We start from the raw sequence: 115,343 nt of genomic DNA, 5'->3' as shown, positions 1-115,343 counted from the left end.
TTGGGGCGGCGGCTGCCGTCCTCGTACCGGGAGTTCCTGGCTGTGAGCGACGGCTGGCATGTGGACCAGATGGCCGGGGTCTATCAGCTCGGCGGTGCCGCGGAGATCGACTGGTTCCGGGATCCGTACGGCTTGACCCCGCTGTACGAGGAGAGTCTGGGCGACGACCCGCGCGAGGAGGACGTCCTGCTGGCCGGGATGTGGCAACGGGCGCTGCGGCTGGAGACGGACTCCGACATGTCGTACGCCCTGCTCGACCCGGGCGACAGCGACCAGCACGGCGAGTGGGCGCTCTACCTCTACAAGGGCTGGAGCGGTGAACTGCCGGACCGCTACCCGTCGTTCCGTGCGTACATGGAGGCCATGTACCGCGGTTTCCACTCCACCCGGGTGGAGCGGGACGACTTCGTGAACGCGACCACGCGGGCCCAGGACGCCCATGTGGAGGAGGCACGCCTGCTGGCCCTGCGCGGGCGGTACGAGGAGGCCCTGCCCCTGCTGGAGGAGGCGCTGTCCTTCGGACGGCCCCACAGCGGCGTCCTGCTCAACCAGCTCCGGCAGCTTGCGGCTCCGCACGGCTCCCGGGATTACGGCGACCTGGCGGCCGATCCGCGCTACCTGCCCGAGGTCCTGCCCGTGCAGGTCATCCCGCCGGCCGGCGGCGAATGGCGGCTGGGCGGGGACGACCACTGGCTCGGGATGATGACCGCCCGCGGGACCGACCGGACGACCGCCGAGGCCGTACTGAGCACGATGCGGGACGGCACCCATCACTACGCGCCTCCCGGTTCGTGGGGCCGGGCCGTGGCCGAGGCCCGGGAGTCGGCCCGCTGGGGGGCGACCGACGCCGCGTGGCGGGTACTGAGGGAGGCGCTCCCGCTGTGGGAGGCTCCCGGGCCCTCGCTGATCGCCCCGATCGGCCTGCTCGCCGATCCGGTCCTGGGTGCGCTGGTCACCCCGGAGCGTGGGCGGGAAGTCCTCGCGACACCGCGGTCCGGGCAGACGGGACCCGCTCCCGAGCCGGTGCCCGATCTCGACCCGCCGAGCCTCGCCTGGCTGGCAGAGCGTGCTGCGAACCGTAGCCCGCTGAACGGATTCCGCTGTGTCTGGGTGGAGGGGATCGACCCCACCCTCCTGCCTGCCCTGATAGGTGAGGAAGGTGCCGAACTGAGCGCGCCCACCGATCGACGCGCCTCCTGGCGGGGACCCAGGCCCCACGAGCGTGAGGGCGTGGAACTCTGGGAGGACCGGGCCGTGGTCGCCGTCGGCCGCACCGCAGGGGCATGGGCCTTCGCCTTCGACGGCGACTCCCCGCACCTGGGCGAGCGGTTCGTGTCCCCCGCCGCGGCCGCATCCGCATCCGGCCGCGCGGTGGTGGTGTGGCGCGACCCGAGACGCTCCTCCCCGGGTGACCACCCCACCGCGTTCCACCTGTCGATGGCCGGACGGGGCGAGGAGCTCTACGCGTTCACCGTGCGGGGTACGGAGATCCAGCGCTCCGGCGCGATACCCGAGGCCCTGGACCCCGCACGGCTGTTCCGCCCGGAGGACACCGAGCCGGACAACGAACTGCGTGTACTTCAGGCCCTCCACACCGAACTCGGACTCTCGCTCCCCCGCTTCGCACTGACCCAAGGCCGCCTCCACACCCTCACCACCCGCTCCTGGACCCGGGCACCCCGCGCGGGCGAGGGGTACGCCTACATCAGCTTCGCGCGACACCGGCCCTGACCGCCGGTGGAGCGGTCGGCATCAGGTCCTGGGGCGGGTCCCGGTTGAGGCCTCGCTCGACAGCGCCGCGCCACCCGGGGTGGTCTCCGCCTCGACCACGCACCTGCGCCATTCGTCGATCGCGAGAACCGTCCCGGCGCCCATGACCACCAGGGCCACTGGTCTCGGCAGTCTCAGCATGGCCTGCACCACGGCGGAGAACGGCGACTCGGCTATCGCCCCGACGATCTCGTCCGCTTCGTCGGTACGCCCTGCCCGCCGGTGTTCATGCCAGCCGCCGAGGAGGGTCTTCGCCGTGACGAAGGCTGCCTTCCGGCCTCTGACCAGGGTCGGACGGTTGAGTCCGAAGACGTCGATCGTCGCGGCACCCTTCGGCGTGATCCCGTCGTACACCCCTGTGGCGAGGAAGAGGACCAGGTGGGACGCGGGGTCGTCGACGGTCGGGTCGATCAGCAGGCAGGTGCCGGTTTCATCACGCGGGTACTTGTGACCCTTGGTGTTGCTGTTGCAGTAGGAGCAGGCGAGCAGATGGTTCGGCCAGTCGAAGGCGCGCAGCGGGTCGTCGGCGATCGGCTGGAAGTGGTCGATGTCGGTGCCCTGGCTGTCGTCGCAGTACATGCACCGCTCGATGCCGGGTGCCATCTGTCTGAGCAGACCCCGGACGTGCTTCTTGGCCGCGGTCGCGCTGCGCCACTGTTTCACGGCGGTGGTGTACCGCTCCGTCGTGGGCGCCGCGGCGATCGTCTCCGTTCGCCTTGCCAGCAGTGTCTGTGTCGCCGTCGGCGCGGAAGGGCGGCGAAGGGGGATCACTGGTCACCGGCCAGACGGGCGGTCACCTCGGACACGCGCGTTTCGAGGGAGCTGGTGAGGAGCTCGCTGAGCCGCTCGTACTCGCGGATCTCCTCCTTGTCGGCCGTTCCCGCGTACACCAGCCGCTCCAGGACGACGAGCTGCTTCCGCTTCTCCTCGGCACGGTCCGAGTACGGCGTTTCCATGCCGAAGAGTTCGGAGAGTGCCGCATCGTCCCCGCTTCCGTAGACGATGCGCCGGTAGAGGTCCTGATCCACGACCTCTGCCGGACCGTCCTCGTTCGGCCCGGGCAGCCTGATCAGGCTGCCTTCGTCCGCGGCCTGGCAGATGTACGGGCTGTGGCTGGAGACGATGAACTGGATGTGGGGGAAGTGCTCGCGCAGCCATGTGCCGATCTTGCGCTGCCAGGTGACGTGGAGGTGGGCGTCCACCTCGTCGATCAGCACCACACCCGGCGCCGTGACGGCGAGCCCGCCGCCGTCGCGCGGCTCGGTGTCGAGGGCTCCGTAGACCGCGTGGATCTGCCGGACGATGTCCAGGACGAGTGCCGCGACGGTCCGGTAGCCGTCGCTCATCTCGCGCAGCGGATAGCCCGGGCCGGCCTGTCCCCGCCGGGTGACCCATACGCCGTCGGAGGTGACCTTCTTGATCTGGAATCCGTCGGGCAGCAGTCCGTCGCCCAGCAGCCGCAGGACGGCTTTCAGCAGGTCGCCGGCGCCGGGCTGCTTCTCGAGCTGGCGCAGACGCAGGTCGATCAGCCAGGAGACGCCCTCGGCCAGCGAGGCGTCCTCATGGAAGAGGGTGGCCATGCGGCTGGCGGGCCCCTGGGCGAGCATCACCCGGTACGCCTCGCCGGAACCGCCCACCAGCCTTCTGAACGGGCCGTAGCCGGCGCAGAACCAACCGCGTGTGGTTTCTGCCCACGGCCCCCGGAAGGAGCGCTCGTTGTCCGAAGTCGACAGAACGGTTCGCGGCTCTGCCACGTGGCCGGGCGTCGAGGGGTCGGGTCGTGTCCAGTCCATGCGCAGGGGCAATGCCCCGCCAGGCCTGCGTCCTGATCCCGCGAAGGAGTCCGCCGCAGGGTCGTGGACGACATGTACTTCGGCCGAGCCTGCGCCGGCACCGGCCGACACCCAGTCGCTGAAGTCGGCCACCAGGCCTCGGGCGACCGACGGGCCGCCGAGAGCCAGGGCGATGGCTTGGAGGAACGTCGACTTCCCGGAACTGTTGCGCCCCGCGACCACGGTCCAGCCGCCTTGGCCGGGCAGCACCAGATCGACGGCGCGTGATCCGCCGAAGCCCTTGATATCCGTGAGCCGGACCTTCGTGACGTACACCGCGCCCGTCTTCCCTCCAGTCGGTGCGCACCTGCTGAAGCCTGATGAAGAAGCAAGAACGCGTCTGACATGCCCACTCTCTCATGGGCGCCGCGAGGCAGACGGCCGACCGGCACCACGTTCGTCGATCGCGCCATCCCTCCGGACGGGTGGTCGTTTCCCGGTTTCCCAGGTGAGGGACGGATCAGTCCCACCAGAAGTCCCAGCCGTGGGCACCGGTGCTCCCCATCGCTGACTACCGCGGAGAACTTGGCGGTGTCGTTGTCGTAGTTACAGGGTCCGACCCAGCCCGCGGCCGTCAACGCCTCGGCACCGGACGCTGCGGCGACCAGCCCCAGACGTGTCTGGGGGCGCTCGGCAAGGAACGCCTGCGCGAAATCGGATGCCAGTTGATCGGGGTTCTCTGCCGTCTCCCGGCTGGGCGCGAGGCCGGGCCAGGTCTGTCCGAAGGGAGCCGTGACGGCGAGGCGCCTTTTGACGGCGAGCGTGTCGTCGTCATCATCGTCGGCCGTGTAGGTCGCCCACCACGGTGCGAGGAGGTCGGCAGGCTCATGGCTTGCCAGGGAGGACATCTTCTCGGGGAAGACCTCCCCGGACCCCCATGGGCGGAATTCGCCATCGTTCGGATCCAGCGCGCCGAGGAGCAGCGGCCACAAGCCGGAGCGTGTGTGCTCGGCGTGCGTCCGCGTCCGCAGCTCGGCCGTGGCCGGCCCGTCACTGAGCCACAGGGGCTGTACGTCTCCGTGGCCTTCATCGGACGTGCCCATCCGACCGGGCGGGAGCAGCCCTCGAGGCTCGATCGGGTTTCAGAGGGCACGGGCGGATGCTAGGCCGCGTGTGAGACGTCGATCAGCACAGGTCTTGATCGACATTTCGAGTGCCGCGTAGCGTCAGGACGGTGGAAACAACGCACCGGACCGCCGCCCGGGTCATCTGCCTGGATGCTGCCCACCGCCTGCTCCTTCTGCGCTGGCGGGATCCGTTCGACGGGACATGGCTCTGGGAGCCGCCCGGTGGCGGCATCGAGCCTGGCGAGACGCCGCTGGTGGCGGCACGACGAGAACTGGTCGAGGAAACCGGACTCGACCCGGCTGCCGTCCTTGAGCGATCGGTACTCGTCGACCGCGATGTGCAGTGGAACGGCAAGCGGTACATCGGGACGGAGCATTTCTTCATCGCTCGGTTTACCGACGAGCAACCATCCCTGGTGCGGACCGGCCTGCTCCCCGACGAACAGGCCAACCTGGACACGTATGCCTGGATCGCATGGTCGGATCTGAACGCACTGCCGGACCCGGTTGAGCCGCCGCAGCTGCTGACGGTGCTCGGCGCCCTGGTGCCGGACGGCCCGTGGTGTGATCGGGACTGTGTGTGAGGTGCGCTCACAGCGATTGCCGTATGAGGGTGAGCTCATCGAGATCCGTCGCTTCATCACCGGCGTCGTCGCCCCGCACACCCTCCTACAGCCCAAAGGCCGGTGGATCCGGCACCTGAACACCCAGCTCGACTCCGTCGAGTCCACGCTCGACGCGATCGCCGACTACATCGACGCATAACCCGGTGGGGGCCGGCCGCGACGTCTCACGGAAGACTTCCTGAACGGCAGCCTCGGGCACCCCTGGGAGGAGTCGCTGTGTCTCTTCCGGCAGGACCTCCTCGATGTCGTAGGAGCGCAGATCGACGAGACCCTCGGCGTGCCGATACGCAGAGCTGGCCGGCCCGCGCATCGTCCGTAGCCCAATATGCGTTCATGATCAGGTGAGGATCGGCGGAGGTTGCGGACCAGGTCGGTGAGGCGAGCTCGCAGGACCGGGTGATGTCCGGGCAGGGGGCATCATGGCGAGATCGGCAGTGGGGCTGTGGCTTGCGAGCACCGCAGCTTCGAAGAGATACGAGCCAGTGCGCTCCCGTGGCAGGCAGCCGTACACCGCGAGGCCCTGCGCCCGCACCGCGCGATCCAGTCATACGGCCCGGGGCGGTGACAGCGCTCTCCGGGCCGTGGAACTTACGATCCGGAGCGCAATCCCAGAGCACTGTGCTCCACCACACCCGAGGGAAGATCGCTCTTTCCCGAAGCCCGGGCAGTCAACTCCACAAGACCAGCCCGGAGTTCGGCTGCGGGCTCACCAAGTACGATCGCGCTGATGATCAGCTCCAAATTCAGACGGTCGTGCTCGTCACCCATGCTCCGATAGCGCTCCCCATCGGCCTCCACGACAGCAGAGGCGATCCTCATCCCACCACCAGTCGCGGGGGCGAAGGACGCCTCATAGACGCCGTGGCCGGTCCAGCTTCGGTGCATGAAAAGGACATCGCCTTCGATGAAGACCTGCCATTTCTCATCCATGTCCCGGGCTTGATATCCGAGCCGGATCCGGTCCCAGTCCTCGTCAGTCCAGACACGATCCGGCAACTGGGACACCGGCCTGGGCGTGTTGATCGGCTGGAGGCGCCGGAACGACTCTCGGGTGAGCGGGGCATCGGCAGTCATGACGTGACTCAGGTGCCAGAGGGGCGGAAGGTGATGGCCCCGAACAGGGTTCCGCTCCCGGGCTCGATCATGGAGAGGTTCCCGCTGTTGTAGTCCATGACGAGTCCCGGGGGAAGGAGACCGTCGGGTGCTGTCACGGTACTGATCTCTGTGTGGGTGCCGTCCTTGGCCGTGTAGGCGTGGACGGTCATGTCGGTCGTCAGCTTTCCGCCGAGGACGTAGACGGTGTCCTTGTCGGTGCCGAGGAATCTCGGCGTGGTCGCGATGCCGACCGGCTGGGTCCACTTCGCGGTGCCCGTCGCCATGTCGAAGGCGGCTACCGAGGTGGGGGCGGTGAGGCTCATCGAGTCGCCGGCGCCCACGTAGGGGTATCGCCGAGGTGAGCCCAGAAGGGGCCATGGGATGATCTTGAAGACGTGACCGCTCGGATTTACGTGCGGCGACGTGCAGCAGGGTCGCGTCCGGCGACGTGCCTGGCGACCGCGTCGACGCCAGGACGGGCGTACCGCTCCAGGGAGCGGACGGAGGCGTGGCGGGAGCGGGCCAGCAGCATCGGGGTGGAGGTGCCGTCTTCGGCGTCGTGCGTCAGAGCACTGTGACGAAGTCGGTGAAGCGTCCACCCGTCCAGGTCCTCGTTGTCCGCGGGTGAGGCGAGGGGGTTGGCCAGCAGCCGGGTGTTCTCCTCGAAGATCTCCTCAGCCCGGCGGTAGGAGAGCCGGGCCCGGCCAGTCTCCGGGCACACGTCGAGCGTCGGCGTCCCAGCCGGCGCCTTTCGTCCGGTGAGGAACAGCGGGCCGCGGGTGCGGCCCGCGATCAGACGGGGCAGGAGTTGGGCGGTGCCGGACTGCCAGTGAATCCACTCGGTCGCCCCGCCCTTGGCGGTGATCTTCCCGCGTTTGTCCTGCGGGTACAGGTCTTCCACATTCAGGCACAGCACTTCATCGGCCCGTGCAGCGGACTCGTAGAGCATCTTCCACTGTGTCTTCTCCCGCAGGGCGACGTCCAGGCGCCACAGGGCAGCGATCTGGTTCTCGGCGAGGGCCTTGGTGCGGTCCGGTGGTGCCGGTCGCCGCTCGATGCCGATCGTCGGGTCGCCTTCGATCCAGCCCTGTCGCTGCCACCAGCCGATTGCCTTGCGCGCGATGGACAGCTCCCGGTTGACGGTGTCGGCGTCCATCTCATCCGCCCGCGCCGCCGCGAGTTCGGCGAGGAGGGGCGGCAGGTCTGGGCCGTCGACGGCGGCCAGGTCGAAAGGCGCGGGCTTCGCTCCCCGGCGGGCCGGCCCGGTCGGTGCCGTCTCACCGCGCAGCATCCACCCCCAGGTAGTGAGCGAGATCCGGTAGATCCGCGCGGAGGACTTCGCGATGCCCGCGCCGGTGAGGTACCGGTCGACCGCCGCGGCGTACGTCGGCGGGGCCGGGGAGAAGGGTGTTACCCGTCCTGCCCTGGGGATGGCGGCCGACGTGACTGTCGTGCTGCCGACGCTCATGCGCTGCTCTTCTTCGCGTGCCGATGGTCCTGCGGGAGGGTGTTCCCGAGCCCGTCGCTGGTTGCGTACGCCCACTCGTAGTGGGGCAGGGGCTTGTGTCCGAAGTGAGCGACCTTGGAGAACCCCACTCGCCGAATACCCAGTAGAAGAGGTTGCGGAGATTGTGCGGGCTGTATTCCGCGTCCGGGAACAGCTTGAGGCCAGTACCGCCCATCCCGTCGAGCCAGTTCTTCGCCAGCAGACTTTTGATCAGGTCCCGGTAGGGCGCGGCGTGTTCGCTGCCGGCGATGAGCGCGGTGGTAGCCGCGGTGACCAGGTCGGCCAGTTGCAGGAAGGCGAGGTGGTCCGACCGGGCGGTCAGCACGGGCAGAACGATCCGGTTGGGGTCGGGGGCGATGTACTGGGTGCCGTTCTCGGTGAGGGCCAGGGCTTGGCCCAGCCACCGCTTCTCGTCTGTTCGGTCGCCGGGCGGCTGGTCGGCGATGAGGATGCCGCTATGGCCCGCGTTGTCGAGCACCATGGACACGCGCTCGTAGAGATACTTCAGCATCTCTAGCTGGATCTTCCCCTTGTCCCAGGAGTTCGGCATCCGCTCCGTCGCGCAGATGACGACGACCGCCGAGATGCCGAGGTCCTGGGCGTCTTGCAGCATCTGCGGACGGGCCTCGCGGAGCGCGTCCCAGTTCTTGTGCAGCGACCCGCCGCTGGGGTTCCACTTGAACTCCTTCTTGGGCGGCAGACCCAGGCGGGTACGGAGAGCGGCGAGGCACTCGGCGTAGGGGACGAGTGACTCCTCGGGAACGATCACGGCTCCGTAGGCGTGCAGCGGACCGAGATGAGCCCGGGGGGCGTCGCCCGGCGCCGTCCGCGCGCTGTCGTCGATGAACACGAACCGCATCAGCTTGCCTCCCTGTCGCGGTAAATGCGTACACCTCGCTACCCAGCCGGGAGGGTCCGAACGCAGGTCGCCGTGATCACGATAGAGGCTCTGCCGCAGTAAATCCGGCATTTACTGCGGCAGGACCAGAGCGCCGGCGGATGGACGGTGGTCACCAGTCGCGGCTGGAGTCCACGCCTTCGATCAGCGCCGCGCGAGCGGCGGACAGATCGCGCCCGGCAGCTGTCTGCGCTTCGTCCGCCAAGAAGTCCAGAGCGTCGAACAGCTCCTCGCGCTCCACGGTCTCGATGAAGCGCGAGCGGCTGTCCAGCGCGTTGAAGGCGGCGCCGAAGGCGCGCCCGATCTCTGCGATGTCGCCATGGTGCTCGCCGCCTGTGACCTCGGCGAGGAAGGCGTCCCGGGTGGCCTTGTACTGGGCAACAGCCTTGCGGTACGCGGCGCGGGGTATGTGCTCGCGGCCGTCCCAGTCGCGGAGCGGGTTGGCGGTGTTGGCAGCGACCCATTCCGGCTTGCGGGCACCGCGGACGTCGAGCTCCACTCCGTGCCGCACGTGGGGACGCCAGGTCTTGCGCATCGCGGCCGCGTAGTCGGCCGGGATGCCGTACAGCGACAGGCGGGTCAGATCCGGGAAAGCGGGGACGAGGCTGGTGCAGTCGAGCCGGGTGATCCCGCGGACGGTGAGGTGTTTGACGCCCGCCCGTACGACGCCGCGGGTGTGTTCTGCGGCCAGTTCGTCGGCTGTGTACGTCAGCGCGTACGGGGCATTCCAGTCCTCGCGGTCGCCGCTGTCCCAGTTCCGCTGCCGGGCCAGTTGTTCGCCCCGCCCCCATGCCGAGCCATAGGAGTACGAGGGTTCGGTCACCAGCGGGGGCAGGGAGCCGATCACCGTAAAGCTTCTCGGGAGGACCCACCCGTGGTTGCAGTGGGAGAGCTTGCCGCCCCAGCTGTGGTGCGTGAGCCGGAGTGGCTGCACGTCGCCCAGGTTGGCCACGGCCGCAGGCTCGGGCCCGGACCAGTCCAGTTCGAGAACCGCACCGCACTTTGCCGCGGCGTCGAGGCCGGTGACCTGCGAGGCGGTCCAGGCACCGAGCGCCTCGGAGTACACCGCGACGACGTCGCCCACGGCGACCGGCCTCGGTGGTTGGTCTCGTTTCATGCCCGGATGCTAGCGGCCCGCGTCCCACCCGCTGCGTCCGAGGGATGGTCTCGGTCGCAGGGCCGTGACCCCTGGCCGGCGGGCGACGTACGGCCAGCGAGGACGACGCTCTGGGCTCGTCCTCGGCCTCACGATTGGCACCTGTGATCGGCGTACGCGTACCGTTCAGTACTCCAGTGCGGCTTCGTGATCTAGGTGTCCGAGTGGCTACTGAGTCGTCGCACCGTCTTCAGAAGTCCGCACAACCGTTGATGATCACGCGGTGGCCGCTCCCGAACAGGTTCCACCCACCGCCGTCATCGCACTCCCACCGACCAGCTTGACGCGCCCCCTGGGCGGCACGGGCATGGCCACGGGGGCTGCGGACACCTGACGGCCCTTGGCGTCGAGGATGGCCACCGAGTACTGCCACATCTCCGGGCCGCCGCCCTCCACACCCAGCATGATCATGATGCGGTCGCCGTGGGCGGTCATGTCCCAGTTCAGCATGTACGAGTTCGCGGTGGCTCCCGGGTTCCGCCAGGTCCACGCTTCGCTCTTGTCCGGGCGCAGGCCGACCACTGTGTTCGAGGTCATGACGGCGAGAACGTCCCCGGAGACGAAGGCCAGGCGGGTGGTGTCGTCGGTCAGCGCCTTCCCGCCCACTGGCACGCCGGCCACCTGCGTCGTCCAGACGATCGTGCTGCCCTTGCGGGTGTCGACCAGCGACACCCGGTCACAGCTTGCATTCGGATCAAGCGGGTCCCCCTTGACCCAGGCGATCGCCCCGAGCCCACTGGCGGTGAGTCCTTCGGTCATCCCGCACAGGTGCATGTCGGGCTCGGGCGGGGCTACGGTGCCCAGCTGTTTGCCGGTGGCGGGGTCGAGGATGGCGACCCCGGTTCCCCGGCCGATGTAAAGGGCTGTCTTCGTATGCCAGGTGGCCATGAGCTTGGTCAGCAGAACGTCACCGCTCTCGGTGGGCGCCTTCCAGGCCTGGACGAGCCGAGCCGGTACGAACGGCGCCTTGGGGCCCGTGTCCGCGGACGAGGGGCCGCTCCCGGCTGTGGTCTGGCCGCAGCCGCCGGCTCCGGCGGCGAGCAGGGCGAGAGCGACGGCGGCGGCGCGCACGCGACGGGTCCGCCGGTGGGAAGCGGTGGTTCTCGCCGAGGCTGTCCCTGTGGGATCGTCTCGTGGTGTGCGGGTGGGGTCCATATGCTGGCGGACTGCCCGCTCACGCGTGTTGCCTTTCGTGCTGAGCGGTTTGGGTCAAGGAACTGCGTGGTCTGCCGCGCCGGGTCACCGTGCGCAGGGGCACGGTGAGGCACTGAGGCCGTCGGCGGTATGCCATGAGAGGGCAGTTCCCTGATAGTTGATGTCTGGTGCCACAAGGTTAGTTGCCGGTCCGCGGCCGAGCCGAGCGGGGCAAGGCTCACCAAACGGCTTGGTAGCAGCGCTCGTTCCCCACCGCGTCCCGTCGCTCCTCGTCGCCCTGGCGGCAGGCGCTGGGCACCACTCCCGGCAGGCGGTGCTCGATCCGGTGCTCTCCCTTGGTGCAGTCGGCGAACGGTCCGGTGGAGGGGCGGAGTTCCCGCATGCAGGTGTCGAGGTGGTCGCGGTGCCATACCGAGGGGTCGGTGTAGCCGCAGGTGGCCGGGTCGGTGAGTCCCTGTCAGGCCAGCCACAGGGCGTGCAGGCGGGCGACGGCGGAGGGCTCGGCGAGGTAGCTGGGGACGAGGACCCCCTCAACCCACTCGATCAGAGCACGCAGCTCGTCGTCGTACTGGGCTCGTCGAGCAGCAGGATGAACGGCGGATACTGCCAGGCGTCTTCCTCGTCCCCGCCAGCTTCCGCGCCCTCGTGGTCGCCGGACGGCAGGTCGTTGTCGACGCCCCCGGTCTGCGCCGCGAGCCGGGCTCTCAGCGACGCGACCTGGGCTTGAGGTCTTCCACGTCCTCAAGCAGCCCCGCCCGCAGGTCCGTATCATCGGTCACCGCGCGCCGCCTTCCTCTCCTCGTACCAGGGGCGCAGGCCGGTCTGGGCGATGGGCTCCCACGACGCTTCCAACCCAGCAGAACAGCAGCGCAGCTGTGACGTCGGCCGCCGGAGACCTGTCGGGCTGATTCCGGAAACGCACAAGGGCCCCGGGAAGGGGCCCCTGTGTAACTCTCTCGGTCCCTCTTCGTCCGGGAGACTCATGGTCCAGACGCGCTGTCATCCCCCCCCAGTGACGGGGAGGGGAGCCCACAGTCGGCGCGGAAGTGGTCACCTACATCCTGAGGTCATCCCCTCAGTCTTCAAGAGTAGGTCTGCGCACCTCTCCGCCGCCGGCTGTGGTGACGGGACGGCCCTCCCCACGGCTGCGGGCCGCAGCTTGCCTTGGCCAGCCACGCCAGGGCGCGCGCGGGGTCATCCCCGCGGGCGCAGGGAGCAACACCGTGGGATTCTCCGCGGCGTCGAGGACGGAGGTTCATCCCCGCGGGCGCGGGAAGCAGACTTACTGACCAGGGACTCTATCCGGGGGGCGTGCTGCTTTTGAGCACTTTCGCCGAATCCGGCAATCGGCTTCGTTCGACGAAGCGCGACGGCGTCCGCAGCGCGGGGCGCCGATCCGGCGGAAGGGTCGGAGTGCCTCTCCTGCTGCTTCGGTGGCCAGTTCGGGTTCCTTGACTTGAGCCTGAGGTTGCTGGCTGCCTGGTAGGGGAGGAAGACGCCTCGGGTTTGCCGCAGGCTGGAGGAAGAAGGTGTTGGCCCTCGCGGATGAGCTGGTGGGCGCGTGGGCGTCTCCGAGGTCGGCCCCGCCGACCATCATCTCGCCCATCCGCGTGAACAGCTCTTCGGCTTCGGTCATCCCGCGAGTGTCCGGGTCCGCCGGCCCAGCATCCAGGGGAATGCGGGCTGCCGCCGGCCTTCTCTCCGTCGGGATGACCCAGGCCGATCTCGCCGCCGCGCTCGGCCGGACGCAGGGATGGGTGTCCAAGCTGGAGAAGGGCCGGATCGAGCTGGACCGGGCCGGGCCGATCAACGCCGTGGCCGCCGCCCTGCAATGCCACCCGGACACGCTGCTCGATCGCCCGTACACGAGCGGCGGCGCCGAGACGAAATGGCAGGTGTCCGCAGCTTCCATCCTGCGGGAGTTGCGCCGAAACGCCCTGGCCCCGGTCTTCGACGGCACCCCGCGCCTGTCCGAGGTGTTGTGGCACGACATGAAGCGTCTGCTCCGCCTACGCAACGCGGCGGCCGACGGCGCCATGCTGAGCGAGCTGCCGGACATACTGCGGGAGGCCCACGTTCTCGCCGAGGTGTCCACCGGCCACGAACGCGAAGAGGCGTACGCGATCTACGCGGTGGCCTGCGAGTTCGCCCACACCACCGCCGCCCACGCCCTCGGACATCCCGAGCTGGTCGCCATGGCCTGCGAGCGGGCCACGTGGTCCGCGCAGCTCTCCGGCGACCCTGTGATGCCCTCGATGCGCTGTAGATGCGGATGTGGATGTGGGACACGTGGGCCTCGGCCGACTGGGACGACGCGCTCACCCTCGGGGACAAGGCCCTCGTCGGCATCGAGGCGAAGTACGAAGCCGGTGACCCACTGGCCCTGCGGATGTGGGGCGCCCTGCACCTGCGGGCCGCGATCTCGTACGCGCGGCCCGGGAACGCCGCCGGGTCGGAGGAGCGCCTCGCCCTGGCGTACCGCCGGCGAGCGGGTCAATGCCTACGTCGGCCCGGAGATCCACGACCGGCACTCGGTCACGTTCAGCCTCGGCAACGTCATCATCCACAGCGTCAGCGCCGCCTTGGAGATGAGCGACCAAGCGACCAGACGAAGGCGCTCCGGCTCAACCGCGAGGCGGACCCGGCGCACATCGCCGTCCTGCCGAACTCCCGGCTCGGTCATGACCACATGGACCTCGCCCGAGCGTGGCTGTGGGACGGCAACCGCGACCAGGCCCTTACCGAGCTGGAGACCGCCGAACGGGTCGCCACCCGCCGGCGCCAGCGCGGCATGACCGGACGTTTCTCCCTGGCCTGATCTGCGGGTATTCCACCGTTTCTGGAAATCAGGCGGTGCTGAGTGGTCGACAAGAGCCTCGAGGCCAGGCGTAAGCCGAGTACCCCACTCGCACAGATCCCCTATCTGGCGGTCTGTGCGGAGTACGCCGTCGCGCGACGCCATCTCTCGCCGCTCCGAGTCATGCGCGGGGGCGTCCCCTCGGCCACTCAACGCGAGTGGTCAAAGCGCTTCGTAGTGCGCGCTCCGCTCACCGAGGAGGTGTTCCCTGCCCCAGGCGCCCAGGGGGACCAGGGCCTCGTTCAGGGAGACACCAAGCGGGGTCAGGGCGTAAGTGACGCGGCGTACCGCCCCCTCGAACGCCTCCTCCCTGAAGACGATGCGATCACCCTCCAACTCCCGCAGATGCGAGGCGAGAACCTTCTCGGTAACGCCGGGGATGCCACGCCTCAGCTCACCGAACCGGCAGGGCCCTCCCCCTAGCGCCCACAGGATGAGCACCTTCCACTTGCCACCGACCACGTCGATCGCTGCGTCGATGCCGCACACGTAAGCGTCCCGCCTGGTCATCCACTCACCTTAAGGTAACCACCCACAAAAGAGTGCGTACTTGATCATGCTCCGGGCGTAAACGAGCCTGATCGGCATGGACACCCACAGCACTTCCAAGACTCCCATCACGCTCCTTGGCCTCGGCGACATGGGCACCGCTCTCGCCCGCGCCTGGCTGACCGCAGGACACCCGCTGACTGTCTGGAACCGCACCCCGGAAAAGGCCGAACCGCTGGCGGGTGAGGGTGCCCGGGCGGTGGCGACCGCGGCGGAGGCGGTAGCTTCGGCGACCGGTCCCGTCGTCCTTTGCCTGCTGGACGATGCCTCCGTAGGCGAGGCTTTGGACGGTACCGACCTGAACGGCAAGGACGTGGTCAACTTGACCACGAACACCCCCGCCCAGGCCCAGCAGCGTGCCCGCTGGGCCGAGGAGCGCGGGGCTCGTTTCCTGGACGGCGGGATCATGGCCGTCCCTCCGATGATCGGCCGACCGGAGACCGGCGGCTACATTTTCTACAGCGGCGACCACGCGCTGTTCGAACGCCACCGCGAGGCACTGGCAGCTCCCGCCGGCGTGAAGTTCGTCGGCGAGGACCCCGGCCACGCGGCGCTGCACGACATCGCCTTGCTCAGTGCGATGACCGGCATGTTCGCGGGTATCACCCACGCCTTTGCCTTGGTGGGCCCCGAGAAGGACCTCGACCGCGCCCGGTTCGCCACGCTGCTCGCGGAATGGCTCGGCGCCATGTCCGGAGCCGCCCACGGGATTGCCGCCCAGCTGGAAAGCGGCAACTACACCGAGGGTGTCACGTCCAACCTCGCCATGATGACGGCGGCCAACGACACACTCCTGACCACGGCGCAGGACCAGTCCGTCGACCCTCGGCTTCTCACCCCCTATATGGAGCTGATGCGCCACAGGGTTGCCCAGGGCCACGGCGACGAGGGCCTGGCGGGCACCGTCGGCCTGCTCAGCAGCGAGTGATGGCTCACGCGTCCGCAGGGGGTGCGTAACGACTCCCGCCCGGAACCCTTACGTCGTGCCGAGGCGGAGGGCGGCACAGGGAGGCCTGGAGCGGCGACAGCGCCCATCGGGCCCACGACTGGGCCATCTCCCACCCCCGCCCCGCTCCCGACGCCGCCTGGTGGGGCCTCGGCCCCCTCCCCCTGGCCGCCGCCTTGGTGCAGCCCGGCTTCCGCCCCGTCCCCGTGCACCGGATCATGGCCACCCTCACCGCGTCCCAGCGCGGCCGCGAAGAACACCGCCGTACCATCGCCCGCGCCGCCTACACCCGGCACCACCCCGCCTCCGCCCGGTGCAGCTCACCCTCGACACCTACCTCGGCACGGCACCACCCCGGTCCTGGGGGCGGGCTGTCGGCGCTCGGAGCGCGTTCTCGCGGGCGTCAGTCTCGGTCACTGGTGGGGCTGGTGGGCGCGCACCACGCTCCCGACGGATGGTCTGATGGTGTGAACGTCTTGGTCCGGAGTCTGCCGTAGGTACCGGCTCCCTCGGGCTTGAGCGCATCGGCTGCTCAGGGCCCCTCCCCCAGGGCCTGGCCGCCCAGCTCCTACGGTGTCCTGGCGCCGCCGGCCGTTATCTTCCCGGCGAGGCCTCCCTGGGAGCGGGGGGTCTTCTCCCCCACCCGGCGGGGCTCGATGGTGCGGGGGTCTACTGCTTCGCCCGGGGCGCCTTCCTGGTAGAGGCCGTCGGGTTCGGTGTCGCGGTCGTGCGGGAGGAGGAAGAAGACGCGGCGGAGCTGGAGGCCGCTGTCGGGGTCGGCTTCGGCTTGTTCGTCGAGTTCGGTGTAGCCGACCATGCGGCCGTCGCGGGCGTAGCGGGGCTTGCCGCGGCGCCGGGCGGTCTTGTCGAGGGCCTGGCGGACGTAGTCGAGTTGTTCGGGGCTCTCCAGCCACACCACGGTGTTCTCGTGGAGGAGGTCGCTCTCGTTCAGCAGCGAGCTCATGACTGCGGCCCCTTTTCGTCGTCGGCGGCCGGGTTCGGGCCTGGGTGGGTTGGTGGCGGGAATGGGTCCCGGGTGAGGGGGCCGTGTCCATCGTAGAGAGGTGCGCGGCGCGTGTGTAGGCGGCCTGGTCTAGACATGCGCGGGTTCGCTGTCGTCGTCGGCCAGCAGTGCGAGTCCGGGGTAGTACTTCTTGCCGCTGGACTTCATCATGTCGGCCGGTGAGGCGAGGCCGAGTTCCTGTCGCACCCGGGTGGCGAAGGCACGGGCCGTTGCGGGCCGGATGCCCTCGCCCGCGTTGCACCACGCGCTGTAGGCGGCGTAGAGGAGGCCCTGTTCGACCCTGAGGTCGCCGCCGCTCCGCGTGGACTCCGTGGCGCAGCATTCGGTGAGGAAGCGGCCGATGTGGTCTTCCGTCGTCGCGTACGCCTGGGTGGCCATGCGTACGGAGCTGGGTCCCGTGAGCGGGTCGCGGGTGCGGAGGTAGAGCTGGGCGCCTTCGACGAGCCAGTGCAGGATGCCCGGTCCCTCGCTGTCGACGAGTTCCTTGGCCAGGTTGTCGATCTTGCGGGCGGCGGGCACGACGCGTTCGAAGGGGATGAGGCGGATGCGGCGCCAGAAGGCGTGCCCGCCGGAGGCGACCTCGGGGCGGTGGTTGCCCAGCAGCCACAGCTTGTGCGTGGGCGTGAAGGAGAAGAAGTCCTGCCGCATGCGGCGGGCCATGATCCGGTCGCCGCCGGTCAGCAGCTTGACGCGGGACTCGTCGAACTTGTCGTTGGGCTTCAGCTCGCTGCACACCACGATGCGCCGGCCGTGCAGTTCGGTCAGCTCGGTGGAGTGTTCGGAGAACTTGCCCTTCTCCATCAGGAAGCCGGGCGGTGCCGCCTGCGCGTAGTCGCCCAGGATCTGCGTCATCACGTCCAGCAGGACTGACTTGCCGTTCGCACCGGTGCCGTAGAGGAACGGGAGCACCTGGGCGCCGACGTCTCCGGTGATGGAGTAGCCGAGCAGCAGGTGGAGGAACTGGATGGTTTCCGTTCCCTTGGCGTCGTCGCCGAAGGTGTCGGTCAGGAAGCGGTGCCAGCGCGGGGTCTCGGTCGCTTCGGGGGCGACGCTGGTGGCTCGCGAGTGCATGTCGCGTTCGGGGTCGGGCTTGCGCAGGCGGCCGGTGTGCAGGTCGACGACGCCGGCGGGGGTGCACAGGACGTACGGGTCGCCGTCGAGGATGTCGGGGTCCAGGGCGAGGGCGGGTGAGGCCTTGGCTTGGGTGAGCATCGCCTTGATGCCCGGGGTCGACATCGAGCGGCGCCGGTGCAGGAGCAGTTCACGGTCGCTGAACAGTCCGGTGGGGTCGGTGGGCGGCATCTGCTCGGCCATGTCCCCGGCGGCCCACACCGCGGCCTTCTCTCCCCCGGTGCGCTTCCAGCGGTACTGGCTCCAGTGGTACCAGCCCAGGCCCTCGACGTGACGGAACTGGTCCCCGTACATGACCGCGAACAGCTTCGCGTTGCCGCGGTCGGTGAGCAGGCCCGGAAGCTGCCCCGCCTGGCGGGCCTGCTCATGCGTCGCGGCAGTGCCCTGCTGTGCGGGCACGTTCGCAACCGGCTGGCAGCCTTCGAGGTCGAGCATCTGCTGGGCGGCGGCAGTGGCGTCGAAACGCGGGCCGTCGGCGCTGCTCATGGGCGTCCTTTGAGATGGAGCGGCCGGTGGAGTCCGGCGGACAGGGCTGAGGTGATGGTGGCGAGGCTGCGGTGGCTCTGGTGCGGGCGGGCCGCGTCGGCGGCTACAGTCAGGAGCTCGCGCGCCTCCGTGTCGGTGAGGTGGCCCGCGGCGACGAGGCCTCCGGCGGTGTAGGCGGCGCGGTTGAGCTTCTCGGTGAAGCTCGCGCCCTGCGGGACGGCCGCACAAGCCTGAACCGCCGCCAGCAGCGGTTCCAGGAGACGCTGGGCTCCCGTGCTGTCGGGCCTCGCGGCCGGGCGGGGCACCTGGGCCGTGGCGGGCCGCGCGGGGCTGTCGTCGACCACGTGGCCGGTGCGGGCCAGTTCGGCGGCCAGCCAGCCGGGCAGGGGCGCCGGGAGCCGGGCCGGGCCGACGGGTTCGTACGCACCGGCCGGGGTGCGGGTTGCGGGGGCCACGATGTAGCCGCCGACGGCCCGTACGTCTACCTGCCAGGCGAGGGCCACCTTGGGACTCGACCCCGTGGAGGAGCGGTAGCGCACCCCGGGCGCGGTGGCCCGGTACCAGATGTGGAGGCCGCCGGAGGGTGTCCTGACCCGCAGGGTGGTCTCGTCCTGCGCCGGGTCGGGCTGGCCGCGGTAGGCGGCGAGCAGGGCCAGGGTGTCGAAGCCTGAGGCCAGGCCTGCCAGGTTGACGTCCTGGTGGATCGTGATGCCCGGCAGGAGCCGGTCGCGGTCGGGCACTTCGGCGCTGTGCGCGTCTACGTCGAGGACCACCAGCCCTGCGGGACCGCAAGAGACACCGACGCCCATGGAGGGGTGTTCTCCCCACCAGGCTCTGAGCCGGTCGTTGTCGGTGGTGGCCGCGTGGAAGCCGTGACACCACTTGCCTGCCGTCGCACAGGGGCAGGCCTGCGGGAGGTGGGTGTGTTCCCGGCAGGCGGCGCAGTTGGCGGCCGGCGTCTTGCGGCCGGGGGCCAGCGGGTGCACGGGCCAGCCCTGGGAGGCGCACCACATCGCGACATCGAAGGGACTGGTGCTCCCCGATGACGCTGTTCTCCTGGTGTCGCCCTGGCCTGGCACGCTGATCGTCCTTGTCGAGGGACCCAGCAGTTGATTCAGTCCCTGAGGCGAAAGCACTGGTCAGAGGACCAGAACGACTCAGGGAGGGACTGAAGGGACCGAGTTTTCGAATGAGGTCCTGAGCCTACCCCAGGGGGTGGCAGCCCTCATGCCGTTGTATCAGTTCCCCAGTCCCTTCAGTCCCTTGGCCGCACGCACCCTCCCGGTGTCCACCAGGGGAGCGCCGGGAACCGCAGGGTTTCCCGCGCCGGGCGTGTCGCCGGGTGGGCAAGTGGGCCTGCGCGCAGGGGCAGGGACTCGGGCGAGGGACCGAGCGTTTCGGTCCCTCTTTGGTCCCTCACGGAAAAGCCCAGGTCAGAGGACTCAAAGCTCGGAAGAAGGGACTGAAGGGACTGAGAAGTCCCAGTTATCAGCGCTCCAGGCTCTAGCAAGGCCCTAGTACCTCCTCTACGCGCGTACGCATACACACGCACGCGTAATCAGTGGAACAGGAAAGTTCGGTCCCTTTAGTCCCTCCGGTCCCTCGCCGCTCCCCCATGGGAATGCTCTGACCTGCAGTTTTACGAAAGCGCCCGCGAGGGACCGAAACGCGAAGGGACTGAGCGGACCCTTCAGTCCCTCCCAGGCCCAGCCCTTCCCTGCGCCACCACACGAACGTGTGTGGGCGTTCGAGCTGTCGCCGACCAGTGGTCGGCGGATATAGTGGGGGCCAACTGTTACTCAGGCGCAGAAGGCCCCCCACTCAGGTGGAGGGCCTTCTGTCTTGTGTGGGGCCGGCAGGCTTGGCGTCAGCCTCTGCCACCTACAAGTGATCGAGCCCCGACCGGGAACCGATCGGGCGGAACTGGTTGCCCAGGCCGATGTCGTTGCGCACGAACAGGCCGGACGCACCACGCAGCGCGCTCTTCTCCGACGAAAGACGGCCCATGAGCGTCTTCACCTGCTTGTCCCAGGTGTCCGAGACCTTCTTAAGACCTGTGGCGGTCTCCCAGCCCTTGAAGCCGCTCACCGCCGTGTTCGTGGCCTCGTCGGCATGCTCGGCGGCTTTCTTGGTGTCCGGTTCCAGCTCGGTCTCTATCGTGTTCGCGGCTGCCGTCTTCTCGGCGGGTGTGGATGCGAAATCTCCGGGGCCATCAGGGGCCAGGGGCCCAGCGGGAGCTCCCGCACTGTTCAACCGCATGCCCGTGTCCGAGTCCGCCAGCCGGCCCGGATGGTGATCGAAGTCCCGCGACATGTTTCCTGCTCCCCCTCGGATTTTTCTTGGTCAATGGCCGCCTGCCCCGGCCACACCCGGTGCCCTGTGTCGGGCTCAACCGCGCCGGAGTTCGCCTTCTTCGGGCAGGAGCTCCGCGATCAGGTCCCAGACCCGCTTCGGCCCGACCTGGACGAGCCGCATGGTGGTGTCCGGACTCACCTGGTCGGCGGCCACCGGCTCGGCGGGGGACTCCCGATGCCAGTACCCGAGCGGGCCACAGTCCCACACCGCGAAACCGCGCCCCTCCACGCCGTCCTGGCCTGCTTGGCGCCCCCGCCAGGCCGCGGTCATCCGCCAGCTCGAGCGCAGTTCGGCGATGAGGTCGGCCAGCAGGGCAGCTTCGGCTCCGCCGAGAGTTCCGTCCATCGCCAGTGCCTTGCCGATGTAGGCGCGCTCGGACCCCTCGACCTCGGCGAGGGACACCCCCTCCAGAGCCCGCACACCCGCCTCGACCGTCCAGACCCGGGTCTCGATGACTCTCCCTGGCTGTGGCGTGGAGCCGGACTGCTTCAGGTTGACCATGTCCGACAGGGCCCACACCAGCATCTTCGGTTCCACGCAGGAGTACTCCGCCTCGCGCTCACCGGGCCAGGCCCGGTGAGAGATGACGTGTTCCTGCCCTATGAGCATCCCGTGGTGCAGCTCGCCCTGCCTCCCCGCCGCCTCCAGCGAGATGACGACGGCCGGGTCGATCAGCGTGTCGAGCAGTGGTACGAGTACGTGGGCCAGCAGCCCCTTCCCATCGATCAGCCCGCACTCCCGCAGTTCCTCCCGTTCCGCGAAGAGTGCCTCGGGGACGGGTTCACCGGTCGCCATCTGTACGAGGACCAGGAGGTGCTCGTCGCTCAGGCGGAACCGGGCTCGGGAAAGGTCATAGGAAGGCATACGCTCGCTTGCTCCGTCGGTCGTTTCGTTGCGGTCGGTCGTCGGTCACGTCATTGAGGAGTCCGCCGCCACGTGGAAGACCCGCGAGACGCCCGCGCGCATGGCTCCCCGTCGGGTGAGCACGGACCGGTCGACTCCGGCGAACAGGACCGCCAGCGCGATGTCGGCCCCTACGGCCCGGCCCTTCACCTTCACTTCGACCCGCTTGCGCTTGCCCATGCCGGTCTCCCTGACCGTCACCGTGGCGCCGCGGTCCTGGTTGTCCGCCTCGCGCATGACCGCGTACTCCTTGCGGCTGACCGCCCACAGCCGGTAGCGGTCGCCGGCGTACTTCATGTGCAGGGCGCGGCCCCGGCGCGTGAACGCCCACCGGTTCCGCTTCAGGTACACGTTGGCGCCGCCGACCCGCAACGTCGCCCCGTTCAGGGTCGGCCGCTCGGTGACGATCACCTGGATGCCCCGCGACTCGAACTCGACGGTGGGGATCTGGCCACCGCTGACCTCGGTCGCGCGGACGTCATCGTGGGCGTGGGGCAGCGAGGCCACGGTGATGTCGCCCCACTCCGGGGACGTCCCCTGCCATCCGGTCCGGCGAAGCTGACCCTTCTCACCGCCCTGCCAGGTGTTCAGCGCGAACGGGGTGCTCTGGGTGTGCATGTCCCTGCCTCTTCCTAGTCGAACGGGTTGAGCGCACTGCCGAGTTTCCTGGCACCACCGGCCAGCGAGTGCCCGGCCTTCTCCAGGCCCTTGCCTATGGCTTCGTGGTTGTCCCAGACGAGCGCGGCGCCGTAAGCGATACCGGTTCCCACGGCGAATCCGGCCGTGATCGGATTGGGCGCTATGGTCAGCGCGGTCATCGAGGCGCTGAACGCCGTGCCGGTGACGTCGGTGGCGAACTTCGCCGGATCCTTCTTGATCATGTCGGTGTCGTAGGTGGCCAGGTTCGCCACGCCGTAGACGGTGCCCGCTACGCCGCCCACCACGCCCAGGCCGCGCATCGCACCGGCCGCCTTGAGGGCATTCATCGCACCGCCCTGCCTGGCGACGGTCACGAGGTTCGCTTCGGCTGCCGTCGGCATGAAGAAACGGCCGTTCTTCATCTTGCCGCCCCACATGGCGGCTTCGTCGGACCCGGTGAGGACGCCCGCGACGTTGGGAGGCAACCTGGCCAGCAGTCCGCCCGGAGCCCCTCCCGCCAGCCGCGCGTTGGCGGTGCGCGGTACGAAGGTACCCGGGGCGGTGAAGGCCTTCGGGAAGTTCCCGGCCTTCACGTCCTTGAAGTAGTTTTGCAGCTTCCAGGAGTTCATGCCGACGACGGTGAGGGCCGAGGCGAACGCGCCGGCCGTCACGGAGGTCTTGCTGATGTTGGAGACCACCTCGGCAAGTTTCGGATTGCCCGTCAGGCGGGTCAGGCCCTCCTTCTGCAGCCGCTCCATGTAGTCGTCGATGGTCTCGTCGTCCCGCATCTTCAGCCAGGCGAGATCCATGCGCTCTTGCTTCTGCGCATCGTCGGCCTTCGCGACCTCGGCGGCCTGCCCGTTGAACCCGGTGCCCGGGGTGGCGTCGCCCTTGGCACCGGGGCCGTCCTTGACGACCGCTTCCAGGTCCTTGCGCAGGTCCTTGTCGGCCTCGTCGACCGCCTTGACGCACTCCTTGATGTGCTCGCGCCAGGCCTGCTCGGCGGTCCGTACGCTCGTCATGTAGTCGGGGTCGTGATGGACCGCACTCTTCTCGGCGGCGCTGAGCTTGTCGTAGTCGAAGGCCACCGTTCCCTGGCCGGAGACGCTCATTCCGGCCTTGACGGCGTCGTCGCGCGCGGTCTCCAGACTCTTCTTCAGCTCGGTGAGCTGCTGGTGCCCGTTGCGCAGGAGGGTGGCGGTCGCCTTGGCCTGGGTCTGCGCGGCCTGGTACTCGTACCGGGTCGCGGCGAAGTTCGTGAGCGCGGTGGCCGCACTCACGCCGGCCCAGTTCCCGCTCATGTGGATCTTCTGAACGCTGTCCCGGTAGCGTTCTTCGACCTTGTGGAGCTCCTCCGCCATGGACTGCCACTTGTCCGCTGCCGTCAGGAGCCGTCCGTAGTCGGTCGTCATCACATCCTGATACGTCAGCATGCCGCTCCCCCACCGCGTGTCGATCATGAATCTCGGAGCAGCCTATACGTTCTATTTACCTTCCCTGTCCGGGAGATCGGTTCCGGAAAGTGCCTTCCGACCACGGCTGGTTGGGACCCCGCCGCTCACCGCCGGCATGGATGACAACCGGCACCTGTTCACCCTGGAGCCGAGGCTCCGCGCCGTGGCGGCGCTCCGGCCCCGCAGTGGACGAAAAACACGTTGGCCGGACGGCGCCGAGCTGCGACGATGCTCCTCTTTTCCAGCGGAGGACATTTGTTCGTTTTCGTCTGTGCGGGGTGTGGGGCCAGGCTGACCACCTCGCTGTCCCAGGTCGCCCTGCCGGCCCACGCCCATCAGAAGTACGGGAACGGGATCCAGCTCCCGGTGCTCATGGAGCCGGGCACCTTCGCCGTGGACCCGGAGCCCTGGGGGCCGCCGTGGCGGAGGTGGGAGGAGACCGATCCGAAGGAGGCAGCAACCCGCGGCATCTACGCGCCGGTCTACGCCCTGTCCGACGGCGCGCCCGGCGCGATCGTCATCGCACCCGGAGATGCCCGCGGCACCCTGCTGATCCCGGAGCTAGGCGGCGGCTACTGCTGCGGCCTCGATTGGGGTGATGGCCCCAACATGGCCTGCGAGGCGTGCGGCCTGCCCGTGGCGAGCCGGATCGACGACTGCTCGCTCTGGCAGGCGGTGTGGCTCGCCCCGAACGCCGTGCGCCGCCGCCCCGTCGATATCGCCGACTCCGCACCGCTCTCCTGGGCGGAGCTGATGGAGCAGGGGAAGGGCACGCCCCCGTTCGAGCCGATCGCCACATGGGGATCGCGACGGGAGGCGAACCGCTGGTGGTCATGGAGCCCGCAGTGGGAGGCGGCAGCCGGCCGCGCCCTCGCCCACCTGCTGGCGGCCTCGGAGGGTCGGCCTGTGACCGTCCCGGCCGGCCTGGTCGCGGAGGTGTTCCGACGCGCCCTCGATGCCCTGCTGCCCGCAGGTCCGCCGCCGTTGCGCGCAGCCCTGGCCGGACCGGGATGGCCCGCCCCCGACGCGGACGCCGACATCCTCCTCGTGCCAACCCATCCCCAGACGGGCGAGATATGGACCCCGGCCGGCCCGGCCGCCTCGGCATACCCGGTGCCGCTGCCGTTCGGGGTGTGGCTGTGGCTGGCCTTCCCCGAGCCGTACCTGCCCGTCCCCGCGTCGGGCGGCCTACCCGACGGTGTCCTCCGCGACGACTACGACCCGCTCGCGCCGCGCCCCCATCGGCTGTTCTGGGCCGACCCGGGAGTGTTCCAGCACACCCTGGTCCGGCTGCCGGCCGTCCGCAGTCAGTGGCTGCGCGAGATCCTCGAGAACCTTACCCAGCACATGCGCGCCGGCATTTTCTAGCAGCCTGGCAGAAGACGCCGGTCGCCGGCACCCGATCCCCGGCCTGTCCGGTGACCGTGCTGGGTGAAGTGCATGCCCTGATCACTGCTTTCGTACTGTCAGGGCCGAGCGTCATGGCTCAGGCACGGAAGGCCCTCCACCGACGTGGAGGGCCTTCCCTTGCGTGTCCCGTACGCAGGTCAGGCGACCTGCAGTTTCGGCCGGCCCGTCGGGGCGGGCGGGGCCTGGTTGTAGGTCGGCAGTTTCAGGTTGGCGAGGTCGCCCGCCTGGATGCGGACCAGCGCCGCACGGAACGCAGCCTCCATCGCCTCGGGGCTCTCGTACTTCGCCGCGAGCGGGTGGAGCCGGTACGAGTTGCCGTTGCGCTCCTCGCTGCGCGGGCGCAGGACGATGTTCAGGTCGCACAGGGGCGCCATCAGGCCGCTGACGGCCTGGGGCGTGACCCCGTACTCGGCCGCCATGTCCTTCTGCCGTACCGGCAGTGCTCCCCCGAAGTCGCTGCGGGAGACGAGGTACTGGAGGAACTTGACGGCGGACCCTGACAGCGGCAGGGCCCAGATGCGCTCCGCGACGATCGGAGACATGACGTTAGCCATGGGACAGCCTTCCTCGTGAGCGGTCGCCCGTGCGCGGGCCTGGCAGCACTATCACCCGGTACGTTTCCTTCCGCGAAACTCGGCTTCGGCACCGAAGTCGAGGTCGAGCTCCTCCTGATGGGCGCCCTCGGGTCCCACCACGTACGGGAACGCGGCGGGGTTGTGCTCGTGCCGCTCCGCGATCTCGGCGAGGACCTCGTGCTGGGCCGTGCTGTTGCCCTGGAACCACAGGCGCACGTTGATCTGGATCCGGCCGTTGCCAGCCTTCTCCACCCAGTTGTATCCGCAGAGCGCCTGGACGGCGCGGTTGACCGTGGAACGCGTGATCATCTTGCCGCCCTTCTGGGCGGCGATCGTGTTCAGCCCGTCCGTGATCTCCTGCTGCGTGTACTGGGTGATGCCGGTGCCCGGCACCTGACCGCCCGCCACGAAGAGGAACACGCACAGCTGGGACTTGGTGATGCTGTTGGCGACGGCCAACTGGGCCAGGAGCTGGGTGAACCAGTTGCTGGCCAGGCTGTAGCCCGCTCCCCCGGCCATGTCGTGGACGGCCTTGGGGTCCGCCGCGTACTCGAAGTGGACGCCTTTGAGCCGGCGGCGGCCACGGGGATCGGCGGCGTGTGCCACCTTCTCCCCGAGCTGCTGGCCGAGGACCGCCAGGATGTCCCCGTACTCGGCGTCGTTCCCTGCCGCGGCGGGCGCGGGGACAGGCCGGGGCCCGCGCCGACGTCGGGCGGGCGGATCAGATGTCACAGGACCTCCTTGTTACTCAGGCGGTCCGAGAGTATCCAAAAAATCAACGTGTGCTTGTCTTTTGGCGCGTCGGCGCGCCGGGCGGCGCACCTGTCCGGAGCCTTCGCCGACGCGAGCGTCGAAAGTACACACTGCGTGTAGTTATTTTGTATCGAGGCCCCGAAAGTCAACGGATACTTGATTTCGTGTGCCGTGATGGGGGCACATTCTGTTCGGTTCTCGGAGGTCCGCGTCGCGCACGCCGCTCCGATGCCCGACGCTCTGACCTGCGTCGATGATAGGCCTGACGCCTCAGCTGGAAACTACACGGCTGCTTGAGTTTCCCGCCAAATGTGCCCGCTGGATACACATTTCGGGGATCCGAGTGTGTCCTGCACGACACACTGGTTCGGGCAAACATGCAGGTCAGAGGCGTGTAGGCGCGGCGCTCTCTTACTACAAGAGCAACGTGACCGCCGGCCCCAGGACTTGTGCACTCCTATCTGTCGACCTGTCAGGCCAGCCCTGTTGTTGATCTTGCTGCTGTTGTTGCTGCTCTGGCTTGTCCGTGTCGTACCTGTACTCCGTGCAGCAGCCATAGCCTGCCCGCCGATACATCAGCCAACTCACGCCCGCCCAAAGCCTGCTTGTTCCTGACAATGAGCGGCCAGTCCCCCGCCTCAGCCCGGTGCGGCCCCGTCGCTGTTCGCCCGAGACCCTCATGCCCAGTGAGGGCGCCCTGCGCCCGAGGGGTGCACCGGCGACCTTCAGGGAGCCGGGGCAGGGCGTGAGGGGGAGCGGGTCCAGGGCGCCCGAGCGCCTGGCGTGGGGGTCTGGGGGGCGAGGAGCCCCCCATGCCAAGGCCGGTCCAGCGCGGCCAGGCGCTGGCGGGGTCCAGGGGCTGGCCCCTGGGATTCGCGGTCCGCAGCCGACAACCGACAAGATTCCGGACAGAGTCTCCCCTGTCCGGACACCGCGCCTATTTCAGGTGTTCCGACTGAAAAGCGACCGACAGAATGCGGCTCCTGAGGCCCGAACTCAACTCACCCGGTGTGATGTGACGTTCCTGCACCCTGAAGGGCGTCAGCGGGCCGTACAGCGCTCTTTGGCCTCCGGAAGCCACCGTGCAGAGCCAGGAGAGGTAGGTGGGTACGCGGTTGTGACTGAGCGCGATAGTTGGCTCCTGTGCGCGATATATGTCTCGCGAGTAGCCGGCACAGACACGCCGAGCTGGGGGTTTCTGGGATGGCGATGGTCTGCGGCATGCAGCGGCCTGACTGCCAGGTGGCTTCACGTCGTCCGAATCGCGGATGATCGAATCTCTGTGGATCGACGGTGGGATGGTGTGGTGTGGGGGACTGGCGGACCGATCCGACGTTCGCGATGTGTCGGGCACTGGTGGACGGGGCGGATCTGGCCTCGTTCGCGGGAGGCCCGTTCGACATCCGGGCTGTCGTGGCGAGCATCCGGCCCGGGACCTGCGACGGAGCCCTCCTTGACGGCCTTCCCTGGGGAAACTTCCCTCACGGGGAGAAGGCCCGGGAGGCCGTTCACCTGCTGCGCACCGGAGACGAGCCGGCACGTGACTCGGTGGGTGTCCTGATCGGCATGTGCGCCGACGACAGCAGGGCCGCCGCCGCTCTCGCCGTCCCGTTCCTGATCCCGATCGCCACCGACCCACACCATCGACACCGCGCCGATGTCCTCCGTGGTCTCGCCGCCCCAGCCCGCGCTCGTTACTTCGGTGTCGCCTCCCGCGACGAATTCCTCCTTCACCGCTCCAACCCCCAGCACGACGACTACGACGACTACGGCGTCGAGGTGACCGGCTACCCGGCAGGCTGGTCGGTGGCCGCCGCCCGAGCCGCGATCACCACCGGAGCCCCCGTCCTCCTGCCTCTCCTCGACGGCTCCGACCCCGCCATGCGCATCGACGCCTCCTACGCTCTCGCCACCGCGGCCGACCCTGGGCATACAGTCCGAAGCGCTTTCGCTACCCGGTTCGCCAAGGAGCAGGACCCCATGGCCCGGGCCGCCTTGGTTCTCGCCATCGCAGAGACCACACGTGCCGACCCGCACCAGCCGGCCACCGCACGGATCCGCGAGCTGTGGCAGGACCGTGCACAGGCCCCCGAAGTCCGCCTTGCGGCCGCGATCGGCTGGCTCTGCCTCACCGACGAACTTGCTCCCGACGCCCTGCACACCTCCGTCGAAGCCTTGGCCACCGAAGAACGCGCCCGCGCCATGGACGCCCTGCCCTGGATGGCCGCCGCCGGACGCGGTGAGCCGGGGCTCCTGGACTGCGTCCGCCGCATGCTCCACCCCGAAGAGCCCGAACCGTCCGACGACCCCTGGGCCTGACTGCCCTGGGCGACGAGTAGCTAGCCCTCGACCACATCGCCTGCACACCTGCTCGTGTTCTGTGCATCGCAGTTGTCCTTTGGGGCCAACTACCGTGCTCAGTCACAGCGGTCAAGCCATGCTCGCGTTGTTGCGCGCAGGTGGATGTCAGCGGATAGGCGGGGCCTCGGCTCGGCCCAGCGCGATCCCGACGGTCTCCGGCCCTCGAGTTCCGCCTCCTTGCCCTGCCGGCGCCCCTGGGGACGGAGCTCGAACAGCGGTGGCACGTACGGGTCGGGCAGGGCTTCAGGTAGTTGTCACGGTGGCAGGCTCGTCCTCACCAAGATCGCCGGGTGCGACGTGCAGGTGTGATCGAGCGCTTGACGCTTGACACCTCCCACCTGCTGGTCCTTTGGAACAGGCCGAGGTGGATGGCATTGTCGGTGCCTCCGGATACGGTCCGGACGCCGGACGGAGATCGTGAGGGACTCGCGGCCATGGGGGGTGGGTGGGAAGGTCCCCGGAACCCGGCTCGGGACTGGATCCAAGGTTTTCCGTGTCCCCACCCCTCAGCTCCGACTGCCGCACACGGACGTCCGGTGCCACGCTGCGGCTCGACGCCGTGTGGTGCGCAGGTCCTGCGCTAATTCCCTTGAGCGCGTGCGGGAGGGACGTACAAGCTTGCGCAGTGATGTGCGAACTGACCCCATATTTTCTGCGCTGGGACGAGGTGGACCCTGCCCGTCATCCGTTCGACAGCGAGTCGGTGGCGCGGCTCGTGCACTCGCTCGGGCCTGCCCGGTGTGTGCCGTGTCGCCCGGACGTACCTTTCGCCAGCCCCGTGATGACTGCCTGGCGCCGGAGCGAGGCCGATCCCTGGGCCGATACGATGTCGTACGCCCTCGCCGAGTGTTACGGCCGCTGGGCCGTGGGCTGGCGCTGGTCGCACGACGAAGGGGACTACGACGGCGGGCCGGTCGGGTACTGGTGCTGTCCCCGGGACTCGATCACCACGCGCGAGGAGACGCTCGCCCGTGTCGTCGCGGCATTGTGCGAGTGGCGAGAGTGGCTGGAGAGCCTCGCCGGACGGTTCGAGGCCTACCCGCTGAAACTGGCCGACGTAGAGGACCAGCGGATCCTGTGGGAGTGCGCCGCGCGCAATCTGATCCTGCAGGTGGCCGACCGCACTGGCTGTGGCAGTGGCTGGTACGGGCACTGCCGTCAGGTACTCACCTGGTTCCTCAGCCACTGGGGAGTCGCACCGGACGACGCCCAGGAGTTGGTCGAACAGGCAATCGGCGGCCGGTTCCGGAGCTGGACCGGCCCGGACACCGACCTGGTGGACGACGTCGCGGAGCGGCTTGCCCTCTCGCTGCGGCCGGACAGCGGCGCGCGCGTCGACGCCATCGTGCCGGATCACCTGCGGAGCTGGCTCGCGGTGCGCGCGACCGTGCCCTGGCAGGACGTTGAGGATGTTCAGGACGGCGACGCGGGCCGACCGGTCGTCCCCTCGCGTGACGGAGCGGTGCAGGACATTCGCTCCATCGACGCGGCGGTGAACCCCGCTCGGGCGGAAGGACTGCTCGCCGCTCTGGAACTGACGCGGGCCGACGCCTCCCGTGGTGCCGCGCTCGACTTCGAACTGCTCAGCCGCTGGCAGCAGCAGGTTCTGAACGCCGAGCAACCACCGCCGTTCCGCAGCCTGCCCGCCTTCGCCAAGGAAGGCCGGGAGCGCTATGGCATCGGCCCGGACACCCGCGCCCGCTTCGATGCCTGCCTGGCGGAGAGCGCAACCGACGGCGGTCCGCACCTCCCCCTGGCCGTCCGCGCCGCGCGCGCCTATCTCGACGTCTGCTTCTTCCACCCATTCGATGATGGCAACGCCCGCTCCGCGTTCCTCGCACTTGTCTTCGTGCTTGCCCGTGAGGGAGTCGCACTCGACAGTTTCAGCCTGATCCGCCGCGTCACCTTCAAGGCCGACGACCTCCAGGACGCCCTCAGCCTCACCGCGTACGTCAACCTCCATCTCGCAGAGACCCGACGCGGCGCCGTCTCCCCCGGCTCTTAGCCGAGGCCGGCTCCTTCCGGGCGACTACGACGGCTTTCGCCCACGGGCCCGCGGACAGAGGTTCGCGCCTCCTCGGTCGCCCCGATTCGGCTCAGCATCTGGCCGACGAGCTGGAGAGCCCGCCCCGTGAGAGGAGCGGATCTGGCTGTTGGACTCCAGTCCTGATGGGTGAGGGCCTCGACCGCGGTGAGGACGGTCTCCGGCTTGTCGAACGTGATCGTGCCGGCCAGCCGTACGTAGTCGCCCCGCAGGGTCCGAATGTGGAGGCGTCCGGGGCCAGGATTCGGCCCCGTGCCGTTCGGTCACAGTCGCGATGGAGAACAGCAAGGACACCAGCGACATCCGCTCGCGCGGCGGGACCCGGTCGTCGGTCGCGAATGCCGCGAGAAGCGGCACGGCTTGATGCGTGTGCTCGTTGCAAGTGTCCTGGTGCAGGATTTCGTTGTAGAAGTCGGCCAGGAACTTCTGGTCGGACTCGAAGGGATCGTCGGCGAACAGGAGCTCCGCATGTGCGGGGGCCAGCCCGACGGCGAAGCGATCGGTCACCACGCCGCGGAAGATCTCGCTGATCCGTGGTCCGGGGCCTGGCTCAGCATTCGTCGTCGATGGGGTGGACATGGCGCAGACCCCAACTGCCACGGCATGTGTCTCTGGTGGTGGGGCTCGACCGGGGGCAGTCCTCCTCCTCATCCGCCTCCCGGCTCAGATCAGGCGTTGTCGGTGCTGGGGTGAAGAACGGTTTCGGCGATCCTGCGGACGCGGTCCAGGGCGATACCGGTTCGCTGTTCGAGCGCGAGGGGGTGGTCGGTGGGCTCCAGCTCGACGAGGGGGCGCTGGCCGACAGGGCGGGTGTGGACGTGGGTCTTCAGGTTGATGGTGGTGGGTCGATCAGGCCTTTGAAGAAGTAGTGCTGGGCCTGGATGACGCATTGGTCCGAGGTGAGCACTCTGTCCGAACGATCGGTGAAGCTCTGGTCCCACACATATGGGGCGGTCGCCGCGTTCCGGCCTTCAGCGGTGGCCCTGCCGCAGTGAAGCCGGGGCCCGAAGCATCTAGACCAGCAGCGGAGTTGAGGAAGACGGATCGGCAGATGGCCGGGGCCGACTGAGCTGCGCGACCGGACGGTTCCAGGCGGACTGGGGGTTGGCTCACCGTCGGTGAGGCAGGCCAAGATATCCCAGATCGGTCAAAATACCTGCGTGTACTGCTTGCCGCACCTAGCAAAGCGAGTAAGGTAACCGCTATGACCGCCCCTTACGACTCCTCTGACAGGGAAAAGGTAGTCGCTAAGCTGCCTCTGGCCCTGCGTCAGGAACTCAAAGTCCGTGCAGCCCAGCTCAGCGTGGGCATCCAAGACGCCGTGACCGAAGGCATCCACGCATGGCGGAGCAACCCTGACGCCGCCACAGCCGTCGACACCTCGGGCGGCCAGTCCTTCGCCACCTACCTCCCCGCCGGCCTGTACGACGAGTTCAAAAAGGACTGCAAGTCCCGCTCCGTCGCCTACAACCAGGGCCTGGCCCAGTCGATCCGGCTCTGGCTCGACACCCACCAGATGCCGAAGCTCATCCGCCCCGCACAGGTCCGCAGGTTCGTCGTCTGCAACCAAAAGGGCGGCGTCGGCAAGAGCGCGGTCAGCAACGGCCTCTCCCAGGCCCTGGCCGAGGCCGGTGCCCGCGTCTGCGTCATCGACTTCGACCCGCAGGGCCACCTCACCAGGCACCTGGGCCACACTCCCCTGGGCATCAAGGAACCGAGCCTGGCCAAGTACATGCTGGGTGAGGCGGAGGGCGACATCTCCGACCTGCTCGTCCCGATCGAGTACGAGCCGTTCCTGGGCCGCCTCTTCCTGCTCCCCGCATGCAAGGACGCCTTCCTCCTCGACGCCAAGCTGGCCACCACCCGCAACGTTCGGGTGAAGGAGACCGCGCTGGAGAAGGCACTCGAGGAGTTGGAGAAGCACTTCGACTACATCGTGATCGACTGCCCCCCGAGCCTCGGCTACACCATGGACACCGCGCTGTACTACGCGCGGACCCGCGACGGTGAGGACCCGCAGGCTTCAGGGCTGACAGTCGTCGTCCAGGCCGAGGACACCTCCGCCGATGCCTACGACATGCTCCTGGAGCAGATCGAAGACATGGAGGACGACCTCGACGTCACGATCACCCAGCTCGGGTTCGTCGTGAACCTCTACGACTCCCGCAAGGGCTTCATCGCCACTTCCTCGCTGGAGCAGTGGAGGGGATTCGCCCAGCCGCCCGTACTCGTGGTCATCCCCGATGTGAAGGAACAGCGCGAGGCCGTCCGTCTCAAGCGGCCCCTCCTCGAGTACGCACCGGACTGCGAGCAGGCCATCGCCATGCGCGATCTGAAGAAAGCACTGACGAAGTGAGCAAGAAGGACCTTCTGGGCAGCGGCGCCTCCTTCTCCAGCGCGCGCCGACCGAGCGAGCGCAGCGAACGTGGCCGCGCCAAGGCCATGGCACAGGGAGAGATCCCTGTGTACGAGCTCGCCAAGTTCCGGCTCGAGCAGGTCTCCCCCACACCACTCAACCCGCGTCGGAACTTCGGTTCGGCCGAGGACCTCACCCGGTTCGGTGAGGAACTGCGCCAGACGCAGCTCGCCGCGTGTGTCGTGGTGTCCCGCTCCGCGTACCTCGCCCTGTGGCCGGACCACGAAGCCGCCATCGGGGCAGTCGAGTACGTCCTGATCAACGGGGAACGCCGGTACCGCAGCGCCGTCCACGTCGGACTGGAGAGCCTCGACTTCGTCGTACGCGATGAGCTCGCGCGGAGCCGAGAGGACTTCATCGACCATCTCCTGGCGGAGAACCTCGACCGGGAGGATTTCGACGTCATCGAGCGCGCCCGCGGCGTCGCCCAGCTGGTGGAGATCTGCGCGGAGGAGAAGGAGTTCGGGTCGAAGTCGCGGGCCGCCGAGCGCCTGGGCAAGTCGCCGGCCTGGATCACGCACCAACTCGCCCTGCTGGAGCTTCCCGATGAGATCCAGGCCATGCTCAGCTCGGGGGACATGCCGGAGCGGGACGGCCGGGCGCTCGCCCGGGCCCTCAAGGACGACGCATCACTCGGGGCCGCCGATCTCCTCGCGCTGCTGAAGTCGTCCAAGGAGAAGGAAGCCCAGGCCAAGGAGCAGCAGCAGGCCATCCTCCGCGCGGCGGCCGAACCGGTGCCGGCGCCTGCCCTCCCCCAGGCACCGGTTGCTCTGCCTTCCCCCTCCCCCAGCAGCGACCAGCAGGCCGCAGCCATGGCTACAGCCCCCGAACCTTTTACCGCGGTAAAAGGTTCGGCGCCCTCTGCGCCTCCGGCGCCTTCCCCGCAGCAGGCCGCACCGACTACCGAGGCCCCCTCGGCAGTCAGCGCGACGCCTGCACCGAGCACCCCTGACGTCTCCCCCGGCGCCGTACCCCGCCAGGAGACACCGGAGCAGACGACGCCTGCCGCCCTGGAAGTCGAGTCCGAGACGACGGCAGCGGATCAGGAGTCGCAGGATTCCGGGTTCCTCGTCGACCTGCGTTCGCTGCCCCGGGTCCCGTGGCACGACGGCGGGGCCGTAGCGGAACTCGTCCTGCAGAAGATGGACCGGCCCCAGCTGACCGTGCTCCTGGAGAAGCTCCTCGAAGCCCACTCCGAGGACTGAAGCAGCGGCCCTCAGACGCTGAACCTTTTACCGCGGTAAAAGGTTCAGCGCCTGAGGGGAACCGGCTGCTTCGCTGAGATGGGCCCAACCCACATCGGTTGGGCCCATCTCAGTTTGAGATTCGCCTCTGCGGTGCGCCCGGCACCACGCCCGATTCGGCAGACAGGCCGAGCCGGGCGTGGTGTCCCTTCATGGCCCCTCGCCTGCACCCCGAACAAAGCCGTCGCACCACGACTACGGCACTTCGCTCGTCCTCTTCACCGGTCGGGTGCTCGTTCTTTGAGGGGACCTTCCCGCCATCGACCAGACCCGGCTCGACGCCCCATCGTTCGGCGAAACCACGATGAGACGGACAGGTTGCCCGGCCTCTCCCCTTCATCCGCCGGACAGGAGAGGAGTGCGCGAACCTTTTACCGCGGTAAAAGGTCTGGGGCTCAGTCATCGCCCAGACGTAGGTACTGACCCTGAACGCACCGGTCTTTGCCGCGCTCGTGAACCCGGAATGACGAGGCCCGAAGCAGCCTGGGTGAGCATCGAGTAGGCAGGCTGCCGGGCATCGAGGATCGCTGGGGTCCGCAGCGGAGCCAGCCGGTGCTGATGTAGCGGCGGGAGTAGGCCGCGGAGTTTGAGTTCCGGCGATCCGGTCGGGGCCGTGGTCGTCGTTGGAATGGCCCGGGCGTCTTCGACGACGAACCAACTCGGACGGCGATGGCCTGGCTCCGGCCGGGGGACCAGGGCTCGGGCTCGTCGTGGGTTCATCCCCCGCAGTGGCGGGGGAGCAGGGCCACTTTGGGCGTGACTTCCCTCGCGGCCAGGGTCCATCCCCGCGAGGGCGGGGGAGTGGTGTCACACCCATCATGACAGGTCAGAGGGTGCTTTCGTAGGACGAACGGCATAGGTGACGACCCTTGTTGGGCCCGCTCCGGGGCATCCAGAATCTCCGCTATGAATCACTCGCGGAAAGTCGATCAGGACGACATCATGCGGGCGCGGAACGTGCTGCTCGCGTCGGGACGCCGCACTCCGCGCGAGGAAGTCGACGCCTACCGGGTGCTCGCACAGGTCAGCCCCGCCTCGTATGTGCCGCACTTGGCCAGGGCGCTACAACGCCTGAGTTACGACACCAGCACCGCCAAAAAGCATCCAGCCTGTCTCGCGCTGCGAGAGGAGGCGGTGGCCGCGGCGCGGTCCATCGATCCGGCCGAACCCGCCCGGGCAGATGTTCTGTACCGAGCCCTCGACACGTGCCAGAGCGAGCTGTACAGCCTGGGTCGACGCGCCGAAGGGCTCGCCATGCGGGCCGAGATGCTCGCCATTGGCCGTGCACAGGCCGAACTGTCCGGAGCCCCTGTGGTCAAAGGGCTGCGTGAGTGGGCTGCCGGTCTTTCCGAGGAAGGCCGGTATGCCGAGGTTGCCGATGCCATGACCGAATTGGTCGCAGCGATCCTGCCCGACGGGTCCGGTACTGGGACTCTCGCCTGGTCACTCCTGGACTGGATTGCCGCTCTCCACGACGCCGGCCGGTCCAGCGAAGCACTCGCCGCGTTCGAGATGCTCGTCAGCATGGAAGCGGCCGAAGCGGCGAATGACCGCGGTTCGATGGCCTGTCATCTCTACTCGCTCATCGGGTACGCACTGATGCTCGATGCCTGCGGCCGAGGGGGGCAGGCGGCCCTCGTACGCCAAGAGGCGACGCTCGCCTTGCTGACGGAGTTGGCGGATACCGGGGAGCGGAAGTCCTGGAGCGGCTATCAGGCCTCGTTTTGGGCGGTGCTGCTGTCCTTCTCCGGTGCCGAGAGCGATCGGCCTGCGCCCGATGGACCGCGTCCGCCTTCGGGGGCGGCGCCCATACCGTGGTCGCCCGATGCCAAACGGCGCTACTACGACAGCCGTCATGCCCTGCGTGAAGAGGTGGACATCCTTGCTCCGCGAGCCGCCGAGGATCCGGACCAGCATCTGGCCGAACTGGTCCGGCTGCACCGGGTCCTCACCGTCCGCTCCGCCGTCTACTGGGAGCAGCGCACCCATCTGTTCGCGGAGCGAGTCCGCTCCCTGTTCGACGACGGAGTGGACCTGGCCCGCCGACTGTCTCAGCACGACCCGGTGGATGGAACGCGAACACTGGCCAGGATCCTGATCGACCGATCGACTTTCCACACGGCCGCACGCGAGTTCAGGCCCGCCCTCGATGACTTCCGCCAAGCCCTGAGCTACCTGGGGGAGATCGACTAAGCCGAGTCGACCAATGTCCGCCGCCCCGGCGTCAGCCGGGCCCGCCGAGAGGCTGCCGGACCCCGCTCTCACGAAGTGTGTCGCGTACCCAACCACCCCTTAACTGTGGATAGTTGGACTTTCCCGAAAGCCGCCGGATAGCCATTGTTCGCCTGCTAGCGTCCTGTCTCATTCCACCAAGGAACCGTTATGAGCAGAGAGCGAACGATGCACCTTGGCTGAATCACGCAACCTGAGGGACGGGGCGATACGCCCGCGATGGGATCCCCGGGAGTCGGCATGCGTCACCGTGCTGACCGACGACGACCAGCTTGTCGAGCTGAATCTCGTCGACCTTCTTCATGAAGCCGACGAGCTTCGGACGGTGGAGGGTTCCACTCCCGGGGAGAAGGTCGCGTTCATCGAGTTCCTGCTGGCCATCTGCTACGCCTCGGGGACCCGTCCGGCGTCCGCTGAAGAGTGGCCGGCCTGGGTCGACCAGAAGGACGCCCTCCGCCCCGCCGCGGACTGGCTCGCCAAGAACCGCGAGAACGAGGTCTGGGACCTGTTCCACCCCACCGAGCCGCTCGGGCAGAACTCGCTCCTCGCCCCTTTCCTCGACAAGCACGGGGCCGGACCGGCGCAGCTGGTGATCGAGCACGTGGGGGACTACAACCAGTTCTTCGACCACCACCACCTCGAACACCCGAAGCCATTACCCGTGGCCCAGGCCTTCCGGGCCATGCTCGCCCAGCACGTGTACGGACCGGCCGGCCGGGCCCGGATGTCCGGCAAGGACACGCTCGGCCCGACCATCACCAACCTTGCCGCCACCCGCCTCGGAAGCCGCATCCGGGTCCTCGCGCTGGGATCCACCCTCGGCGAGACCCTCCGCCTGAACCTGGCTCCCGTCTCCGGACCGCCCGACGAGATGAACCTCTCCTGGACCGCCGGAAGGGACCGCCGCGGCTTCAAGACGAAGCCCGGCGGCCGTCCCGTCAGCGGCCCGGCCGACCTGCACAGCTACCTCGGCCGTTCGGTGCTGCTGCGCCCGACACCGGAAGGGGACGCCGTCGACCGGGTACTGCTCGGTGCGGGCGAGCTGCTCTCCCTCAAGGAGGAGCACCTCCAGGACGCCGTGTACGCCAAGAAGGCCGACGGAACCACCAAACCCCTGTGGGCATCGGCGAGCCGCGCCGTGTGGCGCGACGCCCACGCCCTCTACGCCGCGGTCGCCGAGGCCCGCTCCTCGGCGGGCCGCAACGACGGCGACACCCTCTACCGGCGCCTGGCGCTCTTCCCTCCCGAGGACGTCGCCCCCGAACCCGGCCAGCAGCCCGCCCGCCGCGTCGAGCTGTGGGCGGTCGGGCTCGTGGCCAAGCAGACGACCGCCATCGCCTGGGTCGACGGCGCCTTCCCCTTCGCCCCGGGCCTGGAGGCCAGGCTCTACCTCGCCTCTCGACGCGGCTCGGAGATCGCCGAGTACGTGGCCACGGCGCTGAGCAGAGCGGCGTACGCGGCCTGGACCGTCGCCTACCGCAATCCCAAACCGGCCGACAAGGCAGGCCAGATCGCACGTTTCGACGCGCGCCGGATGCACTGGGAGGCGACGCAGGAGCCGTTCGACTTCCTCATGGACGAGACCACCATCGGGGAGCCCGTCCACGAGTGCCTGCTCGACTACGCCGCCACGGTGTCCACCGAAGCCCGCAGGTTCCTCACCGAGTGCCTCGATTCCCTGCCGAGGAACTCGCAGGGAGCCAAGGCACGGGCCGCCGCCCTGCAGCGGTTCGACGACGAGCTGGCATCGCCGAAGGCGCCGGCCGAACTCCGAGGGGAGAGGGCATGACGACCCACACCGAGTCCAAGCCCGGACCCGAGGCCGGCGAGAGCAGCACCGCCCTCACGGCCTGGCTCGCCAGCCTCGTGCACAACAGGAACTACGGCAGCCTCGCCGAGCTCCGTCGGCCCCGGGTCCGCAAGGAGCCCCACTTCCGGGCCATCTGGTACAGCCCGACCGAGGAACAGTGGGAGGTCTACGAGCAGGTCGCCTTCCTCTTCGCGGTCTACCACCAGGGTCGCTCGAAGCCCGCGTACGGCTACGGCAGCCTGGGCGATGCCGCCCGCCGGATCGGCAGCGGAGCCGGGCGCGGACCGGACGACCCGGGCGCGGCCCGGCTCGTCGACCGGATCGTGTCCAGCCGCCGCATCCCCTGGCGCCACCTCCAGCACGCCGTTGCCCGGCTGCGTGCCTGCGACCAGCCGCCGCCGTCCTGGGCCCTGCTCGCCGACGACCTCAGCCGGTGGCACGACCGCAAGGCCCGCGTCTCCTACGGGTGGGCCGTGGCCTTCCACATGTCCCGGTCCCGGTTCGCCGGGTCCCGCACCAGCAGCACGACCGTCGCCGACACGATCCAGAAGGGCACCACCAAGTGACCAGCAGCACATCTTCCGCCGGCAGCCCGTTCCTCTCCCTGCACCTGCTGGAGACGCTGGTCGCCGTGCTGCCCGTACGCGACGAGAACGGGTCCCCGAAGGCGATCGTCTACGGCGGCGCCGAGCGCCACATGATCACGAGCCAGGCACGCCGCCGCGCGGAGCGGGTCCACACCCGGGACCGCGCCAACGCGGGCGTCGGGGCCCTGGCCGGGCGGAGCACCGGTGTCCGGACGCGCGAGTGGGCCCTGATCACCAGTCGTGAACTGGTCTCCGTACACGGCTGGGACCAGGGCGAAGCCGTCCGCACCGCCCGTGCCGTCATCGAGGCCACCGGGCTGAAGTTCGGCGACCCGGGCAAGAAGACGGTCGCCAACCTGACCAAGGTGCTGCTGTTCGCCCCCTCCGACGCGGGTGCGCGCGTCGCCGCCCACATCCACGCACAGGCAGAGGAGCTCCGTCCCTGGACGGCGGAGTACCTCGGGGCCCAGGCGGTGCTGACGGCCGCCAAGAGCAAGAAGGGCGGCCGCAAGAGCGCCGAGCCGGAGCCCGCCGACACGGACGAGGCGGGGGAGGGGACAGCTGCCGCTGAATCCAAGCTGCCCGGCCTGCCGTCGGCGACCCGGGCCGCGGTCCTCATGGCGCTCGCGCCACGTGACGCCATCGACATCGCCCTGTACGGCCGCTTCCTGGCCGAGATCGCCGATTCCCCCAACGTCGACGGCGCCGTCCAGAGCAGCCACGCCTTCACCGTCCACGAGGCCGAACAGGTCGACGACTTCTACGCCGCCGCGGACGACGCGAAGCTCGACCGGAAGAAGAACGCCCTGGACTTCCTGGACGCGGCCGACGACGCCGGAGCCGGCATGACCGGCTACCAGTCGCTGATCACTGGCACCTTCTACCGGCATGCCGTACTTGACCGCCTGAAGCTGCGCAGGAACCTCCAGGCAGCCGGAATGACGGTCGAGGAGGCCGAGGAGGCGTCCGTCGCGGCCGAGAGCGAGTTCGTCAACGCCTTCGTGGACGCCTTCCCCGAGGCGAAGAAGAACTCCACCGCGTCCACCGGATCGCTGCCCGCCCTGGTCCTCGCCTTCGAGGGGGAGCGCCCGTACAACTACGCGGCAGCCTTCCAGTCGCCCGTTGACGAGAACCCCCTGGACAAGGGCGGCGAGGGCCCGGCCGGACCGGCGGCGGTCAAGCGGCTGCTGAAGCACCACGCCTTCGTCAGTAAGCGCCGTCCCGACATCAAGTCCGGCCGCGTCCTCACCTACGACCCGCAGATCGACGAACTGCTGGGCACCCTCAAGGCGGCGGGCGCGGTGCCCGTGACCTCCGCCGAGGAGCTGACGGCGTGACCCACGTCCTGCTTGTACGGCTCGCCGCACCCCTCCAGTCCTGGGGGGCGGCGAGCCGGTTCTCCCACCGCGACACCCACAGCCGGCCCACCAAGTCGGCCGTGATCGGACTGTGCGCGGCGGCCCTGGGACGGGACCGCACCGACCCCGTGGACGACCTCGCCCGGCTCGTCTTCGGCGTCCGCGCCGACCACCCCGGCACCCCGGTACGCGACTACCACTCCGTCGGCGCGGGGAAGTATCCGCTGCGACCGCGGGACGTCATCACCGACCACCGGCGGGCGGCAGCCGTGGCCAAGAGCATGGACGCCGCCGAGGGACCCGGTTTCGGCCACCACGAGCTGGCCGGGTGGTACGGGGCGCCGAAGAAGATCGCGGCCGACCCCGTCTCCGGCACGCTGGTCTCGGGGGAGCTGTCCCGTACGGCGCTGATCACCGAGCGCTGGTACCTGTCGGACGCGGCCTTCGTCGTGGGGCTCCAGCACGAGGACGAGGGGCGGCTGGAGGAGATCGCCCACGCCCTGGAGCACCCGAAACAGCTGCTGTGGCTGGGCCGGAAATCCTGCCCGCCCTCCGGCACCCTGGCCGCCGGCATCCTGCCCGGCACGATCGCCGAGGCCTTCACGGCCAAGCGGCTGCTGCCCGGCCCGGACGGACCCGACCCCTCCGGCCGACGCCCCTGGGCATGGATCCAGTCGGCGCCGGGCGCGCGGGGAGCCTCCCAGATCAACGACCAGCCGGTCAGCTTCGATCCCACGCTCCGGACCCACGCCACGCGCTGGGAGACCCGTACGCGCGTCACCATCGCCCCGACCGCCAGCGAATGGGACATCATCCCGTGAACACCGCACACAGCACATGCGCCTCCACGGCCCGTTTCGTCGCCACCCACTCCGTCCTGACCCTGAACGCCCGCCATCCGCTCGTCGCCAAGTCCCTGGTCGATGCCCAGGAGATGCACAGCACGGTGATGAGCGGGTTCCGCGGCTGGGTCGAGGACGGGGATCCCGAGGCCCGTTCCCAGATGGGTGTGCTGTCGACCTGGTCGGTGGACCTCAAGGCGGCGGCGCTCGTCCTGGTCGTGCAGTCCAGGATCCCGGGGGACTGGTCCCGCATCCCCCGCGCGGCCTTCACCGGCCGGCCGCAGATCATCACGGTCGACCGCACCTTCAAGGCGGGCGAGGTCGTCGGCTTCCGTACGGTCGTCAACCCGACCCACAGCAGGCCCTCCGGCAAGCCGGCCTCGGAGAAGGTGCGCGGCACCCGGACGGCTCACACCCGACCTGACCACGTCAAGAACTGGTTCCTGCGCCGCCTCCAGGCCGACGGCGAACCGGCGACGGCCGAGGACGGGGTGACCCGCATCGGCGCCACCACCGACCCCGACACCCTCGGGATCCGCATGCTGCCCACGGTCTCCAGCGCCCACCGGAGCAAGCCCGTGCGCATCGGCCGCGCCGAGATCCGCGGCTCCCTGACGGTCACCGACCCGGACACCCTGGTCACAGCCCTCTCCAACGGCCTCGGCCACGCCCGCGCGTACAGCTGCGGGCTGATCCTGACCCGCTGAGGACGCTGCGCTCGGGGAGCCGACCTTTTACCGCGGTAAAAGGTCGGCCCCCACACCCGTGCTCAACAATGACTCCCGCTCTCGCAGGATGAACTGGTCACGGTGCCATGGTGTGTCGCCGACTTCGGCCGCTCCCCGCACTCGCGGGGATGAACCTCGAACTCACAGCGGTCTCACCTCACGCAGGCTCTGACCTGCTCTTCTGAACATTTTCTCTTCTGCCTAAGCTTGCCGTTTAACGTTTTAGGCTGAACAACGCCTCAATCGCCCAACGGTCTGGGGGACGGGCTCGGAGTCCCTGGATCAGTTGGTTTTGCCGATGGTGCTGCGGGCCGCGAGGCGGAAGTCCTTGACGGCTTCGTAGAGGGCCCGCCCTCGTTCGGCGGCAAGGGCAATGTCTTCGGCCTTGTGGGTGGTGTTTCCCGCGTGGGCGTTCTCGGCCATCCGTCGCATGACGTGTGAGAGGTCGCTGGAGGCGACGGTGACGCGTTCCGTGACTTCCGCGACGGACGCTGGCCCTTCGATGATGACGACTTCGCAGGCTCGGTGGACCTCGCGGGCCAGGGTGATGAAGCGGCCTATCTTCTCGTCGATGTCGGGCAGGTTGGGTTGGTTTGAACGCAGCGCGTCGAGAACGGTGTCCATGGCAATGTCGCGGCTATGGAGAGCGCTCAGGTGGCCGGCGTATGCGTCGCGGCGATGCTGGCGGCTCCATTGTGCGTGCTGGGACCGTGCCTGAGCACGGCCGTTGACGATTGCGGCCCCTAGGGTGGTGGCGGAGCCGATGGCGGCGCCCAGCAGCGCAGCGAGTCCTGAGTCCATGGGCCCTAGTCTGCCGTTCTTGCTGTTCATCCAGTTCGCCGGGGCTTCGTCCCCTTCTTGTGGTGTGCGGGTTGGGTGTAGGACTCGCCGGTGGCGAGGACCCGCCCGACGTCGTAGTGAGTGGCGGGCCGCCGGTTCTTCGAGCCGAGCGGGCGGCCGGGGCCGGGCCGTGTGGGTTTCGGTGCACCAGCTGGCGTGCCCGTCTTCGCGCGCAGGTTCCTGAACCCCCGGCGGACGCGGGCAGGGGTGAGTCTGCTCGGTTCCGCCGGCCGCTCCCAGGATCGGCGCAGATCCCGTGTGAGGGGGCGGGCGAGGCGGAGTTGGGCGTGTGCGACCAGGACGAGCCAGGTCCAGCGGTCGGCCGCGCCAGAATCCCGGAGCTTGGGTCGGGTCCACCCGGGCGTCTGCTTGAGGAAGCGGAAGGTGTGCTCCACGTCGAACCGTCGCAGGAACGCCTGCCAGCACCGATCCACGTCCTCGGGCGGGCACCAGTCCGGGACCACCACAGCCACACGGGCTTGTTCACCCCACCGCTGGGCAGTTTCGCGACCGCCAACCGGATCACCGTGCCTTCGATGATCGGCAGGGGGCTCTCGTGGTCGAGCCACGCCGCCCGCCGGGTCAGCCGGGGGTGCAGCCGGTCCCACGCCTGGGCGGTCGCTGTCCCGTACCGGTCTGTGTCGGTCTCGGTCACCACCGCCACCTCGCCCCAGGTCTCGGGCCGCCCGAACGCGAACTCGCCGCCGAACTTGGGCGGGCGCCCACCCTGAGGCGGGCAGATCCACGGCACAGGGACCGGCTTGCGCATCACCCGGTCCGACCGGAGCCGCCCCAGCACTTCGACCGGCAGGTCAGCCAGGAGATGGGCGATGCGGGGAGCGTCGTAACCGGCGTCCAACACGAGCAAGACGTCCGGGTCACCAGCCTGCCACTGACCGGCCGCCACAAGTCGTTCGATGACCTCACGGACCTGGTCGGCGGTGACCGCGGCCAGGTCCGCGCCGGGCTCCAGCCGGATCGCGTCCAGCAGCGCGGTCCAGGAGGTCCGGCCGGTCTCCAGCGCGGCGACGATCGAGTACGGCCAGCCGGGCACCATCTGATGCTTGCCCAGGCCGCGGCCGAAGGTGTGGCAGAACGAGCGGTCCGAGCAGGTGTCCGCGTCCGGCCGCATCCACGGGGACACGTCCACCGCCAGCACCAGCCGGCCGTCACGGGCCCGGGGCAGCGGCACACCGGCCAGTGCCCGGCGCAGCCGGGCGACGTCCATCCGGCCTTGGTTGAGTCCGAAATACAGGGCACCGTGACCGCGTCGGTGCTCGGGAGCGAGGGCAAGGTCCACGAGCGTGCGGACCGGGCCTTCAGCGCACAGCAAGGCGTCGCACAGCTCGAACAGGGCGTCGCTCCGGGAGACCAGGCACGCGTACAGCTCCGACCGGAACCCTGTCACCGCCACGAAAGCGTCTCGTTGAACTTCGTGCTCGACCAGTTCCACGATCCCGGCCTCCGTGCCGCAGCAACCCTTCCCACAGGATCAGGCTCCGGTCCCGCGTACGTCCCGTGAACTGGGGAAACCCCGGACAAGTTCGAGCACCGTTCGACGGCAGACGTAAACGGCAAGCTAATACGACGCCTACGCAGCGATGGGCACCGACCATGCCGAATTCGTGTGCGGTGTGGGAGAAGGCTGCGCCGGTTGCTCCCATCGGGCCCAGGGTTGGCCGCGATTCGGTCGGGGCTTCTGTGCCCGGTCTGGCACGGATCGGCCCGGAGCACGCATGCAACACCTGCGGTTGTTGCGACGGCGGCCCGTGCTGGTGCTGTGGCTCGCACAGAGCCTCTCCGTCCTCGGAGACCGCCTTTACGTCCTCGCGGTCATGTGGGTCGTCTACGCCGCGACCGACTCGGCCTCGCTCATGGGCCTGGTCGCGGGCGCCGAGTCGTTGCCGTACGTCACCCTCGGCACCGTGGGCCGGCGGCTCGTCTCCCGCTTCTCCTCGTACCGGGCACTCGCCTGGGTCGACGGGGCGCGGGCAGCGGTCGCGGTCGCGCTGCCGTTCCTGTGGTCGCCCGACGCGCGGGGCATCGCTCTGCTGCTCGCTGGTGTACTGCTCCTCGGCACGCTCGGGGCGCTATTCGACCCCAACCTCGCCGCCCTGGTACCCGATCTCGTCGAGGCCGACCAGGTACAGCAGATCAACGGTCTCCTCGACCTCACGGGCCGCATCGCCCGTATCGCGGGCTCGGCCGACATCAGCCTGCTGCTGCTCTTCGTCTCCGAGGTGCAGCTCTTCACCCTGAACGGGGCGACGTCGCTGTGTCCGCCGTGGCGCTGCGCCGGTCGGCCCGCTGGTACGCGACCAACGCGGCCCGACGGGTGGCTGGCCAACCCGCTCACCACCGACCCCGTCACCGCCGAGCGCCAGGCATACGTGATCCTCGCTCGCCACCACGCGGGCGAGCCGGGATCGGTGCGCTGCCTGACCGCCCGCTACCGCACAGGCGTCTTCGCCTACGAACTCCTGGCCGACACAACATCCTGCCGGACCTCCACGGCGCCTGCGACATCTCACGAACCCTGCTGGCCGGCCACCTCAGTGATTGACGGACGATGGTGGCCTGCCGCTGAGTGACGACGGCGTTCCGGATTACGGCCTGAATCAGTCCATCGCGAGATGTCGATTTAGGGGTCACCGTCATTTGATGTGCGGTAGCGCGCCGCTAGAGGGTGGTTTAACTCAGCCGATGAAACAAAAAGCTACCACCATAAGGAGTAACCGGACTGGCTGATTCTGCTCATTCGTTCCCGGCGATGTGCCAGATTCCGGACCGACCCGCCACGCCCCCCTTTAGGCGACTTGAATATCCGACTAGCATTCGAACGGCTAGGCGTTTCGCGTCCAGCCTCTAAGCGCGCGCCTTGATGAGGTATGCGCCAATATCGTCGGGAGGGGTAGTAGATGAAAAGGAAGATCGCAGCGTCCATCGCTGGAGGGGTGCTTCTGGTGGGGATGGCAGCGCTGCCGGCTCAGGCTGAGAATTCTCGCACCAGCTACATCTCATGGTGGCAGCCGGGTAAGGAGTCGAGCCGCTGGTGGGACAACAGCAGCGACTCCGCCAGTACCACGGTGGCCCTCAACAACTGCGAGACGACCGCACATTTCAGCTGGGCCTCGCTGTCCCTGTGGCGTGACATCGACTTCGCTCCGGACCGCGGCTACGGCGGCAGGACGAACTACTGCGGGGCGTCGGAGTGGGGTGACGTGGCGGCCGGGTCGTACTACTTCAAACTGGACAGCTTCTCGGGTGGTGACGCCTTCAGCGCCGGCACCGTAAACATCTACTGGTAGAGGTGTGCAAATGCGGGCCCGCGGATTCTGTGGGCCCGCATTTGAATAACTAATGCAGAACTCTCCATCGCGCGGGATTCCTCCGTAGCGAGAGAGCGGCGAATCCCGCCGCCAGCGCGAGCGCGGCTGCGGTCATTGCAATTCCAGAATTCGCGTCATGCAGGAGCCACGCCCAGACCTCGGGCTTGCCAGATGGGGTCCATCCCGTGTTTGCCAATCCGATGGGCAGCAATGTCGTCAGGACAGCCGATGCCCGGGGGCCGATGAATGCGGCGAGGATCATGGCGATGCCGATGTAGGCGCCGATGTTGCGCCCGCTGACAATGGCCATGGCCGATCCGGACATCAGGTAGATCAGGCCCGTTGCGGCGGCTACCGCGAGGGCGATAGCGGCGCCCAGACAGGCATTCCACAGGTTGACCGGACGGGCTGCCGTGGACTCGATCCGCCGGTCTGTGCGTTCCTGCCCGTACATGAGGACGACGGCTGGCAGGACGGTCAGGAGGTGCCCCGCGAGGAATACGCCGGCCTGCCCCGTCAGGACCGGGATGGGCAGCTCGACATCGCCCAGGAGGATGCCCAGGACGACAGTGAGCGCAGCGGCTCCGGCAAGGCCTTGAGCGGCCCGGGCTTTCAGCCACCAGTTCATCGGGTCAGCGCCGCAGGGGTGATCTGGGCCTTGGTGGTGCATCCCCGCATGGCCTCGTTGTTGAAGCGGTACCAGGCCTGCTGCTCCTCGCGGGGCAGGGTCCGGATCCGGTTGACGAGGTCGAGGGTGGGGGGATCGAAGCGTCCCGAGAGGGCCTCGGCGGGCATTCCGGCCGTGACCAGGAGCCAGGCGGCTGTGGGTGGCTGTGCGGGTGCGGCCGGGTAGGGGCCGTCGGCTGCGCAGGCCGGTACGGCCGGCATCAGGCTGAGGGCAACGCCGGCGACCACGTCGGCGCCTCGGGGCTTGGTGGTGATGCCGAGTTTCGCCTCGCCATTTCGCGTGGTCGCCGCCATGGTGAAGGTGGCGGAGGTCTCGATGCCGGCGTTGGTGAGCTTGTGCCGCACGGTGTTCACTGTCGGCCGGATCTTGTCCGGGTTCTCTACCTCGGGCCACAGGCACACCGTGGTGTCGGCTGCCTTCTCGCAGACCAGGCCCCCGGTCGGCCGGTCGGCCACAGGAGTAACCGGGATCGGAATGGCGACGGCTACGGCCAGGCCGGTGCCGATGATTACGGAGGCCGTCATCGCTGCGATGGTGCGGGGCGTTGTGCGGCTGTTTATGCCCATGAGGCAAGCAAGGATGAGGCCGCCGGTGAACAGCACGACCGGCCATACGGCACGTCCGTCGAGCACCTGGTCCACCGCGCAGCAGTCCGCCAGCCCCCCACCGATCAGGTGCCGGATCCACAGGATGCTCCAGGACACGGGATAGGCGTTGAGGAAGAACGCCCCGACGAGAACGACGGGTACGGAGATCACTGCTCGCCATCGCAGTCCCGCGCAGAACCCGAGCAGAGTGTTCATTACGACCATGAGGACCACGGCGAGCAGCATGTGCAGGTCCGGCAGCCCGGCGCTGACGCCTGCGGCATCGGCCGAGAGAAGCAGTGCGGCCAGGGAGGTCAGGAGGGCTCCGGCTACCACCGGGGCCAGGACGGGCGCGGTGATCGCGAGAGGACTGCGGGCGGCTGTCTGTCCGAAGACCTTGCCCTGTGTCAGGCGCGCGCCTTCCCAGGCCGCCAGCCCGGCGGAGATGGTGCAGATGAACGGGAGGGAGTGCAGGGAACTGCCGGTGGCGGACGGCCAGTAGCCGGCTGTGGTCCAGGCGGTCAGATCCCGTGCGATGGCGCTCATGACGAACAGGATCAGGAAGGGGATGACGTAGACGGCTGCCGAGGAGCGCAGCAGGGTTCGCAGCATCATCCCTTACACCTCTCCGCGGACGAGCTCGGCGTACGCGGCCTCGGCGCGCTCGCGCGGGTTGTCCGTGCCCGCACCGGCGAGCGCGTGAAACGCCTCGGTGCTGCCCTGGAACCGGACCTGGCCCTGGTCGAGTACCACGACCTCGGAGTAGGAGTCGGCCAAGTCCTCGGTCTGATGAGTGGAAACAACGATGTGCACGTCCTCGCGGAGCGTGTCCAACAGCTTCCGGAAGATCTTCCGCTGCGTCGGGTCCAGGCCGGCGGTCGGTTCGTCCATCAGGATGAGCTCGCTCTTGTGAGTGAGCGCCCCTGCCAGTCCCATGCGCCGCTTCTGGCCCCCGGACAACTGGTGGCTGCGCCGATCCGCGAGATCAGTCAGCTTCACTCGCTCGAGCGCTTCCTTGGAGGCGTCCCACGCAGCAGTGCGCGACATGCCCTTCAGCCAGCCCATATAGGCGACCTGCTCGCGGACCTTCAGCCCGGGAATCGCCACCACCTCCTGGGGCAGCCACGCCACTGCCCGCACGTAAGCAACCCGCTCCCGGCGGCTGCCCGGGGTCGTATACCGCCAGGAGACCGTTCCCGTCTCGGCCTGCAGGTGCGTTGCAGCAAGCCCCATCAAAGTGGACTTCCCGGCCCCATTGGGCCCCAAAAGAACGGTGGCAGGACTGGAGATCGACAGGTCGAACCCGTCGAAGACGGCCGCGCTCCGCGTGTAGCGGAACCCGATCCCGGTCAAACGCAGTGTCATGGGCTTGTGCTCAATCCGCCCGCAAGGGGCTGTGCGCAGCGCTGATGTGGTCTGGCTCTGAGACGGCCCGGGGCCCGGCGATCGTTCCACCGGGCCCCGGCCTGCATCGGTTACCAGCCGATGTTCACATCGTCCACACTCAGGTTCGAGCCGCCGCTGAAGTCGGTCAGCTTGAAGTAGTACGAGCCTGCGCTGACACGGCCGTAGTAGGTCGTGTTGCAGTAGTTCACCTTGGTGGCGATGTTCTTGTCAGGGCTCCAGCTGACGTCCTGGAAGACGGCCACCGTGGCCGAGTTGAAGGAGCTGTCGGTGTAGCAGTTGGAGAAACCCACCGTGGTGGTGTTGGAGTCGCTGTTGTTGTCGTACCAGCGGTTCGACTCACCACCCCGGCTCCAACCCGCGATGTAGCTGGTCCTCGACCCCTCAGCCGAAGCCTCCGTCACGCCCAGAGCGAGCAGCGTCACACCGCCCATCGCGACAGCCACAGCCTTGCGCATCGTCTTCATACGATCCCCTCCCAGCGACGGTCCCACAGGCACGCCGGAGCCCGTCATCGCAGTCCGTGAATGCAAATCTCGGCGATCGTACGTACGTGCGGAGCCGTCGTGGATGCATAAATCTGTTGCCAGCCAGCGCGGACAGAACGGAAGAAAAGGGCCGCTCCTGCATGTCCAGCGACGCAAGCGGAGGGCAGGCCGCCAGCTCGCAGCCCATCACTGCAAACATGTGCAACCCGAGAGCGGAACCGAAGGAAGCGGACTTCCGAAGCCAGACTTGTGGGCAAGCAACACTTCGTCAGGACGGCGAGGTTGACCCAAAACAAGTATCCGGCTGTGCACCGCGGGGCCTTCGGTCTTGATGGGCTCGACAAGGTCGTGCGGTTCGTCCTCGGGGAGCCTCGGGAGGTGCCGGTTCAAGGTGTGGATCTTCAGGAGTGGCTCTTTGCCGGCTGTACGCCCTCTTCCACCTCTCCGGCACCCGCGGCCTGCGAAGGGGCGAGTGCGTCGGCCAGGAGCGGTCCGACGTCGACCTGGACGGTGAGCAGATCGCCCCGGCCAAAGAGATAGTGGCGGAGGGCTGGGACCCGTACGAGTCCGCGCCGAAGAGGGACGGCAGCGCCAGCCCGATCGCTCTGGACAGCCTGAACATCGCCGCCTGCGCGAGCACCGCGCCCCCCAGCTAAAGGAGCGGGAGAAGTGGGGCGACGCCTGGCAGGACATCGGGGACGTTGCGTTCGTCGTCGCCTCAGGGGTTCTTCCCGTGTAGTCACGTTCCCCGTGCTCGGCGGTTGCTGAGTTGCCGCCTCGTCAGCGACCGCTTGGACGGGACGGCTGCGTCCCTGCGCACGCAGGGATCGGACGGACTCTGCTCTTAACGGGGGGCATCCCCGCGCACGCGGGGAACTGGCAGGAGGCGCTGTGCGAACACCTCTGACGGGTCATTCCCGCGATTGCGGGAGAAGGTGACGCGGGTATGCAGCGCGAACACCTCCGACGGACCATCCCCGTGTTGGCAGGGAGCTCCGTACGGGCCGAGGTTAGCGTCCTGAGCAGCGGTCAGCCAGGGCGGCAGTCATGCGGAGGCACATGCGGCCCGGGCATCCTCCTCCATGAACTGTGCCCCCCTCGTCCGTCGGTTTGTTCTAGGCTGGAGGGCGGCTACGAGTCGGCTCGGACACCTCCCCTCGGCAGATCCGTGCCTGTTGCAGAAGCGTCCTCCTGCTGTGATTGGCCCCCGACCCACGACAACGGGGCAGGGGCCCGGTGAGAGGGGCGACGATGGCTGCTCCTCGGCGGTCCGAGCCGAGGAGCAGCCATCACCACATGGCGTCGACCAGCTTGGCCATCAGCGCGGAGACGAACCCCGCGATGACGAGCGCCAGCAGCCACATGACACCGGTCAGCGCAAGCCGACGTACGTCGCGCTTCCGCAGCCTCTCCCGTAAGCGAACCCGCATCCTTGACTCCTCCTGCACCGAAAGGTCCTCCCCACGATGGGCAGGACTTGTCGGCGCAGGGCTCCTCGACGAGGCTCACGGTGCTCACCACATCATGAACGGCGAGGGGATGCAGGCGACTTGGCTAAGACATCTCACGATTTTCTAACTCCTCTGAGTAAGCCGCTCAACTCGCACGTGTTTCCCCTCCATGCAATGTCAGCGCTGATCGTCGCGCCGCATCAGGATCGCCAGGGTGGCCCGCGCGTCGCGGCGGCGCTGCGGATTGCGGGAGAGCACCGAGGACCCGGCCACCGCAGCGATGGCGCCGGCGTAGACGAGCCCGGTGGCGGCGGTCAGGGTGGCCGCCTCGTGGAAGACGGACTGCAGTACGGACATGGGAGATCCCCCTCGGGATGGTCACCCGGCGGTCTTCTCCACGGGGTGCGGTTCCACAGGTATCCGTTGTCCGATGGGTTTCCGGCGATGTACGCCGAGCCAGAGTCGAAGCAGGTGTACAGGTCAGGGAGGGGATGCCGGTGATTCCGGAGAAGTCTGCGGCGGACGGTGGGGGAAGCGGCAGGCCGGCGGCCGGGGGCAGGGGACTGGGCTTCGCGGAGGACCTGCGGGCGCTGTACGCGGCAGCGGGCGGGGGGACCGAGTTCGGGCTCAAGCACCTCGTCGGTCTTGGCGAGCCGCACGGCTTCACGGTGGCGGACTCCACCCTCAGCGACTGGCTGAGGGGCCGCTCGGTACCTGTGAGGCCACAGCACGTCCGCTACGTACTGAGCCTGCTGATCCCCTTCCTGGACGGCCGGGCGGTACGGCGGTCCCCGGAGCATCCGCCCACGGGTACGGAGACCTGGCGCGCCCGGCTGGAAGCGGCACAGGCCGTCCGTAAGAGCGGACAGGGAGGCCGCGGCCGCCGCGTGCACGCGGCCTCGCCCGGCCGCCTCTTCGGTGTGCCCTCCCAGGCCCTCCAGGACGTCCTCCCGCACGAGTTCGCGGGCCGGGACGAGGAGCTGGCCGCGCTGACGGCTTTCACTACCGCCCCGGACGGCGGCCCGGCGTACGTGTGGTGGCAGGCGGACGCCTGGGCCGGCAAGAGCGCGCTGCTCGCCTGGTTCGCCGACCGCTGCCTCCCCGCTGGGGTCGACGTCGTCCACCACTTCATCGCCGGGCGTCTGGGCACCAACCACCGCCAGGACTTCGTCCTGGCGGTCGGGGAGCAGCTCGCTTCCGTCGTCGGCCGGGAGGTCCGGGCAGTTGAACGCGGGCGGCCGGAATGCCTGCCCAGGTTGTTCGAGGACGCCGCGCGGGCCAGCGCAGGACGGCATCGGCGCCTGCTGCTGATCGTCGACGGCCTCGACGAGGACGCGGACGCCGCCCCGGGAGGCCGGAGCATCGCGGCGCTGCTGCCCAAGCAGCCCCCGCACGGCATGCGCGTCATCGTGTCCGGGCGTCCCCACCCGCAGGTCCCGCACGATGTCGCGGACGGCCATCCGCTCCGGGATCCGGGCACCGTCCGCCGGCTGACCGCCTCGCCCGCAGCCCATGTCATCCGGGACACCGCCCTGCGGGAGCTGGATGCCCTGCTGGACGACCCGCTCGTGGGTTCCCGGCTGCTCGGCCTGCTTGCCGCCGCCGGGGGAGCGCTCACCGGCGCGGACCTCGCCGCACTCGCCGGAATCAGGCCGCACGACATCGACACGAGGCTCCGTAGCGTCGTCGGCCGCAACATGGCACCCACCGACACCGACCACCTCCTGCTGGGCGGGCAGGCCGATGCCGAGGCCGACGTCGGCCAGCAGACATTCGTGCTGGCACATGAGGAACTGCGCCGGGCCGCGGCCAACGCCCTGGGCAAGGACGCCCTGGCCGTGCACGAAGGTCAACTGCACACCTGGGCCGACGGATACCGCGAGCAGGGCTGGCCCGAGGACACCCCGAACTACCTGCTCACCGGTTACACACGGTTCACGCAGCGCAGCCGGGACACCGACCGGCTTCGAGACCTCGTCCTCGACCCGAGGCGCCAGCTCCGTCTCGTACTGCGCTCCGGGCTGGACGTGGCTCTCGCCGACCTCGACCTCGTCGCGCCGTACGGTCCCGACCCTGTTCCGCCGAGCCTCGCCGCCGAGGCGGGGGTGGCCGTATCGCGGGAGGCACTGCTCCCGTACACGCGGCCCCTGCCCCGGTCGGTGGCGCCGACCGTCGCTCGGCGCGGCGACGCGCGGCGGGCCAGGGCCATGGCGGGAGCGTCCCCGCAAGCCTCGTTGAAGGCGGCGGGCCTGGCCGAAGTGGCCCGTGCCCTGGCGGAGTCCGGACACGATGACGCCGAGGAGACCGCGCGGGAGGCGGCGAAGTGGGCTCGGAAGGCCCTGCGTGAGGCAAGCCCCGTCGAGTACGCCACAAACGAGGCGGAGGCGGCTGCCGGCCAGGCCGCGCTCGCCCTGCTGGTGACGGAGCAGGTGGAGGCGGGCCTGGACCTGCTGCGCTCGACCCGCGGATCGAGCACGGCGCGCTATGAGGCATGGGCGGAGGCGGCCCGCCTGCTGGCGCCGCATCGGCCGGACGCGGCGGCGGCACTGCTGGACACGCTGGAGGAGGAGGCCGAGATTCTGGCGGACGACGACGGTACCGTTGCCGTACAGCTGTGGGAGACCGTCGCGGCCCTGGCTTCCGACCGCACGGACCGGCTCCACGACCGCATCTTCAACCACGCCGAGCAGGTGTGGGCTGCGGAGCCCACCTTGGAGCACGTGTCCGTTCTGGTCACCGCGGCCTCGGCATTGGCGCAGGCCCGTCCGGAGGCGGCCGCGGCCTTCGTCGAATCGGCCCGGAGCCACATCGAGTCCATGCTCTTGAATGCCACCACGCCGCTGTCATCGGCGGACGCCTTCCACCTGGAATACGGCTTCCGGTACACCGTCGCCCGGCTGGCCCAGGTGCTCACCGATACCGGAACCCCTGCCGAGCAGGTTCGCCGCTTCGTCGATGAAGTGGAGCAAACCCTCCCCGGAGGGCGCGTAGACCCCTCCGAGCAGCCGGGAGACGATGACGACTCCGAGGCCGACAGGCTGGCCGACGAGGCCTTCCGTTTGGCGGGCCTCGGCAAAGACGGTGAGGCGAAGAGCCGTCTGGACGATGCCCTGGCCCGGCTGCCCCTGGCCGGATCGGACTGGGGGCGCGCCCCTTCGTGGTTCCCCGCCCTGGCCGGAGCACTCGTACGTATCGATGCCACGGAGGATGCCGAGCGGCTGATCGACCTGTGGGAAGCCCCGGCCGACCGGGCGCGGTCGCACGCCGCCGTGGCCCTGGCCTACGCGGACTTCGGTCTGGGCATCGAGGCGCGAAGGCACGCCTGCCAGGCGGCGCAGGCCGCCGCGGGGTCGGTTCCGCAGGGAGGACGGGCGAGCCACCCTGCGGGCGTCTGGGCGCTTGCCGCGCAGGCGCTGGCCTGCGCGGGGGAGAGAGAAGCAGCCGTGGACCTCATCCGGCAGCACACGATGCCTGTGGACCGCAGTCAGAAGGCGGCGTGGAGAAAAGCTGACCGGCTCGCCCGCATCGCCGTGGCCGCCGGACTGTCGGACCACGACCCGGACTCGGCGAGCGACCTGCTGCTCCGGCTCCTCGACGATCTGTACGCGGGCAGGAAGGCGCCGCGCGCCCTGGCAGCCCTGCTGGCCCGGTGCGCCGAGCTCCTTCCCGCCGTGGCCCATGCCGGACACCCGCACGAGGCACGTCTGCATGAGCTGAAGGACGCCGCAGTCGCCTACGCGGACCAGAACGGCCCGCAGACTTGGCAGCCCGAATCGGCCCTGGTACACGCCCTCCTGCGGATCGGCGCGGGGGAGGACCCAGGCCGGCAACTGGACTGGCTGACCCGCGACCTGGCGAACCGCGGGCCCGAGCACTTCCCCACAGCGGCCCTCGCGGTGGTCCACGCGGTGTTGGGCGACATCGAAGCGGCCCGCCGCGTTGCCGGGCGGCCGACGGACCCCCGGACCTGCGGGGCCGCGCTCGCCGCGCTCGCGGGGCACCTGGCCCGAGTGCCGGTCCACCCGCTTCCCGGCACCGACGCGACGCAGGCCGATCCCTTCACACGCACAATCCGGCACCTGGCCCTGGCCGTCTCCCCGTACGCCTCGCCTGACCCACAGGCGGCCGCAAGCTTCCTCCACCAGGCGCTGGCCACGGCCGGCTGGCACCACGCCCTACCGGCGCTCGCCCAGGTGGAACCTGAAGCGGTCCTCCGAGTACGGGACATCGCCGCCGTCCACGCCCGCGCAGCGGGCGGCAGCTGACCCGAAATCCCGAGGCCGCCTGCCACGAGCAAACGAAGAGTGCATCGCCCCCGGCAGCGGCTGGAGCGGTACCAGGGTGTGTGCGAAGCTGTGCTGAGCTCTCCGCCTCGGCGGGGGATGCACCCCTCAACGGGCCCAAGGGTGACACGGGCGCTGTCTTGTCCCCGCCATTGCGGGGATGGTCCCGCTCTGGGCAACCTGGGCGAGCAGCTCGGGATCCGTTCCCCGCACCCGCGGGGAGGGACAATGCGCCACCACAGCCTGGGTTGGTGGTTCACGGCAGGCGGTGGCTGTTGCTCTCCGGCCATGCCGTGTCGGGCTCCTCCTCATCCTCGATGGGGAACTCGTGGCCGTGAAGCCGGTAGACCATCTCATCGGGCGCCGCCAGCATGCGGGCCCTGCGCCAGGCCGCGTCGAACGACAGGCCGTTGTCCGCCTCTCGCTGCAGGCGGCGCGCACGCCAGGAGGTGCGCGGGTCGAGGACGAGCCGCCAAAAGGTCAGGCTCATGCCCCGCGTCCTTGTGCGGCGTCTGAGCGACGTATGGATGCGGTGTCCGTGGGCGATTGGCTCAACGCCTTCTCGTCCGTCAGAGTCCGGAGAGCCTCGCAGAGCGCGAGCATGGCCCGGTTCTGCAGCTCGATGTCGTCGAAGCCCCGGCCGACCGACTCCCACTGTTCGAGCACGGGCTGCCACCACTCGTTGGACGCGACGATCCAGCGCGCCAGGCGCTGCCAGTCGGCCACCTGCCCAGAACCCGGAAAGTCGGCCTGCCGCTCTATTCGGTCGAGCACGAACAGGTCGGGATGCTCGTACAGGTTCGTTCGCAGGAACCGCAGGCGCCGAACGCGTGCCTCGTCCGCCCGCAGTTGCGCGACGTTCTCACGTGCGGTTTCCGAGAGAGCCAGCTTCACACGTGCACCCAGGCACCGGTACGCATCGGCGCGCGTGTGCTGCGGAGTGCCGAGCTCGGCGTTGATGGTGTCCTGCGCGGTGCGCACCTCCACCGCTTCGAAGCGCCGCGCGACCTCCCCGGCGGCTGACAGGGCCTGGCTGAGCACGAGGTCCTCGAGGTTGGGCCGCGTCCGCAGGGCAGGGCGCCATTCGATGGCGAACGTGGCCTCGAAGTAGATGCCGGGGGTCGCGCAGCGCAGCATTCTCGGCTCGGTACAGCGGATGTTCCGAGTGCGACGCTGCCAGGGCCACCTCACGCCGGAGTCCGTTCGAGCGGGAACACCGAACGCACCCGGCTGTCGACGAGGCGGCCCCAGAAGTCCTCCGCCGCGTTGGTGTCCTCGCCCAGGGGGATTCCGGCCAGTGCCTGCATCAGATCCATGGAGGCCTTGAACATCTTCTGGCCGCGCAGTGCCGGAACCAAGCGGTTCCGGATGAGGGCGTAGGAGGCTGGATCGGCTGCCGAACGCTTGATCCATTCGGTGAGCCGGTCGATGACGTCCGGCGCCGTGATGACATCCCCCAGCAATGCCTGCAGAGTGCGCTCCACGTCGACTTCGGACGGGGCCTCCTGTGACAGCAGCCACGGGGTGGTGCCGTTCGGGACCGACATCAGGGTCAGGAAGGCTGCGGCGCCTGCCCTGCCGGACCGTCCGGATTGCTGCCAGGTGTGTACTTCGGCGACCAGTCGCGCGACGCCATCGGAGCGCCGGGCCAGTTCCTCGAAGGCGCGGAAGACCTCAGCCTGGATCGCTTCGTCACGAGCAGTGTTGGCGACACGCCGCAGCCGGACCATCGCCATCCTGGCCTGCGAGGAAGTGACGTCAGCCGAGTGCAGGACGCGTCGGCAGGTGGTCACCACCGCGGTCGCGTGCTCCTGGGCCGATGCCCAGCCGTACAGAGTGGCCCAGGCGTGGCGGCCGGCGTGCTCGTCCAGTACGGCCCGCGCCATGACCGCGCTGAGCAGTCCCTTTTTCGCCGTGCGCGCCAGTGATCCCAGCTGTGTGAAGGGCAGTGCGGTCCCGTGCCGCAGGGTCAGGGTGACAATGGCGTCCACGACGCGTTCGTTCGCGTCGGCGCTGCCGTCTGCGGCCATCAGCCATTTCAGCAAGGGATCGCGCATGACCTCGTAGTTGTCCCAGACGTAGGTCAGCACGGCCCTGCCGTACCCGGGCTGGTCGAAGACGACCCCGTCGTGGGTGTCGACCGCTGCGCCGGCGTCCACGATGCGGCGACGGAGCCCGCGGCCCGCGAACACGGCACCTGCTGTTGACGCGAAGCCGCTCTTGCCCGCGTCGTCGGTGCTGATGATGTCCTGGAGGCTTCGCGCGGCCTTGGCCACATCAGGCATGGGAGCGGACTGGTGCACGGCCAGGGCCAGGAGGAGGCAGCGGTCCTCGACCGGCAGCGATGTCTCTTTCCCGACGTGCGTGACGACTGATTCACCGAACAAAATATCGAGTTTGTCTCGCCAGTCCGACAGCGCGGCAGTGATCCGTGCGGTGAGCCCGGCGTCGAGTGCGCTCCACGACGGGTCGTCCACCGACAAGGCGGATCCGGTCAGCCGCGTGTGTTCCTGCCAGGCCAGGACGACGGAGTCGGCCGCTCGGACCGCCTCCACGGCATCCAAGCCGTTCAGCGAGACCTTGGTCCGGTCGATGGAGTGAAGGTAGGGCACCAGGCCGGGAACATCCCGATCCTGCAGATGGGCCTCCACGACCTCCTGCGCAGGAGGAGGCGCATTGAGGTGGACCACGTGGATACCGGCTTGAGACGGCAGGTAGTGGTCGACCCAGAGGTCCTTGGCCACGTTCAGGACGAGATAGGAGTCGAGGCTCTCGAGCAACTCGGCATGCTGCTCGAGCCCCTTGAGGAAGTCGGCGGAGACGCGGTCGCGGTCGGGGTCTTTGAGGTCGAGCTGGTAGGCGTGTTGGTTCTCGGCCGGCAGCCGGCCCACCTTCGGGACCTTCCAGTCGGCGTCGAGTTTGACGATGTCCGTCTGATCGTCGGTGTGCCGGGCGAGCAGGTGCAGGGCCAGTGTGGTCGATCCGAACGAGCGCGGGGCCACGATGATCAGTACGTGCCGCCGCAGGCGCCGTTCGTCCAGATCCAGCGCCTGCCTCCAGGCCTCGGTCCACTGGCCCTTGCGGACGAGCGGTTCTTTTGTGATCCGGTGACGCTGAAGCGTGGGTCCTTCGAGGATGTCCCGCTTGCGGGTTTCGACGTTCATGGTGTGGATGGTGCCGACGACCATCTCCGGATGATTCACCGTGATGGACGCCGGACCGGTGTTCGGGCCCGGGGCCGGAAGGGCCGGAACGAGCGCTGGCAGGTTCGTCGGCAGGCCGCTCGCGGCCGCCGTTCCGGGCAGGACGTCCGCTGGTGGATCCAACGGCTGCGGATTGTCGTGGCCCTGGTGATTCTCATGGACGGGGGAGAACCACTCGGCAGAGCGGGGCGGAGGATGCGGCTGCTCGTCGGACATGCGGTTTCTGCTTCCTTTCCACGTGGGCGGCAGGGGCTGGGCGGTCATGCGGTGCGGGTCAGATCCGGCGTCGGTCGATCCGCATCGACTTGACCTCGTTGATGACGGTGGTGTCGGTCATCGGGCCGACGAACCGGAAGACGGTGGACGAGCTTTCCGGCTCTGCCGACGGAGTGGACGTCGAGGCTGCTTTTCCACCGCTGGGTGTGCCCGGCATGACGAGCGGGGCCAGGGCGTGCGGCGTCATGCGTGGCACGTACAGCCAGCAGGGTTCCTCGAAGGCTTTGCCGTCCACTCGGGCCGTTGCCCGGAGGAAGTGCTCCGCGTCAAGGCCGGGCGTGCGTCCTGCTCGGACGGTCCGGCGGAATGCTGGCTCCGAGACGACGGCAGCGAGGAGACCGCCCCGATGTTCCTGAGCCGCGGTCAGCGCCTGTCGCACGACCTGGCTGTCGAGCAGTCGGCATACCTCGTTGATGGCGTCACCGCGGTGATCGGGCAGGGACAGCGGACCGACATGGACGGCGGCACGCAGGCGGATCGGAGGGGCGCTGGCGAGACGCTGACGGTCGTACCTGACGAGCGCAGCGTGGAGGTTCTCCAGGAGGGGATCGACCAGCCTGGCGATGTCCGCGGCGGGCAGCACGAGGATGGCGCCGTCGCCGGTGTCCTTGAACGCGCCGGGCGGAATCCGCGGGTCGGGCACTCCACTGTGAGCGAGCACGTTGGTGAGTACGTCGTCCAGGTCCGAACGTACCGGGGCCATTTTGGTCTCCGGGATCTGGCTGTAGCCCTGCATGTCCACAGCCAGGAGCGCCTGCTCCGGAGGGACATCGAGGGAGGAGGGCGGGGGATGGGGCATGGTGTCACCGGCCTTTCGGCTACGACGGGGGAACCGGGTGCCCCATGCTCATCGGCCCGAGCGCACAGTGGTGCCCACTACTGGGCACCACCCGGGTGCGGCCGGTCACATCGCGTTGTGAGCGTGGGCCTCGATCGATGCGATGTCGTGGATCAGCAGCCCTCCGGCCGGATCCGTCGCCAGCCATCCTTGTTCCCGCCACGGCTTGATGGCCGTGCCGACTGCGTTGCGGGAAGCGCCGATCATTTGGGACAGCTCCGCTTGAGTCAGCCGCACACTGACCCCGAGTTGGTGCGTCGATGCCGCCTGGACGAGCCGGCTCAGCGCACCGGCGAGGCGTGCGGGGACACAAGCGGTCGCCAGTTCGAGCCGGACGGCTTCCGACTCCCTGACACGGGCGATCGCGTGCCGCAGCAACGGGGTGAGCAGGCCGTTGCTTTCGATGAACGAGAGGAATTCGGGAGCTGGAATCAGATGGATGCGGCAGGCCTCGGCAGCGATCACGGAGGCCGAGCGGGGTTGCGCGTCCAGGACGGCCATCTCGCCGAGCAGCTCCCCGGGGCCGCGTATCGCGAGCAGGGCACGCTCGCCGTTGGGTCCTGTCAGGGTCACGAGGGTCGACCCCGAGGCCAGGAGGACCACGTGGGTGCCAGGATCCCCCTGCCGTAGGAGAACGCTGCGGGCTGGTCGCACCCGCATCGGAGCGAGGTCGCACAGCTGCGACCACAAGTTCGTGCCGATCACCGAAGCGTGCGGCTGATACATGTCCCCCCAAACGTATGGACCGTCCTGCAGGGGGTGAGGGTTTCAGGACATGACAAAGGCGAGCAACAGGCCCATTCCGGCCACACCGATTGCGGCCACTGTCAGATCCGCGGATGCCTTCACCGCCCGGAATTTCCGGCGCGCGAGGCGGGTCAGGACGACGCTTCTCGTAGCCCTGGGCCCAAACTCCTCTGCGGAGACCACCTGGCCCGGAGTTCTGCCTGGGGGCTCCGTACCTCCGCTCTCACCACTGGCGGATTCGTCCTGCCACATGAGCCCGTCCTCTTTGGGAAAGACAGGACGCAAAGCCCTCAGCGCCGAGACAAGAGCCGCCCCGAGAAGGACCCCCACCAGTGCCAGAACCCAACCGAGCACGCGCGACGAGCCGGTCGGCGCGGTCAGAACCGCTCCCGCGACAATCGCCAGCAATCCACCGGTGACACCACACAGCGCCGTGGCCTTCGTATCCGCACGCTGTATTTCAACGAACATGCTGTCCGCCCTGCCGGAAGGGGCATCCATCCCCGTTGAACCAGGTACCGAGACGTTACGCGGCCGGATTCCATCCACTGCGTGCTCCTGTTCGTCGTCGTGCGACTCTGGAGCTCCACTTTTCATCAGCAACCGCCGTCGCATTGCCCACCAGTTGGTAGCGGACACGATTGCTCGATCACAGCCGGCAACACTGCCCGCCCGACGAGTGGACGTGATGCGTAGTCCCGCCCGCCCTCGCCGAGGGGCGTCGGTCGGGTTTCCCGTGCTCAAACGTGTCGTCAGCAGGCTCGCGCCTTGGCGATCTGTTCGACTACGGCGGGCTTGTCCAGGTAGCGGTGGACGTCATGGGGCTTGAGCCTGCCGTTGTTCACCTTGACGTCCGTCACCCCCACCGCGAGGTGGTCAAGGCCTCCGCCCTTGCTGACCGGATCGTTCGGGGCGTACAGGTTGGTCCACTCCACCCCGGCAGGCACCGAGAGCGGCGTACCGGGCGTGTGCACGCCCTTCCTGACCGCCAGCCAGCTCAGCGGCGAACCGCACGTGATCAGGGTCCTCACCCCGGGACCGCCGTCCGCGGCGGCCGGGACCTCGCCGCGGCTGAGCATGTCGTAGAACACGACGCTGCCCAGCGAGTGCGCGATGACCATGCGGGCGCCCGTGGCGGCCAGTGCCGCACGTACCTCGGCCCGTACGGCCGCCCCCGTCTCCTCGTGCCGCAGGTAGCCGTGGGCTTCGCGCACCACCCACAACAGGCGGCCGGTCATCCCCTTGCCGGCCACCCGGTCCACGGCCGCGGCCCGCCGCAGGATGCGAGGTGTGAGACGGCCCTCCCCGAGGGTCTGTCCCGCCATCGGCGATGCGTCCTCGGCCTCCAGGGACGCCGGCGCGTAGGCGGCCAGGGCCTGCAGGATGAAGGCCTCTTCCTCGTCGTCGACCGGTGCGCCGTCCCCGTGACCGGCGTCGTCATCCGGGCCCAGACGCATGTAGCGGGTGGCCGTCTTCGGATAGACACCCTGGTACGAGGGGACGGCGACCCTGACCGGGCCGGCCGTCGCAGCGTGGCCGGAGGCGGCCAGTGCCTTTGCGACCGACTCCTGCCAGGTCCGGCTCAGCCCCTCCGTCGTGGCGGACGAACCCTGCCGGATGCCGTGCACACCGACGATCTGCAGCGCGTTCACGATGACCCCGTTCCCCTGGTCCTGCGGACCTCCCCAGCCGATCGTAGCCGCGTGCGGCAGGGCGCGGAGCCCGGTTACGCTGACGCCTCCGCACGGCGGCACCGTGGGGGACAGGGAGGGAAGTTGACCGCGGAAGAGCTGGAAGGCATCACCCGGCGGCGCCTCGTCATCGTCGCGGTCGGCGGCTACGAGGCCAGTCCCCCCGGGTTCGACGAAGCCATCGCCGCCCAGGTCGAGCGCATCACAGGCTGGCTCGCCGACCCCACTCTGGACGAGGACCGGCGCTTCGAGGTGAGCCGGGCACCCGCAGTGAGGTCAGTACGGGACCTGCGTGCCTTCCTGCACGACGAGAACCTGGCCGCCGCCGACTACCAGGAAGCCGTCGTCGTCTACATCACCGGCCACGGCCTGTGCCGCAGCACGCAGCGCCACTACCTGACGCTCGCGGAGACAGATCCGGAGCGCCTGCTGGCCACGGCATTTCCGACCAGTGAGCTGATCACCGGGGTCCTGGACAGCGAGTCGGAGCACGTGCTCGTACTCGTCGACTCGTGCTTCTCCGGCAACTTGAACGCCGAACTCTCCTCACTGCGGCAAGACCTGTCCCCCGACCGTCTCACCGCCGATGGGGTCGTTGTCATCACCGCTGGGCTCCATCACGAGCAGCCCCGCGTCGGCTCCTTCACCGAGCGGGTGGCACTCGCGTACGAGCGGATGCAGGACGAGGCCGCCGGATACACCGCCTCCCACCTGTCGTTCCGGGAGTGGGAGAAGCTCCTGGACGAGGTCGGAGAGGACGAGGACGGCCGCGAGAAGGACCTCATCAGCGCCGAGTGGGTCGTCCCGGGCAAGCCTGGCAAGCGCCTGAGTGCCTGCCTGCCGAACCCCCGCTACCGGCCCGCCGTGAGTACGGCCGGCCCGGCGCTCCGCCAACTGACCCTGACGAGGACCACGGGCACCGGCGCGTCCCTGAGTCCCCTCGACGAGTTCTGGCTGGAGCGCGCGTCGGGGCGGGCGACCGACGACGACCCGGGCTGGTACTTCAGCGGCCGGGCCGAGCCGATGAGGGTCCTGGCAGGGTTCTTGCGCAACGACGAGCGCAACAACGGGCGCGAGGGCGAGGGCCACGGCGTTCTCGTCGTCACCGGCGCCGCCGGCTCCGGCAAGTCCGCGCTGCTGGCCCGAGTGGTCACCCTCTCCGACCCGGCCTTCACCGCCGATCCGCAGTACGCCGCCATGGTGGCGGGAATCCCTGCCGAACTGCGGCCGGACCCGGGGACAGTGGACATCGCCGTACTTGCGCGCAACAAATCCGCCCGGACGGTCGTGGAGGACCTCCTGAGCGCGTTCGGCGCGGTCGAGAACGAGGAGGGCTCCGGTACGGGGGTGCCTCTGCAGGACCTGCTGCAGCGCATGGCGGCAAGCAACGAGGGGGCTGCCGGGCACGTCACCGTCGTCATCGATGCGCTCGACGAGGCCCAGGACCCGCTCGCCCTCCTCAACGACGTCGTCCTGCCGCTGGCCCGCCTCACCACTCCGGACGGCGGCCGCCCCGTACGCCTCCTCCTCGGAATCCGCAGTTCCCCGCTCATGGGTCATCAGGGCGAGGCGCAACTGCGCGACGACCGCGCGGACCACCTGCTGCTGCGTCTGGAGGAGGCACTGGGCAGCGAGGGCGTCCGGCCCCGCATCCTGCGCAGCGACGGCCCGCACTGTGCCGACGACATCGCCGCCTACGCCGCCACCCTGCTGCTCACGCCGTCCGACAGCCCCTACCACGGCGCGGCGGAGGCCGCCGAGGCCGCACGCGTCATCGCGGACGCCGTCGCGCCCTCCTTCCTGGACGCCCGGATCGCCGCCGACCAACTGCGCAAGGCCACGAGCCTCCAGGACCTCACCGAGGAAGGCTGGCTGGACCGCCTCGCCGACGGGACCATCGGACTCCTCCGCGAGGACATCAAGGCCGTCTCGGCGAGCACCGGGGTCCCGGCGGACCTGCTGGCGACCGTCCTGCGGGCGACCACGTTCGCCCCGGGCGCCGGTCTGCCCTGGGCGGAGGTCTGGCCGGCCGTCACCGTCGCGCTGGCCGCGGCCGAATACGGGCCCGGGTACGTCGGCACCGACACCGCCGGCCATGCCATCCGGACGCTCCGCGCCAGCCGCCTCACCGGCTACCTGGCCACCGCCGAGGAGGACGCCCGTACCGTCTACCGGCCGGTCCACCAACGGCTGACCGACCTCCTGCTCGCGGACCACGACTGGCTGCTGGCCCCACCCTCCGCCACAGCCTCCAGCCACTGGCATCCGGCCACCAGCCCGCGGGCACTCGTCGAGGCGCACGTCGAGATCACCCGAGCCCTGGCGGACCTCGTCGAGCGGTCCTGGCCGCACCCCGCCCACCCGTACGTCCGCAGGCACTTCCTGCACCACGCGGCGGCCGGAGAGGTCCTGTCCGACGCGAGTGTGCCCCCGAAGTTGCTGGCCCAGGAGGTTTCCGGCACGCTCCGGGCCCGCCTCGGGCTGCCGCTGCCGACGGCGGACCGGGAGCGCCGGATGCTGACGGCTGCGGCGCTGATCGAGCCGTACGTCGACGAGAGCGTGGACGTGGCTTCGCGCGCGAGCAGCATCGCGTTCCAGCGGGGCGTACGGGGTGAGCCGTGGGAGGCGTCGGACAGGTTCCCGGCCGTACTCGCCTGGGGCCGGTGGGCGGCACGCGCGAACGTCCTCGCACCGACCCGGGGGGAGACACAGAGCCTGTGCGTCGTGCCCACCCTGGACGGGCGGACCCTGATTGCGGTGATGTCACGACGCGGGCACGTAGAGATCCGGGACGCGGCGACGGGCCGGCTGGCGGCCGAGATCGCCTCCGAAACGGAGCCCGTGCGGTCGCTGTGCCCGATCCGGACCGCCGGCGGGCGGACCTTCCTGGTCGCGGGGAACTCCGACAGCGTCACGATCCACGATCCGACGTCGGGCCAGCCCATCGCCCACGCACCCTTCCCGATCGCGGAGGAGGTCCATGTCCTGAAGGACGGTTCCGCGAAGTGGGAGTTGTTCGTCCTTACGGCGCAGGGCGCATTCCTCTGGAGACCCACCGCGCGTGACTCGCACGACGCCGGAACGGGAAGGGTCTCCAGGGCCGAGGACTTCCCGGCGGTGCGCCGGGTCGCCTCGCGGAACTCGACGGCGGTCGTCCGCACGGCGGACGGACACGCACTGGTGGCCGTGGTCACCCGGGACGGCATCCGGCTCTGGGACCCCGCATCGGGCCTCACGGCACATCCCCTCTTCGGTGGGACGGGGGCATACGCCCCGATGGCCGTCGCCAGACAAGGGGAGGACGACGTGCTCCTGATCAGGAACGGGGTCGCCGCGGCTTCCCTCAGGCAGCTGTGGGATCCGTTCCGCGGTGAACCGGTGCCGCACAGACGGATCGACGGACACGCCGTGACGGTGCTGCCGGGAGGCAGGACCCTCGCCTACGCCGAGGTCGGACGCATCGTGGTCCGCGACATCGACGGCACCGCGGAGGAGTACCTCGAGGGCGACATCGCGTCCGTCAACGCCATCGCTGCGCTGGAGGGCCCGACCGGCCTGAGGATCGTGTCGGCCGAACTGGAGGGCATCAGACTCTGGGACCTCGGCAGGAACGGCGAACCCGAGGCGCCGTCCTCTACGGAGATACTGAACCGCCTGTGGTGGGAACGGCCGGGCCGTGGCGGTCTTTGGACTCTGATCAGGCCGGAGGGCCGCCTCTCCGACGGGACCGACGGCCTCGTCGCCGTCGCGACCGGCGAAGGGCTCGACGTCCACGACGCGGCGACGGGGAAACGACTGCGTGTGATCCGCACAGGTCCCGCGATGTCGGCGGAGCCGGTTCCCTCGCCTCCCGGTACCTCGTACGTGGTGGTCGCAGGGCGGACGGGATGGTCGATGTGGGACCTCGTGTCGGGCGAGACTGTAGGCCGTCTTCCAACGGACCGGTACTCCTACACGAGGTCGTGCATCGTCCGGATGCCGACGGACCTGTTGCTGTTCGCCGTCCTGGAGAGGGACGGGGAGATCAGATGTACGACGTGGGACCCGGCGACCGGGGAGACAGCAGTCTCGACTGCCACCTACCACCAGCGCGTCGAACAGGCACGCGCGTGCGCCGCCCTCCCTCCGGGCAGCGCCGGTGGCACGAACGTCATCGCCGTGGTCGGCACCGACGGGATCGACCTGGTCGACCTGGCATCCGGGAACCTGGTCCGCATGTTGCGGGCCGAGGGCCGGCGCTTGCGCGTGTACGTCGCCCAGTGCGTCCTCCAGCTGCGCGAGCGCACGCTCCTGGCCGCCGTGACGCCGTCCGCCCTCCACGTCTGGGACACATCGGACGGCACCCTGCTCGCCGCCTGCCCCGTCCGCGACACCCAGGCCCTGGCCGCCCTGCCCCTGCCCGACGGCCGCACCCTGCTGGCTCTGGGGAACCCGGGCGGGGTCCAGATCCGGGACCCGCTGACCGGCGAACTCCGCCACACCCTGCTCACCGGCGCCCCGGTCCACGCCCTGGCCGCCGGCACCGGCCCGAAGGGCACGGCCCTGCACATCCACGGCCCGGCCGGCCTGGCCACGCTGACGCTGGACGAGCGGCTGCTGTGAGACGTCCGAGGACCGGACAAGGGACCGCCGTGCCGGGAGCCCCTCTGCGTGCACCTGCTGACTGGTTCGTCGTGCTCCTCATGCGACGATCAGGTGCGCCTCCTGCTCAGATGAGGAGGGGCCAACGGGCTGGCGAAACCCCTCCGATGCTCGGTGGCAGGCCTGACGCTGGAGTGTGACCCGACCATGTGGACCGAGCTCGTTACCGTCCTGTCCGGATCGGCGGCCTTTCAGCCGGCGGCGTCGGAAGCATCGCTGCACCGATGCGCTTCCGTCCTCGGCCATCCGCTGCCTGAGGACCTCACCGCTCTTCTCCGCGAGAGCAACGGCATCGAGGGCGAGTACGGAGACGGTCTGATCTGGTCGGCGGAACGGATCGCCTCCGAGAACCTCAGCATGCGCGAGGACAGAGATCTCACCACGCTCTACATGCCGTTCGATCCCCTGCTCTTCTTTGCCGATGCGGGAAACGGAGATCTCTTCGCGCTCCTCCCGAGGATCCGCCGACCCGATGTGTTCGTGTGGAACCACGAGGACGACAGCCGCACCTGGGTCGCGCCGAACCTCGCGACCTGCCTCGAATGGTGGCTGACCGGACGCATCACGTTGTAGCACGGCGTCGGCGAGTATCGGCTGCGGAGTTGGGCTGGGCCTGAGCCTCGGTGGTGCTCGTCCGGCGTCTTGGCCGGTGCCGCCGTGGACGGACGGCGGCAAGCGGCTGGGCCGGAGTCAGAAGGTGCTGAGCACCAGGGTGGAGCCGTCACTGGCGTAGACGCCGATGAGTCCGGTGGTGCCCTTCATGAACTTCCCGGACATGCCCTTGAAGCAGGACATGATCAGGTTGCCCTGGTTGTTCGAGCCGGCGGGCAGGGTGGTGTCCATCCTGAGGGAGGCGTAGGCAGCAGTTCCGGACGCGATCATGCGGGTCACTGTCGTGACGGCCTGGTACTCCTGCGACGAGCACTGGACGAGCGCATAGCCGTGGAACTGGTTCGCGAGGCCGGTGGGGCTGCTGTCGGTGCTCCCTCCCCCTGGGGTAACGGCGGGCACCGGAGCGGGGGCCGGGGCCGGAGCAGCGGGCCCGACATAGGAAGGGCACAGGTACGTGATGGTCAGGTTGTCCAGGGCGATGGCCTGCTCACGGGGCAGGCCGGGCGAGGTTGCTATGCGCTGCTCTTGGCCGTAGGCGCAGCTTTGGGTCATGCCCTGGATGTTGGTGCGCACGCGCTCGGGGCTCTGACCGGCCCAGGGGATGCCCAGGCCCAGCTCTGCCGCCTTCTTCGTGAAGGTCCTGGCGAAGGTCTTCTCGGTGTCGGTCAGGAGCTGATAGTTGTCCGGGTCGGGGCTGGTGGCCGGTGTCGGCGCGGCCTTCGGCTTGGGGGTTTGCTCGTCGCCGCCGGTCAGGACGGCGCCTGCCGTGGCAGCACCTGCCAGGGCCAGCATGACGGCGAGGCCGATGGTGATCGCTCGCCAGCGGTTGCGGGACGTGGGTGCCGGCGGCGCCGCTATCTGGGGGCCGTACGGGGGCGGGTAGCCGTAGCCGGGCGGTGGGGCGATCGGCGGTTCGGGCGGGACGGTCACCGGGGTCCTTCCAGGCGTGAGTCCGGCCTGCGTCGGGTGCGGGCCGGGCGGATGGTTAGACGACGGGCTTCCTGGTGACGTACTGGAGCCTGATCGACTTGACGTCTTCGGGGGTGCCGTTCGCGTCGGGGGTCTTGCGGAAGGCCCCCTCGTCGGCCTTCGTCTTACCGGCGCCGAGTCGTTCGGCAGCGCAGATCGCAGCGCCCACGTAGTCGCCGTCCTTGTCGAGGACGTCGTAGACCACGAAGTAGTCGGCATCGTCCGGGCCGTTGTTGGCGATCTGGCAGGTGACCTTGTAGACGCTCCCGTAGCCGTTGTTCGTCAGCCCCTGGTTGAGGATCTTTACGTCGCGTTCGGCGATGCCTCCCGGGAGGGTGCCGTTCTCGCGTATCTCTCCGCCCGGTCTGACGGTGCGGCTGCTGTTCTGCGGGGCGGGGAGTGGCGCTGTGATCACGTTCTCCGTGGTCGTCACGGTCACGGTGGGCGCCGGTGCCGCTTCGCCGGGACCATGGTCGGTACTCAGGGTGTAGACGATGGCGGCGGAGGCTGCCGCGAAGCTGAGGAAGGCCACAGCAGTCGCGGCGATGGCCGCGCGCTTCCACACGCGGGGCACCATCGGGACGGGCGGCGTCACCGGCATGGGCGGAAGACTGGCGGCCTCGCCTGCTTGGGGGCGTTGGGGGCTGTCGGGCTGGTCGGACACGAGTCGGGTTCTCTTTCTTCGATGAGGTGGCTACTCGCAGATGAAGGGTTCGCGGGCCTTGATGGCGTCGGCCTCGTAGGCGCGGAAGATGCTCTTGCCGAGCTGGAGGAGTTCGGCCATGGGTCTCCTGCCGCACTGCTTGCGGTCCTTGGCGATGGTCTGCGTTGGGTCGTCGGCGGATGCGGTCCCCGTGTGGTCGGCCAACCCCGGTGTCCCGTTGGTGCGGGCGGCGGCGATGAGCGCGCCGATGAACGCCTTCTCGTTGTCGGGAGGCGACTGCACCTTGGCCTCAGGAGCCGGTACGAGACAGGTACGTGAGGGCCTTTCAGGCTGGGTACAGCCCGTAGCCGGGCGGGCGTACTGGTGGTGCGCCCGCTGGTCCTTACCTTGGGTAAGAGCTGGTGGATGCTAACGAGGTATTGGCGCCACCAGAAGGTCCGTCTCAAACCCTGGGAAGTCAGCCGGGGCCGCCGCGGATCTCCGGGCGGGCGTATGAGCGCCCGCCGGCAGGCCGTTGGAGGGCCATGCCTTCCACGTTCTCCACTGCGGTGGCCAGGGCCTCGCAGTGCATGTCGCCGTCGTCCTTGGGTGTCGGAAACAGCCGGCCTCCGCATAGGCTCGTGGCTCTGACCATGCTGCTCCCCGTGCCTGCGGGGATGAACCTCAGACCGGTTGGGCCTTCAAGGACCGGATCGTCTGCTCCCTGCGCTGCGGGGACGAAGCTCAGCCATCAGCGGATGGTGATGCGCGGGTCGGCGTGCTCGGGGAGAGCGGTGCTGAGGCCGCCGCCGTGGTGCTGCTCCGAGTGGCGCAGTGGGTGGTGCACCCGCCCCGGGCCGTAGACACAAGGCGGGAGTTTGCGGCCGGCTACGGGGTGCCGGTGAGCTTGCCGAGGAAATCGGCGGCGTCGGTGTCGTGGCCCAGGACGACGCTGTGGTGAGCCAGTCGGTCCAGGAGGCCGGTGATCTCGGCTCGGACTTCGGGCCTGCCACCGCCTTCGGCCCGGGCGAGGCGGAAGACATCGGGGTAGCGGTCCTCCGTCGCGCCAGACATGAAGTCGGTGGACGTCAGGGTGCGGTCGTCTTCGACCAGGGCGGACTCGGCATCGGGGAACACGCTGGGGAACAACAGCAGGGCGGCCGTGCCGCTGGTCGCGCTACCGGGTCCTCTGCGAGATCACCGAAGCCACCGCAATCATCGTGGTCATCCACGTCGGCCGCCTGGGCTGACGCCCCCGGCACGGACGGAGACCCCACACCGTCAGGCCGCAACGGCGAGCAGAGGAGCCGCGTACTGGTGGGGCCGTTCGGCGATCAGTCGGGTACGGAGGGTGCGGGCGGCGGCGCCGGTGAGGCCGAGGCCTTCGGCCACGGCGCGGAAGGTGACGTAGCGCGCCTGGCGGTGCTGGTCCTGGAGGCGTTCGAGCCAGGAGTCGATGGCGCGCAGTGCCTGCTCGGGGGAGCCGTCGGGGGAGCCTGCCTCGTGCAGGAGCAGGGCGCGGTCGCGTTCGCGCTGGAGCTCGGAGAATCCGCAGACGCCGAGGCTGATGCGCTCGGCCGCGGCCAGGTCGGCGTTGCCCGAGCGGTGGAGCTCGTGGGCCAGGCGGTTGCGCTGCAGGACCCGGTCGGTGCTGATGCGGTAGACCCGTGCGCTCGCGTCGGAGAGTTCCACGGGGCGGGCGGTGTCCCGCACGACGCAGCTGCCGCGCAGGCCGCGGGCGGCGGCGGCCAGCAGGGCGCTCGCCTCCGAGGGGTGCCAGTCGAAGACGTGGTCGACGACTCGGGTGTGCTCGTCGGTGAGGGTGAAGTAGTCGGTTCCCATGTCCGGGAGCAGATCCCGCTCGGGGATCTCGCAGTCCAGCCCGGGGCCCGCGAGGTACAGGTGGGCGTTCACACCGGCCGTAGCGCAGGCGGCCATGACCAGGGCGTCCGGGAGCGGGCTGAGCAGTGTCGGCTCGTCGCCGCGGGCGAAGACGTCGCCGCCGATGTCGACCACCTTGACCTCGTCCACCGCGTACCGCTCTGCCGCCTCCGCGATCTGGCGGGCCAGGCCCTGGACGCCGTCGTAGGGGTCGAGCAGGCCCAGGGTGATGGGGAGGTCGCGGGCGAGACGGGGCAACGTGGAGCCGGCCGGGGCGATGGCGGCGCTGTGCTCGGTGATCTCCGAGATGTGCCGGGTCATGGGGCGCAGTCCCGAGAAGTCGCGGCCCGAGCGCGGCCCGGGAATCGGATCGACCACGAGGCGTTCCCACGAGTAGCTGAGGACCACGGCGGGCTCATCGCCGCTGAGCGCGCCGTGCACCAGAGTCGTGCCGATGACGTCGCCGCCGCCGCCTGCGGCAATCAGAAGCTGAGTCATGGCTTTTCCCTTGGCTGATGGTCCGAGTGGCACTCTCCGGTATTCCGGTATTCCGGGAGCTGTGCTTTCCGATGTCCAGGAGTCTTGCCGGTGCGGTAGGGGGATGTCGACGCGTGGGCCTGGCAGAGACCTGCCCTGGCAGCTCCCTGTCGCCGGGGGCATGAGGCTGCCATTGCAGGAGCCTGACAGCTCCGATGGCTGACAGGGCACCTCCGGGCGACGAGAATTCAATGTGCCCGGAAGAGCCCGCAAGCCAGGACCCGACTCTGAGACAGGGAATTGTCGTGCGAAAGAACAGCAGCCTCATCGGCCGCCACGCCCTCTCCGCGGCTCTGACCGCCACCCTGGCGGTCGCCGAGACCAACGGCTGGGGCTGAGTCGTGTACCTCGTCGGGGCGCGGCTCGACTCGGGCAGCGGCAGCGGCAGCGGCAGCGGCAGCGGCAGCGGCCACGGACAGGTGGACGGGCCCCTTCTGTCGCCTCCTTCTACCAGGATGCCCGGTTACGCCGGTTCACCACCTCCTTGCAGCCAGCCGCGCTCGCCCGCGATGACTCCGGCCTGAAACCTGCTGCGGGCCCCGAGCCGCTCCATCAGCTCCGCGGTGGTCCGCCGGGCAGTGCGTACGGAGACGCCCAGCTTGCGGGCGACCACGTCGTCGGTGTGTCCCTGGGCCAGGAGTCCCAGTACCGCGTGGGCTTGGCTCGACAGGCCGGACCCAGGATGCCGCGCGTGGCCACCGTCGAGCGGGGTGGCCTCCTGCCAGACGTGTTCGAACAGCGCGCACAGCGCCGCGACCAGCCCCGATCCTCGCAGGACGAGCGCGCCGCCGGTCGCGTTGTCCGGGTCCGTGGGAACCACTGCGGCCTGGCGGTCGTAGATCGTCATGCGCATCGGGAGTGAGGAGGCGGTGCGCACCGACGCGCCCGTCGCCTCCAGCCAGCGCGCGTACTCCACGGTCGGAGGCGAGTTGGTGATGCTGGAGAGATAGAGGGTGCGCATCCGTATGCCCCGTCGCAGATGCTCCTGGTCCAGTGGCTTGCTTGCCTCCATCGTCTCTGCGGACTGCGGTCCTCCGTCGGCGAAGGCCATCAGCTCGCCCTTGCACGTGCGGGCCAACTCGCCCATGCGGAAGCGGATTTCATCGATCCCGTCCAGCTGGTCCACGTCCGGGCGGCGCCGGGCGGTGCCCTGCCGGTCGTAGCCGGCGAGTATCTGTGCGACCGCGGCCTTGGTGACCGCCAGCTCCTTCTGCCGTTCGGCGAGGTCTGCTTCCTGCTGGGCCAAGAGGCTGGTCAGCCCGACGTCGGGGCTCACCGCGTAGCTGCCGGCGCCGTTGGCCCCCTCTCCGACCAGAGCCATCCGGGCCAGCATGTCGAAGGACCGGCGCACCTGTTCGAGGGGGACGCCCAGTTCCTCGGCGAGTCCCGGGACTCCTAGGTTCGGGTGGGTCAACAAGGTGCGGTACACGGACTCGGCCTCGCTGTCGAGGCCAAGCGCACTCAGCAAGGCATTCTCCTTCCGGGAGGGCCGACGGCAGCCGGCTGATCAGCCGGCTGCCTGCTCACCAGCTGGTGTGCAGGGGCTTGCCCTCCGCGTAGCCGGACGCTCCCTGGACTCCGACGACGGCGCGATCGTGGAATTCGTCGAGGGAGGCGGCACCCGCGTAGGTGCACGAGCTGCGCACTCCGGCCACGATCTCGTCGATGATGTCCTCCACACCCGGACGCTGGGGGTCGAGGTACATCCGGGACGTCGAGATGCCCTCGTCGAACAGAGCCTTGCGGGCCCGGTCGAACGAGGACTCCTCGGCGGTGCGGTGCTTGACGGCGCGCGCGGAGGCCATGCCGAAGTTCTCCTTGTAGCGGCGGCCGTCGGTGTCGAGGTGGATGTCGCCGGGGGACTCGTGGGTCCCCGCGAACCACGAACCGATCATGACGTTCGAGGCGCCGGCGGCCAGCGCAAGTGCGATGTCCCGGGGGTGGCGGACACCGCCGTCGGCCCAGACGTGCTTGCCCAGGTCGCGCGCCTGCTCGGCACATTCGAGAACGGCGGAGAACTGGGGGCGGCCCACACCGGTCATCATCCGCGTCGTGCACATGGCGCCGGGTCCCACACCGACCTTGACGATGTCGGCGCCCGCGGCGACGAGGTCACGGACACCGGCAGCCGTCACCACGTTCCCGGCGACGACCGGAACCTGCGGGTCCAGGGCACGCACCGCGCGCAGGGCTTCCAGCGTCTTGTCCTGGTGGCCGTGGGCCGTGTCGACGACGAGGACGTCGACACCCGCCTCGAGGAGCTGCTTGGCCTTCAGCGCCACATCACCGTTGATGCCCACCGCAGCGGCGATCCGCAGCCGGCCGCGCCCGTCCACTGCCGGGCGGTATGCGGTGGCGCGCAGGGCACCCGACCGGGTGAGGATCCCGGTGAGCCGGCCGTACCCGTCTATGACGGGTGCGAGCCGGTGGCGACCCTCGTGGAGCAGATCGAACGCCGCGCGCGGTTCCACTTCCTCGGGCAGGGTGAGCAGTTCGTGTGACATCACCTCGCGCAGCTGGGTGAAGCGGTCGACGCCCTGCAGATCCGTCTCGGTCACGATGCCCACCGGCCGGTCCGCCTCGACGACGACGATGGCGCCGTGAGCGCGCTTCGGCAGAAGCGACAAGGCCTCGGCCACGGTCGCCTCGGGGGTGAGCGCCACCGGGGTGTCGTGGACGAGATGACGGCTCTTGACCCACCCCACGACCTCGGCCACCACATCCGTGGGAATGTCCTGCGGAATCACGCATATTCCGCCACGGCGGGCCACGGTTTCGGCCATCCGGCGACCCGATACGGCAGTCATGTTGGCGACGACAAGTGGAATTGTTGTTCCGGTTCCGTCCGGTGTCGAAAGGTCCACCGCCATGCGGGACCCCACGGCCGAATGGCTCGGCACCATGAAGAGGTCGTCGTACGTCAGGTCGTGTGGCACCGGATGATCGGTGAGAAATCGCATGGCAATACCTGGCCCATCGGATCGGGGTGGTCTGGAGATCGCCGGCGTGCGCACGCGCGCACGCCAGCACCACCGCCCCGGTGGCACCCGCTCGATGAATGCGGGTGTGCGCCGGGGCGGTGGCGAATCGGCTCGCGCCGGGAAGGGGAGCGGATCAGGCGCCGACCGTCTTGAGGCCGGAGATGCGAATCGGCTCGCCGCCCATGTGCTTTTGGGCGCGCTTGTTCTGGTGGTGCAGCCGCTCGTAGTACTCGCGGTCGAGGTCGATGACGTTCTTCGAGAAGAACATCCAGGAGAGAACGTCGCGGTACTTGAATCCGTCCGCGGTGAGCTGGACGCGGTCGGTGGGCAGCCGCCGCAGCAGACCGAGCTCCTCGGCCGCGACGAGGGCCGGCTCGAACAGGTGCGCCTTCTCCTGGTAGCCGAAGCGGTCCAGCTCGTGCAGGTCCAGGTCGAACGTGTCGAGGACCAGCCGCTTGCGGATGATCTCCTCGTCGTCGAGGACGAAGCCCGTCTGCGGCGTGAGCTCGTGGTTGCGGGCCTGCTTGATGTAGTCCGCCACCTCGCTGAGGCTCGGCTTCACGTTGCCGACCATGTAGTCGACCGAGCTCGTGTAGCTGCGGGCGCCGGCACCGAGGCCCAGCAGGGGCACGCCGTGGAAGGTGAGCACCTTCTGCTGGTAGCCGCCGCGGCCGAGCTTCTTGTACCGGACGTTCGACTCCTGCACGTAGCCGGCCTCGCGGAACCTGGCGTTCGCGTAGTCGTAGCGTTCGTACAGGTCCGGGTTCCACATGTACTGGTAGGCGCCGGTCTTGGAGAACCAGGCGTCGGGCCGCACGGTGAGGAAGTAGGTGCTGATCGTCTCGGGGGCCAGTGCCACCAGCTCGTCGACGGAGTGCCGCCAGCTGTCCGGGGTCTGACCGGCGAAGCCCATGATCAGGTCGGTGCTGAGGTTGGGCAGCTGCTTGTCGCGGGTGATCTGGATGGCCTCGCGGATGACCTTCTCGTTGGCCTGGCCGCGGCCGGCCTCCCGGATCTCCGCCGGAACCAGCGACTGGATGCCGATGTTGGCCCGCGTGAGGCCCATCGCGATGAGGCCTTCGAGGGTGCCGGGCTCCTTGACGATCGAGTCCGGCGTGGCCTCGATGGCCACCTCCTCCACCGTGCTGCGCCAGTTCGGGTAGACCTCGTCGAAGGTGGCGAAGAGCTGCTCGAAGTGGCGCAGGCTCAGCAGGCTGGGTGTACCGCCGCCGATGTAGATGGTGCGCAGCCGGCGGGCCTGGATGATCTCGGCGTGGTCGCGGATCTGGGTGCAGAGCGCGTCCATGTACGCGTCGTAGACGTCCATGTCCTCGGAAATGACCGTGTACAGGTTGCAGAACCCGCACTTGTAGCGACAGAACGGGACGTGCAGGTAGAGGTTGAGTTCCGGAACGGGATGGCGTTTCAGGTCCTCATCCCAGATGTCCTTGATGTTCCAGGCCCCATTCAGGGGCCGGTAGGCGCTACGCGAAGGGTATGCGTAGTTGAAAGGCGGAATAACGCCCTGGTCGATGTGGCGGGCGAGCTCATCGCGAATTGCGCTCAACTTGCTGTTCCTTAAGTGCGGTGTGCGAGATCCGGACAGTCGTGACTGTCCCGGAGGCCGGCCGGCCCACGGCGCCAGTCACTGCAAGGCAATGCGACAGGGGATGTGAGTCGTGATGTCCGAAAATGAAGGAACGGAGGCTCTGCCTCCTCTTGCATTGCGACGCCCCCGTAGCAACGCGATCCGCCTGAAAAACCCCTGGCCGTTCACGCATTCAGAGCGCGGAAACAAGGCCGGGACGGACGCTGCAATAAGTAGATGCGGAATTCCCCGGCGGGCGTCAGGGCCGTAACGCACAAATTTGGATCGCCATCCGAGCCGCTCATTTGGTCGATCACACAAGGCTGTCTTGGTGGCTGAGATCGTTCGTCTCCAGCGCCCCTTGAGCGCGGCTGTGGCCGCTAACGTCACCGACTCATGCACTGAACGGGGGGCCAACTGATGCATGGTTTGCGGTCATTCACGCCCGGATTCGAACTGACTGGATGTCAGCCGGGTGGCCGGGAGAGAGCTTCGACGTCGTCCACGCCGCGCCACGGCGCTTCGGCCGACGACGTCTGAGCACCCGCCTCCACCCCAATCCGAACCCGACTGGACTGTGCGCGCCGCATGTCGCGGCGAGGCCGGCAGCCGGCGGCACGCCGCGCGGAGAAGAGAACCAACACCACATGAGCACCACAGCACACGCCCACCAGTACCCCGAACCGACGGACACGCGCGCCGCCGGCGCCGCCGTACGAGCCGTGCGCAGCCTCGCCACCACCGTCTCGAAGAGCGGCACCGTCCGGCAGATGAACTTCCAGCACCGGTTCTGATCCCTCTGCCCCCCGGGCGGCGCCCTCGGCGTGCCGTGCCCGGGGCCGGCGCAGCCATGTGCCGAAGCGATCGAGACATCAACTTCGTGGATGAGGTTTTCGTGAGTCCTACTCCATCGGGCGCCCCCGAGGCGGTCGCCGTACACCAGGCCATCGGCATAGGTGGCACACCCCCGCGTCCGGACGGCGCGCAGAAGGTCCAGGGATCGTTCGCGTACTCGTCCGACCTGCGTGCCGAAGGCATGCTCTGGGGTGCCACGCTGCGCAGCCCGCACCCCAGCGCCCGCATCCGCTCGGTGAACACGTCCCGGGCCCGGGCCCTTGCCGGTGTCGCCGCCGTGCTCACCCACGAGGACGTGCCGGGCAGCAAGTTCTACGGACTCGAACGCCGCGACCAGCCCGTGCTCGCCGTCGACGAAGTGCGCTACCAGGGTGAGCCGATCGCCCTCGTCGCCGCCGGCCATCCGGAGACCGCACGGCGGGCCCTGGCCCTGATCGAGGTGGAGTTCGAGGTCAGGGAGCCGCTCACGGAATCCAGGCTGGCCGCCTTCGACCCCGGCCAGCCGAGCCTGCACCCGCAGGGCAACCTCGTACGCCACCAGCCGATCCGGTCCGGTGACGCGCAGGCCGCGCGACGCCGGGGCGACCTGGTCGTCGTGCGGTCCGAGTTCGAGATCGGCATGCAGGACCAGGCGTTCCTGGGACCCGAGTCGGGGATGGCCGTCCCGGACGGGGACGGCGGCATCGACCTCTACGTGGCGACGCAGTGGCTGCACCACGACAAGCGGCAGATCGTGCCGGTGCTGGGGCTGGCCGAGGAGCGGGTCCGGCTGACGCTGGCGGGAGTGGGCGGGGCGTTCGGCGGGCGCGAGGATATCTCCGTACAGATCCACATGGCGTTGCTGGCCCTGGCCACGGGCCGGCCGGTGAAGATGTCGTACGGCCGGGAGGAGTCCTTCCTCGGGCACGTCCACCGCCACCCCGCGCGGATGCGGTACGAGTACGGCGCGACGCGGGACGGCCGGCTCGTGTACGCCGATGTCGAGATCGTGTTCGACGGCGGTGCGTACACCTCCGCCACCCCCGGCGTGGTCGGCATCGGATCCTCGCTGTGCCTGGGCCCGTACGAGATCCCCCACATCAAGGTCGACGTGTACGGCGTCTTCACCAACAATCCGCCGTGCGGCGCGATGCGGGGCTTCGGCGGTGTCCAGGGCTGCTTCGCGTACGAGTCCATGATGGACCGGCTGGCGTCGGAGCTCGGTATGGAGCCCCTGGAGATCCGCAGGATCAATGCGATCACTGCGGGTTCCCGCATAGCCAACGGCCAGGCGGTGGATGCCCCGCAGCCGTTCCTCTCCCTGCTCGACGAGATCGAGGCCGTCCCGCTGCCGGAGCCGCTCCCGGCCGTCCCCGATCCCCGTGACCTGCCCGGCGGCCTGTCGGGCAGCACCCGCGCCGACGGTGTCGTACGAGGCATCGGCTACGGCGTGGGCATGAAGAACGCCTGCTTCTCCGGCGGCGACGACGACTACGGCACCGCACGCATCAGGCTGGCCGTGGCCGAAGGCGAGGTCACCGCCCACGTGCACACGGCGGCGGCGGAGGTCGGTCAGGGCCTGACCACCGTCGAGGCTCAGATCGCCCGGACCGAGCTCGGCATCGAGCGGATCGTCCTGCTGCCCCCGGACACGTCGATAGGCGACTCCGGCGGCAGTTCCGCCTCCCGCCAGACGTACATGACCGGCGGCGCGGTGAAGGCCGCCTGCGAGGCGGCCCGGGAGGAGCTCTTCCGGCTGGCCGTCCGGCGTCTTTCGCTGTCGCCCCGACCCGGCGACGACCTCCGCGTCGACGGCGGCAAGCTCGTCTCCCGGCGGGACGGCGTGCTCGCCGACCTCGCCGACGTGCTGGGCACGCAGGCCGTGGACGTCACCCGCGAGTACCACCACCGTCCGACGAGCGCCGTCGACCCGCTCACCGGCCTCGGGGACTCGCACGTCCAGCTCATCATGTGCGTCCACCGGGCCGTGGTCGACGTCGACGTGGACCTCGGGCTGGTCCGGGTGGTCGCGCTGGACGCGGTCCAGGACGTCGGCCGCGTCATCAACCGGGGCGGCCTGGAGGGCCAGATCCACGGCGGCTCCGCACAGGGGCTGGGTCTCGCCCTGATGGAGGAGATCGTCCTCGACGGCGGCAGGGTCCGCAACGCCTCCTTCACCGACTACCTGATCCCCACAACCCTCGACGTACCGCGCATGAAGCTGAACATCGTCGAGCACCCCGACCCCCGCTCGCCCTACGGCCTGCGCGGTGCGGGCGAGGCACCCACCCTGTCCGCCACCCCCGCCATCGTCTCGGCGGTCCGCGCCGCCACCGGGCTCGCGCTGACCCGCATCCCGCTGCGCCCGCACGACATCGCCCTCGGCGACCGACCGACAGGAGTACAGGCATGAAGAAGGTCCTGCTCATCGAAGCCATGGGCTCCGCGGAAGACCTGTTGGACGCGGGCCGGGAGCTCGGCGTCCAGATCGTGGTGGCCACGCACCGGGAGATCTACGAGTCCTACGCGCCGGCCGTGAAGGAGAAGGTTTCCGGGGTCGTCTTCACCGACTTCTCCGACCCGGAGCGGGCCCTGAAGGAACTCGCCGAGTACGCCCGGGCCGAGGGCGTCGAAGGCGTCGTGGGCTGCTGGGAGTTCCTCACGCCCGTGGCCGCCCGACTGGCCGCCGAACTGGGCCTGCCCGGCAACGACCCCGAGCGCGCGGACGGCTGCCGCAACAAGCGGGTGATGGCGCAACTGTTCGAGGAGCACCGGGTGCCGGCGCCCCGGACGGTCCTGGCGCAGGACTGCGATGCGGCCGCGGCCGGGCTCGCCGCGAGCGGTTTCACCTACCCGGTCGTCGTCAAGCCGGCGGAGCAGGCCGGCTCGTGGGGCGTGTCGGTGATCCAGGGCCCGGACGAACTGCCCGAAGCGTTCGCCGCGGCCCAGGCCTGGGAGTACGAGTCCCCGCACGGCTTCCCCCTCGACACCACCGTGCTCATCCAGGAGTACGTCGGCGGTGTGGAGTACAGCGTCGAGAGCGTCGTCTTCGAGGGACGGATCACCCCGCTGACGGTGGTGCAGAAATTCACCACCGACGGCGTGTTCCGGGCCGAGATCGGCCAGACCGTGCCGGCCGCCCTGAGCGAGGCCGACACCGCGACCCTGTACGGCACCACGGTCGCGGCCATCAGAGCCCTCGGCATCACCAACGGCGTGGCCCACACCGAGCTGAAGCTGCTGCCGGAGGGCGGCGCGAAGATCATCGAGGTGGGGGCCCGGCTGCCCGGCGACCGGGTGCCCGAGTTGATCCGCCTCGCCCGCGGCGTCGACGAAGCACGTGCCTTCGTCCAGGTGGCCCTCGGTATCGAGCCCGAGCTCACTCCGCGCACCGACCGGGCCGCCGCCATCCGCTTCTTCGTCCCGCCCAGGGCCGGCCGATTCCGGAGCATCGACGGAGTCGTCCGCTCGCCCCAGGTCCACCGCATCGCCGTCTACCCGCAGCCGGATGACGAGGTGCGCGGCCCCGGAGACAACGACGGCCGGGTCGGCTACGTGATGCTCACCGCCGCCACCCCCCAGAAGGTCAACCGGGCGGCCGACGCCGCCATCGCCAACCTCACGATCGAACTGGAGTAGTTCATGACCGAGTCGGACATCAAGCGCATCGCATACATCCGGTCGATCCCGATCTCGCGGGCCGGACCGTACATCCCGGAGCTGGCGCGCACCGTCACCGCCTCCGGCATCGAGGCGCGCATCTTCTTCACGGACGGCGAGTGCGGCCCCGCGGACTTCCCCGGCGGGACCTGGGAGAAGCTTCCCGAGGACGCCCGGCCCGACGACATCGTCGAGCGCATCCTCGCCTGGGGCGCCGACGGGGTGGTCTCGCTGGCCTTCCCCGACGAAGCCGGACTGCGGGACGCGGTCGTCAAGGAGAAGCTGGCCGCCCACGGCATCCCCGTCGTCACCAACGGCCTGGAGCCGAGCCGGCTGCTCGCCGACAAGTGGGAGACGAAGAAGATCCTGGCCGACTACGGCCTGGACACCCCGCGCGGCATGCTCATCGACGGCACCCTCCTCAAGCACGGCGGGGCCGACGTCCCCGTGTACGCCGACATCATCCGCTGGAAGGCGGAGGAGATCGGCTACCCGCTGCTCACCAAGGCGGTCTGGGGCAGCTCGGGCAACGGCATCCGCTTCATCCTGGACCGGGCCGGCCTGGAGGAGTACCTGGCCAGTCCGGACGAAGGCAACTTCGTCATGGAGCAGTGCATCACCGGCGAGCTGTGCACGGTCGAGCTCGTCGGCGCCGACGGAGAGTACGCCGTCCAGCCGCTGTGCTTCACCGGCCCCACCGGCGGTCAGCCGACCTTCGCCTTCTGGGAGCTGCGCTCCTCCGCTCCCCGGACCGCCGATGACGAGGCCTTCGTACCGGTCGCCGAGAAGCTGAAGAAGCTCTGCGCCGGCATCGGCATCACCGGAGTGATCAACCTCGACATCATCTACAGCGGCGGCACGTACCACGTCCTGGAGATCAACCCCCGCGTATCGGGTGCCACGGCCCTCGGCGTGGCCGCGTCCGGGCGCAACACCTACCTCTGCATGACCGACATCCTCCTCGGCCGGTGGCAGGCCCAGCCGGAGCCGGTGCTGGAGCGGCGCCGCTGGTCCCTGGAGTTCCCCGTGAACAACGTGACCGACGCGTTCGTCACGGACGCACAGGAGCGGCTCGACGTCGTCCAGGTGACCCCGACCCTGATCGTCGACGGCAGGGAGTACGGCGGCCTGTTGATCGCCACCTGCGAATTCGGCGCCGAGGCAGCGTTCCTGGAGGGCATCGCCGTCCTGGACTCCGAGCACGGGGTGCTCTCCGCGGAGATGGCCGTCCAGCTCAAGCAGCTGCTCACCAGCCCGGCGGCGCAGGCGGTGCGCTGACGCTCCGCCGCCCTCGGGCCGCGCGCCCGCCTTCGTTCCCCAGCAAGTGAAAGGTCAATCCGCAATGTCCCAGCCGTATGTCCATCTGCCCGCAGAGCACGTGCTCGGATCCCTCGGTGAACACGTCGAGGCCGAAGTGAAGCTGCTGCGTGAGTCCTGGAACGACATGCCGGTCGACGGCTACCTCAAGGGCGGTGCCGACTACCGTCGTCGTCGCTACAGCGAGTTCCGACTGACGGACACGGGGCTCGTCCGTGCTCCGCACGGCGCCTTCCACCAGTCGCTCGACGTGAATCCCCTGCACGGCGGTGTCGCCCGGGAGTTCGCGCCGATGGAGGACGAGGTCGCGGCGTCCCCCGTGCTCTCGACGCTGGTCCGGGGCCTGCTGGAGCAACTGCCGGGAACCTTCGACACGGCGAACGGCATCATCGGCGTCCACCAGATACGGATCACCGCCACGCGGGACGCCGCGGGGCTGCCGGCGCCGGAAGGCATTCACGAGGACGGCCACCACTTCGTCGCCCAGGTGCTGATCCGCCGCGAGAACGTCGAGGGCGGGCGCTCGCAGCTCTTCGACCGGAACCGGGAGCCGATCTTCAGCACGCTGCTGACGGAGCCCTTCGAGACGGTCATCATCGACGACCGCCGCGTCTTCCACGGCGTGTCGGCCATCGAGCCCGGCTCCGACCTCCCCTTCGCCGTCCGCGACATGATGCTGGTCGACTTCTTCCCGGACCCGGACCCGGACCCGGCCGCGGCCGCTGCGGAGCAGGGCCCGGTGGCGGCATGAGCAGACTGCTGCTGCTGGAGGCCATGGGCAACACCGGACCGTACCTGCTGCGGGCGGCCGAGGAGCTCGGCCTGCGCGTCACGGTCGTCACGCACGAGGACGTCTACGCGAAGTGCTACGCCCCGGCCCTCAAGGAGCTGATCGGCGACGATGTGCTGTTCACCGACTTCGCGGACACCGAGACCTCCCGGCGGCAGCTCGTCGCGTACGCCCGTGACAACGACGTGTCGGGCATCGTGTGCGGCTGGGAGTTCCTCAGCCCGCTCGTCGCGGACCTCGCCGCCGAGCTGGGGCTGCCGGGCAACGACCCTCGGCGTGCGCTGGGCTGCCGCAACAAGAGGGTGATGGCCGAGCTGTTCGCCGAGCACGCGGTGCCCTCCCCGCGCACCCTCCTGGCCCGGACGTACGAGTCGGCCGTCGCGCAGATCGCCGAGCGGGGTCAGGAGTACCCCCTCGTCGTGAAGCCGGCCGAGCAGTCGGCCTCCTGGGGCGTCTCGGTGGTCCGGGAGCCGCAGGAACTGGCGGCGGCCTTCGCCCTCGCCCAGTCCTGGCCGGTCGAGACCCCCCACCACATCCCGCTCGACACCACGGTGATCATCCAGGAGTACGTGGGCGGTGTGGAGTTCAGCGTCGAGGCGGTGGTCTGCGGGGGCCTGATCACCATGCTGCCCGTCACCGAGAAGTTCACCACGCAGGACGCGTACCGGGTGGAGATCGGACACACGGTGCCGGCCGTCCTGTCCGCGGAGTCCCTGACGCAGATCCGGAGGACTTCGGAGCGGGCCCTGGAAGCACTGGGCGTACTCAACGGCGTCGCGCACATAGAGCTGAAGATCACCCCCGACGGCAGCGCGAAGATCATCGAGGTGGGCGCGCGGCTGCCGGGTGACCACGTCGTGCGGCTGATGCACGTGGCCCACGGCCTCGACGAGGCCCGCGCCTACGTCGAGGCCGTCACCGGCAGGCAGCCCGAGATCACGCCGACGTACGAGCGCGCCGCCGCCATCCGGTTCTTCACCTCGTACCGGGCCGGCACCTTTCAGGGCCTGCGCGGCCTCGGCACGTCGCCCCACGTCATGTCGGTCGACACCGACGCTCCGGGCACGCGGGTCGGCGGCGTACGGGACAAGGGCAACGACGCACGCGTCGGCCACGTGATCCTGAGCGGCGCCGACACCGCCGAGGTCAACGCGGCCGCCGCGGTCGTCATGGCACACGTACGAGTGGAGGTCGGCTGATGGCGAACACCCTGACCCGCGCCTACCTCGCCGGAACCCGCCCGGGCAGCTCCCTCGCACGGGCCTGCGCCGATGCGGACCTGCTGCGTACCGCCCTCGGCGAGAAGTTCCTCAGCCGCCCCGTACTGCTGGAGGCCGAGCAGGTACACCAGGTCGGACGCCGGCTCAGTGACCTGTTCGACCTGCTGGTCTCCCTGCCCCACCGGCTCCACGACGGGGACGTGCGCGCTTTCGCCCGCTCCGTCGGCTGGTCCCCGCTCCAGATCGCGACGGCACTCGGCGAGGACGGAACGCCGCGCGAGGTACCGCGCTTCGCACGCTCCGACCTGTACCAGGAGGAGAACGGATTCCGCATCCTGGAGCTCAACGTCGGCAGCCCCCTGGGCGGGTTCGACACTCCGCTCATCGACGACGTGCTGCTCGCCCACCCGTACGTGTCGTCCTTCGCCGAGGAGCACGGCGTCGACACGACCGACACCACCCGGGTGCTGGTCACGATGCTCCGCGAAGTGCTGCCCGGCCTCGACCTCGATGCGAACCCGGTGATCGGCCTCGTCGACTGGCCCACGAGCTTCCCGTACCTGGAGCCCCGGCTGCGCGTGATGGCCGAGCTGCTCAAGCCGTACGGAATCGAGGCGGTGCCCTGCCACGCGGCACAGGTCCGGGCCCGCCCGGACGGCCTGTACGTGGGCGGCCGCAGGCTGGACGCCGTCCACCGCTTCTACGTCATCGACGACGTGGTCACACCCGGCGACGCCGAACTCCTGCGTCCCCTCCACGACGCGGCCCGGGACGGGAAGACCGCACTGTTCACCGCGCTGGAGCCGGAGGTGTACGGCAGCAAGGGCTGTTTCGCCGTCCTCAGCGACGAGCGCAACCGCGGCGCGTTCACGGCCGCGGAGCTGGAGACCGTCGACTCCCTCCTGCCGTGGAGCAGGATCCTGCGCGACGAGAAGGTCCACGTGGACGGCGAACTCGTCGACCTGCTCCCGTACGTCCGGGAACACCGCGACGACCTGGTCGTCAAGGCCACCGGCTCCCACGGCGGCCTCGACGTGGTACCGGGCTGGTCCACCGGCCGGGAGGAGTGGAACCGGACCGTCGACGCGTTCGCGGGCGGCCCGTACATCGTCCAGCGGCGGGTACGGCCGGTGACCGAGGAGTTCCCGGCCGGCGACGGCACGCGGGACACGGAGTCCATGGTGCTCAACTGGGGGATCTTCCTGGCCGGGCACGGCTACGGCGGAGCCTTCGTCCGGGGCACGACCGACCTGGACGGCGGCGTGATCAGCCTGGCGAACGGGGCCCGCGTCGGCACCTGTTTCCACGGCCGTCTCGAGCGCCCGTGAACGGCCGGCGACTGCTGAGCCGCTGGGGCCTGCCGGACGTCACCGGGAACGGCCGGTTCGTCGGCGCGAACGTCCTCGACAGCCTCGGCAACGGACTGGTCCTCGCCTTCACCGTCGTCTACTTCAGCGCCACGACCTCGCTCCCGCTCGGTGCCATCGGTGCGGCGCTCTCGCTCGGCCAGCTCCTCGCGCTGCCCACCCCCATCGTCGCGGGACCGCTCATCGACCGGCTCGGCCCCCGCAAGGTGGTGCTCGCCGCGAACGTGATCTCCGCGGCAGGATTCACCGGATTCCTGTTCGCCGACGCGGCCTGGAAGATCGTCCTGGTCCAGCTGGTCGTCCAGGCCGGCTCCAGCATCTACTGGACGTCCAGTCGCGCTCTGGTGATGCTGGCGGCTGCCCGTCACGGCGACCGGTCCCGCTGGTTCGGCTTCATCGGCGCGCTCCGCAACATCGGGGCCGGGTTCGGCTCCGCCGTCGCGTCCGTGGCGGTCGCCCTGGGCAGCGGTACCGGTGTCCGGGGCCTCGTCCTGGTCAACGCGCTGACCTTCGTCGTCGCTGCCTGGCTGGTCGCGACCTGGCGGCCCGGCGCGGCAACCGGAGCCGAACGGCCCGATCCGCCGGGGGACAGCGGTGCAGACGCAGACGCGGACAAGACGACCCTGGGCGGTTACGCGCAGGTCCTGCGCGACGGGCGGTACCTGCGGCTGGTCCTCGCGAACCTCTCGTTCGTCCTCGCCGCGAGCGTGCTGCCCGTCCTCCTGGCCGTGTACACCACCGAGGTGCTGGGCGCGGGCGCCTGGCTGATCGGGGTGTGCGTCGTCGGCAACATGGTCCTCGTCGCCGTGGCGCAGACGCTGGTGGCACGGTGGGCGGAACGCCACCGGCCCACCCGGGTGCTGGCTCTCGCCGCCATGGTCAACGCCGCCGCGTTCGCCGTGTTCGCGCTCCTCCTCGCACTGCCCGGGCCAGCCGTGGCGGTCGGCCTGCTGACAGCCATGCTGATCTTCACCTTCGCGGAGATGCTGAGTCTCCCGCCGAGCAACGAGCTGAGCGTCTCACTCGCCCCGGAACACATCCGCGGACGCTACCTGGGGGCGTTCCAGCTCTCCTGGACGCTGGGCAACGCCCTCGCCCCCGCCCTGCTCACACTGCTCCTCAGCCAGGGGCCGGCCCGGCCCTGGGTCCTGCTGGGCGGGCTGAACGTACTCGCGGTGCCCCTGGTACTGGGCCTCGACCGGCGCCCGCGCACCCGGACCGGGACCGGGGCCAGGGCCGGGAACCCGGCCGTGCCCGTGTCGCCTTCCGTGGAAGAGGCCGCCTCATGACGACCACCACCCTCAACGACCCCCGGGCGCACGAACAGGCAGCCGGATGCCGGATCCCGGACCCGCTGCGCCTGGACGAGCTCCACGGTTCCCTGTCCGACCCGGTGCTCGGCTCGATGACCCTGCTCAACGAGATCGCCGGCCGCTACCCCGACGCCGTCTCCTTCGCCGCAGGCCGCCCCTATGAACAGTTCTACGACCCGGGGCAACTCCACGCCCACCTGGAGCGGTTCACCCGCTACCTGGAGGACGACCTCGGCCGGACACCGGCACAGGTGCGCACCGCCCTCTTCCAGTACGGGCACACCAAGGGCCTGCTCACGGAGCTGCTCGTGCAGAACCTGGCCGTGGACGAGGGCATCACCGCCGACCCGGACGCCATCGTGGTCACCACGGGCTGCCAGGAGGCGATGATCCTGCTGCTGCGCGCCCTGCGCACCGACGACAGGGACGTCATCCTGGCACCCGCACCCACCTACGTGGGCTTCCTCGGCGCGGCCCGGCTGATGGACATGCCGGTCCGCCCGGTGCGGGAAGGCACCGGCGGCATCGACGTCGACGACCTCGTCGACCAGGTGCGCGCAGCCCGCGCGGCCGGACTGCGGCCGCGGGCCTGCTACGTGGTGCCCGACTTCGCCAACCCCAGCGGGCTGAGCATGAGCCTGGACGACCGGGAGAGGCTGCTGGAGGCCGCAGCCGCGGAGGGCATCCTCGTCATCGAGGACAACCCGTACTCCCTCTTCAACGCCGGCGCGCAACGCCTGCCCACCCTGAAGTCCCTCGACCGGCACCGCAGCGTCGTCTACGTGGGCTCCTTCGCCAAGACGGCCTTCCCCGGCGCCCGCGTGGGCTACGTCGTCGCGGACCAGCCCGTCGACGGGGTACCCGCCGGTGAAGGCCCGCTGCTCGCCGACCAGCTGGCCAAACTCAAGAGCATGCTGACGCTGAACACCTCGACCATCTCGCAGGCGGTCATCGGCGGCAAGCTCCTGGAGAACGCGGGCAGCATGGCCGCGGCCACCCGGCGCGAGAGCGAGGTGTACGCCCGCAACCTGCGGGCCGTGCTCGACGGACTGCGGCGCCACTTCCCGCAGCCCGGGGCACAGGTCAGCTGGAACATTCCGGGTGGCGGGATGTTCGCGGTCCTCAGCCTGCCCTTCGAGACCGACGACGCGACGCTCGCGTACTCCGCCGACCGCTTCGGGGTGCTGTGGACACCCATGCGCCACTTCTACGCGGGAGCCGGAGGCACACACCAGATCCGGCTGTCCTTCAGCGTCCTGACCCCCGAACAGATCGATCTGGGACTGAGCCGCCTCGCCGCCCTCGTCCACGACCGCACGACCAAGAGATGAGCGACACGATGACCAACCGCCTGTTCACTTCGGAGTCCGTGACCGCGGGACACCCCGACAAGATCGCCGACCAGATCAGCGACGCGATCCTCGACGCAATGCTGCGCGAGGACCCGCACTCCCGGGTGGCGGTCGAAACGCTCGTCACCACGGGTCTCGTGCACGTCGCGGGCGAGGTGAGGACGAAGGCGTACGTCCCGGTCGCGCAGGTCGTGCGCGACACGATCCTCGCGATCGGCTACGACTCCTCGGCGAAGGGATTCGACGGTGCCTCCTGCGGCGTGTCGGTGTCCATCGGCGGGCAGTCCCCGGACATCGCGCAGGGCGTCGACGCCACGGGCGAGGACGGGCAGGACGAGCTCGACGGGCAGGGTGCGGGCGACCAGGGCCTGATGTTCGGCTACGCCTGCGACGAGACCCCCGAACTGATGCCGCTCCCGATCCACCTCGCGCACCGGCTCTCCGGACGGCTGACGGAGGTCCGCGAGGACGGCGTCGTCCCGTACCTGCGTCCGGACGGCAAGACGCAGGTCACCATCGAGTACGACGGGGACAGGCCGGTCCGCCTCGACACGGTCGTGGTCTCCACCCAGCACGCCTCCGACGGTGACCTGAAGTCGATGCTCGGTCCCGACGCCGAGCTGGCCGCCGTACTCACCCGCGACATCCGGGAGTTCGTGGTCGAGCACGTCCTCGCGGAACTCGCCGCCGACGGCATCAAGCTGGCGACGGACGGCTACCGGCTGCTGGTGAACCCGACGGGCCGTTTCGAGATCGGCGGCCCGATGGGCGACGCCGGCCTCACCGGCCGCAAGATCATCATCGATACGTACGGCGGCATGGCCCGCCACGGCGGCGGCGCCTTCTCCGGCAAGGACCCCTCCAAGGTCGACCGCTCCGCCGCGTACGCCATGCGCTGGGTAGCGAAGAACGTGGTCGCCGCGGGCCTCGCCTCGCGCTGCGAGGTCCAGGTCGCGTACGCCATCGGCAAGGCCGAGCCCGTCGGCCTCTTCGTCGAGACCTTCGGCACCGCCAAGGTCGAGGTCCAGAAGATCGAGGACGCGATCGGCGAGGTCTTCGACCTGCGCCCGGCCGCGATCATCCGCGACCTGGACCTGCTGCGGCCCATCTACGCGCAGACCGCCGCGTACGGCCACTTCGGCCGTGAGCTGCCGGACTTCACCTGGGAGCGCACCGACCGCACCGCTGAACTCCAGGCGGTCGCGTTCGGCGCGTAGCCGCCGCACCGCCGGCGCCGCCCCATCCTGCCCTCGACTCCATGGAGTTCCGTTGTCCACCATCGCCGCTTCCCGCTCCGTCACGTCCATAACGGGGCCCGCCCTCCCCGCGATCTCCTTCCTGGCCCGGCTTCCCGCCGCGATCTGTCCGATCGGCACGCTGCTGATGCTGACCGAGCTCAACGGGATCGGCCGCGCGGGCCTCGCCGCCGGAATGCTGTGGACCGGGCAGGCCATCGGCGGTCCCCCCATCGGCCGGATGGCGGACCGGCTGGGTCACCGCGCGGTCGTCCTGGCCGCCTCGCTCGCCAACGCGCTCGCCATCGCCGCCTTGGTCGCAGCCGTACTCGCCGAAGCCCCGGCCGTCGTGGAGGCCGCCCTGGCGTTGCTGGTGGGACTGACCGTGCCACAGATCGGCCCGCTCTCGCGGACCCGCTGGATCGCGCTGACCGGGGACGAACCCGGCCTGACGGGCCGAGCCCTGTCGTTCGACACCACGGTCGACGAGATCAGCTTCATGGCCGGTCCGGCGCTCGCCGGTCTGACCGTGACCCTGATCCACCCGGTGGCGGGGCTGCTACTGGCCGGTGTGCTGATCGCCGTGTTCGGCGTGCTGTTCGCCGTCCACCCGACGGCGCCGACGGGCAGCGGGGCCGGAAAGGCCACGGGCCACCTGGAGCGGCTGCTCTCCCCGCCGCTCGCCGTGCTGTTCGCCATGGCCCTCCTGCAGGGGATGATCTGGGGCAGCGCCAACGCCGGCATCAGTGCTCTCGCTCAACACCTCGGCGACCCCGGCAAGGCCGGCTTCGTCTGGGGCGCGATGGCGGTGACGAGTGCTCTGGCCGGGATCGCCGTCACCCTGCGCCCCGGTGCCCAGGACCTGACGGTCCGGCTCCGGACCGCCATCGCGGCCCAGGCCTTGCTGCTGCTGCCGCTTCTCGCCGTGGACGGCCTTCTCGGCGCCGCCGCGGCCGTCGCGGGCATCGGTATCGCCGTGGCCCCGCACCTGATAGCGCTGTTCGGCCTGGCTGAACGAGTGGCCCCGCCGTCCCGCATGGGCGAAGCCATGTCGCTGCTGGGCAGCGGCTTGATCGTCGGCCAGGGGATCGCGGCCCTGACCGCCGGCCAGCTCGCCGAACACTTCGGCCACCAGATGGCCTTCACCCTGACCTGCGCCGCGGGCGCGACAGCCGTCCTCACGGCCGTCGCCCTGGTCCGCACGGGCCCCTTCACCCGAGGAATCCAGACGCCATGACCTATGTGATCGCGGAACCGTGCGTCGACGTCAAGGACAAGGCGTGCATCGAGGAATGTCCCGTCGACTGCATCTACGAGGGCCGGCGGTCCCTGTACATCCACCCGGACGAGTGCGTCGACTGTGGTGCTTGCGAGCCGGTCTGTCCGGTCGAGGCGATCTTCTATGAAGACGACGTACCGCCGGAGTGGAGGGACTACTCCAAGGCGAACGTTGAATTCTTCAACACCCTCGGTTCCCCGGGTGGCGCGGCTGCGCTGGGCCCGCTCGACCGTGACCACCCGTTGGTCGAGTCAAAGAGGAGGTAAGGGGCCTGGGGTGCGGCCTGCGCGGAATCGACTCCCGCGTCGTAGCCCCTGGCAGCGCGCTTCTCATCTCCGCGGGCGTCAACACGGCAATTGCAGCAGCCCAGACTCCTGCGGACATACCGGTCCAGCGAGCAACCGAGGAGGTTGGCGGGGCGGTTCAGGTCTCCCTTGAGGAGCGGGTGAAGCAGGTGAAGCAGCTCCCTGCTTCGGCCCTCGCTCTGAGATCGTCTTTCGGTCAGCCGCCGTCGACGTAGGCGCGGGCTGCCACCATGACGTCGCGCATCCGGCCGTCGGCGATGCACTGGGCCGGCGCCTCGTCCTCCAGCTGCGGATTCATTCCGATCATCCACGCGCGTGCCGTGTAGAGGCTTTCGGCGTCCTGGATGAGCTGGAAGACCTGGAGTGCGGCGCGCAGGCGCTCCTCGGAGTCGTGCCGGGGCGTGGTGTCGCCCGATGCCCACTTGCCGACCTGCTTGGGATCGCTGATGTTGGCGATGCGCGCGGTCAGACGCTGCCCCAGGTTGTCCTGGAGGAACCGGGCGATCTCGCTGATGTGCATGCGCACGGTGGCGATGTGGGCCCGTTCGGCGCTGGCGGCGCTCTTGGCGACGGCGACGGGGGGCGTGGTGGTGTCTGAAGGCATGGTCAGGTCTCCCTCGTGGCCCTGACTGCGCGCCCGTGCGGTGACGGGTCGCGTGTTCAGGCGACGGGTGTCGGGTGTGCGCGCAGGACCTGGCTGTCGCGTGCTGCTGCGATGGCAGACGGAGGGGACGCTCGGTCTCGGCGAGCTGCGAACGCTTCGTGGTGTGTTCCGACCCGCTGGGAAGCGTGACCAGTGGCGGGCGGGCGAGGTGGACCGGCCGGCTAGCGGCGGTCGGCGTTCAGCATCGATGTATTCCGGTCCGCGAGGATCCGGCGCATGGATGACTGGGGATGCCAGGGAGTGCGGTGCTTCTGGTGCTCGGTGGTGCCGGGAGGTGCGAAGTGAACCTCACGGGTAAGAACGTCCGGACGGCGTTGCCGGTGCTGGTCATGAGATCCCCCACATGCTCCAAGTCGGTCGATGTACTTGTTAGGTTACCCATTAACACCTGCCAACTCTACCTCTTAGGCAGAATCCAGCGCGTTCTCGATGGGGCGTCAACTTCCTTGTTTGAGACTGGACTTAGCTCTTGACCTGCGCCGATGTCGTCCATCCGGGGGATGGGGCGGAGGTGTGGGAGTGCGGGGGGTGAGTTGTTTTCCCCCTTTCGGACGACGGTCGTGTGGTGGTTTTCAGGTTGGTTTCCAGGTGGGTTTTAGGTGGGGATAGGGGGAGGGCAGGGCTTCGGTCACAGCATCGTCAGGCCGTACTCCTCCGCCACCCGCCGCAGCGCCTCCGCCTCGGGGAAGACCAGGCTGGACTCCTCCTGCTTCAGCTCCACGTCGCTGAAGACGGCCCAGCACTGGCGCATGCCGAAGCGGGAACGGTAGGCGATGCCGTGGATGAGGCGCTCCTGCTCTGTGGGGCCAGTGCGCTGGGTGATGGCCCAGGCCGAGATCAGCCGGGTGATCCGGCGGTTGAATCCCTGCATGTGTTCCGTGGTGAGCAGATCCACGTCCTGTTCCGCCAGTTTGTCCGCGAGTTCGTGGGAGAGGGTTTTTTGGGTCCGCTCGTCGTCCACGTCCAGGAAGAGGGCGTCTTTGGGCGGCTGCAGGCGGACCAGGGTGTGGCGCGTGGTCCAGTCGCGGGCGATCTTGCCCGGGCCCAGGAAGAACGGCTCCTGCCAGTCGTCCGCGATGAGCTCCCGCATGGCGGGGTGCACGCGGAAGTTGGCTAACGCCTCGGCGAAGCAGCCGTCGTGCTCGGAGGCGCAGTAGAGGGTGCCGTAGCTGACCAGGCTCCAGCGGTTGCCGCCCGTCCGGTCCGCGTCTTCCTGGCTGATCCTTTCGTACGTGACCGGGTTCTGGGATTTCCCCAGTCGCCAGATGCCGCGTTCGGGCGCGGGGATGAGGCTGACGTCCGGCTGTGCGGTGTCCCGGCTCATACGGCCGCTCTCCTTGCTCCGGCGGCCGCCCTCCGCGGGAGGCGGGGCGCGGGCCGGTGATGCTCGTGGTCTCGTGCGGCGGGCGGGGCCGGCAGGGCGGTCCGGTCCGCCGGGAGAGCCGGTCTCGTGACGGTGTGGTGTTCTGTTCATGAGGGGTACTCATGAGTGGTGTGCTTATCGGTCAGCGTGTGATGTGTGGGGCGCCCGTCATAGGGCGTACTGATCCGTGGCACATGCCGAACGATCATTTTCATGCTCGGGTACGACCGAAGCGACCGGGTTGCGGTGGGCAACGGGGGCGCACGAGGGAACACGGGGGGCGCACAGAGGTCTGTGCACCGGCCACGCGGTGCATTGGTTCCGGCAGGCGGGTCGCCTTCGGCCAGGCCTCCTCGGACCCCTGCGTCAGCCGTTGTGGCAGCGACGGCGTCGGCATCCGTGCAGCAGGCTCCTGCGGCAGTTGCCGCAGGAGCCTTCGCCTGTGGTGGTGCCGGTTCCAACCTTGACCACCATCCGTTCGCGCAGCACTTCCCGCACAACGTCAACCTTCGCAACGGTCCGGCCTGGGGATGCCAGATCATCGGCACCGCAGCCCCTGTCAACTCGGTCGACTACTACTGCACGACCGACGGGTTCACCTACCTGCGTACGGCCTCGACGAAGCTCGGCTGGGTCTCCAACCTCTACCTGGACGACGGCGGTTCCCGCATTCCTTGCTGACGGCCCCGGCAAGTGGGCCGCGCCGCACCAGGGGCTGTGCCCCTTTTCACTGGGCGAGGTCGACCTCCACGGCGGCCGCTCCGGCGTCGCCGGTGAAGGACAGTACGACGCGTCCGCCGCCCGCCGCCGGGTGGGCGGCGATGCTGCGGACCGGGCTGCCGGTGGCGATCAGCAGGCGGCACAGCCCGGTGGCGGCGTCCCAGATGCGGATGGTCCCGTCGGCGGCGCCGGCGGCGGCGAAGCTGCCGTGGCCGTCCGCGTTCCACAGGGCCAGGGCGTGCACGGCCGTCGTGTGGCCGGTCAGCGGCTTCCCCAGCGGACGGTGCTCCCGCAGGTCCCACAGCCGTACGGTGCCGGTGTCCCCGGCACTGGCCAGATGAGGCGGAAGGCCGCCGATCGGGCAGGGGTTGAGGGCGACGGCGTGCAGGAGGCCCTGGTCGCAGCGCAGGGGACCGCCCAGTGGCCCGTGTTCCGCGTCCCACAGCCGTACGGTGCCGTCGGAGCTGGCGGAGGCGAACCAGTCCCCGCCCCCCTCCGCCGAGGCGGCCGCCACCGCCCGGATCCGCAGGTCGTGACCGGTCCATTCGCGCAGTGGGCCCGGGTCGTCCAGATCCCACAGCCTGACCGTTTCGTCGTCCCCGCCGCTCAGGAGCAGGTGCCGGCCGTCCGCGGTGGCGCAGGAGGCGAGGGCGCGGACCGGCAGGAAGTGCCCTTCGAGGACGTCCGGCAAGAACTGCCGGCTGTCCGCGTCCCACAGCCGGATGCCGTAGCCCTCGCCTCCTGCCGAGCCTACGGCTGATCCGCCGGCCGACACCAGGACGCGGCCCTCCCCGCGCTGGGCCCAGGCCATGGCGGACGGCGGCCGGCCGGTGTCGATCCGGGCGACCGTGTCCCCCGTGCCGATGTCCCGGACCTCGATGTGGGGGACGCGGTCGCCGCTGAGCGCGAACCAGGAAGGGCCGCGCGGATCACCCGGCTCCGGCAGGAGCAGCGCCCCACCCGTCGGGGCGGGCCCGGCATGCGTACGCGCGCCGCTCAGCGCGCTTTCCAGGACCTCCCGGTTCCACAGGCGCAGCGTGCCGTCGCTGGAGGCAGAGACGAGGATCCCGGCATCCGGCGGGGCGACGGGGCTGAGCGCGGTCACGGCAGAGCTGTGCCCGCCGAGCAGCCCCGGCGGCGTCAAGTCGGCGTTCTCCCCCGCGGAGATGTCCCATACGACGATCCCGTCCGCCGTCCCGGCCGCGAGGAGGTGGCGTTCGCCCAGGGTGAGGGCGGCCAGGCAGCTCACCGGTCCGGCGGCGCCGGCGAGGGTCGAGCGCAGTCCGCCGGTGCCCCAGACGGTGACGCTCCCGTCCGTGTGGCCCGCCGCGACGGTCCCGGGCCGCGTGGTGGGAGCCAGCACCCGTACATCGCCCGGCAGGCCGAACCGCGCCACCTCCACGCCGGCCGTGGCATCCCGGAACGTCAGGAACGATCCGTCGGCGATGGCCAGCAACGGCCGGCCGGGCGGATCCTCCACCGCCGCCAGGGCGGTGGCACTCGTACGCGGTGTGTCCCCCGGCAGGGTCAGCAGGTCCTGCGGCCCCATCCGCTCGTTCCACCAGACCACCTCCCCGTCTCCGTTGACGCAGAACACCGCGAGCTCGTGCCCGCCGTCGCGGTACGCGCACACGTCGGCGATCCAGATCCCGCCGGGCCGGTGGACCTGGTCGACGAGCCCGCCGGTCGCCGGGTTCCAGAGGCGTACGGTGCCGTCCGTACTGCCCGACACGAGCAGCGGGGACTGCGCGGGGCGCGGCGCGAGGAGCAGGTGGTGCACGGCGCCCTCGTGCCCGCGGATCCGTTCGCGGACGGCCGTCCCCTCGACCGCGTCGATCAGTTCGATGCCGCCGTCGTCGTCGCCCACCGCGAGGGCGCCGCGCCCGTCGGGTGCCGTCACCGCCGTCATGGAGCGCACGGTGGAGCCGAGGGTGGCCAGGACGTTGACGGGCGGCGCCCACCGGGACCACAGCACGGCCAGCGGACCGGGCAGCACGCCTGCCGCACCCGCGTCCTCGGGCGTCCGCGGGCGCGGCAGCCCGGGGAAGCGCAGCGCCGTGTACGCCAGCTGCAGGCTGGCCAGGCGCGAGGCGTGGTCGGCGCGGTGCAGGTAGGGCTCCACCGAGGCCCACGCCTCCAGCCAGAGCCTGCCGTCCTGCCCCCGGTCCGGGCCCAGCAGGCCGCGGATGGGGCTGCCGGTCAGCCACGGAAGGACGTCGGGCGGCACGTGCGCGTCGTCCAGTACCCCGCCCAGACGGGCGTGGCGCGCGAGGTACCGGCGTACGTAGGGATGCGGGGCGGTGCCTGTGGTGCCGGCGGCGCTGCCGGTGTGCGGCGCGGCCAGATCGGCGAGCGCCCGCGCGATACGGGCGTGCGCGGCGGCGTCATCGTCGTCCGTGTACGCGTCTCCCGCCTCGCGGGCCCCCGTAACCTCGTCGGCCCCACCAGCCTCGGCCTTATCGACGTCATCGGCGATATCGGCGATATCGGCAGGCTCATCCTGACCACCCGTCATTCCCATCCCCCCACCAGGCAGCGCGCCGCCGACCGGCCACGCGCGCAGGACGGCGGCCAGCCGTTCGTGCGCCGGCCGGTACACCCGCTGGTCCTCTTCCACGTCACGGGTGAGATACCCCGCCAGGCGCCCTTCCAGCAGAATCCGGATCTTGTCATCCGCGTCATCGAGGGCCTTCCCGAGCATCGCGGACGCGACAGCGGGCCACACCTCCCCCCAGGCGATGCCGCGCCCCTGCGCGAACGCCGTCGCGCGCAGCAGCGCCAGCGCCTCGTCCGCCGCCAGGCCGTCCTCCGCCGACCTCGCCAGATCGGCCTTCAGCAGTCCCGTCGTGCCCTCGCCCAGCCGTGCGAGCCAGCGCGCGTCGTCCAGCAGCCGCGGTCCCGCCGTGCGCAACTGCCCCGCCGCCACACGGGCGTCGAGGAAGGAGCGCCCCACCGCCCCGGCCACCGTCTCCGACACCTCCGTCGGATCGTGTCCCGCCCAGGCGGCCTCCCCGTCCAGGCGGGCCCGTACGTACCCCTCGACGTCCTTGCCCATGTCCTCGTCGTCGGTACGCAGCACCGCCGCCCCGCGGAACGCGTCCCGCAGCCGGTCCAGGAGGTCCGGGCCGCCGTCCGGGACGGGGCGTTCGCCGTCGCCCGGGTCGCTGCTGCGGACGGCGACGACCAGCCGGACCCCGCGCCGCACGGGCGGGGGCAGGTCGCCGGAGCCGGCCCGGCCCCCCTCCGGCGAAGGCGCCGGAGGCACGGCGGGACGCACGGACAGGTGGCCGGCCAGCGGCACCAGGACCTGGTGCAGCACCGCCGCCGGTTCGGTCGCCTCGTCCAGGGAGTCGACGACGATCGTGACCAAGGGGCCCGGCGCATTCAGGAACCTGCGCAGCCCCAACTGCCAGCGGCTCAGCTGGTCCCTGCCGGCGGGATCCGGGGTGACGCCCAGCTTCTGGGCGATGACCCGCAACAGCCCCAGCGGCTCCCGGTTGCGCGCGGTGACCGCGATGGTCACCGAGCCCTCGCCCGGAACGGTTTCCGGCGGACAGTGCTCGACGGCGGCCGCGTACAGGCCGGACCTGCGGAACGTCGCGTCGCTCAAGGTCACGGCGCGGCCCAGGATCGCCGACTTCCCGCTCGCGGTGATGCCGGTGACGACCAGGACCCCCGGCGCGCCTCCCAGGAAGGAGATCACCGAGGAATTCAGCCGCTTGCGGCCCGAGAAGTACCAGCCGGTGTCGTCGGCGCCGGTGCGGCCGCTGGCCTTCTCCAGCCAGTAGCCCAGGTCCTCCAGGGTCGCCGCCACCTCCTGGCGGCTCTCCTCCACCGCGGCCCGCTCCGGCCGGTAGCCCGGGTTCGGCAGGGCCAGGGTCGGGACGTGGAGCTTGCCCCCCATGAGTACCCGGCAGTCGACGGACGGGCTCCGGCCGCGCTCCGCGCCGATCGCCTGCGCCGCCTGGTACAGGGCCCGGCTGAACTCCGACATCGTCAGGTACGGGCGGGTGATCCCTCCGGCCGTACGCAGCCACTCGTGGGCCGCGCGCAGGACGCGCGCGAACTCCCCACCCATCACCCGCATCTTGGGCGCCGCCGTGACCAGGACGTTCAGCGTGCCGTACGTGGTGCGCGCGGTGTCCAGGTCCCGTGCGAGCTCCAGCAGCTCGCCCGCCAGGTCGGCGGACTCGCACATGTTCACGACCACCAGGACGTCCCGCGCGTACGAGTCGAGCGCGGCGATCACGATCTCCGTCGTACGCAGACCCGTCGCCAGCAGCCGCCCGGTGTCGGTGTCCCGCAGGACCGCGAAGTGCTTGGCCGAGGCCGAGGTGAGCCCGTGGCCCGTCACGTACAGCACCACGGGGACGTCCGGCTCCGACTCCCGGATCCTCGACGTGGTCAGGAAGCACTCCACCTCATGACGGCTCGTCACCGGCTGCGAGGGCGCCACCTTCACGAAACCGGGCCCGTCCGGCGGCGGCCGCTCCCACCACAGGGACACCGCCTCCAGCTGCGCGCCGAAGGCCTGCCGCAGCGCCTCCGTACCGTCCTCCATCGGCAGGACGAACAAGGTGCCCGCCCGCGGCTGGGCCTCCGCATCGGCGCGGACCGGCAGCGCCGGCTTCGGCACCCTCCCGGCGACGACCCGCGACGCCGATGTCGCCCTCACCGGACCGGCTAAGCCGATCTCACCCCGCTCCCCGTCCACGGTCCCTATTCTTCACTGCCATGGACGAGCACCCGCACCGCACCACCGCCGCGCAGCACCCGCAGGGCACCGGGGAGTTACCGGACCACGTCACCCAGGACGCGGTCGTCGTCGTACCCGGGATCATGGGCAGCGCGCTGTACGACACGACCACCGGCAAGGACGTCTGGGGCATCGGCGGCATCTCCTGGCTGCTGAAGGCCTGGACCACCCCCTCGGGCCTGGAATCCCTGGCCATGACCGAGGACGAGCTGGCGGGCAAGACCGGCAGGATCGAGGCGACCGGCCTCCTGAAGCACTCGGCCTGGACTCCGTACCTCGCCGGCAGCGAGCCGTACACCGACCTGGTCGACACGATCCTCACCAGCGTCGCCGACCCCGCCGCGATCCTCGAATTCGCCTACGACTGGCGCCTGCCCGTCGCCACCAACGGCCGCCTCCTCGCGGACGCCGCACGCCTCCACCTCACCGACTGGCGCCGCCACCCCGCCCACGCGCAGGCCCGCCGCCACCGCGCCGACCAGCGGGAAGGGCGGCTCGTCTTCGTCGCCCACTCCATGGGCGGGCTCGTCACCCGCGCCGCGCTCGACCCCGGCTATGACGGCGACCTCCACACCGACACCCGGGGCGTCATCACCCTCGGCACGCCCTTCCAGGGCTCGGTCAAGGCGGCGGTCATCCTCGCCACCGGCCGCGGCACCCCCGTACCGCTGCCGCACCGCAAACTCCGGGCCGTCTGCGCCACCATGCCCGGCCTCCACGACCTGCTGCCGCAGTACCGGAGCCTGCGCGCGGCAGGCGACGTACGCCACCTCACCCCCGGCGACGTCACCGCGATCGGCGGCGACGCGGAACTGGCACGCAACGCGGCCGTCTTCCACCACGGCCAGCGGAGCATCACCCTGCCCGGCCACCGCTCCGTCGTCGGCGTCAACCAGCCCACCTGGCAGAACCTGACCATCACCGACGGCACGGTGGAGGCCCACTACGACGGAGCCCGCCAGAACTCCGACGGGACCTTCATCCGCGACCGGCACGACCGCGTCCGGTACTTCCAGGTCCACGGCGACGGCACCGTGTACAAGGAGTCGGCCGTCCTCACCGACACCATCACCCACCTGCCCCTCCAGCACGGCGACGTCGCCAAGGCCCGGACCGCCCTCGAAGCCGTCACCGAGATCGTCCGCGACGACATCAACCCCGGTCCTCCCCAGGGCGAAGCCGGCTGCGGCCTGAGCGCCCCCGACCTGGTCCAGGCGGGCCGGCCCTGGAAGCTCCACCTCAGCGACGTCGACTCCCTCTCGGGCCTGACCTGCCACCTCACCGACCTCGCCAATCCGGGCGGCCCGGCGGCTCGACTCGCCCTGACCTGGGAGGACGGCATCGCGGTGGCAACGGCGTCCACACCGGCCCCGGGCCTGTACCGCATCGAGGTCCGCACCCCGGACGGCTTCGCCATCACCCAACTGGTCCTGTCCACCGAACCGGGCCAGCCCTTGGCCGAATCGGACGCCTGACCCGTAGGCCGCCTCCCGCACCCGCGGGAATGACCCCCGACCGGGTCCGGGCGCTGCTGGACGGCTCGACCTGTCGGCGAGTAGCGGGTACGGGTACGTACCCGTACCCTGTAGGGATGGGAAGGAGCACGACCATGTCCGATGCCAACGTGAGAATCCCCGAGGAAGCCAAGGACCGCCTGGCTGCGATCGCGGCCGCCGAGGGGCTGTCCCTCCGCGCCTACCTGGCCCGCCTGGCCGAGACGATGCTGACGCCGACCGAACGCGCCGAGCGCGCGGAGAAGGCACAGGCCGCGCTGCGCGCCTGGAACGGGTACGCGCCGACCCCGGCCGAGCAGGGCGAGCTCGATGACGAGCTGGACCGCCGCCTTGCGCGGGTGCAGAGCCCGTGAGCGAAGCGATGCACATCGTGCTCGACGAGACGGCGATGGCCGCGGCCGGGCAGGGCAACGTGCTGGCCTCCCGCCTGATCCACCGCGCGCATGCCGAGACCGGATGGTTCCTCTACGCGCCCTCGTGCGCCCTCGTCGAAGCCGACCGGGCCCGTCCCGGCACCGCCGAGCACCTGGCAGCCCTGCCTGGCATCACCGTCCTGGACCTGGACCTGCCCGCCGCGCTCGCTGTGGCGCAGCAGGAGACGTGGGCGGCCGCCCACAGTCAGCATGCGGCGCAGCCCACGGCGGACCGGCCCGAAGGCGCGATCGTGGCCACCACGCTGCCGAAACGCTGGGAAGGCCGGCCGGTCCGGATCCTGGACCTGACCCCGTGAGCGGCCAGGCGCGTCCCTCGGTGTTCGGCCTGGCCGGGGTCGCCTGCGGCGTCGGCTGAACGTCCCAGCTCGGGTCCGTTCCAGCCTCTCTGAGTACTGCTGCCCCGAATCCAGCGCTCTGGTTCGGGGCAGCAGTACATCCGCGATCAGGGCCGGTGCCGCACAAACGCGATCAGGGCCGGTGCCGCACAAAGGTGATGTACGCGTACCCCTCGCCCGCGCGGGGTGCCCGGGTCCAGGAGCGGGTGGTGAGGGTGTGGAGGCGGCCTTGGGTCAGTGCGAAGCGGGGGAGCGAGAGTCCGAGTTCGGTGTGGAGGGCCTGAAGTACGCGCAGTTCGTTGTCCGGCTCGGTGTCCTCCGGGCGGAACAGCCGTGCGGGGTCCAGGGCCTGGGGTATCGCGCCGGAGCGCTGGATCTTCGTACCCCGCACGGTGAACGCGTAGAGCTCCTTGCCCTGTTCGGCCATCGACAGGTGGAACGCGGTCGGGTGGTCACCTGGGGAGGAGCGCCTCGGGTCGCGCCACACGACCACCGCGCGGCCGAAAAGGGTCTCCCCGCCACCGTCGTCGTCCTCGTCGTCGTCCGCGCGAGGCACCCACTCCTCCTGCCACCGTCCCAAGAGCTCATGCCAGTTGAAAGTTTCACCACTTATGAGCCGGATGGTGTCATCCGGCACCGACAACGTCGTCGGCCTATGGCTACGACCAAATGGCGTCTGTAGCCATCCACCCTGATCAGCAGCCCGTGCCGGACCCCAGCAGGGGCAACGGCCACGGCTTCGTAGGCGGGTTCTACGAGAAAGAGGCCGAATATGCAGCCCATGCCCCGATTGCCGAGCTCGCTGAAAGTGCTCGCAAACACGGTCCGGCTAGCCTAAAGTCCCAGGTCAGTAAGTCTGCTCCCCGCGCCTGCGGGGATGACCCACACGAGCGCCACGCCGCCTACAGCAAGGCGCGACTGCTCCCCGCGCACGCGGGGATGCCCCCGGGTTCTTGCCCGGGCTGCCGCGAGAGCGGTTTGGGGTCCCGAGACCTTCACGGGTACCCGCACCGCCGGACCAGGAGGCAGGGGATGCTGGTCTTGTGAACGCCCGCGACCTCGAACTCACTCTGGCGGCCGCCCGCGCCGTAGGCCCCTGCCCACCCGGGGAAGAAGCCGCCTGGGGCGAGCAGGTGCTGGCGCGGGCCGTGCACCTCTATACCCTCGCCGACACCGTCGGGCTGGACCTGGCCAGGCTGGACGCGGCGAAACAGTTCACGGCCACTCTCCTGTCCGTCCTGGTCGAGGACACCAGCACCCGGGGCGTCCTCCTGCTCCGCAACACCTCCGGGGAGCTGGAACGCCTGCGCACCGACCGCGGTGACAGTGAGGCCGGCCGGGCCATGATCGAACGGGCCCGCGGTCTGGTGGGTCACCGGCTGCGCGTCTACCGGCTGAACGAGCAGATGGCCTCCAATGCCAAGCTCCAGGTCCGCACCGTCGTCCACCTCACCGACCATGGCCTGGACACCGACCCGGTCCAGGAACACAGCGCCAAGGAGAACGTGCTGGCCGCCGCCGAGGGGGACAAGGAGGCTGCCCGCAGAGCCTGGCAGGAGGCGGGTCTGCCCGAGTCGGGCTCGGTCTCCATACACCAGCTCGTCGACGCGCTGGCCCGCGTACCAGCGGCCGACGCACTGTAGTAACGCGACCCGTCTTTGGGTGGGCCTCACAAACTCCGTGGTTCTTCGCCTCCTCGTTTCCTGCGCGAGGTTGGTTCACGGGCAGGGAGGGCCCGCTCCCAGCCTGCGTCAGCGCGCGGGCCGCGCAAAGGTTTCGGAGACGTTGCACGATTCGATGTCCCCTCGAGCTCGCCCGCCCGCTCGCTCGCCCGCCCGCCCGCACATCAGGGCTTGCACCGGTCGGGGGACGGCTTCAGGAAATCGGACCGGCCCATCACCTGATCACCCCTGGTTCCGCTGATGACCTTGCCTGCATCGAGCTTCTCCAGGCTTGCGAGTGTGAAAGAGACCCGGCCGTTCAGACCGCGCGACGTGATCGCCCCGTCGACCTTCGCCACATAAGTCCCGGGGGTACGCAGTTCCGTCAGATTTGATTTCTGGTCAACCATCCACCCGTCCAGGGGTTCGAAAAGCTCTATTTGTCCGGGTGCCCCCAGGCTGCTCCTGTTGCTCAGCCGCCAACTCTCATCGGCCGCGTCGGAATCCAGGAAGACCGAAACATAGTCCACGTCGTAGTCTGCGCAAGAGGCGATCAGCAGCCGAACGCCACCGCCCTCGGCCCGCTCCACTGCGAGCAGCGACTTCGGTGCTGGGCCGCACCCCATCAACCCTGACGCAAACAGCGCAGCCGCGACCAGCAAGGCTATTCGCGGCAGCCTGCCCTTCCTGATTCCCATACAATTTCTCATAGGCGCCCCACCATGAGTTCTCATTGCATGGCTGCCGAGTCCGCCTCCCTTGCGGGCGAGCACCTTCCCGGGCGCCAGTGCTTCGAAATCTTGGGGTGAAAGATATCCTTCCGTTCAACCCGCGGCCTCGCACTGCGCCGTCGAGGTCCATGGTCACGCGCAGCGCCCGGCATCCTTCTTCATGAATTCGGATTTTTCGATCACCTTACTGTCCTCGCCGTTCGTGACGATCACGCGTCCAGGTTTCAGTGAATCGAACTGGCTGGGAGTGAAAGAGAGCCTTCCGTCTAGGCCTCGCCCCCGTACTGCGCCGTCGATCTTTACTGTGTATTCGCGACCACCCTTGAGATCACTTAGGGCCGACCTGGTGACACTCCACCCCTGTGGAGGCGAAAACAGATCCACACTCGCCAGCGGTCCGCCCATGGCGTCGTTGATGAGAGCCCACCGCTGATGGCCGACACTGCCACCCGAGCTGGAGACTGAGAATTGCAGTGCGTCATATTCGGGGCACGGAGCGATCAGTACCCGCGCTCGACCTGCGTCTGTCCGCTCGACAGCAAGCAGAGCCTTGGGGGCGGGTGTGCATCCGCCGGCTGCTGAGGCCACGATCGACACCGTAGCCGCCACGGCCGCCATCCGCCGTATAGTCCCCAAGTCCATCTCCGATCCTTTCAGAATTCCAGCCTCTTGCCGGGCACCACAAACTGTGCCGGATACCAAGTCAGATAGCCGCCCCACCAGAGATTCGCCTCTTCTTCGAAGCGGTTCGCATGTGCGACACTGCCCACTTCGTATTTAGACACCCCCATTTCCGCGAAATATTTCAGCGCGAATACCGCCGCGTTTCCCGACCTGGACCATTGCCGGGAATGAGTCCCTTCGTGTCGTTCCAGGTTGGGGCCGAATTTTTCGACCGTTTCGGGTCCGGCTATCGGCAGCATTTTTTCTCGCCATAGGGCCTCATCGTCGAGGCGGTCCGCGAAATCATCCTTATCGCGCGGATAGAAATGCACGTCACCGATCGTCAAGGGCTGGTCGCCCGCCGGAGAACTGCCGAAGCACACGTATTGCTGGGCGCGCTTCGTGCAGCTATCCGAGTACTCGGCGTACCAGTACGCCAGGTCATTGGCGCCGTTCTTCCTGTTCCCCGGGTTGAAGGGGTGGTCGAGGATCTGCGCCCGTGAAACCTCTGCCATGCATGCGGCCCTCACGTCGTCCATCCGGCAGTCGGACGGAACGAACACGGGAGGCGGCGGGGGAAGCCACGGAGGTGCCGGCAGGGGAGTGGGTGGGGCCGGGGGTCTTGAGCCGCCGCAGCCGTAGCGGCTCATGCTGCAGTTGAGGGGTTTGCCGCCGACCGGGGACGGCTTGTACGTGTTGCCGTAGCTTGCGCCGGCGCCTGAGCGGGCCGCTGGGTTTCCGGAGCCGCTGCCCGGCTGGTCGTCGCCCGGGCGGGGTTCGTGGCCCGGGGTGGAGTTGCGGCAGGTGGCGCAGGCGCGGGTGGGGCAGTCGAGTTCGGCGCACAGGCCGCTCGGGTCCGATGTGGTGAGCGGGCTGTTGTTGGCGTAGCTGTACGCGTTGAAGGACTGGCCGGCGTCCAGGATGAGGACCGGGTCGACGCTGAGGAAGGTGCCCGTGCGGGGGTCGTACTCGCGGGCGCCGAGGTGGGTGAGGCCGGTGGTCTTGTCCTGGGTGCCGCCGACGAAGCCCTTCTCTCCGGGCCAGGCCGCCGGAGCGGTTCCGCGTTCCTCGCCGAAGGGCTTCGTGGTACGGCGCTGGACCTGGAGGGTGGTGGCGTCGACGGCGGTGGTGCCGGTGTTGTGGTGGTCGGCCGCGACGTAGGAGAGCTTGCCGTCGGAGGTGCGGACGATGGTGGTGCCGCCCGGAGCCGCGTAGTAGCGGGTGCCGGTGACCTTGTTGGTGGTGGTGTCGAGGGTGAGTTCCGTCGAGCCCAGGGAGAGTGTCGTCTTGCCCGGGTCCCTGCGCAGCAGGCGGTTGCCCGATGCGTCGTAGACGTAGGTGGAGGTGCCGGAGCCGCTGCCGGCCGAGGCGAGGCTGCCCGTCTCGTCCCAGGTCAGCGTCTGGGTCCCGCCGGAGCCGTTGGGGCGGGTGCGGGTGTTGCCGGTCTCGTCGTACGTGACCGGGCTGGTGACCGTCGGGCCGCTGCCGATTCCCCGGGTGGTGGTCGCCGGAGCGTGCGGGCGGGCGGCTCCGGGGGCGGGGAAGGTGGTCGTGGTGGTCACGGTCTTGGCGGTGTCGCCCGCCGGGTCGTGGTCGGTGACCGAGGTGCGGTTGCCCGTGATGTCGTAGGTGAACGACTGGTGGTAGGGGGCCGGCCCGCCGATCTTGCCGGGCTGGGGCGTCGCGGCGGCGCAGCCGCCGATGCCGGGGACGGAGGGGCCGGGCCGGGTGGTGGTGTCGCCGGTGTCGGTCCATGCCTCGGTGAGCCGGTGCCGGTGGTCGTAGGCGAAGCACTGGAGGTCCCGCACCGCGCCCTGGGCGTTGTCGCTTGAAGTGACGTCGCCGGTCGGAGCGTAGGTGTAGGCGGTGGTGTCGAACGGCGTGGTGTCGTTCTGGCGGTTGAGTTCGGTGCGCAGGAGCCGTCCGGTGGCCGGGTCCTGGAGGGTGGTGACGACGAACTGGCGGGGGCTGTCCCCGAAGGTGGTGCGCCGGGCGTTGCCCAGTTCGTCGTAGTCGGTGAAGTTGACGTAGTCGACGGTGTCCGAGCCGTAGGAGCGCAGCAGCCCGTTGATGTTGCGGGCGCCTTCGAGCTTCTCCGAGGGCAGCCCGCCCACGGCCGGCAGGGTGGTGCGGCGTTCGAGGCCGGTGACGGGGTCGTAGGTGGTCGAGGCGGAGTAGGTGCCGCTGAGGGCGCCTTCGCCGTCGGGGACGGTCAGCATCGTGCCGGTGGGCCGGTAGCCGATGTCGTACCCGGTGGTCTCCTGGCGCCAGGCCTTGCCGTTGACCCACCGGGTGGAGGCGGTGGGCTGTCCGGGCAGCAGGGTGTCGTACTCGAACGTCGTCAGCTTCGGACCGTCGGCCGCGTTCAGGTTGCGGGACGTGGGCCGACCGAGGATGTCGTAGCTGGTGAACACCGCGGTACCGCGGGCATCGGTGGTGGAGGCGAGCCGGCCGGCGGTGTCGTACGTGATGGTCGACGTGCCCTTGTCCGGGTCGGCCGCGCGGATCTGACGGCCGTGCAGGTCGTAGTCGTAGCTCCAGATGTTGCCGGCGGGATCGGTGAGCTGGGCCAGTTCCCCGGTGGTCTTGTAGGTGTAGCGGGTCGGGTCGTAGTCACCTTCCGCCGTGGCGTTCTTGTACTGGCGCCGCTCGACGGTGCGCCCCCGGGCGTCGGTGATCACGCTCGTGGCGGTGTCCCCCATGGGTGGGAGCGTATCCGTGCGGTCGGCGCCCGGATAGGCGGTGGCGGTGCGCCATTGTTCCTTGGCCTTGGAGGAGAAGACCGTGGCGGTCGGCCGGCCGAGGCCGTCGTAGAGCGTCGTGGTCTGCGCGGGGACCAGGGTGCTGTCGGGAAGGAACCGTGCCTTCACGGGGGCGGAGTCCCGGTTGGGGTACGCCCCGTTGGCCGTGCTGGGGCGGCCGTGGCTGTCGTAGGCGGTGTCGGTGATCACGCGGCTGTTCACTTCACCGTTCAGCGCGACCGACTGGAGCTGTACTTGCTGCCCGAACGCGTTGTTGATGGCGATCGAGGCGGCGTAGGACTGATCGTTGCGCAGCGACTGGGTGGTGACGGAGCTGGTGCCGGTGTTGGTGAGGTCGTACGTGTAGACGGTGTTCGCGCTCGCGTCACGGGCCCGGCCCGGCAGCCAGACGCTGGTGGTGCGGCCCAGGGCGTCGTAGGCGGCTTCGGTGGTGCGGCCGTTGTGGTCGACCGTTTTGACGGAGAGCCCGCGCAGGGGGTGGAGCGTGGTGGTCGTCGTCCAGCCCTTGGCGTTGGTGACCTTGGTCGTGACCGGGGTGACGAGGGAGGCCGGTTCGTAGACCGTCGTGGTCTTGGCTCCCGCGGCGTCGGTGGTGCTGGTCACGCGGCCGTACGCGTCGTAGGTGACGGTCGAGCCGGGGGTGTACTTGGGCTGGCCGGACTCGAAGCGGTCCAGTGCCTCGGTGGCGGTGACCTGGCCGGGTCCGGTCAGGGTGCCGATGGGCTGGCCGTCGTAGGCGGTGCGGTTGCGGGCGAGGGTGTTCGACTCGGCCGGGGTGGCCGCGCAGTCGCCCTGGACCTGCACGGTTTCGGAGACCCGGTCGATCATCGATGCCGCGGTGTTGCGGGCGTAGGAGGTGGTGGTGCAGGTGTCGGGCAGGCCGTCGGCGCGGTCCAGAGCGGTGAGGGGCATTCCGTAGGCGGTGTCGTACGTGACCGCCTGTGAGGTGGTCTGCCAGGTCCTGTCGGTGCGCAGGGACTTGCTCTGGGACGCTCCGGCTCGCTGCATGCGGGCGGTGAGGGCGGGGAGCTTGGCGCCGCGGCCGTGGCTCGCGGTCGCCGCGGACAGCCAGGGCTCGGAGCGGGATACGGAGGTCGGTTCACCGTAGTCGGAGGCGAAGGTCTGGGTCTCGCGGACCGTGCCCGCCAGGGCGTCGCTGTCCTGGAGAGTGTTTCCGGAGATGCCGGTGAACGTGGCGGTGCGCTTGCTGCCGTCGGCCTTGGTGTCGCCGTCCATGCCGCGCAGGTAGAAGGAGGCGCTCTTGGACACGGCATCGGGGGCGGTGCCGGCGCGCGTGACGACCTGCTCGTAGCCGCGGAACTGGTTCCAGGTGCGGCGCTTGTCCTCGGTCAGTTCGTCGTCGTCACGGTGCCAGGCCGCGCCGCCGACGTACTCGTAGCGGACCTCGCGGGCGGGGGAGCCGCCGTAGGGGTCGAGTTCGGTGACGCGGGTGACGACGTATTTGTGGAACCAGTCGAGGGTGGGGTCGAGGGGGCTCTTGTCGTCCGGGTTCCAGTAGACGGGGTAGCAGCGGGCTCCGTTGGAGTCCTTCGCGGCGGGGAGCCCTGCGCCCGGGGTGCAGTCGGGGTCGGCGTACCCGATGTCGGTGACCTGGCCGGTCTCGGAGGTGATGCCGGTGATCCGGCGCCGGTTGAGGGCCGGCTTGTTGTCGCCACTGGAGTCGACACGGTTGTTCATCAGGCGGCCGGTGAAGGTGACCGGCGGGGTGTCGAGCGTGCTCGCTCCGTCGAAGCCGGTGTGCAGGAGGGAGGCGAGCCACAAGGACGGGGCTGTTCCGTCCTGGGGGCTCGGGAACTCGTGCTTGAGGGCGTACGAGTCGACGCTGCTGTAGCCGCCGCTGCCGTTCAGGACCTGGGTGGTGATGATGGTGAGGCGTTTGGTGGTCCAGAAGGTGGCGGCCGTGTTCTCGCAGGTGGCCGTCGCCGTGCAGCTCTGGTCGAAGGGGACGTCGGGCCATTTGGCCGCGTTCGCCTTGGTCAGCTTGGCGGGCGCACAGTCGAAACCGGCGTCGGGAAGGCAGCGCTCGGCGGTGGTGAAGAGGACCTGTGCGGTGGGCTTGACCGTGTCCGCGTCCGTCAGTCTGGAGCCGTAGGTGATCCTGGCGAGGTTGCCGCCGCGGATGTAGGAGGTGCGCGTACCGTCCGGGGTCGCGGCGGTGGCGCCGCGCTTGTAGTGGTTGGTCTCGGTGTCGTACCAGTGGGTGATCACGCCGCCGCGGGGGTCGACGACGAAGTCGAGGTTCCAGCGCCAGGCCTGCTGGCACCAGGAGGCGGCGAAGGTGGACTGGTGGCATTCCTCGCCGGTGTTGTTGCCGTAGACGGGGGTCGTCCAGGCGGAATTGGTCGCCGGGGCGGTGGAGCTGCCCGGCTTGCGGCCGACGCCGAAGTAGTACTGGGTGCCGTCGGCGGTGGTGATCTTCCAGTGTTCGCCGTTGTTGTCGCCGTTGGACGCTCCGGTCAGCCGTTCGACCTTGGACGCGTCGTCGTTCTCCAGCCGCCACGTGGCGGACTTGTCGTCACGGACCAGGGAGGATGACTTGCCGTTGAGGGACACCGTGGCGTTGTCCGTGGCGAGGCACTGTTCGTTGGAGCCCTCCTCGCCGTCCTTGGAGCAGGGCTTGAACCGGCGCTCGACGAAGCCGGGCGAGTAGTTCCAGCCCTCGCCTATCCAGGAAGCCTGGTTGTTGGTGGCGGCGGTGCGGCCGTCCACCGACTGCGAACTGTAGGAGAGGGAGATGCTCGGCTTGCTGCCGCCGAGCCCGTCGGGGACCTCGATGGGATAGGTCCAGGAGAAGCCGCCCGTACTGCCACCGCTGCTCCAGGTGCCGGACGGTGCCAGGCTCGTGGCCGTGTAGGTGCCTGCGGGACCTCCGGGAGCGGCCGCTGCGGCGAGCACGGTGGTTCCGGCCGGGGCGGTGGCGGGCCGGGGCCCATCAGCCGTGCCGCTGCCGTTTCCCTTGAGGGAGACCTCCGTACTGAGCAGCCCGGGACGGTCCCCGTCCTTGGCCGTCGGCAGGGGAGTCCGCGTACGGCACTCCGCGCGCTCGGGGGTGGTCAGGGCGCACTCGGGCAGCGCGACGAGGCGGGCCCTGGAGAGCCAGTCGCCGCCGAAGCCGCCGGCGATGGCCGAGACGTCGACGGACACCTTGACCGGGGAGCCGTCCTGAGCGCCTTCGGCCGGCCGGACTCCGAGCAGGAGGCCCTGGACGCCGGCCTTCTCGGCGGCCGCCCGGTCGGCGAGACGCACAGCGGCCTTGCCGGTACGCGGCGCGTCCTTGCCCGGGGCCGCGGAGACCCAGACGGGAGCGGCGCCGGCCCGGCTCGGGTCCAGGAGGGGCGTCACGGGGGCGCCGGCGGAGGGCGTGGGTACGGCGAACGGTGAACGGGGCCGCGCGGCGGCCGGCGGCGCGCCGAGATCCACCTCGACCTGAGCCGCCGCGGGCCAGCTGACTTCGGGCGGGGTCCAGGCGGGGGTACCGTCGCCCGTCGGAATTCTCCGCTCCGGCTTTGACGCATTCCTGCCGGAGACCGATTCGGTTTTCGGTAATGCGCCCGGTGACCAGCGGCGGGAGTCCTTTGGTTTCCATTCGGAGGACGCCTGGGCTGTTCCCGCGCCCAAGATCAAAGATAGAATGATCAAGAGGGCGGCCGAGGTGCGGCTCCATGTCACCCGGACCCGTCTTGTCGCTAAAAGATCATTTGCTACCGGCACGGCATCCCCCACGGTCACCGAGTAGGTCAATTGGGCCGGGAGCCTAGCCGGTTCACAAAGCGAAAACACAGAACAAGGCGGACAAGACATGCCGGGCCGACGCCCAGGCTTCGAAGATCTGTCCGAAAGGAGTCCGTTCGCTTGCGTGATGACTGAATATCAACTCCGCAATTGATCCCGATTGCGTGAATACGCGACCGGGAATAGTAAGTTCCGCATTTTCGGCAACGCTGGAGCTGTCGGTGGAGGCTGTTAGCGTTCGCGCCCAGTTGTCAGTCACAACCACACTGGGGAGTTTTGCCGTGGGGGGCACGCTGAGAAGAACACGACCGGACCGGCGGCGGCCGGTCTGGGTTGCCGGGCTGGTTTCGCTCGTGCTGGGCATCACCTCGGTCGGCGCGGCTTTACCGGCGTTCGCCGCGGGGGAGCCGACTGCCGGCGCCGTCGGGGAGCAGGGCGCCGGGAAGGCGCAGGAGCCGCCCGAACGGCCTGTCACCGAGCGGCAGCGTGCCGAGGACAGCGCTCTGGCGGAGGCCCGGCGCACCGGGAAGCCCGTACCCGTCCCGGCCGCGACCACCGAGACCGACACGGTGGTGGCGCATCCGGACGGCACTCTCGGGCTGACCCGCAGCGTCGTGCCACTACGGACCAAGCGGGGCGACGGCTGGGCGGATCTGGACGCCACCCTGCTCAAGGGAGCCGACGGCGCCCTCCACCCGAAGGCCGCGGCCAGCGGTCTCACCCTGTCCGGCGGCGGCTCCGGCCCGCTCGCGACCCTGGAACAGGACGGCAAACGGCTCGTACTGAGCTGGCCGGAGTCACTGCCCGAGCCGTTGCTGGAGGGGCGCAGCGCGCTCTACCGGGAGGTCGCCCCCGGCACGGATCTCAAGGTCACGGCCGACGAGGGCGGCGGTATGTCCCAGGTCCTGGTCGTGAAGTCCGCCGAGGCCGCCCGCCACCCGAAACTGGCGAGGCTCACCATGGGCCTCAAGGGTGACGGCGTCACCGTCTCCGAGGACGCGTCCGGCATCCTGAAGGCGGCCGACGACTCCGGCCGTACGGTGTTTCAGGCCCCTACCCCGATCATGTGGGACTCCAGCTCCGGCACGACGCCCACGCCCGCGCCGGGGACGGTCTCCACAACCGCCAAGGCGCCCCACGCGGCCAAGGCCACGGCGGCCGACGGCACGGCGCCCGCCCCGGACCCGGAAGCGGCCAGACCGGCCTCCGACAGCGACGGACCAGGCGACCAGGCCAAGGTCACCCGGCTGCAGACCGACCTCGGCAAGGACTCGGTCGCCCTGACGCCGGACCGCGCCTTCCTCACCGACCCGGGCACGGCCTTTCCGGTCTACATCGACCCGGCCTGGCAGCCCACCAACCGCGGCACGCAGCACTGGGCCTGGGTGCAGGAGGCCTACCCCACGGAAATCCACTACGACGACTACGGGGACACCTACGACCCGGGCGTCGGCTACCAGCGCTGGCGTTCGCGGACGGGCCTGGAGCGGTACTACGTCCAGGTCGACACCGGTGACCTGCGGGACAAGAGCATCAAGAAGGCCTCGTTCTTCGCCACCCAGTCCTACGCGGCCGACGCCACCTGCAGCCGGACCTACACCGTGGACCTCCACTCCACCGAGCCCCTGATCTCCAACATCACCTGGAACTCCCAGCCCCGGGACTGGGAGGTCCTGCGCACCACCGCGATCAACAGCGCCGGCGGCCCCGGCTGCCCGGATGCCACCACACGCGGAGAGTGGGACGTACGGGACCACCTGATCGCGAACGAGTGGCGCGGCAGCCTCACCTACGGCCTCTTCGCCTCGAACGAGTCCAGGAGCAGCGGGAACAACTCCTTCAAGCGGTTCACCCGCGACAAGAACAACCTGCCGTTCCTCTATGTCGAGTACAACCGGGCGCCCGCGGCCCCGTGGGGCCTCGCCATGAGCCCCGCGCCGCAGAACCCGAATGGCAACGGCTGCGGCTGGGTCGGCGCGACCGGATACGCCGACCTCGGTCTGGGGGCCTGGATCGGCGACCCGGACAACCAGCCGGTCTCGGCGCTGTTCTACGTCACCGACGCCGCGAGCGGGGCCGTCGTCCACGACAGCGGCCGGGTCGGCGAGGCGACGGGCAACCACTGGGCCTCCACACGTCCCACCAATCTTTCGGACGGGCACACCTACTCGTGGGGAGTGGCGGCCAACGACGGCGACATGGACTCCCCGTGGGTGAGCGGCTGCACGTTCACCCTCGACGTGCAGCCCCCGTCGGTCCCGGTCGTCACCTCGGCGGAGTACCCGCCGTCGGGCACCCTGCCCGGCGCGACGAAGCACATCGGCCAGAACGGCACCTTCACGTTCACCTCGGCCGACACGACCAGCGGCCTCCTGTACTACGAGTGGGCCTTCAACTCCGTCATCCCGGTGGGCGGTGCGAACCGCGTCGCCCCGGCGGCCGACGGCAGCGCGTCCATCCCGCTGACGCCGACGACCTGGGGCACCAACCTCCTGCGCGTACAGGCCGTCGACCGCGCGGGCAACCGGTCGCAACAGCAGACGTACACCTTCTACGCGCCCGACGACCCGAACGCCAAAACCACCCTCGGGGACATCACGGGCGACGAACGCGTCGACCTCGTCGCACCCACCGCCGGCGGAGACCTGGTCGTCTACCCGACGGCGGTCGATCCGGCCTCGGGCGGCACGCTCGCCTCGAACGCGGCAAACAGTCCCGGCGGCAAGGGCTGGGGCAACGGCACCCTGACCACTCACCGGGGCGGCAACGGCATCCGCATCGACGACCTGTGGGCCTACCGCGACGGACAGCTGAGGCTCTACCGCAACTCCCTCACCCAGGGCGGTCTCGCCGCGAACGGCGGCCTCTACTACACAGCCGCCAATTCCGTGACCGTCCAACGGCCCTACGCGGAGGACTGCACGGTCGCCGTCACGGGCCGGCCCTGCGGCACCGCGTACATCGAGGACTGGACCCGGGTCAAGCAGATCCTCGCCGTCGGCGACGCCCTGCCCGAGCAGGGCGTCGAGCCCCGCAACGACCTGCTCACCGTCGAGAGCAACGGGACGGGCGGCTCACAGCTCGTCCTGCTCCAGGGCAAGGCCTCCACGGGTGCGCTGCGCGATCCGGTCGTACTGGTCCTGAGCGCCACCGGCTGGGACAACCTCACCCTCATCGCGCCGGGTGACGCCACGGGTGACGGGCTCCCCGACCTGTGGGCCCGCGACAACACCACCGGCGAGGTCTACCAGTACGCCAACATCGCGGGGAACCCAGCGGCCCTCGGCGACCACGGCAAGCGCACCCGAATCGGCGGGGGCGTCAGCGCGGGCGGCTACCCGGTCATGGGCTCCTCCGGCGACACCAGCGCCGACGGCGTCCCCGACCTCTGGGCCCTCGACAGCCGCCACCGCCTGCTGACCTGGAACGGCATCGCCACCGCGGGCAACGTCACGCGCTTCGGCGAATCCCACATCATGGGCGACGCACGCATCTCCAGCGGCGCCTGGAAGCTCGACGAGGGCACCGGCACCACCGCGGCCGACGTGCGCGGCCGCAACAATGCCACCCTCAGCGCTACAGGCGCCACCTGGGCCGACGACACCGTCGCCGGTACGGCCGCCAGGGTCATCGACCTCGACGGCAGGACGGGTACGGTCACCACCGCCGGTCCCGGCGTCGACACCAGCCGCGCCTTCACGGTCTCCACCTGGGTCAAGACCGACAAGGCCGGGGGAGTGGTCGTCAGCCAGGACGGACAGCGCTCCAGCGGCTTCATGCTCTGGTCCGACCCGGACGGCACCTGGCGCTTCGCCCTGGGCCGCCAGGACGCCGACGGCTGGAACTACGACCAGGCCGGCATCCGCAACGGCGCGGCCAAGGTCCAGGCCGGCGTGTGGACCCAGCTCACCGCCACCTACGACGACACCACCGGCGCCATCGCCCTGTACGTCAACGGCACCCTGGCGGGCACCGGCCACCACGCCAAGGCCAACGCCTGGAACGCCAACGGCCCCTTGGTCCTCGGCCGCTACAAGTACCAGGGCAGCCCCGACACCTTCCTCGACGGCCGGATCAGCGGCCTGGCCGTCCACAACCACTCCACCGTCCCCTCCGCCGCCGGCACCTCCCTGGTGTCAGGGGTGAGCGACACCAAGTGCGCGGACGACAACACCGGCGGTACGGCCGACGGCAACCGCATACAGATCTGGGACTGCAACGGCAGCGGCCCCCAGCAGTTCGAGATCCGCGAGAACGGTGAACTGCGCGTCCTCGGCAAGTGTGTGGACGCCGCCGCCAACGGCACCCTCGTCCAACTGTGGACCTGCAACGGAACCGGCCCCCAGCAGTGGCTCCCCCAGGCCGACGGCAGCCTCTACAATCCCATGAGCAACCGCTGCGTGGACCTGCCCCAAGGCCGCACCGACAACGGCACCCAGCTTCAGCTGTGGGACTGCAACGGCTCCAACCCACAACGCTGGCCAGCCCCCGGCCTCGCCTCCCCCCTGGCGGCCACCGGCTGACCCACCCCCGGCCGACTGGTCCGCCGCCCCTCGGCACTTCCGCGGGGAGGCGGACCAGTGTCAGTACCCGGTCCGGCCGACACCGGGCTTCCGCTTCAAGGCGGCGATCAGGATGGCAATGATGCTGGTCGCGACCAGGCTCCCGATCACGACCAGGCCCACACCGACCGCGAAGAGCCCGCTGGAGTCGTCCGACCAGTCGTGGTAGGCGGCAACGGTCAGCCCGGCCGTGGTGGCGAGCGCCGCGGCCACGGCGTGCCCCGAGGACGCCGCCCAGCACACCAGTACCAGCACGCTCAGCCCGAGCCCGATCACCTGCCACGCCTCGTAGGGGCCGGTCGTCGAACCGTCAGCGTGCACGTCACGCTGCTGGTCCCAGCCCAGCCAGGCAGCCCATACCGCCATCGTCACCCCGACCAGCAGAAGGGTCACCAGCAGTTGGCGAACAGGATTCCGCAGTCCTTTGCACATGCCCCCAGTGTTGTGACCCATCCACGCCCCCATCAGGGCGCCGGTACTCAACTCCACCCGAGTACGTAGGCCCCGTGCGGGAGCAAGCGCCGCTTGGTACGGAGGGAAACGGCCAACCTGCGCGAGCAGATCGACAAGCTCTGCGCCGCCCTCGCGACGGCTGAGCGCGAACGCGACCGATGGGCATGCACGCGCGAGACCGTCTTGGCCCTGGCCAGGGAAGACGACCCCGAGGCCGGCTCCCCCGCCCGCACCCCCGTCACGCCTGCCTACCCGCAGATCATCGCCGTGTTCACCAGTGGCGCCGGTCGGTTGCGGGTGAGGGAGGTCTGCCGAGCTCTGGGCAGCGGCATCGATCCCCGACACACGGAGGGGATGCGATCGAAGCTCAAGAAGCTCGTCGCCCGCGGCGTCCTCACCGAGCCCGAGGCGGGCTCGTTCGCCCTTGCCACGAAGCCCGGCGTGCAAGGCGAGCGTCCGTGGACAGCAGTCGGCATGAGGTATCGACGCTTGGATCGACGCATCGCCGTCGCCGCGCCTCCGAGCGGTCCCGTGTGGGCGGGGCATTCCAGGAAACCGTCCTGGGCCGGGCTATCAGTGAGCTTCTTCGAGTTGGCCACCGATCGGGTGATCGCGACTGAGCGCGCTTCAGTGTCGAGTGGGCGGCTGCAGCATCCGGTGCCAGCAGCTTGGTGAGCCGGGACAAGGGGCCGCTCGAAGCTTGCCGGCCTGAACGCCAACCCGGCGGCAAGGCCGGTGAGCGACGATCAAGCTGTTGTCAGCCGCTGGTTCTAAGGTCGGCCCTATGACATCAGACCTGGTCCAGGACTCATG

Annotated in this window: 90 protein-coding genes and 3 pseudogenes (1 of these 93 running past the window's edge); 42 read left to right on the top strand and 51 right to left on the bottom strand. The window is 69.6% G+C overall.

What is annotated here, in order from left to right; all coding sequences use genetic code 11:
- A protein-coding gene (locus tag ACFV0Q_RS01215; RefSeq protein ID WP_384998531.1) for an SMI1/KNR4 family protein crosses the window boundary here: on the top strand, positions 1-1,731 show its 3' portion. Its footprint begins 180 nt before the window's first position; the window shows 1,731 of its 1,911 coding nt (coding positions 181-1,911); its start codon lies beyond the left edge, outside the window; its stop codon occupies positions 1,729-1,731.
- A 21-nt stretch (positions 1,732-1,752) separates the two neighbouring features.
- On the opposite strand, the gene ACFV0Q_RS01210 is transcribed toward ACFV0Q_RS01215, so the two are convergent.
- Together ACFV0Q_RS01210 and ACFV0Q_RS01205 are read right to left on the bottom strand one after the other, a co-directional pair.
- Positions 1,753-2,433 (bottom strand): hypothetical protein, encoded by a 681-nt coding sequence (locus tag ACFV0Q_RS01210; RefSeq protein ID WP_384998528.1) that lies wholly within the window; start codon positions 2,431-2,433, stop codon positions 1,753-1,755.
- A 104-nt stretch (positions 2,434-2,537) separates the two neighbouring features.
- On the bottom strand, positions 2,538-3,878 hold the full coding sequence (locus ACFV0Q_RS01205; protein WP_384998525.1) for an AAA family ATPase: 1,341 nt from the start codon (positions 3,876-3,878) through the stop codon (positions 2,538-2,540).
- Positions 3,879-4,776: 898 nt separating this feature from the next.
- On the opposite strand from ACFV0Q_RS01205, the gene ACFV0Q_RS01200 reads away from it, so the two are divergent.
- Positions 4,777-5,253 carry an NUDIX hydrolase gene (locus tag ACFV0Q_RS01200; RefSeq protein WP_384998523.1) on the top strand — a complete coding sequence of 159 codons (477 nt, stop codon included), beginning with the start codon at positions 4,777-4,779 and terminating at the stop codon, positions 5,251-5,253.
- A gap of 16 nt (positions 5,254-5,269) precedes the next feature.
- A complete protein-coding gene (locus ACFV0Q_RS01195) occupies positions 5,270-5,434 on the top strand; it encodes a hypothetical protein (RefSeq protein ID WP_384998520.1) in 165 nt (54 codons plus the stop codon).
- 449 nt (positions 5,435-5,883) lie between these two features.
- On the opposite strand, the gene ACFV0Q_RS01190 is transcribed toward ACFV0Q_RS01195, so the two are convergent.
- From ACFV0Q_RS01190 to ACFV0Q_RS01160, 7 genes are all read right to left on the bottom strand, one after another.
- Positions 5,884-6,369, bottom strand: coding sequence for a hypothetical protein (locus tag ACFV0Q_RS01190; RefSeq protein WP_384998518.1), 486 nt, complete (start codon positions 6,367-6,369; stop codon positions 5,884-5,886).
- Positions 6,370-6,377: 8 nt separating this feature from the next.
- Complete coding sequence (locus ACFV0Q_RS01185) at positions 6,378-6,713, bottom strand: hypothetical protein (protein ID WP_384998515.1); 336 nt, start codon at positions 6,711-6,713, stop codon at positions 6,378-6,380.
- Between the two features lie 86 nt (positions 6,714-6,799).
- Positions 6,800-7,681, bottom strand: coding sequence for a tyrosine-type recombinase/integrase (locus ACFV0Q_RS01180; protein ID WP_384998513.1), 882 nt, complete (start codon positions 7,679-7,681; stop codon positions 6,800-6,802).
- Entirely contained in the window at positions 7,668-8,756 is a 1,089-nt protein-coding gene (locus tag ACFV0Q_RS01175; RefSeq protein ID WP_384998510.1) for a hypothetical protein, read from the bottom strand. Before ACFV0Q_RS01175 ends, ACFV0Q_RS01180 begins: the two co-directional genes overlap by 14 nt.
- 151 nt (positions 8,757-8,907) lie before the next feature.
- Positions 8,908-9,912 (bottom strand): hypothetical protein, encoded by a 1,005-nt coding sequence (locus ACFV0Q_RS01170; protein WP_384998507.1) that lies wholly within the window; start codon positions 9,910-9,912, stop codon positions 8,908-8,910.
- Between the two features lie 255 nt (positions 9,913-10,167).
- The gene (locus ACFV0Q_RS01165; protein WP_384998504.1) at positions 10,168-11,022 is read right to left on the bottom strand and encodes a hypothetical protein; all 855 of its coding nucleotides are present in this window, start codon (positions 11,020-11,022) and stop codon (positions 10,168-10,170) included.
- 301 nt (positions 11,023-11,323) lie between these two features.
- The gene (locus tag ACFV0Q_RS01160) at positions 11,324-11,488 is read right to left on the bottom strand and encodes a hypothetical protein (protein ID WP_384998501.1); all 165 of its coding nucleotides are present in this window, start codon (positions 11,486-11,488) and stop codon (positions 11,324-11,326) included.
- A gap of 1,294 nt (positions 11,489-12,782) precedes the next feature.
- Here ACFV0Q_RS01160 and ACFV0Q_RS01155 point away from each other — a divergent pair.
- Positions 12,783-13,924, top strand: a pseudogene (locus ACFV0Q_RS01155) (helix-turn-helix domain-containing protein).
- 201 nt (positions 13,925-14,125) lie between these two features.
- Here the strand turns inward: ACFV0Q_RS01155 and ACFV0Q_RS01150 are convergent.
- Positions 14,126-14,473: a winged helix-turn-helix transcriptional regulator gene (locus ACFV0Q_RS01150; RefSeq protein ID WP_384998498.1), complete on the bottom strand. Its 348-nt coding sequence runs from the start codon at positions 14,471-14,473 to the stop codon at positions 14,126-14,128.
- A 76-nt stretch (positions 14,474-14,549) separates the two neighbouring features.
- On the opposite strand from ACFV0Q_RS01150, the gene ACFV0Q_RS01145 reads away from it, so the two are divergent.
- Positions 14,550-15,440 carry an NAD(P)-dependent oxidoreductase gene (locus tag ACFV0Q_RS01145; protein ID WP_384998495.1) on the top strand — a complete coding sequence of 297 codons (891 nt, stop codon included), beginning with the start codon at positions 14,550-14,552 and terminating at the stop codon, positions 15,438-15,440.
- A 586-nt stretch (positions 15,441-16,026) separates the two neighbouring features.
- Here the strand turns inward: ACFV0Q_RS01145 and ACFV0Q_RS01140 are convergent.
- The 7 genes from ACFV0Q_RS01140 to ACFV0Q_RS01110 form a co-directional block, all read right to left on the bottom strand.
- Positions 16,027-16,422, bottom strand: a complete 396-nt coding sequence (locus tag ACFV0Q_RS01140; RefSeq protein WP_384998492.1) for a DUF6009 family protein — start codon at positions 16,420-16,422, stop codon at positions 16,027-16,029.
- A gap of 129 nt (positions 16,423-16,551) precedes the next feature.
- Entirely contained in the window at positions 16,552-18,099 is a 1,548-nt protein-coding gene (locus tag ACFV0Q_RS01135) for a phage/plasmid primase, P4 family (RefSeq protein ID WP_384998489.1), read from the bottom strand.
- A complete protein-coding gene (locus tag ACFV0Q_RS01130; protein ID WP_384998486.1) occupies positions 18,096-19,112 on the bottom strand; it encodes a bifunctional DNA primase/polymerase in 1,017 nt (338 codons plus the stop codon). The genes ACFV0Q_RS01135 and ACFV0Q_RS01130 overlap by 4 nt, the downstream gene beginning before the upstream one ends.
- Before the next feature lie 868 nt (positions 19,113-19,980).
- A complete protein-coding gene (locus ACFV0Q_RS01125) occupies positions 19,981-20,412 on the bottom strand; it encodes a hypothetical protein (RefSeq protein ID WP_384998483.1) in 432 nt (143 codons plus the stop codon).
- Between the two features lie 75 nt (positions 20,413-20,487).
- Complete coding sequence (locus ACFV0Q_RS01120; RefSeq protein ID WP_384998480.1) at positions 20,488-21,318, bottom strand: histidine kinase; 831 nt, start codon at positions 21,316-21,318, stop codon at positions 20,488-20,490.
- A 45-nt stretch (positions 21,319-21,363) separates the two neighbouring features.
- Entirely contained in the window at positions 21,364-21,975 is a 612-nt protein-coding gene (locus ACFV0Q_RS01115; RefSeq protein WP_384998477.1) for a hypothetical protein, read from the bottom strand.
- Positions 21,976-21,989: 14 nt separating this feature from the next.
- Positions 21,990-23,429, bottom strand: coding sequence for a hypothetical protein (locus tag ACFV0Q_RS01110; protein WP_384998474.1), 1,440 nt, complete (start codon positions 23,427-23,429; stop codon positions 21,990-21,992).
- A gap of 276 nt (positions 23,430-23,705) precedes the next feature.
- Here ACFV0Q_RS01110 and ACFV0Q_RS01105 point away from each other — a divergent pair, with 276 nt between their 5' ends.
- Positions 23,706-24,818, top strand: a complete 1,113-nt coding sequence (locus ACFV0Q_RS01105; RefSeq protein ID WP_384998471.1) for a hypothetical protein — start codon at positions 23,706-23,708, stop codon at positions 24,816-24,818.
- 179 nt (positions 24,819-24,997) lie between these two features.
- On the opposite strand, the gene ACFV0Q_RS01100 is transcribed toward ACFV0Q_RS01105, so the two are convergent.
- Positions 24,998-25,414 (bottom strand): hypothetical protein, encoded by a 417-nt coding sequence (locus ACFV0Q_RS01100; protein WP_384998468.1) that lies wholly within the window; start codon positions 25,412-25,414, stop codon positions 24,998-25,000.
- 51 nt (positions 25,415-25,465) lie between these two features.
- On the bottom strand, positions 25,466-26,167 hold the full coding sequence (locus ACFV0Q_RS01095; RefSeq protein WP_384998465.1) for a hypothetical protein: 702 nt from the start codon (positions 26,165-26,167) through the stop codon (positions 25,466-25,468).
- A 1,362-nt stretch (positions 26,168-27,529) separates the two neighbouring features.
- Between ACFV0Q_RS01095 and ACFV0Q_RS01090 the strand changes: the two genes are divergently transcribed.
- The 3 genes from ACFV0Q_RS01090 to ACFV0Q_RS01080 all read left to right on the top strand — a co-directional run bounded on the left by ACFV0Q_RS01090 (position 27,530) and on the right by ACFV0Q_RS01080 (position 31,286).
- Complete coding sequence (locus ACFV0Q_RS01090; RefSeq protein WP_384998462.1) at positions 27,530-28,507, top strand: hypothetical protein; 978 nt, start codon at positions 27,530-27,532, stop codon at positions 28,505-28,507.
- A gap of 670 nt (positions 28,508-29,177) precedes the next feature.
- Positions 29,178-30,554: a Fic family protein gene (locus tag ACFV0Q_RS01085; protein WP_384998459.1), complete on the top strand. Its 1,377-nt coding sequence runs from the start codon at positions 29,178-29,180 to the stop codon at positions 30,552-30,554.
- A gap of 291 nt (positions 30,555-30,845) precedes the next feature.
- Positions 30,846-31,286 carry a hypothetical protein gene (locus tag ACFV0Q_RS01080; RefSeq protein WP_384998579.1) on the top strand — a complete coding sequence of 147 codons (441 nt, stop codon included), beginning with the start codon at positions 30,846-30,848 and terminating at the stop codon, positions 31,284-31,286.
- On the opposite strand, the gene ACFV0Q_RS01075 is transcribed toward ACFV0Q_RS01080, so the two are convergent.
- Positions 31,262-31,483 carry a DUF2199 domain-containing protein gene (locus ACFV0Q_RS01075; protein WP_384998456.1) on the bottom strand — a complete coding sequence of 74 codons (222 nt, stop codon included), beginning with the start codon at positions 31,481-31,483 and terminating at the stop codon, positions 31,262-31,264. The genes ACFV0Q_RS01080 and ACFV0Q_RS01075 overlap by 25 nt on opposite strands.
- A gap of 314 nt (positions 31,484-31,797) precedes the next feature.
- Here ACFV0Q_RS01075 and ACFV0Q_RS01070 point away from each other — a divergent pair, with 314 nt between their 5' ends.
- The 8 genes from ACFV0Q_RS01070 (at position 31,798) to ACFV0Q_RS01035 (ending at position 41,789) form a co-directional block, all read left to right on the top strand.
- Entirely contained in the window at positions 31,798-32,949 is a 1,152-nt protein-coding gene (locus ACFV0Q_RS01070; protein WP_384998453.1) for a ParA family protein, read from the top strand.
- The gene (locus ACFV0Q_RS01065; protein WP_384998450.1) at positions 32,946-34,214 is read left to right on the top strand and encodes a ParB/RepB/Spo0J family partition protein; all 1,269 of its coding nucleotides are present in this window, start codon (positions 32,946-32,948) and stop codon (positions 34,212-34,214) included. Before ACFV0Q_RS01070 ends, ACFV0Q_RS01065 begins: the two co-directional genes overlap by 4 nt.
- A gap of 945 nt (positions 34,215-35,159) precedes the next feature.
- Positions 35,160-36,446, top strand: a complete 1,287-nt coding sequence (locus ACFV0Q_RS01060; protein WP_384998447.1) for a hypothetical protein — start codon at positions 35,160-35,162, stop codon at positions 36,444-36,446.
- Between the two features lie 289 nt (positions 36,447-36,735).
- Complete coding sequence (locus ACFV0Q_RS01055) at positions 36,736-38,274, top strand: type I-E CRISPR-associated protein Cse1/CasA (RefSeq protein WP_384998444.1); 1,539 nt, start codon at positions 36,736-36,738, stop codon at positions 38,272-38,274.
- A complete protein-coding gene (gene casB / locus ACFV0Q_RS01050) occupies positions 38,271-38,861 on the top strand; it encodes a type I-E CRISPR-associated protein Cse2/CasB (RefSeq protein WP_384998440.1) in 591 nt (196 codons plus the stop codon). Before ACFV0Q_RS01055 ends, casB begins: the two co-directional genes overlap by 4 nt.
- Positions 38,858-40,219 (top strand): type I-E CRISPR-associated protein Cas7/Cse4/CasC, encoded by a 1,362-nt coding sequence (locus tag ACFV0Q_RS01045; RefSeq protein WP_384998437.1) that lies wholly within the window; start codon positions 38,858-38,860, stop codon positions 40,217-40,219. The genes casB and ACFV0Q_RS01045 overlap by 4 nt, the downstream gene beginning before the upstream one ends.
- Positions 40,216-41,061 carry a type I-E CRISPR-associated protein Cas5/CasD gene (gene cas5e / locus ACFV0Q_RS01040; RefSeq protein WP_384998435.1) on the top strand — a complete coding sequence of 282 codons (846 nt, stop codon included), beginning with the start codon at positions 40,216-40,218 and terminating at the stop codon, positions 41,059-41,061. Before ACFV0Q_RS01045 ends, cas5e begins: the two co-directional genes overlap by 4 nt.
- Entirely contained in the window at positions 41,058-41,789 is a 732-nt protein-coding gene (locus ACFV0Q_RS01035) for a type I-E CRISPR-associated protein Cas6/Cse3/CasE (RefSeq protein WP_384998432.1), read from the top strand. The genes cas5e and ACFV0Q_RS01035 overlap by 4 nt, the downstream gene beginning before the upstream one ends.
- Positions 41,790-42,092: 303 nt before the next feature.
- On the opposite strand, the gene ACFV0Q_RS01030 is transcribed toward ACFV0Q_RS01035, so the two are convergent.
- Both ACFV0Q_RS01030 and ACFV0Q_RS01025 read right to left on the bottom strand, forming a co-directional pair.
- Positions 42,093-42,611: a proline dehydrogenase gene (locus ACFV0Q_RS01030; protein WP_384998429.1), complete on the bottom strand. Its 519-nt coding sequence runs from the start codon at positions 42,609-42,611 to the stop codon at positions 42,093-42,095.
- Positions 42,612-42,637: 26 nt separating this feature from the next.
- Positions 42,638-44,103: pseudogene (locus ACFV0Q_RS01025) on the bottom strand (NF041680 family putative transposase).
- A 283-nt stretch (positions 44,104-44,386) separates the two neighbouring features.
- On the opposite strand from ACFV0Q_RS01025, the gene ACFV0Q_RS01020 reads away from it, so the two are divergent.
- Together ACFV0Q_RS01020 and ACFV0Q_RS01015 are read left to right on the top strand one after the other, a co-directional pair.
- Positions 44,387-45,241 carry an MFS transporter gene (locus tag ACFV0Q_RS01020; protein WP_384998426.1) on the top strand — a complete coding sequence of 285 codons (855 nt, stop codon included), beginning with the start codon at positions 44,387-44,389 and terminating at the stop codon, positions 45,239-45,241.
- A 495-nt stretch (positions 45,242-45,736) separates the two neighbouring features.
- Complete coding sequence (locus ACFV0Q_RS01015; RefSeq protein ID WP_384998424.1) at positions 45,737-45,958, top strand: hypothetical protein; 222 nt, start codon at positions 45,737-45,739, stop codon at positions 45,956-45,958.
- A gap of 49 nt (positions 45,959-46,007) precedes the next feature.
- Here the strand turns inward: ACFV0Q_RS01015 and ACFV0Q_RS01010 are convergent, their stop codons facing one another.
- The 4 genes from ACFV0Q_RS01010 to ACFV0Q_RS00995 all read right to left on the bottom strand — a co-directional run bounded on the left by ACFV0Q_RS01010 (position 46,008) and on the right by ACFV0Q_RS00995 (position 49,116).
- Positions 46,008-46,607 (bottom strand): hypothetical protein, encoded by a 600-nt coding sequence (locus tag ACFV0Q_RS01010; RefSeq protein ID WP_384998421.1) that lies wholly within the window; start codon positions 46,605-46,607, stop codon positions 46,008-46,010.
- Positions 46,604-47,869 carry a hypothetical protein gene (locus tag ACFV0Q_RS01005; protein ID WP_384998419.1) on the bottom strand — a complete coding sequence of 422 codons (1,266 nt, stop codon included), beginning with the start codon at positions 47,867-47,869 and terminating at the stop codon, positions 46,604-46,606. Before ACFV0Q_RS01005 ends, ACFV0Q_RS01010 begins: the two co-directional genes overlap by 4 nt.
- A 3-nt stretch (positions 47,870-47,872) precedes the next feature.
- Positions 47,873-48,619 carry an ATP-binding cassette domain-containing protein gene (locus ACFV0Q_RS01000; RefSeq protein WP_384998416.1) on the bottom strand — a complete coding sequence of 249 codons (747 nt, stop codon included), beginning with the start codon at positions 48,617-48,619 and terminating at the stop codon, positions 47,873-47,875.
- A 110-nt stretch (positions 48,620-48,729) separates the two neighbouring features.
- Positions 48,730-49,116, bottom strand: a complete 387-nt coding sequence (locus ACFV0Q_RS00995; protein WP_384998413.1) for a hypothetical protein — start codon at positions 49,114-49,116, stop codon at positions 48,730-48,732.
- Between the two features lie 437 nt (positions 49,117-49,553).
- On the opposite strand from ACFV0Q_RS00995, the gene ACFV0Q_RS00990 reads away from it, so the two are divergent.
- Entirely contained in the window at positions 49,554-49,802 is a 249-nt protein-coding gene (locus ACFV0Q_RS00990) for a hypothetical protein (RefSeq protein WP_384998410.1), read from the top strand.
- Positions 49,803-50,435: 633 nt separating this feature from the next.
- On the opposite strand, the gene ACFV0Q_RS00985 is transcribed toward ACFV0Q_RS00990, so the two are convergent.
- Both ACFV0Q_RS00985 and ACFV0Q_RS00980 read right to left on the bottom strand, forming a co-directional pair.
- Entirely contained in the window at positions 50,436-50,576 is a 141-nt protein-coding gene (locus ACFV0Q_RS00985; RefSeq protein WP_384998407.1) for a hypothetical protein, read from the bottom strand.
- Positions 50,577-50,774: 198 nt separating this feature from the next.
- The gene (locus ACFV0Q_RS00980) at positions 50,775-50,954 is read right to left on the bottom strand and encodes a hypothetical protein (RefSeq protein WP_384998404.1); all 180 of its coding nucleotides are present in this window, start codon (positions 50,952-50,954) and stop codon (positions 50,775-50,777) included.
- A gap of 134 nt (positions 50,955-51,088) precedes the next feature.
- On the opposite strand from ACFV0Q_RS00980, the gene ACFV0Q_RS00975 reads away from it, so the two are divergent.
- Positions 51,089-54,862 (top strand): hypothetical protein, encoded by a 3,774-nt coding sequence (locus ACFV0Q_RS00975; protein WP_384998401.1) that lies wholly within the window; start codon positions 51,089-51,091, stop codon positions 54,860-54,862.
- A gap of 274 nt (positions 54,863-55,136) precedes the next feature.
- Here ACFV0Q_RS00975 and ACFV0Q_RS00970 read toward each other — a convergent pair whose 3' ends face one another.
- The 7 genes from ACFV0Q_RS00970 to ACFV0Q_RS00940 form a co-directional block, all read right to left on the bottom strand.
- Entirely contained in the window at positions 55,137-55,370 is a 234-nt protein-coding gene (locus ACFV0Q_RS00970; protein WP_384998398.1) for a hypothetical protein, read from the bottom strand.
- Positions 55,367-56,017: a hypothetical protein gene (locus ACFV0Q_RS00965; RefSeq protein WP_384998396.1), complete on the bottom strand. Its 651-nt coding sequence runs from the start codon at positions 56,015-56,017 to the stop codon at positions 55,367-55,369. Before ACFV0Q_RS00965 ends, ACFV0Q_RS00970 begins: the two co-directional genes overlap by 4 nt.
- Positions 56,018-56,067: 50 nt before the next feature.
- Positions 56,068-58,299, bottom strand: a complete 2,232-nt coding sequence (locus ACFV0Q_RS00960) for a hypothetical protein (RefSeq protein WP_384998393.1) — start codon at positions 58,297-58,299, stop codon at positions 56,068-56,070.
- A 58-nt stretch (positions 58,300-58,357) separates the two neighbouring features.
- Positions 58,358-59,095 carry a hypothetical protein gene (locus tag ACFV0Q_RS00955; RefSeq protein ID WP_384998573.1) on the bottom strand — a complete coding sequence of 246 codons (738 nt, stop codon included), beginning with the start codon at positions 59,093-59,095 and terminating at the stop codon, positions 58,358-58,360.
- Between the two features lie 168 nt (positions 59,096-59,263).
- Entirely contained in the window at positions 59,264-59,857 is a 594-nt protein-coding gene (locus ACFV0Q_RS00950) for a Crp/Fnr family transcriptional regulator (RefSeq protein WP_384998570.1), read from the bottom strand.
- A gap of 108 nt (positions 59,858-59,965) precedes the next feature.
- Positions 59,966-60,415, bottom strand: a complete 450-nt coding sequence (locus ACFV0Q_RS00945; RefSeq protein ID WP_384998390.1) for a hypothetical protein — start codon at positions 60,413-60,415, stop codon at positions 59,966-59,968.
- A gap of 281 nt (positions 60,416-60,696) precedes the next feature.
- Positions 60,697-61,596: a hypothetical protein gene (locus ACFV0Q_RS00940; protein ID WP_384998387.1), complete on the bottom strand. Its 900-nt coding sequence runs from the start codon at positions 61,594-61,596 to the stop codon at positions 60,697-60,699.
- A gap of 123 nt (positions 61,597-61,719) precedes the next feature.
- Between ACFV0Q_RS00940 and ACFV0Q_RS00935 the strand changes: the two genes are divergently transcribed.
- A complete protein-coding gene (locus tag ACFV0Q_RS00935) occupies positions 61,720-66,237 on the top strand; it encodes an AAA family ATPase (RefSeq protein WP_384998384.1) in 4,518 nt (1,505 codons plus the stop codon).
- 186 nt (positions 66,238-66,423) lie between these two features.
- Positions 66,424-66,849 (top strand): SMI1/KNR4 family protein, encoded by a 426-nt coding sequence (locus ACFV0Q_RS00930; RefSeq protein WP_384998381.1) that lies wholly within the window; start codon positions 66,424-66,426, stop codon positions 66,847-66,849.
- Positions 66,850-66,966: 117 nt separating this feature from the next.
- Here the strand turns inward: ACFV0Q_RS00930 and ACFV0Q_RS00925 are convergent, their stop codons facing one another.
- The 8 genes from ACFV0Q_RS00925 to ACFV0Q_RS00890 form a co-directional block, all read right to left on the bottom strand.
- Positions 66,967-67,818 carry a hypothetical protein gene (locus ACFV0Q_RS00925; RefSeq protein WP_384998378.1) on the bottom strand — a complete coding sequence of 284 codons (852 nt, stop codon included), beginning with the start codon at positions 67,816-67,818 and terminating at the stop codon, positions 66,967-66,969.
- 55 nt (positions 67,819-67,873) lie between these two features.
- The gene (locus ACFV0Q_RS00920) at positions 67,874-68,458 is read right to left on the bottom strand and encodes a hypothetical protein (protein ID WP_384998375.1); all 585 of its coding nucleotides are present in this window, start codon (positions 68,456-68,458) and stop codon (positions 67,874-67,876) included.
- Positions 68,459-68,551: 93 nt separating this feature from the next.
- Complete coding sequence (locus tag ACFV0Q_RS00915) at positions 68,552-68,803, bottom strand: hypothetical protein (protein WP_384998372.1); 252 nt, start codon at positions 68,801-68,803, stop codon at positions 68,552-68,554.
- 585 nt (positions 68,804-69,388) lie between these two features.
- Entirely contained in the window at positions 69,389-69,637 is a 249-nt protein-coding gene (locus ACFV0Q_RS00910; protein ID WP_384998369.1) for a hypothetical protein, read from the bottom strand.
- A gap of 144 nt (positions 69,638-69,781) precedes the next feature.
- On the bottom strand, positions 69,782-70,879 hold the full coding sequence (locus ACFV0Q_RS00905; RefSeq protein WP_384998366.1) for a DUF1152 domain-containing protein: 1,098 nt from the start codon (positions 70,877-70,879) through the stop codon (positions 69,782-69,784).
- A gap of 502 nt (positions 70,880-71,381) precedes the next feature.
- The gene (locus ACFV0Q_RS00900; protein ID WP_384998363.1) at positions 71,382-72,386 is read right to left on the bottom strand and encodes a LuxR C-terminal-related transcriptional regulator; all 1,005 of its coding nucleotides are present in this window, start codon (positions 72,384-72,386) and stop codon (positions 71,382-71,384) included.
- Between the two features lie 55 nt (positions 72,387-72,441).
- Positions 72,442-73,878, bottom strand: coding sequence for a GuaB1 family IMP dehydrogenase-related protein (locus tag ACFV0Q_RS00895; RefSeq protein WP_384998360.1), 1,437 nt, complete (start codon positions 73,876-73,878; stop codon positions 72,442-72,444).
- Between the two features lie 154 nt (positions 73,879-74,032).
- Positions 74,033-75,466 carry a coproporphyrinogen-III oxidase family protein gene (locus ACFV0Q_RS00890; RefSeq protein WP_384998357.1) on the bottom strand — a complete coding sequence of 478 codons (1,434 nt, stop codon included), beginning with the start codon at positions 75,464-75,466 and terminating at the stop codon, positions 74,033-74,035.
- Between the two features lie 668 nt (positions 75,467-76,134).
- Here ACFV0Q_RS00890 and ACFV0Q_RS00885 point away from each other — a divergent pair.
- The 12 genes from ACFV0Q_RS00885 to fdxA all read left to right on the top strand — a co-directional run bounded on the left by ACFV0Q_RS00885 (position 76,135) and on the right by fdxA (position 90,120).
- The gene (locus ACFV0Q_RS00885) at positions 76,135-76,281 is read left to right on the top strand and encodes a hypothetical protein (RefSeq protein WP_384998354.1); all 147 of its coding nucleotides are present in this window, start codon (positions 76,135-76,137) and stop codon (positions 76,279-76,281) included.
- Positions 76,282-76,337: 56 nt separating this feature from the next.
- Entirely contained in the window at positions 76,338-78,734 is a 2,397-nt protein-coding gene (pucD, locus tag ACFV0Q_RS00880) for a xanthine dehydrogenase subunit D (RefSeq protein WP_384998351.1), read from the top strand.
- Positions 78,731-79,960 carry an ATP-grasp domain-containing protein gene (locus tag ACFV0Q_RS00875; RefSeq protein WP_384998349.1) on the top strand — a complete coding sequence of 410 codons (1,230 nt, stop codon included), beginning with the start codon at positions 78,731-78,733 and terminating at the stop codon, positions 79,958-79,960. The genes pucD and ACFV0Q_RS00875 overlap by 4 nt, the downstream gene beginning before the upstream one ends.
- 3 nt (positions 79,961-79,963) lie before the next feature.
- Positions 79,964-81,259 (top strand): acetyl-CoA carboxylase biotin carboxylase subunit family protein, encoded by a 1,296-nt coding sequence (locus ACFV0Q_RS00870; RefSeq protein WP_384998346.1) that lies wholly within the window; start codon positions 79,964-79,966, stop codon positions 81,257-81,259.
- Between the two features lie 64 nt (positions 81,260-81,323).
- Positions 81,324-82,049, top strand: a complete 726-nt coding sequence (locus tag ACFV0Q_RS00865) for a 2OG-Fe dioxygenase family protein (protein ID WP_384998343.1) — start codon at positions 81,324-81,326, stop codon at positions 82,047-82,049.
- Positions 82,046-83,287 (top strand): ATP-grasp domain-containing protein, encoded by a 1,242-nt coding sequence (locus ACFV0Q_RS00860; RefSeq protein WP_384998340.1) that lies wholly within the window; start codon positions 82,046-82,048, stop codon positions 83,285-83,287. The genes ACFV0Q_RS00865 and ACFV0Q_RS00860 overlap by 4 nt, the downstream gene beginning before the upstream one ends.
- A complete protein-coding gene (locus tag ACFV0Q_RS00855; RefSeq protein ID WP_384998338.1) occupies positions 83,287-84,636 on the top strand; it encodes a hypothetical protein in 1,350 nt (449 codons plus the stop codon). The genes ACFV0Q_RS00860 and ACFV0Q_RS00855 overlap by 1 nt, the downstream gene beginning before the upstream one ends.
- Positions 84,633-85,964 carry an MFS transporter gene (locus ACFV0Q_RS00850; RefSeq protein WP_384998336.1) on the top strand — a complete coding sequence of 444 codons (1,332 nt, stop codon included), beginning with the start codon at positions 84,633-84,635 and terminating at the stop codon, positions 85,962-85,964. Before ACFV0Q_RS00855 ends, ACFV0Q_RS00850 begins: the two co-directional genes overlap by 4 nt.
- The gene (locus tag ACFV0Q_RS00845) at positions 85,961-87,319 is read left to right on the top strand and encodes a PLP-dependent aminotransferase family protein (protein ID WP_384998333.1); all 1,359 of its coding nucleotides are present in this window, start codon (positions 85,961-85,963) and stop codon (positions 87,317-87,319) included. Before ACFV0Q_RS00850 ends, ACFV0Q_RS00845 begins: the two co-directional genes overlap by 4 nt.
- An 8-nt stretch (positions 87,320-87,327) precedes the next feature.
- Positions 87,328-88,557 carry a methionine adenosyltransferase gene (gene metK, locus ACFV0Q_RS00840; protein ID WP_384998568.1) on the top strand — a complete coding sequence of 410 codons (1,230 nt, stop codon included), beginning with the start codon at positions 87,328-87,330 and terminating at the stop codon, positions 88,555-88,557.
- Positions 88,558-88,609: 52 nt separating this feature from the next.
- Positions 88,610-89,812 carry an MFS transporter gene (locus ACFV0Q_RS00835; RefSeq protein ID WP_384998330.1) on the top strand — a complete coding sequence of 401 codons (1,203 nt, stop codon included), beginning with the start codon at positions 88,610-88,612 and terminating at the stop codon, positions 89,810-89,812.
- Positions 89,809-90,120 (top strand): ferredoxin, encoded by a 312-nt coding sequence (gene fdxA, locus ACFV0Q_RS00830; protein WP_384998327.1) that lies wholly within the window; start codon positions 89,809-89,811, stop codon positions 90,118-90,120. The genes ACFV0Q_RS00835 and fdxA overlap by 4 nt, the downstream gene beginning before the upstream one ends.
- A gap of 235 nt (positions 90,121-90,355) precedes the next feature.
- Here the strand turns inward: fdxA and ACFV0Q_RS00825 are convergent, their stop codons facing one another.
- Entirely contained in the window at positions 90,356-90,763 is a 408-nt protein-coding gene (locus tag ACFV0Q_RS00825; RefSeq protein WP_384998325.1) for an XRE family transcriptional regulator, read from the bottom strand.
- Positions 90,764-91,451: 688 nt separating this feature from the next.
- Positions 91,452-92,147: an RES domain-containing protein gene (locus ACFV0Q_RS00820; protein WP_384998322.1), complete on the bottom strand. Its 696-nt coding sequence runs from the start codon at positions 92,145-92,147 to the stop codon at positions 91,452-91,454.
- A 438-nt stretch (positions 92,148-92,585) separates the two neighbouring features.
- On the opposite strand from ACFV0Q_RS00820, the gene ACFV0Q_RS00815 reads away from it, so the two are divergent.
- A complete protein-coding gene (locus ACFV0Q_RS00815; protein ID WP_384998319.1) occupies positions 92,586-92,867 on the top strand; it encodes an SH3 domain-containing protein in 282 nt (93 codons plus the stop codon).
- A gap of 46 nt (positions 92,868-92,913) precedes the next feature.
- On the opposite strand, the gene ACFV0Q_RS00810 is transcribed toward ACFV0Q_RS00815, so the two are convergent.
- Positions 92,914-97,542 carry a WD40 repeat domain-containing protein gene (locus ACFV0Q_RS00810; protein ID WP_384998316.1) on the bottom strand — a complete coding sequence of 1,543 codons (4,629 nt, stop codon included), beginning with the start codon at positions 97,540-97,542 and terminating at the stop codon, positions 92,914-92,916.
- 98 nt (positions 97,543-97,640) lie between these two features.
- Here ACFV0Q_RS00810 and ACFV0Q_RS00805 point away from each other — a divergent pair, with 98 nt between their 5' ends.
- From ACFV0Q_RS00805 to ACFV0Q_RS00795, 3 genes are all read left to right on the top strand, one after another.
- Positions 97,641-99,137, top strand: coding sequence for a hypothetical protein (locus ACFV0Q_RS00805; protein WP_384998313.1), 1,497 nt, complete (start codon positions 97,641-97,643; stop codon positions 99,135-99,137).
- A 134-nt stretch (positions 99,138-99,271) separates the two neighbouring features.
- The gene (locus ACFV0Q_RS00800) at positions 99,272-99,529 is read left to right on the top strand and encodes a hypothetical protein (RefSeq protein WP_384998310.1); all 258 of its coding nucleotides are present in this window, start codon (positions 99,272-99,274) and stop codon (positions 99,527-99,529) included.
- A complete protein-coding gene (locus tag ACFV0Q_RS00795) occupies positions 99,526-99,906 on the top strand; it encodes a hypothetical protein (protein ID WP_384998307.1) in 381 nt (126 codons plus the stop codon). Before ACFV0Q_RS00800 ends, ACFV0Q_RS00795 begins: the two co-directional genes overlap by 4 nt.
- Positions 99,907-100,078: 172 nt before the next feature.
- On the opposite strand, the pseudogene ACFV0Q_RS00790 reads toward ACFV0Q_RS00795, so the two are convergent.
- Positions 100,079-100,447 (bottom strand): annotated as a pseudogene (locus ACFV0Q_RS00790) (SMI1/KNR4 family protein); the annotation flags it as partial.
- A 541-nt stretch (positions 100,448-100,988) separates the two neighbouring features.
- On the opposite strand from ACFV0Q_RS00790, the gene ACFV0Q_RS00785 reads away from it, so the two are divergent.
- Entirely contained in the window at positions 100,989-101,588 is a 600-nt protein-coding gene (locus tag ACFV0Q_RS00785; RefSeq protein WP_384998304.1) for a hypothetical protein, read from the top strand.
- Between the two features lie 203 nt (positions 101,589-101,791).
- On the opposite strand, the gene ACFV0Q_RS00780 is transcribed toward ACFV0Q_RS00785, so the two are convergent.
- The 3 genes from ACFV0Q_RS00780 to ACFV0Q_RS00770 all read right to left on the bottom strand — a co-directional run bounded on the left by ACFV0Q_RS00780 (position 101,792) and on the right by ACFV0Q_RS00770 (position 109,125).
- A complete protein-coding gene (locus tag ACFV0Q_RS00780; protein WP_384998301.1) occupies positions 101,792-102,304 on the bottom strand; it encodes a hypothetical protein in 513 nt (170 codons plus the stop codon).
- A 165-nt stretch (positions 102,305-102,469) separates the two neighbouring features.
- Positions 102,470-102,925: a hypothetical protein gene (locus tag ACFV0Q_RS00775; protein WP_384998298.1), complete on the bottom strand. Its 456-nt coding sequence runs from the start codon at positions 102,923-102,925 to the stop codon at positions 102,470-102,472.
- A 65-nt stretch (positions 102,926-102,990) separates the two neighbouring features.
- Entirely contained in the window at positions 102,991-109,125 is a 6,135-nt protein-coding gene (locus tag ACFV0Q_RS00770) for an RHS repeat-associated core domain-containing protein (protein WP_384998295.1), read from the bottom strand.
- A gap of 743 nt (positions 109,126-109,868) precedes the next feature.
- Here ACFV0Q_RS00770 and ACFV0Q_RS00765 point away from each other — a divergent pair.
- Positions 109,869-114,038: a ricin-type beta-trefoil lectin domain protein gene (locus ACFV0Q_RS00765; protein ID WP_384998293.1), complete on the top strand. Its 4,170-nt coding sequence runs from the start codon at positions 109,869-109,871 to the stop codon at positions 114,036-114,038.
- Between the two features lie 60 nt (positions 114,039-114,098).
- Here ACFV0Q_RS00765 and ACFV0Q_RS00760 read toward each other — a convergent pair whose 3' ends face one another.
- Positions 114,099-114,509: a hypothetical protein gene (locus tag ACFV0Q_RS00760; protein ID WP_384998290.1), complete on the bottom strand. Its 411-nt coding sequence runs from the start codon at positions 114,507-114,509 to the stop codon at positions 114,099-114,101.
- Between the two features lie 93 nt (positions 114,510-114,602).
- Between ACFV0Q_RS00760 and ACFV0Q_RS00755 the strand changes: the two genes are divergently transcribed.
- A complete protein-coding gene (locus tag ACFV0Q_RS00755; protein ID WP_384998287.1) occupies positions 114,603-115,205 on the top strand; it encodes a hypothetical protein in 603 nt (200 codons plus the stop codon).
- Positions 115,206-115,343 lie beyond the last annotated feature (138 nt).

This window comes from Streptomyces sp. NPDC059564 (assembly GCF_042735575.1).
Taxonomy (GTDB): domain Bacteria; phylum Actinomycetota; class Actinomycetes; order Streptomycetales; family Streptomycetaceae; genus Streptomyces.
Note: the sequence above shows the minus strand (reverse complement) of the source record. Positions and strands in the feature narration are given on the sequence as shown.

Excerpts from the sequence above, each read along its gene's own strand:
- ACFV0Q_RS00920 (WP_384998375.1), bottom strand. The coding sequence starts at position 68,458 with ATGCCGGTGACGCCGCCCGTCCCGATGGTGCCCCGCGTGTGGAAGCGC.
- ACFV0Q_RS01125 (WP_384998483.1), bottom strand. The coding sequence starts at position 20,412 with ATGTCGCGGGACTTCGATCACCATCCGGGCCGGCTGGCGGACTCGGAC.
- ACFV0Q_RS01175 (WP_384998510.1), bottom strand. The coding sequence starts at position 8,756 with ATGCGGTTCGTGTTCATCGACGACAGCGCGCGGACGGCGCCGGGCGAC.
- pucD (WP_384998351.1), top strand. The coding sequence starts at position 76,338 with ATGTGCCGAAGCGATCGAGACATCAACTTCGTGGATGAGGTTTTCGTG.
- ACFV0Q_RS01030 (WP_384998429.1), bottom strand. The coding sequence starts at position 42,611 with ATGGACTCAGGACTCGCTGCGCTGCTGGGCGCCGCCATCGGCTCCGCC.
- ACFV0Q_RS00885 (WP_384998354.1), top strand. The coding sequence starts at position 76,135 with ATGAGCACCACAGCACACGCCCACCAGTACCCCGAACCGACGGACACG.
- ACFV0Q_RS01115 (WP_384998477.1), bottom strand. The coding sequence starts at position 21,975 with ATGCACACCCAGAGCACCCCGTTCGCGCTGAACACCTGGCAGGGCGGT.
- ACFV0Q_RS01100 (WP_384998468.1), bottom strand. The coding sequence starts at position 25,414 with ATGGCTAACGTCATGTCTCCGATCGTCGCGGAGCGCATCTGGGCCCTG.
- ACFV0Q_RS01130 (WP_384998486.1), bottom strand. The coding sequence starts at position 19,112 with ATGTGGTGCGCCTCCCAGGGCTGGCCCGTGCACCCGCTGGCCCCCGGC.
- ACFV0Q_RS00800 (WP_384998310.1), top strand. The coding sequence starts at position 99,272 with ATGTCCGATGCCAACGTGAGAATCCCCGAGGAAGCCAAGGACCGCCTG.
- ACFV0Q_RS00860 (WP_384998340.1), top strand. The coding sequence starts at position 82,046 with ATGAGCAGACTGCTGCTGCTGGAGGCCATGGGCAACACCGGACCGTAC.
- ACFV0Q_RS01145 (WP_384998495.1), top strand. The coding sequence starts at position 14,550 with ATGGACACCCACAGCACTTCCAAGACTCCCATCACGCTCCTTGGCCTC.
- ACFV0Q_RS00955 (WP_384998573.1), bottom strand. The coding sequence starts at position 59,095 with ATGCAGGGCTACAGCCAGATCCCGGAGACCAAAATGGCCCCGGTACGT.
- ACFV0Q_RS00825 (WP_384998325.1), bottom strand. The coding sequence starts at position 90,763 with ATGCCTTCAGACACCACCACGCCCCCCGTCGCCGTCGCCAAGAGCGCC.
- ACFV0Q_RS00945 (WP_384998390.1), bottom strand. The coding sequence starts at position 60,415 with ATGTTCGTTGAAATACAGCGTGCGGATACGAAGGCCACGGCGCTGTGT.
- ACFV0Q_RS00930 (WP_384998381.1), top strand. The coding sequence starts at position 66,424 with ATGTGGACCGAGCTCGTTACCGTCCTGTCCGGATCGGCGGCCTTTCAG.
- ACFV0Q_RS01000 (WP_384998416.1), bottom strand. The coding sequence starts at position 48,619 with ATGACACTGCGTTTGACCGGGATCGGGTTCCGCTACACGCGGAGCGCG.
- fdxA (WP_384998327.1), top strand. The coding sequence starts at position 89,809 with ATGACCTATGTGATCGCGGAACCGTGCGTCGACGTCAAGGACAAGGCG.
- ACFV0Q_RS00975 (WP_384998401.1), top strand. The coding sequence starts at position 51,089 with ATGCCGGTGATTCCGGAGAAGTCTGCGGCGGACGGTGGGGGAAGCGGC.
- ACFV0Q_RS01120 (WP_384998480.1), bottom strand. The coding sequence starts at position 21,318 with ATGCCTTCCTATGACCTTTCCCGAGCCCGGTTCCGCCTGAGCGACGAG.
- ACFV0Q_RS00895 (WP_384998360.1), bottom strand. The coding sequence starts at position 73,878 with ATGCGATTTCTCACCGATCATCCGGTGCCACACGACCTGACGTACGAC.
- ACFV0Q_RS00995 (WP_384998413.1), bottom strand. The coding sequence starts at position 49,116 with ATGCGCAAGGCTGTGGCTGTCGCGATGGGCGGTGTGACGCTGCTCGCT.
- ACFV0Q_RS00965 (WP_384998396.1), bottom strand. The coding sequence starts at position 56,017 with ATGCTGCGCTGCGCGACCCCCGGCATCTACTTCGAGGCCACGTTCGCC.
- ACFV0Q_RS01160 (WP_384998501.1), bottom strand. The coding sequence starts at position 11,488 with ATGCGGGAACTCCGCCCCTCCACCGGACCGTTCGCCGACTGCACCAAG.
- ACFV0Q_RS00865 (WP_384998343.1), top strand. The coding sequence starts at position 81,324 with ATGTCCCAGCCGTATGTCCATCTGCCCGCAGAGCACGTGCTCGGATCC.
- ACFV0Q_RS01010 (WP_384998421.1), bottom strand. The coding sequence starts at position 46,607 with ATGAACTGGTGGCTGAAAGCCCGGGCCGCTCAAGGCCTTGCCGGAGCC.
- ACFV0Q_RS00985 (WP_384998407.1), bottom strand. The coding sequence starts at position 50,576 with ATGCGGGTTCGCTTACGGGAGAGGCTGCGGAAGCGCGACGTACGTCGG.
- ACFV0Q_RS01060 (WP_384998447.1), top strand. The coding sequence starts at position 35,160 with ATGAATCACTCGCGGAAAGTCGATCAGGACGACATCATGCGGGCGCGG.
- ACFV0Q_RS00960 (WP_384998393.1), bottom strand. The coding sequence starts at position 58,299 with ATGTCCGACGAGCAGCCGCATCCTCCGCCCCGCTCTGCCGAGTGGTTC.
- ACFV0Q_RS00780 (WP_384998301.1), bottom strand. The coding sequence starts at position 102,304 with ATGGGAATCAGGAAGGGCAGGCTGCCGCGAATAGCCTTGCTGGTCGCG.
- ACFV0Q_RS01090 (WP_384998462.1), top strand. The coding sequence starts at position 27,530 with ATGTGTCGGGCACTGGTGGACGGGGCGGATCTGGCCTCGTTCGCGGGA.
- ACFV0Q_RS00820 (WP_384998322.1), bottom strand. The coding sequence starts at position 92,147 with ATGAGCCGGGACACCGCACAGCCGGACGTCAGCCTCATCCCCGCGCCC.
- ACFV0Q_RS01185 (WP_384998515.1), bottom strand. The coding sequence starts at position 6,713 with ATGAGCCTCACCGCCCCCACCTCGGTAGCCGCCTTCGACATGGCGACG.
- casB (WP_384998440.1), top strand. The coding sequence starts at position 38,271 with ATGACGACCCACACCGAGTCCAAGCCCGGACCCGAGGCCGGCGAGAGC.
- ACFV0Q_RS00870 (WP_384998346.1), top strand. The coding sequence starts at position 79,964 with ATGACCGAGTCGGACATCAAGCGCATCGCATACATCCGGTCGATCCCG.
- ACFV0Q_RS01085 (WP_384998459.1), top strand. The coding sequence starts at position 29,178 with ATGTGCGAACTGACCCCATATTTTCTGCGCTGGGACGAGGTGGACCCT.
- ACFV0Q_RS00980 (WP_384998404.1), bottom strand. The coding sequence starts at position 50,954 with ATGTCCGTACTGCAGTCCGTCTTCCACGAGGCGGCCACCCTGACCGCC.
- ACFV0Q_RS00805 (WP_384998313.1), top strand. The coding sequence starts at position 97,641 with ATGGACGAGCACCCGCACCGCACCACCGCCGCGCAGCACCCGCAGGGC.
- ACFV0Q_RS00855 (WP_384998338.1), top strand. The coding sequence starts at position 83,287 with ATGGCGAACACCCTGACCCGCGCCTACCTCGCCGGAACCCGCCCGGGC.
- ACFV0Q_RS00845 (WP_384998333.1), top strand. The coding sequence starts at position 85,961 with ATGACGACCACCACCCTCAACGACCCCCGGGCGCACGAACAGGCAGCC.
- ACFV0Q_RS01135 (WP_384998489.1), bottom strand. The coding sequence starts at position 18,099 with ATGAGCAGCGCCGACGGCCCGCGTTTCGACGCCACTGCCGCCGCCCAG.
- ACFV0Q_RS01020 (WP_384998426.1), top strand. The coding sequence starts at position 44,387 with ATGCAACACCTGCGGTTGTTGCGACGGCGGCCCGTGCTGGTGCTGTGG.
- metK (WP_384998568.1), top strand. The coding sequence starts at position 87,328 with ATGACCAACCGCCTGTTCACTTCGGAGTCCGTGACCGCGGGACACCCC.
- ACFV0Q_RS00970 (WP_384998398.1), bottom strand. The coding sequence starts at position 55,370 with ATGAGCCTGACCTTTTGGCGGCTCGTCCTCGACCCGCGCACCTCCTGG.
- ACFV0Q_RS00760 (WP_384998290.1), bottom strand. The coding sequence starts at position 114,509 with ATGTGCAAAGGACTGCGGAATCCTGTTCGCCAACTGCTGGTGACCCTT.
- ACFV0Q_RS01075 (WP_384998456.1), bottom strand. The coding sequence starts at position 31,483 with ATGCGTCATCCAGGCCCAGCACTACTTCTTCAAAGGCCTGATCGACCC.
- ACFV0Q_RS00905 (WP_384998366.1), bottom strand. The coding sequence starts at position 70,879 with ATGACTCAGCTTCTGATTGCCGCAGGCGGCGGCGGCGACGTCATCGGC.
- ACFV0Q_RS01180 (WP_384998513.1), bottom strand. The coding sequence starts at position 7,681 with ATGCTGCGCGGTGAGACGGCACCGACCGGGCCGGCCCGCCGGGGAGCG.
- ACFV0Q_RS01190 (WP_384998518.1), bottom strand. The coding sequence starts at position 6,369 with ATGACTGCCGATGCCCCGCTCACCCGAGAGTCGTTCCGGCGCCTCCAG.
- ACFV0Q_RS01070 (WP_384998453.1), top strand. The coding sequence starts at position 31,798 with ATGACCGCCCCTTACGACTCCTCTGACAGGGAAAAGGTAGTCGCTAAG.
- ACFV0Q_RS01170 (WP_384998507.1), bottom strand. The coding sequence starts at position 9,912 with ATGAAACGAGACCAACCACCGAGGCCGGTCGCCGTGGGCGACGTCGTC.
- ACFV0Q_RS01110 (WP_384998474.1), bottom strand. The coding sequence starts at position 23,429 with ATGCTGACGTATCAGGATGTGATGACGACCGACTACGGACGGCTCCTG.
- ACFV0Q_RS00875 (WP_384998349.1), top strand. The coding sequence starts at position 78,731 with ATGAAGAAGGTCCTGCTCATCGAAGCCATGGGCTCCGCGGAAGACCTG.
- ACFV0Q_RS01140 (WP_384998492.1), bottom strand. The coding sequence starts at position 16,422 with ATGAGCTCGCTGCTGAACGAGAGCGACCTCCTCCACGAGAACACCGTG.
- ACFV0Q_RS01150 (WP_384998498.1), bottom strand. The coding sequence starts at position 14,473 with ATGACCAGGCGGGACGCTTACGTGTGCGGCATCGACGCAGCGATCGAC.
- ACFV0Q_RS00950 (WP_384998570.1), bottom strand. The coding sequence starts at position 59,857 with ATGCGGGTGCGACCAGCCCGCAGCGTTCTCCTACGGCAGGGGGATCCT.
- ACFV0Q_RS01005 (WP_384998419.1), bottom strand. The coding sequence starts at position 47,869 with ATGATGCTGCGAACCCTGCTGCGCTCCTCGGCAGCCGTCTACGTCATC.